83 protein-coding genes and 1 pseudogene (1 of these 84 running past the window's edge) are annotated in these 115,343 nt (G+C 70.6%); 38 read left to right on the forward strand and 46 right to left on the reverse strand.

What is annotated here, in order from left to right; all coding sequences use genetic code 11:
* Positions 1-143: 143 nt before the first annotated feature.
* From OG408_RS01085 to OG408_RS01095, 3 genes are all read right to left on the reverse strand, one after another.
* Positions 144-1,514: an NtaA/DmoA family FMN-dependent monooxygenase gene (locus OG408_RS01085; RefSeq protein WP_326667500.1), complete on the reverse strand. Its 1,371-nt coding sequence runs from the start codon at positions 1,512-1,514 to the stop codon at positions 144-146.
* A 10-nt stretch (positions 1,515-1,524) separates the two neighbouring features.
* A complete protein-coding gene (locus tag OG408_RS01090) occupies positions 1,525-2,637 on the reverse strand; it encodes an LLM class flavin-dependent oxidoreductase (protein WP_326667501.1) in 1,113 nt (370 codons plus the stop codon).
* 346 nt (positions 2,638-2,983) lie between these two features.
* Positions 2,984-3,124: a putative leader peptide gene (locus tag OG408_RS01095; protein ID WP_285567695.1), complete on the reverse strand. Its 141-nt coding sequence runs from the start codon at positions 3,122-3,124 to the stop codon at positions 2,984-2,986.
* A gap of 235 nt (positions 3,125-3,359) precedes the next feature.
* Here OG408_RS01095 and OG408_RS01100 point away from each other — a divergent pair, with 235 nt between their 5' ends.
* Positions 3,360-4,181, forward strand: coding sequence for a DUF1684 domain-containing protein (locus tag OG408_RS01100; RefSeq protein ID WP_326667504.1), 822 nt, complete (start codon positions 3,360-3,362; stop codon positions 4,179-4,181).
* Between the two features lie 145 nt (positions 4,182-4,326).
* Here OG408_RS01100 and OG408_RS01105 read toward each other — a convergent pair whose 3' ends face one another.
* Complete coding sequence (locus OG408_RS01105; RefSeq protein WP_285567691.1) at positions 4,327-5,232, reverse strand: S41 family peptidase; 906 nt, start codon at positions 5,230-5,232, stop codon at positions 4,327-4,329.
* 57 nt (positions 5,233-5,289) lie between these two features.
* On the opposite strand from OG408_RS01105, the gene OG408_RS01110 reads away from it, so the two are divergent.
* Positions 5,290-5,832: an ArsR/SmtB family transcription factor gene (locus OG408_RS01110; protein WP_326667507.1), complete on the forward strand. Its 543-nt coding sequence runs from the start codon at positions 5,290-5,292 to the stop codon at positions 5,830-5,832.
* A 150-nt stretch (positions 5,833-5,982) separates the two neighbouring features.
* On the opposite strand, the gene OG408_RS01115 is transcribed toward OG408_RS01110, so the two are convergent.
* The 6 genes from OG408_RS01115 to OG408_RS01140 all read right to left on the reverse strand — a co-directional run bounded on the left by OG408_RS01115 (position 5,983) and on the right by OG408_RS01140 (position 15,120).
* A complete protein-coding gene (locus tag OG408_RS01115) occupies positions 5,983-6,894 on the reverse strand; it encodes a carbohydrate ABC transporter permease (RefSeq protein WP_326667510.1) in 912 nt (303 codons plus the stop codon).
* Positions 6,891-7,832, reverse strand: a complete 942-nt coding sequence (locus tag OG408_RS01120) for a carbohydrate ABC transporter permease (protein ID WP_326667512.1) — start codon at positions 7,830-7,832, stop codon at positions 6,891-6,893. The genes OG408_RS01115 and OG408_RS01120 overlap by 4 nt, the downstream gene beginning before the upstream one ends.
* Entirely contained in the window at positions 7,829-9,220 is a 1,392-nt protein-coding gene (locus OG408_RS01125) for an extracellular solute-binding protein (protein WP_326667514.1), read from the reverse strand. The genes OG408_RS01120 and OG408_RS01125 overlap by 4 nt, the downstream gene beginning before the upstream one ends.
* A gap of 110 nt (positions 9,221-9,330) precedes the next feature.
* On the reverse strand, positions 9,331-10,428 hold the full coding sequence (locus OG408_RS01130; protein ID WP_326667515.1) for an enolase C-terminal domain-like protein: 1,098 nt from the start codon (positions 10,426-10,428) through the stop codon (positions 9,331-9,333).
* An 85-nt stretch (positions 10,429-10,513) separates the two neighbouring features.
* On the reverse strand, positions 10,514-13,819 hold the full coding sequence (locus OG408_RS01135) for a discoidin domain-containing protein (protein WP_326667516.1): 3,306 nt from the start codon (positions 13,817-13,819) through the stop codon (positions 10,514-10,516).
* 467 nt (positions 13,820-14,286) lie between these two features.
* Entirely contained in the window at positions 14,287-15,120 is an 834-nt protein-coding gene (locus OG408_RS01140; RefSeq protein ID WP_285567679.1) for a FadR/GntR family transcriptional regulator, read from the reverse strand.
* A gap of 363 nt (positions 15,121-15,483) precedes the next feature.
* Here OG408_RS01140 and OG408_RS01145 point away from each other — a divergent pair, with 363 nt between their 5' ends.
* The 7 genes from OG408_RS01145 (at position 15,484) to OG408_RS01175 (ending at position 21,577) form a co-directional block, all read left to right on the forward strand.
* Positions 15,484-16,326 (forward strand): fumarylacetoacetate hydrolase family protein, encoded by an 843-nt coding sequence (locus OG408_RS01145; RefSeq protein ID WP_326667520.1) that lies wholly within the window; start codon positions 15,484-15,486, stop codon positions 16,324-16,326.
* A 1-nt stretch (position 16,327) separates the two neighbouring features.
* A complete protein-coding gene (locus tag OG408_RS01150; RefSeq protein WP_326667522.1) occupies positions 16,328-17,113 on the forward strand; it encodes an SDR family NAD(P)-dependent oxidoreductase in 786 nt (261 codons plus the stop codon).
* Between the two features lie 122 nt (positions 17,114-17,235).
* Positions 17,236-17,559 carry an L-rhamnose mutarotase gene (locus OG408_RS01155; RefSeq protein ID WP_326667524.1) on the forward strand — a complete coding sequence of 108 codons (324 nt, stop codon included), beginning with the start codon at positions 17,236-17,238 and terminating at the stop codon, positions 17,557-17,559.
* Between the two features lie 108 nt (positions 17,560-17,667).
* Positions 17,668-18,504: an amidohydrolase family protein gene (locus tag OG408_RS01160; protein ID WP_326667526.1), complete on the forward strand. Its 837-nt coding sequence runs from the start codon at positions 17,668-17,670 to the stop codon at positions 18,502-18,504.
* Positions 18,505-18,536: 32 nt separating this feature from the next.
* Positions 18,537-19,502 carry an aldo/keto reductase gene (locus tag OG408_RS01165; RefSeq protein WP_285567670.1) on the forward strand — a complete coding sequence of 322 codons (966 nt, stop codon included), beginning with the start codon at positions 18,537-18,539 and terminating at the stop codon, positions 19,500-19,502.
* A gap of 106 nt (positions 19,503-19,608) precedes the next feature.
* Positions 19,609-20,835: a low temperature requirement protein A gene (locus OG408_RS01170; RefSeq protein ID WP_326667529.1), complete on the forward strand. Its 1,227-nt coding sequence runs from the start codon at positions 19,609-19,611 to the stop codon at positions 20,833-20,835.
* A 187-nt stretch (positions 20,836-21,022) separates the two neighbouring features.
* Positions 21,023-21,577: a hypothetical protein gene (locus OG408_RS01175; protein ID WP_326667531.1), complete on the forward strand. Its 555-nt coding sequence runs from the start codon at positions 21,023-21,025 to the stop codon at positions 21,575-21,577.
* Positions 21,578-21,680: 103 nt separating this feature from the next.
* Here the strand turns inward: OG408_RS01175 and OG408_RS01180 are convergent, their stop codons facing one another.
* The gene (locus tag OG408_RS01180) at positions 21,681-22,121 is read right to left on the reverse strand and encodes an ATP-binding protein (protein WP_285567664.1); all 441 of its coding nucleotides are present in this window, start codon (positions 22,119-22,121) and stop codon (positions 21,681-21,683) included.
* A 260-nt stretch (positions 22,122-22,381) separates the two neighbouring features.
* On the opposite strand from OG408_RS01180, the gene OG408_RS01185 reads away from it, so the two are divergent.
* Together OG408_RS01185 and OG408_RS01190 are read left to right on the forward strand one after the other, a co-directional pair.
* Positions 22,382-24,862 (forward strand): MDR family MFS transporter, encoded by a 2,481-nt coding sequence (locus tag OG408_RS01185; RefSeq protein WP_326667534.1) that lies wholly within the window; start codon positions 22,382-22,384, stop codon positions 24,860-24,862.
* A 213-nt stretch (positions 24,863-25,075) separates the two neighbouring features.
* Positions 25,076-25,858 (forward strand): VOC family protein, encoded by a 783-nt coding sequence (locus OG408_RS01190; protein WP_285567662.1) that lies wholly within the window; start codon positions 25,076-25,078, stop codon positions 25,856-25,858.
* A gap of 159 nt (positions 25,859-26,017) precedes the next feature.
* Here the strand turns inward: OG408_RS01190 and OG408_RS01195 are convergent, their stop codons facing one another.
* A complete protein-coding gene (locus OG408_RS01195) occupies positions 26,018-26,803 on the reverse strand; it encodes an ArsR/SmtB family transcription factor (RefSeq protein WP_326667536.1) in 786 nt (261 codons plus the stop codon).
* A gap of 233 nt (positions 26,804-27,036) precedes the next feature.
* On the opposite strand from OG408_RS01195, the gene OG408_RS01200 reads away from it, so the two are divergent.
* Positions 27,037-27,642 carry a maleylpyruvate isomerase family mycothiol-dependent enzyme gene (locus tag OG408_RS01200; RefSeq protein ID WP_326674444.1) on the forward strand — a complete coding sequence of 202 codons (606 nt, stop codon included), beginning with the start codon at positions 27,037-27,039 and terminating at the stop codon, positions 27,640-27,642.
* 100 nt (positions 27,643-27,742) lie between these two features.
* Here OG408_RS01200 and OG408_RS01205 read toward each other — a convergent pair whose 3' ends face one another.
* Together OG408_RS01205 and OG408_RS01210 are read right to left on the reverse strand one after the other, a co-directional pair.
* Positions 27,743-28,879, reverse strand: a complete 1,137-nt coding sequence (locus OG408_RS01205; RefSeq protein ID WP_326667537.1) for a glycoside hydrolase family 3 N-terminal domain-containing protein — start codon at positions 28,877-28,879, stop codon at positions 27,743-27,745.
* Between the two features lie 152 nt (positions 28,880-29,031).
* On the reverse strand, positions 29,032-29,820 hold the full coding sequence (locus tag OG408_RS01210; RefSeq protein WP_442806117.1) for a GH25 family lysozyme: 789 nt from the start codon (positions 29,818-29,820) through the stop codon (positions 29,032-29,034).
* 556 nt (positions 29,821-30,376) lie between these two features.
* On the opposite strand from OG408_RS01210, the gene OG408_RS01215 reads away from it, so the two are divergent.
* A complete protein-coding gene (locus OG408_RS01215; RefSeq protein WP_285567654.1) occupies positions 30,377-31,624 on the forward strand; it encodes an NAD(P)/FAD-dependent oxidoreductase in 1,248 nt (415 codons plus the stop codon).
* Positions 31,625-31,798: 174 nt separating this feature from the next.
* Here the strand turns inward: OG408_RS01215 and OG408_RS01220 are convergent, their stop codons facing one another.
* The 3 genes from OG408_RS01220 to OG408_RS01230 all read right to left on the reverse strand — a co-directional run bounded on the left by OG408_RS01220 (position 31,799) and on the right by OG408_RS01230 (position 37,955).
* Positions 31,799-33,580, reverse strand: coding sequence for a ThuA domain-containing protein (locus OG408_RS01220; RefSeq protein ID WP_326667540.1), 1,782 nt, complete (start codon positions 33,578-33,580; stop codon positions 31,799-31,801).
* On the reverse strand, positions 33,577-36,399 hold the full coding sequence (locus OG408_RS01225) for a PQQ-dependent sugar dehydrogenase (protein WP_326667542.1): 2,823 nt from the start codon (positions 36,397-36,399) through the stop codon (positions 33,577-33,579). The genes OG408_RS01220 and OG408_RS01225 overlap by 4 nt, the downstream gene beginning before the upstream one ends.
* A 290-nt stretch (positions 36,400-36,689) precedes the next feature.
* Positions 36,690-37,955 carry an MFS transporter gene (locus tag OG408_RS01230; RefSeq protein WP_326667544.1) on the reverse strand — a complete coding sequence of 422 codons (1,266 nt, stop codon included), beginning with the start codon at positions 37,953-37,955 and terminating at the stop codon, positions 36,690-36,692.
* Positions 37,956-38,055: 100 nt separating this feature from the next.
* On the opposite strand from OG408_RS01230, the gene OG408_RS01235 reads away from it, so the two are divergent.
* Positions 38,056-38,508 carry a winged helix-turn-helix transcriptional regulator gene (locus OG408_RS01235; RefSeq protein WP_326667546.1) on the forward strand — a complete coding sequence of 151 codons (453 nt, stop codon included), beginning with the start codon at positions 38,056-38,058 and terminating at the stop codon, positions 38,506-38,508.
* Positions 38,509-38,597: 89 nt separating this feature from the next.
* On the opposite strand, the gene OG408_RS01240 is transcribed toward OG408_RS01235, so the two are convergent.
* Positions 38,598-38,954, reverse strand: a complete 357-nt coding sequence (locus OG408_RS01240; protein ID WP_326667548.1) for a UBP-type zinc finger domain-containing protein — start codon at positions 38,952-38,954, stop codon at positions 38,598-38,600.
* Positions 38,955-39,314: 360 nt separating this feature from the next.
* Here OG408_RS01240 and OG408_RS01245 point away from each other — a divergent pair, with 360 nt between their 5' ends.
* Positions 39,315-39,896, forward strand: a complete 582-nt coding sequence (locus OG408_RS01245; protein ID WP_285567643.1) for a fasciclin domain-containing protein — start codon at positions 39,315-39,317, stop codon at positions 39,894-39,896.
* Positions 39,897-40,115: 219 nt separating this feature from the next.
* On the opposite strand, the gene OG408_RS01250 is transcribed toward OG408_RS01245, so the two are convergent.
* The 3 genes from OG408_RS01250 to OG408_RS01260 all read right to left on the reverse strand — a co-directional run bounded on the left by OG408_RS01250 (position 40,116) and on the right by OG408_RS01260 (position 44,166).
* Positions 40,116-41,291, reverse strand: a complete 1,176-nt coding sequence (locus OG408_RS01250; RefSeq protein WP_405401198.1) for a spore photoproduct lyase family protein — start codon at positions 41,289-41,291, stop codon at positions 40,116-40,118.
* Between the two features lie 406 nt (positions 41,292-41,697).
* Positions 41,698-43,302 (reverse strand): serine/threonine-protein kinase, encoded by a 1,605-nt coding sequence (locus OG408_RS01255; protein WP_326667552.1) that lies wholly within the window; start codon positions 43,300-43,302, stop codon positions 41,698-41,700.
* A 237-nt stretch (positions 43,303-43,539) separates the two neighbouring features.
* Positions 43,540-44,166 (reverse strand): TetR/AcrR family transcriptional regulator, encoded by a 627-nt coding sequence (locus tag OG408_RS01260; RefSeq protein ID WP_442805994.1) that lies wholly within the window; start codon positions 44,164-44,166, stop codon positions 43,540-43,542.
* A gap of 136 nt (positions 44,167-44,302) precedes the next feature.
* On the opposite strand from OG408_RS01260, the gene OG408_RS01265 reads away from it, so the two are divergent.
* Positions 44,303-45,349: an aldo/keto reductase gene (locus tag OG408_RS01265; RefSeq protein ID WP_326667554.1), complete on the forward strand. Its 1,047-nt coding sequence runs from the start codon at positions 44,303-44,305 to the stop codon at positions 45,347-45,349.
* Positions 45,350-45,400: 51 nt separating this feature from the next.
* Here OG408_RS01265 and OG408_RS01270 read toward each other — a convergent pair whose 3' ends face one another.
* Positions 45,401-46,297: an aminoglycoside phosphotransferase family protein gene (locus OG408_RS01270; RefSeq protein ID WP_285567637.1), complete on the reverse strand. Its 897-nt coding sequence runs from the start codon at positions 46,295-46,297 to the stop codon at positions 45,401-45,403.
* A gap of 112 nt (positions 46,298-46,409) precedes the next feature.
* A complete protein-coding gene (locus OG408_RS01275) occupies positions 46,410-47,426 on the reverse strand; it encodes a LuxR family transcriptional regulator (RefSeq protein WP_285567635.1) in 1,017 nt (338 codons plus the stop codon).
* A gap of 202 nt (positions 47,427-47,628) precedes the next feature.
* On the opposite strand from OG408_RS01275, the gene OG408_RS01280 reads away from it, so the two are divergent.
* The 6 genes from OG408_RS01280 to OG408_RS01305 all read left to right on the forward strand — a co-directional run bounded on the left by OG408_RS01280 (position 47,629) and on the right by OG408_RS01305 (position 60,172).
* Positions 47,629-50,439, forward strand: coding sequence for a M4 family metallopeptidase (locus OG408_RS01280; protein ID WP_326667557.1), 2,811 nt, complete (start codon positions 47,629-47,631; stop codon positions 50,437-50,439).
* A gap of 220 nt (positions 50,440-50,659) precedes the next feature.
* Complete coding sequence (locus OG408_RS01285) at positions 50,660-52,555, forward strand: alkyl/aryl-sulfatase (RefSeq protein ID WP_326667559.1); 1,896 nt, start codon at positions 50,660-50,662, stop codon at positions 52,553-52,555.
* An 85-nt stretch (positions 52,556-52,640) separates the two neighbouring features.
* A complete protein-coding gene (locus OG408_RS01290) occupies positions 52,641-53,660 on the forward strand; it encodes a DUF389 domain-containing protein (RefSeq protein ID WP_285563816.1) in 1,020 nt (339 codons plus the stop codon).
* 180 nt (positions 53,661-53,840) lie between these two features.
* Positions 53,841-56,381: a S8 family serine peptidase gene (locus OG408_RS01295; RefSeq protein ID WP_326667564.1), complete on the forward strand. Its 2,541-nt coding sequence runs from the start codon at positions 53,841-53,843 to the stop codon at positions 56,379-56,381.
* A complete protein-coding gene (locus OG408_RS01300; protein ID WP_326667565.1) occupies positions 56,381-59,305 on the forward strand; it encodes an FG-GAP repeat domain-containing protein in 2,925 nt (974 codons plus the stop codon). The genes OG408_RS01295 and OG408_RS01300 overlap by 1 nt, the downstream gene beginning before the upstream one ends.
* Before the next feature lie 186 nt (positions 59,306-59,491).
* Entirely contained in the window at positions 59,492-60,172 is a 681-nt protein-coding gene (locus OG408_RS01305) for an AroM family protein (RefSeq protein ID WP_326667567.1), read from the forward strand.
* 5 nt (positions 60,173-60,177) lie between these two features.
* On the opposite strand, the gene OG408_RS01310 is transcribed toward OG408_RS01305, so the two are convergent.
* Entirely contained in the window at positions 60,178-60,960 is a 783-nt protein-coding gene (locus tag OG408_RS01310) for an IclR family transcriptional regulator (RefSeq protein WP_326667569.1), read from the reverse strand.
* A gap of 253 nt (positions 60,961-61,213) precedes the next feature.
* Here OG408_RS01310 and OG408_RS01315 point away from each other — a divergent pair, with 253 nt between their 5' ends.
* The 3 genes from OG408_RS01315 (at position 61,214) to OG408_RS01325 (ending at position 65,425) form a co-directional block, all read left to right on the forward strand.
* Entirely contained in the window at positions 61,214-62,836 is a 1,623-nt protein-coding gene (locus OG408_RS01315; RefSeq protein WP_326667571.1) for an OPT/YSL family transporter, read from the forward strand.
* 71 nt (positions 62,837-62,907) lie between these two features.
* Positions 62,908-63,972 carry an S-methyl thiohydantoin desulfurase domain-containing protein gene (locus OG408_RS01320; RefSeq protein ID WP_326667573.1) on the forward strand — a complete coding sequence of 355 codons (1,065 nt, stop codon included), beginning with the start codon at positions 62,908-62,910 and terminating at the stop codon, positions 63,970-63,972.
* Positions 63,965-65,425, forward strand: a complete 1,461-nt coding sequence (locus OG408_RS01325; RefSeq protein ID WP_326667575.1) for a M20/M25/M40 family metallo-hydrolase — start codon at positions 63,965-63,967, stop codon at positions 65,423-65,425. Before OG408_RS01320 ends, OG408_RS01325 begins: the two co-directional genes overlap by 8 nt.
* A 95-nt stretch (positions 65,426-65,520) precedes the next feature.
* Here the strand turns inward: OG408_RS01325 and OG408_RS01330 are convergent, their stop codons facing one another.
* The 6 genes from OG408_RS01330 to OG408_RS01355 form a co-directional block, all read right to left on the reverse strand.
* Entirely contained in the window at positions 65,521-69,105 is a 3,585-nt protein-coding gene (locus OG408_RS01330) for a S8 family serine peptidase (RefSeq protein ID WP_326667577.1), read from the reverse strand.
* A gap of 19 nt (positions 69,106-69,124) precedes the next feature.
* Positions 69,125-72,715, reverse strand: a complete 3,591-nt coding sequence (locus OG408_RS01335; RefSeq protein ID WP_326667579.1) for a S8 family serine peptidase — start codon at positions 72,713-72,715, stop codon at positions 69,125-69,127.
* A gap of 416 nt (positions 72,716-73,131) precedes the next feature.
* Positions 73,132-75,291, reverse strand: a complete 2,160-nt coding sequence (locus tag OG408_RS01340) for a S8 family serine peptidase (protein WP_326667580.1) — start codon at positions 75,289-75,291, stop codon at positions 73,132-73,134.
* Between the two features lie 147 nt (positions 75,292-75,438).
* Positions 75,439-76,296, reverse strand: coding sequence for a helix-turn-helix transcriptional regulator (locus OG408_RS01345; RefSeq protein ID WP_326667582.1), 858 nt, complete (start codon positions 76,294-76,296; stop codon positions 75,439-75,441).
* A 222-nt stretch (positions 76,297-76,518) separates the two neighbouring features.
* Positions 76,519-79,815: a S8 family serine peptidase gene (locus OG408_RS01350; RefSeq protein WP_326667584.1), complete on the reverse strand. Its 3,297-nt coding sequence runs from the start codon at positions 79,813-79,815 to the stop codon at positions 76,519-76,521.
* A 269-nt stretch (positions 79,816-80,084) separates the two neighbouring features.
* Complete coding sequence (locus OG408_RS01355; protein ID WP_326667586.1) at positions 80,085-83,837, reverse strand: S8 family serine peptidase; 3,753 nt, start codon at positions 83,835-83,837, stop codon at positions 80,085-80,087.
* A 195-nt stretch (positions 83,838-84,032) separates the two neighbouring features.
* Here OG408_RS01355 and OG408_RS01360 point away from each other — a divergent pair, with 195 nt between their 5' ends.
* Positions 84,033-84,863 (forward strand): helix-turn-helix transcriptional regulator, encoded by an 831-nt coding sequence (locus OG408_RS01360; RefSeq protein ID WP_326667588.1) that lies wholly within the window; start codon positions 84,033-84,035, stop codon positions 84,861-84,863.
* 25 nt (positions 84,864-84,888) lie between these two features.
* On the opposite strand, the gene OG408_RS01365 is transcribed toward OG408_RS01360, so the two are convergent.
* Positions 84,889-88,980, reverse strand: coding sequence for a S8 family serine peptidase (locus OG408_RS01365; RefSeq protein WP_326667590.1), 4,092 nt, complete (start codon positions 88,978-88,980; stop codon positions 84,889-84,891).
* Positions 88,981-89,277: 297 nt separating this feature from the next.
* Between OG408_RS01365 and OG408_RS01370 the strand changes: the two genes are divergently transcribed.
* Positions 89,278-90,098, forward strand: a protein-coding gene (locus OG408_RS01370; RefSeq protein WP_442806118.1) for an IS5 family transposase whose coding sequence is annotated in 2 segments (ribosomal slippage) — positions 89,278-89,620 and positions 89,620-90,098 — 822 coding nt in all. Because the reading frame shifts where the segments join, the coding sequence is not laid out codon by codon here.
* Here OG408_RS01370 and OG408_RS01375 read toward each other — a convergent pair.
* From OG408_RS01375 to OG408_RS01405, 7 genes are all read right to left on the reverse strand, one after another.
* Positions 90,088-90,444, reverse strand: coding sequence for a hypothetical protein (locus tag OG408_RS01375; protein WP_326667593.1), 357 nt, complete (start codon positions 90,442-90,444; stop codon positions 90,088-90,090). The genes OG408_RS01370 and OG408_RS01375 overlap by 11 nt on opposite strands.
* A 133-nt stretch (positions 90,445-90,577) precedes the next feature.
* The gene (locus OG408_RS01380) at positions 90,578-92,062 is read right to left on the reverse strand and encodes a long-chain-fatty-acid--CoA ligase (protein ID WP_326667594.1); all 1,485 of its coding nucleotides are present in this window, start codon (positions 92,060-92,062) and stop codon (positions 90,578-90,580) included.
* Positions 92,063-92,265: 203 nt separating this feature from the next.
* Entirely contained in the window at positions 92,266-93,978 is a 1,713-nt protein-coding gene (locus OG408_RS01385; RefSeq protein WP_326667595.1) for an aldehyde dehydrogenase family protein, read from the reverse strand.
* A gap of 70 nt (positions 93,979-94,048) precedes the next feature.
* Entirely contained in the window at positions 94,049-95,368 is a 1,320-nt protein-coding gene (locus OG408_RS01390; RefSeq protein WP_326667596.1) for an MFS transporter, read from the reverse strand.
* Between the two features lie 181 nt (positions 95,369-95,549).
* The gene (locus OG408_RS01395; protein WP_285563835.1) at positions 95,550-96,479 is read right to left on the reverse strand and encodes a TauD/TfdA dioxygenase family protein; all 930 of its coding nucleotides are present in this window, start codon (positions 96,477-96,479) and stop codon (positions 95,550-95,552) included.
* Between the two features lie 412 nt (positions 96,480-96,891).
* Positions 96,892-97,494: a TetR/AcrR family transcriptional regulator gene (locus OG408_RS01400; RefSeq protein ID WP_285563836.1), complete on the reverse strand. Its 603-nt coding sequence runs from the start codon at positions 97,492-97,494 to the stop codon at positions 96,892-96,894.
* Positions 97,495-97,600: 106 nt separating this feature from the next.
* A complete protein-coding gene (locus OG408_RS01405; protein ID WP_326667600.1) occupies positions 97,601-98,110 on the reverse strand; it encodes an NUDIX hydrolase in 510 nt (169 codons plus the stop codon).
* Positions 98,111-98,286: 176 nt separating this feature from the next.
* Between OG408_RS01405 and OG408_RS01410 the strand changes: the two genes are divergently transcribed.
* On the forward strand, positions 98,287-98,712 hold the full coding sequence (locus OG408_RS01410) for a hypothetical protein (protein ID WP_326667602.1): 426 nt from the start codon (positions 98,287-98,289) through the stop codon (positions 98,710-98,712).
* Positions 98,713-98,867: 155 nt separating this feature from the next.
* Positions 98,868-99,284, forward strand: coding sequence for a hypothetical protein (locus OG408_RS01415; RefSeq protein WP_326667604.1), 417 nt, complete (start codon positions 98,868-98,870; stop codon positions 99,282-99,284).
* 69 nt (positions 99,285-99,353) lie between these two features.
* Here OG408_RS01415 and OG408_RS01420 read toward each other — a convergent pair whose 3' ends face one another.
* Positions 99,354-99,749, reverse strand: coding sequence for a GFA family protein (locus OG408_RS01420; RefSeq protein ID WP_326667606.1), 396 nt, complete (start codon positions 99,747-99,749; stop codon positions 99,354-99,356).
* A gap of 212 nt (positions 99,750-99,961) precedes the next feature.
* Here OG408_RS01420 and OG408_RS01425 point away from each other — a divergent pair, with 212 nt between their 5' ends.
* Together OG408_RS01425 and OG408_RS01430 are read left to right on the forward strand one after the other, a co-directional pair.
* Positions 99,962-100,501 (forward strand): ArsR/SmtB family transcription factor, encoded by a 540-nt coding sequence (locus tag OG408_RS01425; protein WP_326667608.1) that lies wholly within the window; start codon positions 99,962-99,964, stop codon positions 100,499-100,501.
* A 17-nt stretch (positions 100,502-100,518) separates the two neighbouring features.
* A complete protein-coding gene (locus tag OG408_RS01430) occupies positions 100,519-101,832 on the forward strand; it encodes an MFS transporter (protein ID WP_442806119.1) in 1,314 nt (437 codons plus the stop codon).
* A 61-nt stretch (positions 101,833-101,893) separates the two neighbouring features.
* On the opposite strand, the gene OG408_RS01435 is transcribed toward OG408_RS01430, so the two are convergent.
* On the reverse strand, positions 101,894-102,613 hold the full coding sequence (locus tag OG408_RS01435; RefSeq protein ID WP_326667610.1) for an SDR family oxidoreductase: 720 nt from the start codon (positions 102,611-102,613) through the stop codon (positions 101,894-101,896).
* Between the two features lie 181 nt (positions 102,614-102,794).
* Between OG408_RS01435 and OG408_RS01440 the strand changes: the two genes are divergently transcribed.
* Positions 102,795-103,400, forward strand: coding sequence for a TetR/AcrR family transcriptional regulator (locus OG408_RS01440; protein WP_285563844.1), 606 nt, complete (start codon positions 102,795-102,797; stop codon positions 103,398-103,400).
* A 303-nt stretch (positions 103,401-103,703) separates the two neighbouring features.
* Here the strand turns inward: OG408_RS01440 and OG408_RS01445 are convergent, their stop codons facing one another.
* The gene (locus OG408_RS01445) at positions 103,704-104,699 is read right to left on the reverse strand and encodes a LysR family transcriptional regulator (RefSeq protein ID WP_326667613.1); all 996 of its coding nucleotides are present in this window, start codon (positions 104,697-104,699) and stop codon (positions 103,704-103,706) included.
* Positions 104,700-104,841: 142 nt separating this feature from the next.
* On the opposite strand from OG408_RS01445, the gene OG408_RS01450 reads away from it, so the two are divergent.
* On the forward strand, positions 104,842-106,293 hold the full coding sequence (locus OG408_RS01450; protein ID WP_326667615.1) for an MFS transporter: 1,452 nt from the start codon (positions 104,842-104,844) through the stop codon (positions 106,291-106,293).
* Here the strand turns inward: OG408_RS01450 and OG408_RS01455 are convergent, their stop codons facing one another.
* Positions 106,294-107,343, reverse strand: coding sequence for a zinc-binding dehydrogenase (locus OG408_RS01455; RefSeq protein WP_326667617.1), 1,050 nt, complete (start codon positions 107,341-107,343; stop codon positions 106,294-106,296).
* 95 nt (positions 107,344-107,438) lie between these two features.
* Here OG408_RS01455 and OG408_RS01460 point away from each other — a divergent pair, with 95 nt between their 5' ends.
* Positions 107,439-107,996 carry a TetR/AcrR family transcriptional regulator gene (locus OG408_RS01460; protein WP_326667619.1) on the forward strand — a complete coding sequence of 186 codons (558 nt, stop codon included), beginning with the start codon at positions 107,439-107,441 and terminating at the stop codon, positions 107,994-107,996.
* 249 nt (positions 107,997-108,245) lie between these two features.
* Here the strand turns inward: OG408_RS01460 and OG408_RS01465 are convergent, their stop codons facing one another.
* Positions 108,246-109,508, reverse strand: a complete 1,263-nt coding sequence (locus tag OG408_RS01465; protein ID WP_326667621.1) for a DUF6357 family protein — start codon at positions 109,506-109,508, stop codon at positions 108,246-108,248.
* A gap of 264 nt (positions 109,509-109,772) precedes the next feature.
* Between OG408_RS01465 and OG408_RS01470 the strand changes: the two genes are divergently transcribed.
* The gene (locus tag OG408_RS01470) at positions 109,773-110,225 is read left to right on the forward strand and encodes a TIGR03618 family F420-dependent PPOX class oxidoreductase (RefSeq protein WP_326667623.1); all 453 of its coding nucleotides are present in this window, start codon (positions 109,773-109,775) and stop codon (positions 110,223-110,225) included.
* Between the two features lie 481 nt (positions 110,226-110,706).
* On the opposite strand, the gene OG408_RS01475 is transcribed toward OG408_RS01470, so the two are convergent.
* The gene (locus tag OG408_RS01475) at positions 110,707-111,564 is read right to left on the reverse strand and encodes an alpha/beta fold hydrolase (RefSeq protein WP_326667625.1); all 858 of its coding nucleotides are present in this window, start codon (positions 111,562-111,564) and stop codon (positions 110,707-110,709) included.
* A gap of 104 nt (positions 111,565-111,668) precedes the next feature.
* Here OG408_RS01475 and OG408_RS01480 point away from each other — a divergent pair, with 104 nt between their 5' ends.
* The 3 genes from OG408_RS01480 to OG408_RS01490 all read left to right on the forward strand — a co-directional run bounded on the left by OG408_RS01480 (position 111,669) and on the right by OG408_RS01490 (position 113,604).
* The gene (locus OG408_RS01480; protein WP_285563858.1) at positions 111,669-112,079 is read left to right on the forward strand and encodes a winged helix-turn-helix transcriptional regulator; all 411 of its coding nucleotides are present in this window, start codon (positions 111,669-111,671) and stop codon (positions 112,077-112,079) included.
* A gap of 322 nt (positions 112,080-112,401) precedes the next feature.
* Positions 112,402-113,043, forward strand: coding sequence for a gamma carbonic anhydrase family protein (locus OG408_RS01485; RefSeq protein ID WP_326667628.1), 642 nt, complete (start codon positions 112,402-112,404; stop codon positions 113,041-113,043).
* Between the two features lie 171 nt (positions 113,044-113,214).
* Complete coding sequence (locus OG408_RS01490) at positions 113,215-113,604, forward strand: hypothetical protein (RefSeq protein ID WP_285563860.1); 390 nt, start codon at positions 113,215-113,217, stop codon at positions 113,602-113,604.
* 39 nt (positions 113,605-113,643) lie between these two features.
* Here OG408_RS01490 and OG408_RS01495 read toward each other — a convergent pair.
* A pseudogene (locus tag OG408_RS01495) lies at positions 113,644-114,549 on the reverse strand (IS5 family transposase).
* Between the two features lie 218 nt (positions 114,550-114,767).
* Positions 114,768-115,343, reverse strand: the end of a protein-coding gene (locus tag OG408_RS01500) for an alpha/beta hydrolase (RefSeq protein ID WP_326667629.1). Its footprint extends 741 nt past the window's final position; 576 of the gene's 1,317 nt are visible here — the last part of the coding sequence; its start codon lies beyond the right edge, outside the window; its stop codon occupies positions 114,768-114,770.

Genomic DNA, 115,343 nt, shown 5'->3' on the forward strand with positions numbered 1-115,343 from the left:
CGTAGGCGGGTTGCCGCGGCGGGCGATGTCCGGCTGAAGACCCTGGCGCCGCCCGCGCCTCCTATGTCACCGACGGCGGCACCACCGTGGCCCGCGCCCTTCTGTGGGCGCGAGGCGCGGTGGTTTCGTCGTCTCCGGGTACGTCAGACAGTGCCGGCGGCGGGCAGCGGGGGCAGGTCGAGGTGGTCCCGCAGGGTGGTGCCCCTGTATGCGGTGCGGTACACGCCCCGCTCCTGGAGCTCCGGGACGAGCTTGTCGACGATGTCCGTGATCGACGCCGGCAGCAGATGCGGGAGCAGGTTGAAGCCGTCGACGGCACGCGTGCGCACGTAGTGGGCCCATTCGTCGGCGATCGTCGAGGGGGTCCCGACGAACGTCGGGTGGCCCGGGGACACCTCACGCACCAGCTCGACGATCGACAGGCCGCGTTCGGCGGCCATCTCTCGCCACTTCCGGATGAGGGCCAGTTTCCCGCTGCGCAGCTCGATCGCGATCGTGCCGCGAGAGGGGTCGAGTTCCCCCTCCACCGGCTCGATGCCGGGGAGCGGGCCGTCCGGATCGTAGGCGGACAGATCGGTGCCCCAGTACTGCTCCAGATACGCGACGGCCCGCGGGCCGTTGACCTGCTCGTCGCGCACCCAGCGCGCCTTCTCCTCCGCGTCCGCCCGGGTGTCGCCGAGGACGAGGCTCGCACCCGGCAGGATCCGCAGCGACTCCGGTGAGCGGCCGTGGCGGGCCAGCCGGTCGCGCAGGTCAGCGGCATAGGCGACCGCCTTCCCGTACTCGGTGTTGGCGGAGAACACCACGTCGGCGTGACGGGCGGCGAGTTCCCGGCCCCCGTCCGAGTCCCCGGCCTGGAACAGCACCGGGCGCCCCTGACGGCTGCCCGGCACAGTGGCCGTGGCGCGGAATCGTACGAGGTCGCTGCCCCGCTCCACCGGGCTGATCGCGCCCGGCCCGGCCCATCCTGCGGCCCGCCCGTCGGCCGCCACCGCGTCCGGCGCCCAGGAAGCCCACAGCTCCTTTGCCGCATCGACGAACTGTCCGGCACGCTCGTAACGGCGCTCGTGCTCCAGCCAGCCGCCGTGGCGGAAGTTGGCCCCGGTCCAGGCGTTGTCGGTGGTGACGATGTTCCATCCGGCCCGCCCCTCGGACAGCAGGTCGAGGCTCGCCAGCCTGCGGGCCAGGTCGGCCGGGTAGTTGTAGGTGGTGTTCTGCGTCGCCACGAGACCGATCCGCTCGGTCACCGCGGCGAGCGCGGACAGCTGGGTGATCGCGTCGGGGCGGCCGGCGACGTCCAGGTCGAAGACCCGGCCGCGGTTCTCCCGTACCCGGAGCCCCTCGCCGAGGAAGAACGCGTCGAACAGGCCGCGTTCGAGCGTCTGGGCGATCTCGACGAAGGTCTCGATCGCCGTGTGCGAAGGCGCGTCCGGGTCGGACCAGATCAGCTGGGGACCGACGCCGGTGAAGAACACACCGAGGTGAACGTGGGCTTCGGGGTTGCGTTCGTTCATGGCACTCACCTCAGGAGCTCGCGGCCGCCGCGGCGGCGAACCGGTTGGCGGGACGGGGAAGACCGAGCGTTTCGCGCAGGGTGTTGCCGGGCCGGGGTGCGCGATGCAGTCCGGCGGCGGCCAGGGCCGGCAGCACCTGTTCGGTCAGGACCGGCAGGTCAACGGCGAGTACGGCGGGGTGCAGCCTGACACCGTCGACCGATTCGGCGAGTTCGCGGAGCAGTTGCACCAGTGCCTCGGCGGAGCCGACATGGCGCAGCCGTCCGGACTCGGGCCAGTCCGCCGCTTCGTTCAACGCGGCGAGCCGGTCGGTGGCGGGTGTGTCCGCGTCGAGGACCACCTCCACCTCGGCGAACACCAGCGGCGCGCCCGCCGCCCTGGCCTCCGCCGCGCGGGCCGCCAGTGCGGCGGCGTCGGGGCGCCCGACCAGGACCACGTCGGCGCGCGCGTCGGCGTCCAGTGCGTCCGGGACCAGGACGACGATCTGGCCCTGCGGTGGACGCGGCGTGATCAGGGGGCCCTTGACGGTGAAGGAGGCGCCCTCGAAGTCGATGGGGTGCACCCGGTCCGCGTCCAGGAACCGGCCGGTCGCGACGTCCTTGATGACCGCGTCGTCCTCCCACGAGTCCCACAGGGCGCGGGCGGTGTCGACGACGTCGGCGGTCTCACGGAGCTGCGCGGCGGCGGGAAGCGCCTCTCCCCCGACGGTGGCGAGGTCGTCCGCGCCGGCCGCCGCACCGACCAACCAGGCGGCCCGGCCGCGCGAGGCGTGGTCGAGACTGGCCAGCTGCGTGGCCAGGTGGAACGGTTCCGTGGTGGTGACGTGGAGGGTGGGGGCGAGCCCGATGCGGTCGGTCAGCTGCGAGACGTACGCCGCCCGGGTTCCGGCCTCCACCCGTCCGACCGCACCCGGACCCGTAGGGAGCGGGAGTGGCGAGTCGTCGAAGGTGGCGAGGGCGAAGCCCGCCTCCTGGGCTGCGGCGACCACGTCCCGCAGGGCCCGGGGAGTCAGGATCGCTCCGGGTGGACGCCCCGAGTGGCGCCAGGCGGCAGGGTGGGTGCCGTCGCCGTCCACCTCGAGGGCGAGGTGCAGGCCTGGACGGCCGGCCGCGTGGTCAGACATGGAACTGCCTCCGGTTGAAGTCGGTTCAGCAAGGCGTCTACGGGACGTGGGCGCGAGTGGGACGTGAGCAGGCGTGGGACGGCGGTGGCGCCCGATGGCCTGGAAGCCGGAGTGAATGGCGCGATCAGCGCGTTGGGACGCGGCGGCCGCGCCGTCCGGGACCAGTGCGGCACGCACACACCCACACCCCGGCAGGCCCGCCAAGCCGGACGCGGCAGTCGTGGACCACGGGCGTCGCGACAGGCGTCAAGCCGGGTGGGTGCGAGGGTGGATGGCGTGGCGGGACGCGTGAGGCGCGTTCAGGTCTCCACGTTCGACGGCGGAAACGGAAACGGCCGGGGCGCGGTCAGCGGCCGGTGGAGGTCCTCGGACACAGCGCGCTGCTCACGCGGAGGAGGTCGACATGGCGCCGGGCCACTCGCAGCTCGAAGGACCCGCCGTGGTGCGGCACGGCGCCGTCGCGCTCGTCGGTCGCTCGCGTCTGCATGCCGGTCACCTCGCATCCCTCGGCCCGGTCAGCAGCTCGGGATCTGCTGCTGATGCCAGTGATTTCGGCTCACGTTAGCCGTTCGGCTCGCGTTGAACAATGCCGTGCCAGAGGACCGGTCAGGATCCGGTGACCGATCCGGGAATGGGGCGCGGGCCCCGGGGAGTTGCACGATGCGGCAGTACGCCGGCCGGGCAGTCGGGCCCGGCCCATGAGCGCACACCGAGGAGTGGACATGACCGTCCAGGACATCGACCGGGTGAGTTTCGTCCAGGAATGGGAGCAGTGGCACCGCGCCCACGAGGCGGTACTCGCCGCACCGCACGGGTTCCTCGCGATCACGAGCCTGCACTGGCTGAGCAGCGAACCGACCCGCTTCGATGACGCCCCCGGAGCCTGGTCGACCTCGGCGGACGGGGTGGTGGTCGACCTGGCGGAGGGCGAGGAGCTGACCGTCGACGGCACAGCGGTCCGCGGCCGGTACGAATTCGGCGTCCTCGCCGAGCGCACCGGCGTGAACGCCGGCTTCGGTGACGCGGTCATCGAGGTCGCCAAGCGCGGCGGGCACGACATCCTACGGCCCCGCCACCCCGGGAACGCACTGCGCACCGCCTTCACCCGCACCCCCGTCTACGCCCCCGACCCCCGCTGGCTCGTCACCGGACACTTCGTCCCCTTCGACGAACCACGCCAGGTGACCGTCGGCGCGGCGGTCGAGGGCCTGGAGCACGTCTACGACTCCCCCGGCCGGATCGAGTTCGAACTGGCCGGTGCGGTGCACCGGCTCACCGCGTTCAACGGCAGGGATCCCGGCAGCCTTTCGGTGCTGTTCACGGACCGGACCTCGGGAGTGACCACGTACGCGGCGAACCGGTCCCTTCAGGTCGCAGCCCCTGACGGGGAGGGCAGGGTGAGCCTCGACTTCAACCGGGCCGCGAACCTGCCCTGCGCCTACACGGACCTGGCGACCTGCCCGCTGCCGCCCGCGGAGAACCGGCTTCCGGTGGCGGTCGAGGCCGGCGAGAGGATCCCGCTGGAGCGCGGCGGACAGCCCTGATCACCGGGGACCGAGGGCTGTGCCCGCGGTCCCCGACGGGCGGCGCACGGCGGCAGATTCTTCATACGAATGAAACGACGCGGCCGGACGTGCGCCGCAAGCGCCGTCTCCCCGTGTGAAGGGGACCGTCGAAGGTGTGCGCGGGTCAGCCTGCCAGCCGGGCGAGGGCCATCGCGTGTGCGTGGTCGAGGGAGTCATCGGCGGCGCACGGGACGTCCGGCTGCACACCGGTGCCCTCCCAGTTCGTGCCGGAGACCGGGTTGATGGCACGGCCGACCGGGACGGTGGCTTCCAGGTGCGGGTGCACGGTCCAGCCCTGGCAGGGATGCGCGCCGCCGCGGGTGCGCTCGCCGACGACCACGGCGCGGCCGAGCTGCTGAAGGTCGTACGCCAGCTCTTCGGCGGCGGAGAACGTGCTGGTGCCGGACAGCACGTACAAGGGCTTGCTGCCGCCGAAGCGCGCGCCGGGGACGTGCGGCAGGCTCCAGGACTGCTCGCTGCGCTCGCCCGCGCGCCAGTACATGGAGTTGAGGTGGGTGCGCTCGTCCAGGAGGTAGCTGCACACGAAGGCGACCGTGTCCGGGTCGCCGCCCCGGTTGCCGCGAAGGTCCACGATCAGCGCCTGGGCGCGGGAGGCCACGGTGAGGGCGGCGCTCAGCGGCTCCGCGGCCCACTCCAGCGGAAACAGCATCGGTGCCAGCTCCACCACGGCGACGCCTCCTTCGAGCAGTTCCACCCGGGGCGCACCGCCCAGCGAGGCGTCGAAGTCGCGGCGCATCGCGTCCAGCGTGGCCGCTCCCTGCTTCGGGGGCACCGGGTCGGCGTGGTGCTTCAGCCTCAGGTGCCGGTCGCCGTTGAGGGACTGCAGGTCCGCGGTGACCAGAGGAGCGAGTTCCCCGGCTTCGCCGACGTCGTAGGCGCCCTCCGTGAGGCGTCGTTTCAGCAGGCCGGCGAGCTGCTCGGCTATCTCCGGGAAAACGTAGTGCTCGGTCAGCAGCCGGGCTGTCTCGTCGATGACGGAGGCGGGCTGAAGCTTCGGCAGAGTCGTCATGGCAGGGAGTAGAGCACCACCCTTGCGAAAGCGTCAACAATTTTAGACACTTTAGGTATGCGCGATCAGCCTTCCTATCCGCCGCCTCCCGAGGACGTTCTGGAGATCGGCGCACCTGAGCAGTTCGCGGCGCTCTCCCACCCGTTGCGCCAGCGGTTGCTCTTCGCCCTGGGCCACCGGCCTGCCACCGTCAGGCAGCTGGCAGCGCAGCTCGACGCGAAGAAGGGCAACGTGGCCCACCACCTCAAGGTGCTCCGCGATGCCGGGCTGATCCACGTCGCCGAGACCCGCCAGGTCCGCGGCGGCACCGAGCAGTACTACCAGCGCACGGCCCGCCACATGCTCGTCGCCGAGCCCAGGGCGGCAGGCACCGCCGCGATGCTCGCCGCGGTGGCGCAGGAGCTGGACCTCGCTCCCGTGGAACCCCACCTGACACTGCGCCACCTGCGGCTCAGTCCCGAGAAGGCGCGAGAGCTCGGCGAAGCCCTCGCCGCTCTCGTCGACGAGGCCGAGGAGGGCGCTGAGGACCAGCCGGTGCACGGGGTACTGGTGGCGTTGTATCAACAGGCTTCGCCGGCCGGCACTCCCGGTTCCGTCTAGCGTCCGTTGGCATCGGGCGCCGGCGCACCGGATCAGCGGGATCGACCGGACCTCGTCCACGAGCCGTCGGCACCGCGCTCGGACGCCGCGACGCGGCGGGTGTTCCTGACGCCCTCCGAGGGCTCGGACACCCGCCGCTGCGGCGTGCGCTCACTCCTTCGTCGCTCCCGCGAGCATGCCGGAGACGAGGGTGCGCTGTGAGAAGAGGAAAAGGACGAGAACCGGGAGGATCGCCACGACGATCGCGAGCGCCAGCTCGGGGATCGTGATGTTGAGGCCCGCGCCCGCGACCGGGTTGAAGCTCGGCGTCGAGGTGAGGAGCTGGTTGAGGCCGACCTGCACCGGGAACTGGTCGCTGTCCGGCAGCACGAGGTAGGGCAGGAAGAAGTTGTTCCAGTTACCCACGAAGCTGAAGAAGGCGACGAGCCCGACGACCGGCTTGGCCAGCGGCAACGCGATCTTGGTGAAGAGCTGCCACTCGTTGCAGCCGTCCATGCGCGCCGCCGAGAGCAGGTCGCGCGGCAGGCTGCTGCCGAAGTAGATGTACACGAGATACACGCCGAAGGGGTAGAACGAGAAGGGCAGGATCACCGACCAGACCGTGCCGATGAGGTGGAAGTTGTTCAGCTCCAGGAAGACGGGGAGGACCAGCGTCGCCTGCGGCATGATCATGGTCACGAGGGTGACGGTGAGCAGCGTCTTGCGGCCCTTGAACTTGGTGAGTGCCAGCGCGTAGCCGGCCGTGATGCTGACGGCGAGCGTCAGGATCAGCGAACCGCCGCTGTAGATCGCCGAGTTCAGCAGCCAGTGCGCCATGACGCCGTCCTGGAAATCGAACAGGTGCTTCCAGGCGGTGCCGATCTGGCCGAGGGAGCCGAAGGAGAGCGGGTTGTCGTGCGTGATCTGTCCGGCCGTCTTGCTGGGCGCGAGCAGCAGCCAGATGACCGGCAGCACGAAGAAGACCAGCAGCACCGCGAGGAGCGCGCCGATCACCGCGAACGAGAGGAACTTGGAGGGGCGTGCCAGCCGGCCGGTGCGGGCGGCGAGGGGGATGTCGGTCATTTGTCGTCCAGGGAGAACAGGTTGGAGCGTGCGACCAGCAGACCCGCGGCGATGAGACCGAGGCTCAGCAGGAAGACCGAGATGGCCGCCGCTCCGTTGAAGTCGCCCTGCTGGAAGGCGAACACGAAGGCGAGCTGGTTCGGCGACCACGTGGGGCTCACGCGGCCGAGGCTCGCGGTCTGGAGCAGCTGGGGCTCGACGAAGAGCTGGGTGCCGGTGGCGAAGGCCATGATCGCCATGTAGACGATCCACTGGCGGATCATGGGGATCTGGATGTGCCAGACGGTGCGCCAGGGTCCGGCCCCGTCCATCCGGGCGGCTTCCAGGACCTCGTCGGGGATGTTGTTGAGTGCCCCGTACATGACGACCATCCAGCCGCCCGCGCCGGTCCAGAAGGCGATGAGCATGAGGATGACCGGCAGGTGTCCCGGTGCGAGCACCGCCGCGAAGGAGTGCATGCCCATGGCTTCGAGGAGCCAGGAGACCGGGCTCACGTCCGGGTCGAGCATGAAGAGCCAGACGAGGACGCTCGCCACCCCGGCGAGGGCGCCGGGGATGTAGTAGAGGAAGCGCAGCAGGGCGGAGGTGCCGGGGCGGATGCGGCCGCGCAGGACGACCGCGACGAGGACCACGAGAACGACGAGGACCACGAGCCACAGCACGAGGTAGACCAGCATGTGCTCGAAGGCGGGCAGGAACCGGTAGTCCTTGGCGACCTTCGTGAACTGGTTGAGGCCGGTGAACTGGCCCCGGTCGTTGGTGAAGGCGAGGTAGAAGGAGTAGGCGGTCGGGAAGACGCCGAAGGCGAGCAGGAGCACCGTGTATCCGGCGACGAAGAAGTAGCCCGCGTTGAGCCGGCGGCGCCGCGGCCGCGACGGCGCGGAGCCGTCGCGGGGCGGAGTGCCGGTGGAGACGCGGGGGGTCTCCAGGACGGTCATTCGTTGGTCACCTGGTATCCGTCGGCCTTGGCCTCGTTGCTGATCTCCTTCTGCCAGTCGGGCAGCACCGAGGTGAGGCTCTTGCCCTCGGTCAGCTTGGGCAGCACCGCGCTGGACCAGGCGGTGGCGTCCGGGAACTTCGTGTTCGACCAGCCGGTCCACACCGCGTCGGCGGCGCTCCGGAAGACCTCGCTCACGTCACCGGCGAAGTAGGAGCTGTTCGCCGGGTTCTTCAGCCACGCCTGGGCGGCCTTGGTGTACGCGGGGTAGGTCGGCGCGGCGCTCTGGTTCTCGTCCGAGGTGGTGAGCCAGGTGGCGAGGTCGGTGGACGCCTTCAGGTTGTTGCTGTGCGAGGAGACCATCCACACACCGCCGCCGACGTTTCCGGTGCTGGCGGTGGTCTCGCCCTGCCACTTGAGCGGGGGCGCGACGGCCATCGTCTTCGAGGGGACCTTGAAGGCGGTCTTGAAGAGGTACTGGCCGTACCAGGACGGGCCGTAGGCCATCAGGACCTTGTCACCGCTGTTCTTCGCGAAGCCCTGCGAGAAGAAGCCCTTGGTGGCGACGGCCTTCGCGTCGATCAGGTTGTCGAGGAGCTTCGCGGTGCGCGTGCAGTTCTTGTCGGAGAGGTTGCTGCGCAGCGTGTCGGGCTCGGTGAGCTGGTACGCGGGGCACTTCGTGGACCAGAAGTAGGACTCGTGCGAGTTGGTGTCACCGACCGATCCGACGAGGTAGCCGGGGTGCTCCTTGCCGACCTTCTTGCCGAGCGCCTCGTACTCCTCCCACGTCGTGGGGACCTGGTAGCCCCACTTGTCCATGAGCGGCTTGTTGTACCAGAGGACGACCTGGGCGATGTCGTTGCGCAGGCAGTACGTGTGACCGTTGAACTCGCAGGGGGTGAGGGAGCCCTTGGCGAATCCGTCCAGGGTCGCCCGGGGGACGAGCTCGTCGTCGAGCGGCGCGGCGAAGGGCTGCGCGCCCGGCTTCGTCGGCTGCGAGGCCCAGGTGACGTCGGTGGGGGAACCGAAGACGACGTCGGGCCAGCCCTTGTCGGTGCGGTCGAAGAGCTGCACCTTCGACTGGAGGTAGGTGGAGCCGTCGGCCCCGCCGTCGTAGGTGACGATCTTCATCTTCGTGTCCGGGTGTGCCTTCTGGTACGCCTGGACGGAGGGCAGCCGGGTGGAGTCGGCCCACACGGTGATCTGCGAGCCCTCCTTCTGCTCGGCCTGCTTGAAGTCCTTCGCCGTGGCCGGGGAGCTGCCGGTGTCCGAGGTGGTGTCCGCGCTGGCGCAGCCCGCGAGGAGCGCCGCGGCGGTCAGGGAGAGCACGGCGGCGGCGGTGCGGGTGGCACGGGCCCGGCCGGCTCCGGCAGATCGGAGAGACCTCATTGTCCTGCCTTTCGTTGTACGGGGAGTCTGCGGTGAGGGGGCGGTGCGCCGGTGGGGCGGGCGCCGGGGTGTCCGCCCGCACGGGGGCGCGGGCGGGGCACCCACGTCGTTCAGCGCGGGGTTTCGACGAAGGGCTCCAGCGTCTTGCCGTAACCCAGGCCGAGCGGGAGGGAGATGCCGGGTGCGGTGGGTGCGTGCACCAGGCCATCGGCATCCACGTGGCGCTCGCGCACGACGTGCGCGGAGGTCACGAGGGACTCGTAGTAGGTCGTGTTGGGGATCGCCATGCACAGGTGGTGGTTGGGCAGGTCCGAGCCGTGCACCTCGGCGCGGAGCTGGAAGGAGTCCGCGAGGTGCGCGATGCGCATGGCCCCGGTGACTCCGCCGCGCAGGTTGGTGCTGGCCCGTACCCCGAAGGTGGCTGCCCCGGCCTTGATGAAGTCGGCGGCGTTCATGTGGGCGCCGTCGGAGGTCTCGGCGACGAGCAGCGGGATGTCCACGCACTCCGCGAGCCGCCGGTAGGAGCTGATGCTGAACTCCCGCATCGGCTCCTCGTACCAGAGGTAGTCCGCCTCCGAGAGCGCCCGGCCCAGGTGGATGGCGTCCGGGAGGTCGAAGCCGGCGGAGCCGTCGTACATGAGCGGGACGTCGGGGCCGACGTGCTCGCGCAGCGCGAGGCAGAGTGCCGCGTCGCGGCGGGCGTCGCCCCAGGCGTGGAGCTTGATGCCCCGGTAGCCCAGCGCGAGGCTCTGGTCGGCGACGTCGAGGAACTCCTCGGTGTTCGCGAAGGTCGAGGTCGAGGCGTAGGCCGGTATCGATGTGCGGTAGCCGCCGAGCAGCCGCCACACGGGTTCGTCGTAGTAGCGGCCCGCGAGGTCCCACAGGGCGGTGTCGATGAGGCCCAGGGCCGGGAGCGGGAGTTCGTGGATGCGGTCGAGCTCCCAGACCCGGTGCCACAGCCACTCGCGCTGGAAGGGGTCCGCGCCGAGCAGTTCCTCGCGGAAGACCACGTCCACGAGGCTCGTCAGCATGGCGTACGCGCCCGGCCGGGCGAACAGCGCGACGCCTTCCGCACCTTCGTCGGTCCCGAGGTGCAGGACCGCACCGTCGCCCACCCGGGCGCTCCCGGCGAGCCCTTCCCGCCACAGGAAGGGAGGGTCGGCGGGCGGTACCTCGACCCGGTGCACTTCGACGCTGGTGATCTTCATGAGTGGCTTTCGTCTCGTCTTTCCTGTGCGTCCGCGATGACGGCGGCGGGGTGGGGGCCCGTCGTGGGACGGGCCCCCGGCTCCCCTAGAAGCCGCCGTAGGCGCGGATTTCGTAGATGCTGGCGCCGTTGCCGCTGGAGCCGGTCACGGTGAGCCGCAGGTAGCGGGCCTCCACCGGCTGTTCGGCGACGGCGTTGTCGGTCTGGGTGGTGGTGGCCTTGTCCGTGCGGTCGGCGAAGGTGGACCACTCCTTGCCGTCGGCGGAGTACTCGACGCGGTAGCGGTAGCCGCCGCTCTTCTCGAAGGTGGTGACGACCGCGGAGACCGGGGTGCTCGTGCCGAGGTCGACCTGGATCCAGGAGGGGTCCGGCAGGAAGAGGCCCTGGGCCCAGCGGGTGCCGTTGTCGCCGTCCACGGCCTTGGCGGGCGTGTTGCCCTCGGAGTCCGAGGAGGCGGTGGCCTCCTTGTGGAGGGCGAGGTCGGTGTCGGCGGGGGTGGTGACGACCGCCTCCGGGCTCGCGGGCGAGGTGTTGAGTGCTTCGTCCCGCGCGGTCACGGTGAAGGTGTAGCGGGTCTCGGGTGCGAGCCCGTCGATCCGCAGCGAGGTGTCTCCCGTGACGGCGACGCGCTTGCCGTCCTGGAGGACCGCATAGCTGGTGACACCGTTGTCGTCGGAGACGGCCGGCCAGTCGAGCCGGACGCTGCCGGGGAGCAGGACCTTCGCGGTGAGGGACGTGGGCGCGGTGGGGGCGGTGCGGTCGGTGACCTTCGCCTTCGTGCCGTAGACCCGGAAGTCGAAGATGCTGCCGCCGTTGCCGCTGGTGCCGGTCAGGGTGAGCCGGACGTAGCGGCCGGTGACGGGGGTGGTGGCATGCGCGTAGTCGGTCGCCTCGGTGGTGTCGGCACCGGTGCGGTCGACGAGCGGCTTCCAGTGCACCTCGTCGGGCGACACCTCGACGCGGTAGCGGTAGCCCTTGCTCTTCTCGAAGGTGGTGATGGCGCCGTTGACGTCGTACGAGGCGCCGAGGTCCACCTGGATCCAGGAGGGGTCAGGCAGGCCGAGGCCCTGGGCCCAGCGGGTGCCCGGGTCGCCGTCCACGGCCTTCGCCGGCGTGTTGCCCTCGGAGTCTGAGGAGGCGGTGGCGGGGTGTCCCAGCGCCAGGTCGTCGCCCTTGGGTGTGCGTACGACGGTGGTGGTGCTGTACGGGGACTCGTTGCCGGCCGCGTCGCGGGCCCGGACCTGGAAGCGGTAGGTGGTGTTCTGCTTCAGGTTCGCGATGCGGACCGCGGTGGAACCGGAGGCGCTGACGAGCTTGCCGTCGAGGTGGACCGTGTAGCCGGTGACGCCCTTGTCGTCCTTGGACGCGGCCCAGCTGAGATCGGCCACGGTCGGGAAGTCCGTCGTGACCTTCGGTGCGCCGGGCCTGGTGGGCGGAGTGCGGTCGGTGACGACGGGACCCGGGTCGAGGTGCTGGTAGGCGGCCTCCAGTCCGGCGTTCTTCACGATCGAGGCGGGGAGCTGGTCGCAGCCGCCGACCTTGACGTTGTCCTGGACGGTGTTGTCGAAGCTGCCGCCCTGGACCGAGTAGCCCTGGTTGTCCGTGAAGTTGCCCGAGGCGTTGTTCTCGATGCCGTGGTTCATCAGCATCCACTGGTACGCCACGCCGCAGAACGCGTTGTTCGTGTTCGTCCAGCCACGGCTCATCTCGTCGTGGTAGACGGCGCCGTAGGCGGGCTCGGGGACTCCGTGGATGTAGTTGTCGCTGACCCGGCCGCCGGGGTTGGCGCCGAGCGTGTAGACCGCGCCGCCGTCCGCCTGGTGCTTCATGATGTCGCCGATCTCGTTGTACGAGATGACGGTGTTCCGGCTGGTGGTCGGTGTCGTGGCGACGGGGACCTTGCCGTTGCCGACGTACGAGGGGTTGCCGCCCTTGTCGGTCAGGCCCCAGCCCCAGCCCGCCGAGATGCCGCTGTAGGGCAGGTCGTAGACCTTGTTGTGCGTGATCGTGGTGTGGTCGGTGTAGCCGGCGAGGATGCCGAGCGAACCGTGGTACTGGTCGGCGGCCCGGGTCACGACGTTGTCGGTGACGGTCGTGTCCTTGACCACGTTGCGCTTGTCGGCCGGGTGGGCGTCGTCGTAGTAGTCGACGCCGCCGATCTGGATGCCGGTCGCGGATATCTGCCGGAACACGTTTCCGGTGATCTCGGTGGACTGGCTACCGGTGTTGAGGTTGAGCCCGGCCGCGCCGAGGTGCGTGAAGGTGTTCCCGGTGAAGGAGACGTCCCGGGTGAAGCCGGTGTTGACGGCGCCCGGTGTCTTCTTCCAGTCGAGCCTGGTCGAGTCGAAGTCGGGGTTGTCCGCGCCGACCATCCGGAAGCCGGCCTGGCCCTCGATGTGGCCCTCGTCGGAGCTGGGTTCCAGCCAGGTCGAGTGCGAGAAGGTGAGGCCGTCGAAGGAGACGTCCCGGACGGGAGCCGCCGCGGTGCCGTTGAGGTCCACGAGGTCCTGCACGGTGGGCACGGTGACCTCGGCCTGGCCGATGTCCTGACCCTGCTTCGGGTAGTAGAAGACCTCCCCGGCCGCGTGGTCGATGTACCACTCGCCAGGTGTGTCGAGCAGCTCGCGGGCGTTCTCCAGCCAGGTCGGAGTGGTGATCTCCTGGCCTTCCTGGAGGTTCGCGTTGTTCCAGCACGGCTGCCGCATGGTCATGGTGTGGCCGTTGACCGACTCCACCGGGCAGCGCATCAGCTTCCAGCCCCAACTGCTCACGACCTCCAGGTCGGAGGGGTGCTTGAGGTGGGTGAGGCTGTCGTCGGTGAACGTGTAGCCGGTCTTCGTCTTCTGCCAGCCGCCGGGCCACTCGTTCTCGGTGCGCGCACGGGTCTGCGGCTCGCCGTCCACGTAGAGCTGCCGGGCCTGGAGGTCACCGATGGGTGCCTTGAAGACCTTGCCGTCGCCGTCGGCGGGCTGCCAGCCGGTGATCTGCCTGCCTCCGCTGATCACGGGGTGCGCGCCGCGGGCGGCTGCCCAGGTGACGGTGGAGCCGTTCGTGCCGGAGTCGCGGGAGTCGAGGACGAGTGTGCGGTCGAGGCGGTACGTGCCGTCGGCCAGCTCGATCCGGATGTCACCGTGCACGCGCTTCTTGACCGCGCGCACGTGGTCACGGGCGTGTTCGAGCGTCTTGAAGGGGCGCGCGGCGGTGCCGGTCCCGGAGTCGCTGCCGTGCGGGGAGACGTGCACGGTCAGGGCCGGGCGCGGTGCCGCGGCGGGCGCCGCGGAGGCGGCGGGGGCGAGCGGCAGCACGAGGGCGGCCGGGGTGATGAGTGCTGCGGCGAGTGCGGCTCTTCGCAGCCTGGTGGGCAGGGCGTTGTTCTCAGGGCGTGTGGACACGGGTATCCCATCGCGTAAGGACAAGCTGTCCGGACCCCGGAGCGGCTGGCTCCGGGTCTGGGGGCCGGGCCGGCCGCTCCGGGGCCGCGGGGGCGGCGGCCGGGGGCATGGCTCCGGGAAGGTGGCCGGAGCGATGCTCAGGCCGAGGACCGGTATCCGTCCGTCCCGGAACGGGACACCGGTGTGCGGGGAGGGGCTGTACGGCCGCCGGCGGCGCGGATCAGGTCACGCGCGGACCGGGAGGGCCGAGGGCCCGGAAGGGGCCACCCCACGGGGGATGCTGTTAGGCGGTATCGAGGTTGGCTGCGGTGCTGCCTTTCGTGGTGCGGGCTCCCCGGGCGGGAGGCTCGCGGGGGTACGTGCCGGGCTGGGGCGCCCCGTCCTGACGGGGCGCCCCGCGCGGCCCGCGGTGGCTCGTGCTGCTCGCGGGGGCCGGTGGGCCGCCCTCGCGCGGTGGTGCGTGGGCCTCAGGAGGCCGAGGCGGCGGGCGGGTCGGCCTGCTGCCCGGGTGATCCCGGCGGCTGCGTCCGCTCGTCCATGTGGAAGAGCCGGTCGCGGATCTTTCGTTCGAACTGCCGCCGGGTCGTGGCGATGTGCTCGGCCATGAGCACGGCGGCGCGTTCCGCCTCGCCGGCGGCGACGGCCTCGGCGATGGCGAGGTGCTGCTCCGCCGCCACGTCCAGCGAACCCGGCGCGTCCCCGTGGAAGAGCAGGACGTCGGACTGGGACGCCAGGCGGCGGATGTTGCCGATGCTCGACCGCAGGAACACGTTGTGCGCGGCCGCACCGACGGCGTCGTGGAAGGCCGCGTCGGCCGCCGCGAAGCCGTAGGCGTCACCGGCACGCGCGGTGCTCGCCGTGGTGGTGGCGCTGTTCCTGATCTCGCGCACCTCCAGCGGGGTGGCGAGCGAGGCCGCGCGACGGGCGGTCTCGGTCTCGATCACCGTGCGGTAGTCGAGCAGCATCAGCACGTGCTCCATGCTGGTCGGCCGGAAGTGCACGGTCTGGTCGCCGTCCACCAGGCCTCCGGCCGACTCGGCCACGAAGATGCCGGCGCCGCGCCGCACGCTCAACCTCCCGATCCCCGCGAGGGTCTTGACGGCCTCGCGCGTCACGTTACGGGAGGCACCGAGGAGTTCGGCGAGCCTCTGCTCGGTCGGGAGCCGGTCCCCGGGGCGGAGCTGCTGCTCGGCGATGTGATTGAGCAGCTGTTCCGCGACCCGTTCGTACCCGGGCCGGTAACGGCCCGGGTCGTGATCCGGTTCGTGGCTCCCGTCCGGCGTCTGCCTCGGCGCTCCCACGGCACTCCCCTCCGGTGGTGATGGATTAATCAGGTTCATCGGCCGCCGCAACTATTGCATCTGCGTTACGTGTTCGGAAGATGTGGCGGAAAGAATCTTTTAGTCACCTGATCAAAACGGATCATAGGCTCATCAAAAGGGCTTTCAATCGGCCGCATTGCGCCAAATGGATCAGACTCTTATGGTACTGGCGTACCGAAGTACGCCGGATGACGCCGCTCGACGCCCGCCGGCCACGCCTGCCGGCGCACTTCCGCCGGCGCATCTCCGGTCCACCCTCCGGCAACGCCTCCGGTCGCCTTCCCCGACGACCGCGCGTCCCCCTCGCTCACAGCCCTCGCTCCTCCCTGCGAAAGGACCGCGATGAAACTCGCACGTATCGGCGCCCCCGGCGCGGAACGGCCGGTGGTCTCCGGCCCGGACGGCACCTGGCGTGAACTGGCGCCCGTGCTGGACGGCGCCGACCTCACCCCGGCGACGCTCGCCACCGCCCTCGCCGTACGCGACCTCGGCTCGCTCCCCGGGGTGACCGGTCCCGTCGAGCGCTTCGGTCCCCCGCTCGTATCCATCGGCAAGATCGTCTGTATCGGCCTCAACTACCGTCAGCACGCGGCCGAGACCGGCGCCGAGGTCCCGGGCGAGCCGATCGTCTTCCTCAAGACCCCGGACACCGTCGTCGGCCCGGACGACGAGGTGCTGATCCCCCGCGCCTCCGTCAAGACGGACTACGAGGTCGAACTCGCCGTCGTCATCGGCCGCGAGGCCCGCTACCTCCCCGACGCGGCGTCGGCCGACGCCTGCATCGCCGGATACGCCATCAGCAACGACGTCTCGGAGCGTGAGTTCCAGCTGGAGCGCGGCGGCCAGTGGGACAAGGGCAAGAACTGCGACACCTTCAACCCGCTCGGCCCCTGGCTCCTCACCGCCGACGAGGTGCCGGACCCGCAGGCCCTCGGCCTGCGCCTGTGGGTCAACGGCGAACTCCGCCAGGACGGCGGAACGCACGACATGATCTTCGGCGTCCACGAGATCGTGCGCTACCTCAGCCACTTCATGACCCTGCGCCCCGGCGACATCATCAACACCGGCACCCCGGCCGGTGTCGCACTCGGCAGCCCCGAAACGCCCTACCTGCACCCCGGTGACGTCATGGAGGTCGAGATCGACGGCCTCGGCCGCCAGCGCCAGACCCTCGGAAAGGCATGAGATGACCACCGCCCCGGACTCCACCGCCACCGTCCCCGCTCCCCTCGCCGGGCTGCGCGCCCTCGTCACCGGCGGCGCCTCCGGCCTCGGCCGCGCGACCGCCCTGCGCCTCACCGCACACGGCGCCCGCGTCGTCGTCCTGGACCGCGCGGGCGAGGCCCCCGAAGGCACGGCCGGACTCGTCCGCGCCGACCTCGCCGACGACACCTCGGTCCGTGCGGCCGTCACCGAGGCGCTCGGCGTGCTCGGCGGCCTCGACATCCTCGTCAACAACGCGGGGATCGGCGCCCAGGGGGCCGTGGAGGACAACGACGACGCCGAATGGCACCGCGTCCTCGACGTCAACGTCGTCGGCCTCGTCCGCGTCACCCGCGCGGTCCTGCCCGCGCTGCGCATCTCCGCGCACGGCGCCGTCGTCAACATCGGCTCCATCGCCGCGACCGCCGGGCTCCCGCAGCGCGCCCTGTACACCGCGAGCAAGGGCGCGATCCTCTCGCTGACCCGCGCGATGGCCGCGGATCTGCTCCCCGAGGGCATCCGCGTCAACGCCGTCAACCCGGGCACGGCCGATACGCCGTGGGTCGGCCGGCTCCTCGCGAGCGCCGACGACCCCGCCGCCGAGCAGGCCGCCCTCGCCGCCCGCCAGCCGCACGGCCGTCTCGTGAGCGCCGACGAGGTCGCCGAGGCGGTCGCCTACCTCGTGTCACCCGCGGCCGCCTCCACGACCGGCACCGCCCTCGCCGTCGACGGCGGCATGGACGGCCTCCGCCTGCGCCAGGAAGGGTGAGCACCGTGCCCGAACGGCCCTCCGCTCCCGCATCCGCCACGGATGCCAGGGGCGCTGCACCCGGGACAGGTGCCCCGACGCCCGGGGACACCGGGTCGGATACGGCCTGCGCCCCGCGTACCGTGCGCCGCTTCGCCTCCGTCATCCGGCTGCGCCCGGAGAGGGAGGCCGAGTACCGCGCCCTGCACGCCGACGCCTGGCCGCAGGTCCTCGCCACCCTCAAGCGCGCCCGGATCGGGAACTACTCGATCTTCCTGCGCGACGGACTCCTCTTCTCCTACCTGGAGTACTACGGCGAGGACTACGACGCCGACCAGGCACTCATCTCGGCCGACCCCGCCACACGCCGCTGGTGGGAACTGACCGACCCCTGTCAGCAGCCGGTGGAGAGCGCCGCGTCCGGCGAGACCTGGGTGCCCGCCGAAGAGGTCTTCCACCTGGACTGAGCCCCGGGGGCACCACTCCCCGGGGCCCCCCGTCCCGCACCACCCGCACACCCCCGTGCCGTACGCGCCCGCACCGCCGTACGGCACGGGCCGGCCCGAAGGACGACCGTGCGCATCGACGCCCACTTCCACCTCTGGGACCTGGACCGGCACGAACACGCCTGGACCCGGGAGAGCCCTGTCCTGCACCGCAGCTACCACCCCGCCGACCTGCGCCCGGCGCTCGCGGCGGCCGGTGTCGACCGCGCCGTCCTCGTACAGACCGTGCCCGAGCCCTGGGAGACACCCGAACTCCTGGCCCTCGCCGAGGAGGAGGAGTTCATCGGCGCAGTCGTCGGCTGGAGCGACCTCACCGACCCCGACCTGCCCGCCGCCCTCGACCGGCTGCGCGGCCGGCCCGGCGGCCGCTTCCTCACCGGGCTGCGCCACAACGTCCAGGACGAACCAGGCACCGCGTGGTTCACCCGCCCCGAGGTACGGCAGGGGCTGCGCGCGCTCGGCGCGGCGGGACTCGCGTACGACCTCCTCGTCCGCCCCGATCAGCTCACGGCGGCCGTCGCGCTCGTCCGCGCGCTGCCCGATGTGCGCTTCGTCCTCGACCACGCGGGCAACCCCGTCATCGGGCCGCGCCCCGCCCCCGGGTGGACCGCAGCGATGACGGCCCTCGGTGAACTCCCCAACGTAGCCGTCAAGTTCTCGGGTCTCCTGACCCGTACCGGGGAGACCGGCCCGGCCACCGCCCTCGCCCCCTACGCGGCGACTCTGCTCGGCGCGCTCGGCCCCCGCCGCGTCCTCTTCGGCTCGGACTGGCCCGTGTGCCGTCTCACCGCCGAGTACGACGAGATCCTCGCCGTCACGGAGGAACTCCTCGCCCCGCTCGCCCCCGCCGACCGGGCCGCCGTGCTCGGCACCAACGCGGCCGCGTGGTACGCGGTACGCGACTGAATCCCGCCCCGGTACGGAGTACGGAGTCCACCATGACCAGCCCTCACCGCACCCTCGGCCGCAGCCAGGTCAGAGTCAGCCCGCTCGGCTTCGGCGCCGCCCCGCTCGGCAATCTCTACTCCCCCCTCGACGAGGAGACCGCCCGCGCCGCCGTGGACACCGCCTGGGACGCGGGCGTCCGCTACTTCGACACGGCCCCGCACTACGGCCTGGGGCTCTCCGAACGCCGCCTCGGTGCGGCCCTGCGGGCCCGCCCGCGAGCGGAGTTCACCGTCTCCACGAAGGTCGGACGCCTCCTCGAACCGCACCCCTCACCGACCGGATCCGACCTCGCCGCCGGCGGCTTCGCCGTCCCCGGCACACTGCGCCGCCGCCCCGACTACAGCCGCGACGGCGTCCTGCGCAGCCTGGAGGCGAGCCTCGAACGCCTCGGCCTCGACCGCATCGACCTCGCCCTCGTCCACGACCCGGACGAACACATGGACACCGCCCTCGCCGAGGCCCTGCCAGCCCTCACCGAACTGCGCGCGCAGGGTGTCGTCGGCGCGATCGGGATCGGCATGAACAGCGTGGAACCGCTGCGCCGCTTCGTCGCCGAGGGCGACCCGGACGTGGTGATGGTCGCCGGGCGCTGGACCCTCCTCGACCGCACCGCCGCCCCGCTCCTCGCGGAGTGTGCCGCGCGCGAGGTCTCCGTCATCGCGGCGGCCCCCTTCAACTCCGGTCTGCTGAGCACCGATCACCCCGGAGCGGGCGGGCGCTACGACTACGGCACGGTGCCCGCCGCCGTCCTGGACCGGGCCCGGTCCCTCGCCACCCGGTGCGCGGAACACGGTGTCCCCCTCCCCCGCGCCGCCCTCTGCTTCCCTCTGCGCGAGCCGGTCGTCGCCTGCGTCCTCGCCGGCTTCCGCACCCCGGCGGAGGTCTCCTCGGCAGCCACCCACCTCACGCACGGGGTCCCGGAGCACTTGTGGGCCGAACTGAACGCGACGGACTGACGGTCCTCCGCACTCCGCTCCCCGACACGGGCGGGCCGCGGTGGCCACGTGGGACGGATGGCGTGGCTGGGCACTCCTCGGAACGGGCGTCGATTATGGTGACAAAGTGTCAGATGTACAGAGAGCTGAACCCTCGCAGCGGCCCACGGCCGAGGAGCGCCATGCCACATGGCTGGAGCTCTTCTTCGATCTGATCGTCGTGACCGGCACGGCGCAGCTGGCGCACGTGCTGCACGGTGAGCCGTCCCTGGCCGACGTCGGGTTGTTCACGCTCCTCTATCTGGCGTTCTGGACGATCTGGATGTGCTTCACGGTCTACGGGAACGTCGCCGGTGACCGGGCGCGCACCCGGACCATGCTGCTGGGCATGCTCGGTATGGCCGTCCTGGCCGCGTCCGTGGCGGGCGTACATGAGGGCGAGCACCTGCGGGCGTTCGCCGTCACCTACGTGGTGCTGCGCTTCGTGGCGAGCGGGGCTTGGCGGCGGCGCGGCCAGATGCTGGTGGACTGGCCCGTCGCGCAGTTCAGCGCGGGCGTGACGCCGTGGATCGTGTCCATCTGGGTGGACGGCCGGGCGCGTTACTGGCTCTGGGGCGCGGGTCTGGCCATCGACCTGTGGGCCACGCTCAGCTTCTCCGCCCACAAGCTCCAGGAGAATGCCGAGGCCCGCCGCGCCGCGGTCGAGCGGCGTGCCGAGAAGCGCGGCGGCATCAGTGAACGCGACAGCCAACGGCTCGACTTCACGCTGGCCCACGTCGATCCGGTCCATCTCGGTGAGCGGCTGGGCCTGTTCACCATCATCGTGCTCGGCGAGGGTGTCGCCCAGCTGGTGACGGTGGGCTCGGAGGCGGACTGGGATCACACCCTGCGGTCGATCGGAATCGCCGGATTCCTGCTGCTGGTGTCCATCTGGTGGCTGTCGCTCGTGTGCGGCTACGGCGGCGTGCCGAACCTGCGCGAGTCCGCCCTTCCACCGCGCCTGGTGCTCCTGCTCCACTGCGTCACCAACGGCGCGCTCACCGCCCTGGCCGCCGGCCTCGGCGCGTCGATGGAACACCTCCACGGCGAGCTGACGGAGAACGTGCGCTGGGTACTGTGCGGGAGCTTCGCCACCTACTTGGTGATCAGTCTGGTGGGTGCGGTGGTGTCGCGGCGGGCGGCGAAGGTTCCGGTCGGCTGGGGCGGACTGCTCGGCCACGTGCTTCCGCCCCTCGCCCTGTCGCTGACGCTCGGAGCCTTCGGGGGCAGGTTGCCCGCGGTCGCAGTGGTGTGGCTGCTGGTCGCCGGGGTGGGCTGGAGCCTGCTGGGGCATGTGGCGCGACGACGTACCTGATCACTGCCGCTGGTTTCAGGCGGCCCACCTCGCCGCGCAGCGCCCGGCGTACCACGGAGCCGATGTTTCCTGCTGCCCCGGTGATGGCCACCGTTCCCAGCCCTGCACACCTCCGCCGTTCGACCTCGGCGACAATCCTCTCACCACCAGCCACGGCACCCGCCGCACGGGAAATAAGGGGGAAGCGATGACATTGCATTCCGATGTGGCCGAGTTGCTCGCAGGGGCCGGCATCCTCGACGTGAACGTCGACGATGCCGTCGCGGACGAGCATGTGCGATCGTCGGCGTACCGGCGCGTCGTGCTGGTCACCACTTCCTCGCGCAGCCGCGACCGCGATCGCGCGATCGTGTCCACGATCCTGCGCGATCCCCTCGAAATGGTGTCCAAGTCGGCCGTGGTCGCCCTGGTGGACGGGGTCGCGACGAAGGTGACCGGCCCTGCCGAGTTCCGGCAGTGGGCGGCCGGACTGCTGCCGGAGATCGCCGCGCTCAAGACGGAGGGGTACCGCGAGTTCATCCGGCGTCGCGTCCACGACTGGCTGTTCCTGCTGTCCGTCGAGGACGGCCATGTGCCGACACCGGTCGAGCTGTCGGAGGTCACGGACTGGATGCAGCGCGTCCTGGCCGAGGGTTCGACATCGCCCGCGGTGCTCGCCCTGCTCGCCGAGTCGGGCAGCAGGAAGAAGATCCGGAACATCGCGATGAACCGAGCCGGGAGCCGCGAGCTGAGATCGCGATGAGTCGGCGGTGGCCATGGGCCGGTGCGCGGGCTGCCTCACTCACGAGAGGGGCGGGCGTCATGTCCGAAGCCGATTCCGGCCTCGGGCCGCTTCGGCCCGGGGCTCAGCTGACGTCCCCGTCGTGCCGGGGCTTCGGAGCCCCTGGTGGCACGAAGCAGGCGGTGACGGTCTTTCCCGACGCCTGCGGATGCGTGGCCCAGCCGTCGGCGAGGGCATCGACGATGGCGAGTCCCCGTCCTCCCGTCGTCGTGAGGTCCTCCGCCCGCTTGGCAGGGGGAACGGGGTCCGAGTCGTGGACGCTGACGTGCAGACAGTGACTGTCCCAGGTGAGGACCAGCTGGGCATCGCTGTGCGCGTGCACGTGTGCGTTGGTGATCAGCTCCGAGACGCTGAGCAGAATGTCGTCCACTGTGTCGGGGGCCTTCTCGGTCCACTCCAGGGACATCAGGTGCCCTTGCGTCCAGCGGCGGCCGGCCCGCACTCCTTCCGACACCGGAAACGATTGTGCCCATCCCACCGCGCGCAGCGACGTGTCCTTCACCATCTTCCCTCCCTGGCTCTGTTCCCCTCACGCCTACCCCGGGCCTCCAAGAACACCCGGGGCTCCGGCCACACAGGCGGGCGGGCGAGCGGTGCGGGTTCCGGCGCAGTGAGTACGGTCAAGCGACCGCCCGATCCGAAGTCGCTTTGAATGAAGGCCACTTCGAGGATGTCAGCGGAGAGGGCGCCCAGCCGGACCAGGATTGCGGTGACAATTCTCCCGATCGCGCTCCGCCATAGGATAGTTGGCCTATCTTACTCCTCGTGAATCCTCTGACCTCCGAAGACCCGGCCCGGCTGGGCCCGTACCGTCTGATCGCCCGGCTGGGCGAGGGCGGCATGGGCCTGGTCTATCTGGGCCGGTCCGAAGCCGGACGCACCGTGGCCGTCAAGGTCGTGCAGGCCGAGTACGCGGGGAACCAGGAGTTCCGCAGGCGATTCGCCCGTGAAGTGGCGGCCGCGCGCCGGGTGGGCGGCCGCTGGACCGCGGAGGTGCTCGACGCGGATCCCGACGCCGCGGTCCCCTGGGTGGCGACCCAGTACATCCCGGGCCCCGACCTGAGCACCGTGGTCTCCAAGGACTTCGGCCCCTTGCCCGAGCACTCGGTCCGCACTCTCGCCAACCGCCTCGCCCTCGCTCTGCAGGCGGTGCACGAGGCGGGTCTGATCCACCGTGACCTCAAGCCGTCCAACGTCCTGGTCACCGTCGACGGGCCCCGGGTCATCGACTTCGGCATCGCACGGGCCATGGACAGCCTCGCCGGGGACAGCCTGCACACGCGCACGGGCATGTTGATCGGTTCCCCGGGCTTCATGTCGCCGGAACAGGTCCGCGGCCTCGACCTCACCCCGGCCAGCGACATCTTCTGCCTGGGGGCGGTCCTCGTCCACGCGGCCACCGGGCGTCTGCTCTTCGGCGCTGCCGACACCGGCCTGCCCGCCCATCTGTTCCGGATCGCCGAGGACGAGCCCGACCTCACCGGCGTGCCGGCGAGCCTGGCCGATCTCGTACGCGCGTGCCTGGAGAAGGACCCCGCGAAGAGGCCCACCCCCCAGGAGGTGGCCGCGCGCACCGCTCAGGACTCGGCGGCGGAATGGCTGCCGGGCGCGGTCCTCGCGCAACTCGGTCGCCACGCGGCCCAACTGCTGGACTACGCACCCGAACTGCCCGTCGACGACCCCGAGGTGCGCCCGGACCTTCTGGTCAAGGCCGCGCTGCCCCCGCCGCCCGCCTACGCTCCGACGGCCCCGTCGCAGCACGCCTCGCCACCGGGATTCGGGCCGCCGCCCCCGGGCACCTGGCCCACCCACCCCTCCCCCGCCCTTCGGGACGAGGCGCCGCCGCATCCCCTGCGCTGGTGGGGGCTGGCGGTGATCGCCCTGGTGCAACTGATGGTGCTGTTCGACGCGACGGCCTTCAACATGGCCTCGCCGGCCGTCCAGGCCGACCTGGGGATGCGCGGCGACGGCCTGACCTCGTTGTTCACCGCGTACACGGTGTCCTTCGGCGGCCTGCTGCTGATCGGTGGGCATCTCGCGGATCGCGCAGGCCCCAGACGTGTGTTGGTCATCGGCCTCGTCGGATGCGTGCTGGCGTCCGCGATCGCCGGCGTAGCCGGCGGTTCCGGGCAGCTGCTCCTGGCCCGCTTCCTCCAGGGCGCCTCCGCCGCGCTGCTCACACCGGCCGCGCTGTCCCTGGTGAGCACCGGATTCGCCGGATCCAGGGAACGCGGCAGAGCGATCGGGATCTACGCCGCCGTCGCCGGTGGCGGCTCGGCACTGGGACTTCTCACCGCCGGTTGGCTCGCGGACGCGCTCTCGTGGCGCGTCACGTTCTACGCCGGCGCCGGCCTCGCCGTCGTCGCGTTGATCGGTGCGGCGACCCTGGTGCATGAGCGTCCGGGGCGGACGGACGCCCGACCGGACACCGCCGGGATGCTGCTCGGCACCGGTGGGCTCATCGCCCTCTCCTACGGCCTCACCCAGGCCGATCCGCGCGGCTGGAGCGACCCGCTGGTCCTGGCCCTGCTGACGGTGGGCACGGTCCTCCTCGCGGCCTTCCTGCTGCGGCAGACGGTCCGGACGGCCCCGTTCCCTCAGGAATCCGGCGCCTCGGGGCTCGACCGCCTCGGCGCGTTTCTGGCCGTGCTGCTGGCCGGATTCGGAATCATGACCTCGTTCGCGGTCGTGGAGTTCTTTCTGCGGAGCGTCCGCGGCGACTCCCCTCTCACGGCCGGTGTGGCCTTTCTGCCCATGGCCGCCGCGGTCGCCATCGCTTCCACGCAGGTGTCCGCCCGCTTGCTGCTCCGCGTGGCGCCCCGCGGCCTGATCGTGAGCGGGCTGGCGATCACGGCCCTCGGCATGGTGCTCCTGACCCGTCTCGAACCGGACGGCGCCTACGTCACCCAGGTGCTGCCCGCCCTGCTCCTCACCGGTTTCGGCACCGGTCTCGCCCTGCCGCCGGTCTTCGCCACCGCGACCGCGGGCCCCGGGCTCTCCGGTGAGCGTTCCGCCGCCGTCACGGCGGGCCAGCAACTGGGCCTGACGCTCGGCAACGCGCTGCTCAGCGCCGTTCTCGTCGCCGAACTGCGTCATATGTCGGCGCCCGACGACCTGACGAGTGTGTTGTTCGGGGCCTACTCCACCGCCCTCTGGTGGGCGGTCGGCGGCATGGCCCTCGCCTGTCTCGCCACCGGTCTGCTGATCACCTCCAAGGCACCCACGGAGCGTCCCCCGGGCCGGTGAGCGGCCGGGGGCGCAGTCGTCCGGCTCGGCGCACGTGGCGCGCGAGCCCGTGGGGCGGCGTCTCTCCGTGGGGCGGGCCCTTGTTGATGATCTGCTGCATCCAGGCGGTGTTCCAGGACACGCGGGCGTCGAACGTCACTCTCGGCGCAATGGCCAGTAGCAGGGGGTAGCGTTCGACGCCACGTCGCCGGACCTCACCCAGGAGAGCACGCAATGCTCGGTACCGACTTCCGCACCGGATCGCCCAACTGGCTGGACCTCGGCAGCCCCGACGTTCCCGCGGCCGCCGCCTTCTACGGAGCCGTACTCGGCTGGCAGTTCGTCTCGGCCGGACCGGAGGCAGGCGGCTACGGATTCTTCCAGCGCGAGGGCCGTACTGTCGCCGCGATCGGTCAGCTGACCGAGGAGGGCGCCGACTCCGCGTGGATGCTGCACTTCCACACCCCCGACGTGCAGGCCACCGCCGCCGCCGTGCGCGACGGCGGGGGCAGCGTGCGGATGGAGCCGATGGACGTGATGGGCGAGGGCCGGCTTGCCCAGTTCACCGATCCGCAGGGTGCCGAGTTCGCCTGCTGGCAGCCCGGCCGCACGGCCGGGTTCGATGTGGCATCGGCCGAGAACACGCTGATCTGGGCCGAGCTGCACGTGCCCGATCCGGTGGCCGCCATCGGCTTCTACGCGGGCGTCTTCGGCTGGCGCTCGGCGGAGATGCAGGCGCCGGGCATGACCTACCGGGTGCTGAGCATCGCCGACGGCGACCAGGAGGACGGCTCCTTCGGCGGGGCGGCCCCGCTTGCGGGCGACGGCGAGAAGGCCCGCTGGGTGCCGTACTTCCACGTCCTCGACGCGGACGCGACCACCGCAGCGGTCACGGCGAACGGCGGCTCCGTGCTGATGCCCGCGGCCGACGTGCCCGAGGTCGGCCGGATCGCCTGGGTCGCGGACCCGGCGGGCGCCGTGTTCGCGCTGCTCACCCCGGACCCCCGGATGGGCTGACCGGCAGCCGGGACCCGGCCCACCGGGGACGTCAACCGTTGGGCCGGGTTCCTGCGGAGCCTTCGCGGCGCCGGCACACATCGCCAGAGGTAATGCGGCGGCGGGGCATGCTCCGTCGGCTGTGTGCCCTCGGCACCGGCCCGTCCGGGACCGGAGCGGTCAGTCCTTCTCCAGGATCGTCTTCAGTTCCGACATCATCATGGTCCAGCCGCCGCTGACGCCCTCGAGCATCTTGGAGTCGGCCGAGGTGAAGCCGTCGTGGGTGATGGTCAGCTTGACGCCCACCTCCGCCACCTCGGCGGGCTCGATGTCGAAGGCGACCGTCGAGCGTTCCTTGACCGCCTCGGCGAACTCCGCATCGCTCATGCCGAACATCTCCTGATGCATCGGCTGCAGCGTGTGCCAGGTGTAGGCGAGCCGCTTGCCGGGTTCCGCTGCGGTGACGACCTGGCCGAGGTCCTGCGGTTCGCCGCCTTCCTCGACCGGCCACAGCACCTTCGAACCGACCTTCCAGTCGGAGGAGGGTGCCCAGCCTCCGTGGTACTGCTTCAGGAACTCCGGGCTGGTGAGCCCCTCCCAGAGCTTCTCGGGCGTGGTGTGGACGTAGATCGTGTAAACGAACTCGGGCTTGCTCATCGCCGTTCCTTCCAGGGCCTGCTTCAAGTTGCTGAGCGCGGCCATCCGGCCCCGCTCGTACTGGCCGATCCAGCGGTCGGCCAGATCGTGGATCGGCACGGGATTGAGGTAGTGCAGCCGCTCCCGGCCACGCCGTACCGTCGTGATCAGGCCCGCGCCCTCCAGCACCGCCAAGTGCTTGGACACCGCCTGCCTGGTCATGCCCAGCCCCGCACCCAGTTCGACCAGGTTCTGCCCGGCCCGCTCGTTCAGCCGGTCCAGCAGCCGCCTCCGGCTCGCATCCGCGAGCGCCTTGAACACCTCGTCCATGCCACTCGACCCCCTGATCCCCCTCACCTACAAATTGGCAACTATTTGGTTGCCTGTCAAGCCGCCGGACGGCTGTGTCGGCCCACACCGGCTGCGTCCGGGCTGCGGCTGTACAGGGCGATGAGTTCCCGTCGCCCCGGCAGTCCTACGTGGCAGAACCCGGGATCACGGAACCCGGGATCCGTGCCGCTGTGATCGACGAAGGAGAAGCCGTGACGGTCGACGTCTGGTCGATGGTTCATACAGAGCGTGCGGCCCTGATCGAGGACCTCGCGCACCTCGACGACGAGCAGTGGGCCACACCGTCGCTCTGTGACGGGTGGACGGTGCACGACGTGGTCGCCCACTTGGTGGACACGGCCCTGACCACGCGCCTGGGATTCGTCGTGGGCCTGGCCCGGGCACGGTTCGACTTCGACCGTCAGAACTCCCTGGGAGTGGCGCGCCGGCGCGGGGCCACGCCGCAGGAGACCCTGGAGCGGCTCCGTCGGGCGGCTCCGCGCAAGTCCACGCCGCCGGCCCCCCTCGACAGCCGCCTGGTGGAGGAGGTCGTCCACGGTGAGGACATCCGCCGCCCCTTGGGGCTCAGCCGCACCTACCCGCCGGAAGCCGTGGCCCGATCGCTCCGTCTGCAGACCCGTACCCCGGTGTCATTCGGCGGGGCCAAGGAACTCGTGGCCCGCGTCCGGCTCACGGCGACCGACGACGACCTGACGCTCGGCACAGGGCCGGCGGTGACCGGCCCCGCACTCACCCTGCTCCTCGCCGTTTCCGGGCGCCGATCGGTCCTGGGCGAACTCGAAGGGCCCGGCGTCCGCACACTCGCGACGGTGGGCTGACACCGCCAGGCCGCCAGGCAGACCGGCGACTGTCGCAGGCGCCGGCTGCCGAGGAGGCCACCTGGCGTCCCTGTCCGGCCGGCTCGGGTCCTCCCAGCCCTCACAGCCCGGCGCGAAGGGCGCTCACCCGTGCGGCGGCGGCGTCGAAAGCGGTGCCGTCGAGCCGGCCGGACGTCAGGGCCTCGCTCAGCGCGGTCACCGCCTCGTCGCCCTGGGAGACGCTGCGGGAGGAGCAGAGGACGAGGTCCATGCCCGCGGCAGCGGCCAGGACGGCACGTTGCGACGTACTGCCGAAGGGCTGGAGGGCGCCGGCCTCCAGAGCGTCGGTGATCGTGACTCCGGTGTAGCCGAGCCGGTTGCGCAGCTCACCGACGACGGTCGGGGAGAGGCCGGCGGGCCGGCTGGAGTCCAGGGCGGTGTAGACGGCCCAGGACAGCATGACGAGCTTGGTTCCGGCCGCGATGGCATCCCGGTACGGCGCCTCGTCCACGCTGCGGAGGGTCGCCGCGGAGGTGGTGAGGGTGACGGATCGGAGATCCGTGTTCTGGCTCGCGGATGCGGGGCCGAGGCCGGGGAAGTGCTTGGCGGTGGCGGCGACACCCGCACTCTGCTGGGCGGTGATGAAGGCCGATCCGCAACTGGCCACGGCTGCGGCGGACTTGCTGTAGGACCGCTCGTACTGGTCCGTGAAGTCGCCGTCCGCGCGATAGACGTCGAGGACCGGCGCGAGGTTGACGTTCATGCCGACGCCCGCCAGGTTCATGCCCGCGCCGCTGCCGGTGAAGTCGGCCCACTGGTGCGGGTCGGCCGAGGCGCCGACGTCCTTGGCGGACATGACGGGCTCACCGGGCAGGCGGCGGATGGCGCCGCCTTCCTGGTCGGTCATCAGGAGCAGCGGCTGTTTCACGGGCGAAGAGGCGTGCGCCGCGTTCATCGACTGGATGACGCTCTCGATCTGGCTCAGGTTGTCGATGTTCTCCCCGAAGAAGATCACGCCGGCGGTGCGGCCTTCCTTGATGGCGCTCATCAGGGAGGCGGGTGGCGTGAGTCCGGGGTAGGAGTGGATGACGCACTGCGCGGCGCGCTGCTGGGGCGACAGGGCGGCGGCGCGGAGGCGGGCGTTCTCGGGCATCCGCACGGCCGCTTCCGAACCGGTGGCCAGTCCCAGCCCGCCGGCCAGGGCCGCGGCTCCGGCGACCAGGGCACCGCGCCTGCTGAGGGGTGGTGTCGCACTCATGGCTTGCTCCTTCACGAACGGTCGTGGGACCGGGCCGGATCCCGGCAGGGAACGCGTGGGCCGGAGCGACCGGGTCCGGCCGCTCCGGCCCACGCCCTCGCACGGATGCCACGGCCCGGAGGGTCACCGCGGTCCGGCACCGGCACCCGAGGTCACGGGGTGTTGTTGGCCAGAGCCAGCAGGCGGGAGCGGTCACCACTGAAGCGGTCGCGGTCGACGTTGCCCGAGACGCCGCTCACCGCGCCGGTGGAGCTGTACTGCCAGACCGTCCAGAACGGGAAGCCCGCCGGAATGCTGGGGCTGCCGGCCGTGGTCCAGTGCGCCACCCACAGGGGGCTGAGGGCGGACATGCCGTTCCAGCCCCCGGTGCAGGAGTTCCACCAGCTCGGGCTGGTGTAGATGACCACGTCACGTCCCGTGCGGGCCTTGTACGTGTTGTAGAAGTCGAGGACCCACTGCCGCATGGCCGCCTGGGAGTAGCCGTAGCAGCTGCCCTCGATGTCGAGTACGCCGGGGAGCGTGAGGTTGTCGCGGGACCAGGCGCCACCGTTGCTCGCGAAGAAGTCGGCCTGCGCCGCGCCACCAGAGACATCCGGCCGTGCGAAGTGGTACGCGCCGCGGATCACACCGGCGTTGTAGGCGTTCAGGTAGTTGGCACTGAACGTCGGGTCCTTGTACGTCAGGCCCTCGGTCGCCTTCATCCAGGCGAACTCGATGCCCGCGCCACGGACCGAGCTCCAGTTGATGCCCCCCTGCCAGCTGGAGACGTCGACGCCCTCGGGGTTCGCCTTGAGGCCGGCGTCCGTCCCGGCGTCGAGGTGCAGTGGGCGGGTGTCCGGTTTGAAGTCCTCGCTGTCCTGGACGTAACCGACGCCCATGTAGCCCTTGCCGTACGGCACGGGGCTGTCCGGCAAGGGCGCCGATGACGCAGTGCCGGACATCAGGGCGAACAACAGCGTGGCGCTCGTACCGACGACACCAACCGCGGTGAGTCTCTTCTGGACGGACTGGAGGGAGATGCTCCGGGTCGACAAGACGGCCTCCTGCTTGTGGGGGGAGATGCGGTTCCGCGACGGTCTACGCGCGTCCAGTTGTCGCGAACACGACACAGTGAGCCACAGGAACGCATGCGCGGTAAATAGTTTTCTCGTTTCGTTAGTGGTCTATACCAGCTTCCGTCCGGATGAGCTGTACGAACGGCCGACGCCCGGCAGAAATTTTCAAACGGCGGGTACACCGTCGCGCTCCGCCGGGCAGACCTTCCGGGGGTGCATGACCGCGGTGTCGCCTGGATTCGGCGGACGGAACGTGTTCGGGTGGGGTGGTGAGGTCCGGCCCGTTCATCTCGCACACGACGAGTCGGGGCGACGCGCTCCGCGCACTCGGCGATTCCGTTCAGGAGCGCCTCAGATGTGGTTCAACAGGCTGACGCGAAGGCGGGAGCATTCGCCTTCGCCATGCACAGATCCGTGCCGGAGGAAGAGGAACATGACGGACATGACCACTCGGCATCGCCGGACTCCGGACGTCGTCGTCGTAGGAGCGGGCCTCGCCGGGCTGGCCTGCGCCCTGGATCTGTGCGGCTCCGGGCAGCAGGTGGCACTTCTCGAGGCGTCCGACGGCGTGGGCGGCCGCATGCGCACGGACCGGGCGGACGGGTTTCTGCTGGACCGCGGGTTCCAGGTGTTCAACACCGCCTATCCACAGGTGAAGCGGCGTCTGGCGTTGCGGAGCCTGCGGTTGCGGCCGTTCACTCCGGGCATCATCGTGCACACGCCGACCGGCCCCGTCTCTCTCGCCGACCCGACTCGGCGGCCGGAGAAGGCCGGAACCCTGCTGCCCGGCAAGGTTCTGACGGGCCGGGACCTGGCCGCGATGGCGGCGCTCGCCGCGCGTGACTCCCTGCTGCCTGCCGCATGCGTCAAAGGGCGGCCGGACCGTTCCACCGCTGACGCCCTGTCCCGCGCAGGGCTCTCGGCCAAGGCGGTCGACGAAGTCCTGCGGCCGTTCCTGTCCGGTGTGTTCCTGGAGGACCGGCTGGAGACCTCCGCCCGCTTCTTCCACATGGTGCTGCGGAGCATGGTCCGGGGAACCCTCTGCCTGCCCGCCGACGGCATCGGCGCAGTCCCCGCCCAGCTGGCCGCCGGTCTGCCCGACGGTGTCCTCCGGCTGGAGACACCGGTCGCCGGGGTCACCGCGTCGGGGGTGCTTCTGGCGGACGGCCGTGAGCTGCCGGCCGGATCCGTGGTGGTGGCGACGGAGGCCGCCGCGGCGGCCCGGCTGCTGCCCGGCCTGCCCGTGCCGGAGGGCCGCACGGTGACCACGTACTACCACGCGGTCGCGAGCTCGCCCCTGGCCGAGCCGACCTTGGTGGTGGACGGCGCCGGAACCGTACTGAACACCTGCGTGCTCACCGAGGTCGCACCCACCTACGCCCCGCCCGGAACCGCGCTCGTCTCCAGCTCGGTCCTGGGCGCCGACCGGCCCGGCGCGGGCGAGGCCGTGCTTCGACGGCTGGCCGACCTCTACGGCACCGATACCGGCCGCTGGCAGCAGATCGCCGTCCACACGGTCGAGAGGGCCCTGCCCGCGATGAACCCACCCTGGCCGCTGAGCCGTACGACACGCTTCTCACCGGGCAGGTACGTCTGCGGGGACCATCGGGCGACCGGCTCCGTACAAGGCGCGTTGGCATCGGGAGCACGGGCCGCCCGCGAAGTACTGGGCGATCTCGCGCACGGTTGACGTGAGGCGGTCCCCACCGGCTCAACGGCCTTACCAAGCGGCTTGTCGGAGAAGTGGACGAGGAACGGCGGCAGGGCGCTTCGGCGTCGCGCCCTGCCGCCGTCACCGGCCCATGGGAGCGGCCGGTCCCGGCACCGGCGCCCTCCGCGCCGTTGCCGGTGTCGAGCGGGTCACTCAGCTGGGGAGGACCCATTTCTGGTTGGCGCCCGTGCCGCACGTCCACAGGTGCAGCCTGGTGCGGTCGGCGGAGGAGACGCCCTCTGCGTCGAGGCACTTCCCGGACTGCGGGTTCCGCAAGGTTCCGTCGGCGCCCGCGGTCCACTTCTGTGCGCCGGAACCGTTGCACCCGTAGAGCTGGATCTTGGTGCCGTTCGCCGAACCACCTCCGCTGACGTCCATGCACTTGCCCAGCGCCCGCAGCGTGCTGTCCGTACCGACCGTCCACTTCTGCGCGGCCGACTGATTGCACGTGTACAGCTGGATCTGCGTGCCGTCCGCCGACGCGGCCGCGGCCACATCGACGCACTTCCCGCCGATGCCCGTGATGGCTCCCTCCCTGGGGCCGGACGCGGCGCCGAGTTCCTTGATCCGGACGTTCCGGAAGGAGACGTCGTCCCCGTCCCCGTGGTTCTGCAGGCCGATGTGGCCCTGCTGGAGGCTGCGGGCGGGGTCGGTGTTGGTGAAGTCGTTGATGCGGCGGCCGTTGAGGAAGAGCTGGAGGCGCTCGCCCTCGACCCGGATCTCGTAGGTGTTCCACTCCCCCGGCGGGTTCAGGGCCGCGTCGCGGGAGGCGAGGTCGGCGGACTTGAAGCCGTAGACGGAGCCGGTGGTGCGGTCGGGGGTGTCGGTGGCGTCGATCTGGATCTCGTAGCCGTTGTTGACGGCCGACCAGGGGTCGTCGGAGGCGGGGAAGCCCACGAAGACACCGGAGTTGTCGTCGCCCGCCTGGCGCCAGTCGAGTTTCAGGGAGTACGACGTGTACTCCTTGGCCTGGTACCAGAGGAGCCCGAGGCCGCCGCCGGAGGTCAGGGTGGCGTCGGATTCGGTGAACGCGCCCGGGCCCGCCTGCTTCCAGCCGGCGGTGCCCGCGGTCCCGTAGAGGGTGGTGTAGCCGGTCTCCGGACGGCAGTCGGCCTCGGTCAGTTCGGCCGCCCAGCGGATGCCGCCGAGCAGATGGCGGCGGAAGGCCGGGTCGGTGTACGACTCCTCGGTGTGACCGCCGCCGGTGTAGAAGGCGCGCCCGCCGGCGTAGTCCTTGCACCAGGCGATGGGGTGGTCGCCGCTCATGCTGCCGCCGCTGTAGCTGGACTCGTCGAGCGAGGCGAGGACATGGGCCGACGTACGCGGGTTGGTGCGGTAGTTGTACCACTCGTCGGTACGCTGCCAGGTCGGGCCGAGGTGGGCCGTGGCGTCGTGGGCGCGGTCCTCCACCTTGACCGTGGCGGGCTGGATCGCCGGGTGGGACTGGAACAGTGCGCCGGCCAGGCCCGCGTACCAGGTCCAGTCGTACTCCGTGTCGGCCGCCGCGTGCACGCCGACGTAGCCGCCGCCCGCCGCCATGTAGCCCTCGAATGCCGTCTGCTGGGTGGCGTCGAGGACGTCGCCGGTGGTGGACAGGAAGACGACGGCCTCGTATCCGGCGAGATTGGCCGGAGTGAAGGCCGCGGCGTCCTCGGTCGCGGTGACGGAGAAGTTGTTGGCCGCGCCCAGCTCGCGCAGGGCGGTGATGCCTTCGTCGATGGAGGAGTGGCGGAATCCGGCGGTCTTGGAGAAGACCAGCACGTCGTAGGCGGGATCCGCGGCGGCGGCCTTCGCCGGGGCTGATGCCGGGAGTTCGGTGGAGGCGGGTTCGGGGGTGGCGGTCGCCACAGCCGTGGGCAGCGCCGCGGCGCCGAGCAGGCCGCAGGCGGCCCAGCAGGCGAGGCGGCCGAGAGGCCGGACCGGTCGTCGTCTCATGGCAGGATCCACTTCTGGTTGGCGCCGGTGCCGCAGGTCCACAGGTGGAGCCTGGTGCGGTCCGCGGAGGACACGCCCTCCGCGTCCAGGCACTTGCCGGACGCCGGGTTCTTCAGCGTCCCGTCGGCCTGCGGGGTCCACTTCTGGGCCCCGGAGCCGTTGCACCCGTAGAGCTGGACCTTGGTGCCGTTGGCCGTGCCGGCCCCGCTGATGTCCATGCACTTGCCGAGCGCGCGAAGGGTGTCGTCGGTGCCGACGGTCCACTTCTGGGCGGCCGTCTGATTGCACGTGTACAGCTGGATCTGTGTCCCGTCGGCCGTCGCACCGGCGGCCACGTCGACGCACTTGCCGCCGATGCCGTTGATGGCGCCCTCCCGCGGACCGGTGACGCCCGAGGTGGTGACGGCGAACTCGTCCACGTCGAAGAGGGCTCCGCTGCCGCCCTTGAAGACGAGGTGCAGCGTCGTGGTGCCGGCCGGGCGGTTGGCCAGGTTCGTGGAGACGTCCTGGAACGTCTCCCAGCTTCCCGTGACGGGAACGGCCACGGACCCGAGCAGGGTGCCGGTGGGCGAGCCCGCGCGCACTTCGAGCGTGCCGCCCGCCCCGGCGGAGGAGACGCGGGCGGTCAGCTTCATCGCGTTGTCGAGCGCGTACGGCTTGAAGGAGATCCAGTCGCCGTTCTCGATGTTGCCCACGGTCTTGCCTCCGTGGGCCGCGGTGTGGCTGACGACCGTCACCCCGGCGGAGCCTCCGTAGTGCTCGGCCTGGCGGTGGCTGGGCTGGCTGATGTGCTCGTCGTGGCTGGTCAGGGCGGGCTGCCCGTTCGCGCCCTTGTCGGTGTACTCGGCGTCCCAGACGCCGAAGATGTTGGCGTTGGGATCGTGCTCGCCGTCGGCGATGGTCAGTACGGTGCCGGAGCAGCCGTTCGCCGAGGTCTGCGGGTGGCCGTGGCTGTCGTGGCCGATGATGAAGGTGACCTTGACCTTCGAGCAGTCGATGGTGCCGTCCTCGGGGTCGGTGACGGTCACCTTGAACGGCACCGCGGCGCCCGGGTCGATGATCCGGCCGTCGAGGGGCAGTTCCAGTTTCACGGTGGGTGCGGTGTTGCCCACGGTCACGGTGACGGATGCGGTCGCGGTCCGGCCTGTGCCGTCGGAGACGGTCAGCTCCGCGGTGTACTGACCGTTGGCGGTGTAGGTGTGCGCGGGGCTGGCCGCGGTAGAGGTGCCGCCGTCACCGAACTTCCAGGCGTAGGACAGCGGGTCGCCGTCGGGGTCGGAGGTTCCCGCCGATGAGAACTGCACGGCGAGCGGGGACTTGCCGGAGGTGCGGTCGGCCGAGGCCTGGGCGAGCGGGGACCGTCCGCCGGTGACGTTCTCGATGCGGTAGACCGCGCTGTTCTCGTCCCCGTTGAAGTAGCCGGTGCCGTAGTCGAGGACGTACAACGCACCGTCGGGGCCGAAGGCCATGTCCATGACCTGGGTGCCCTGCCAGGGGAAGGCGTTGATGGACTGCACGGTGCCGTCGCCGGTCTGTTCGATGCGCTTGATCCACTTGCGGCCGAATTCGCCTGCGAAGAAGTCCCCGTCGAAGCTCTCGGGGAACTTGACGTCGGAGGTCGAGGCCGCGTCGTAGTGGTAGACCGGGCCGCCCATGGGTGACTCGGAACCGCTGCCGAACTCCGGGACCGAGCCTCCGTCGTAGGGGATCCAGGCGGGCTGGACCGGGGGGAGGTCGGTCAGGCCGGTGTTGTTCGGCGAGGTGTTCTTGGGGGCCGAGCAGGAGAAGGCGGCGCCAGACGTCGAGGTGGCGAAGTTGTAGTCGACGTAGGCGTCGTTCTTGCCGGTGCAGTAGGGCCAGCCGAAGTTGCCGGCCTTGGTGATCCGGTTGAACTCGACCTGCCCGGCGGGCCCGCGGGTGGCGCTCGCGGTGCCGGCGTCGGGGCCGTAGTCGCCCAGGTAGACCGTGCCGGTGGGCTTGTCGACGGTCATCCGGAAGGGGTTGCGGAAGCCCATGGCGTAGATCTCGGGTCGGGTCTTGGCGGTGCCGGGGGCGAAGAGGTTGCCCGCGGGGACGGAGTAGCCGCCGTCGGCGTTGACCTTGATCCGGAGGACCTTGCCGCGCAGGTCGTTGGTGTTGCCGGCCGAGCGCTGTGCGTCGTACGCCGGGTTGCGGGTGGGCCGCTCGTCGATCGGGGTGTAGCCATCGGAGGCGAAGGGATTGCTGTCGTCCCCGGTGGAGAGGTACAGGTTGCCCTGGGCGTCGAAGTCGATGTCGCCCCCGACGTGGCAGCACAGCCCACGGCTCGCGGGGACGTCCAGGACCTTCTTCTCACTGGCGGTGTCCAGGGTGCCGTCCGCCTTCAGGACGAACCGGGAGAGCCGGTTGACGCCGTCGAAGGGGGCGAAGTCGGCGGCCGAGCCGTCCGCGGGGGCGTCCCCGGAGGGAGTGGTGAGCTTCGGGGCGTAGTAGAGGTAGACGAAGCGGTTCGTGGTGAAGGCGGGGTCGACGCCGACGCCCTGGAGGCCTTCCTCGTCGTGCGAGTAGACGTCCAGTTTCCCGGCGACCTTGGTGGTGCCGGCCGCGTCGGTGAGGCGCAGGGTCCCGTCCCGCGACGTGTGCAGGACGGACCGGTCGGGCAGGACGGTGAGCGTCATCGGCTCGCCGGTCTCGGCCACCCCCTTGGCGAGGGTGACCTGCTGGAACTCGGGTTCTGCGGCGGCCGCTTCGGCCTGGTTCTGCTGGACGGTGAGGGCGCCCGCGGCAGCGAGCAGGGTACTGGCGAGCGCCGCGAGTGGCCGGGTGAGTCTCCTGTGCACGCGCATCCTCCGTAAGGCAACGGGGCTGGGGGGTCTCGCACAGGCGCGCGCCGTCGCGCCGGGGACACGGGCGCCCTGGGAGGGAGTCGGGCGAACGCGTCCTTGTTATCCGGTACAGAGCAGGAAGGTAATGGCTTTTTCATCAGTCAGAAACCCCTTTGACACGCCAGGCTCGAACTTTTATCTGTGGGGGGACAAAGTGTCGACGTCCGACTGTCCGGCTCAACTCCGTTGCGGTGGAGGAAGGTTGCCCCCGGTCGCCCTTCGGATCACTCGCGGACCGAGGACGATCAGTCTTCGCCGCGAGAACCCGCCTCGACGGCGGGACCCGACGAACTGCGCCGGGTGAACACCCACAGCGCGAGCCCCAGGCAGCTGAACCCGGCACCCAGTAGGCATACGGCGCCCCAGCCGGCCACCGCGTAGAGAGAGGTTGCGGCGATGGCGCCGGTGGCGCTGCCGACCGAGTAGAAGACCATGTATCCGCCGATCAGCCGACTGCCGGCGTCCGGATACAGCGCGTAGATGAGGGTCTGGTTGGTGACATGGACCGCCTGTACGGCGAGATCGAGAAGGATCACTCCGACGACCAGCGCCCCGAGCGAGCTACGGGTGAAGGCAAGGGGAAGCCATGAGGCAACGAGCAGCGCCAGGGCGATACCCGTGGTCCGTCGGGAGAGTCCGCGGTCGTTCAGCCGGCCGGCCGCGTTCGCGGCCAGGGCGCCCACGACACCGACAAGCCCGAGTGCCCCGATCTCGCTGTGGGACAGGAAGTACGGGGCTTCACTGAGCGGTAGCGCGATGCTGCTCCACAGGGTGCTGAAGGCCGCGAAGATCAGCAGTCCGAACAGGGCCCGGAGCCGAAGCAGTCGTTCACGCGCGAAGAGTGTGATCGTGGAGCGCAGGAGCTGCCCGTAGCGCAGGGTCGTCGGACGGGCGCCGATGTCGCGTGGCAGTACTCGGTACAGGACCAGGGCGAGCAGAGCGGTGAGCGACGCCGAGGCGAGGTAGACGGAGCGCCAGCCCGCGAAGTCGGCCATGAGGCCGGAGGCGGTGCGGGCGAGCAGGATGCCGATGACCACGCCGCTCGTGACCAGACCGACGACCCGCCCGCGCCCGGCGGAAGGGGCCAGCGATGCCGCGAAGGCCACCAGCGTCTGCGTGACGACCGCGAGAAGCCCCGTCGCGGCCATCCCCGCCAGCAGGATCACCGGCGTACGGGCGGAGGCCACCACGGCCAGCGCCACCACCAGAAGCAGCAACTGGGCGGCGATGAGCCGCCTGCGGTCGACCGCGTCACCCAGCGGTACGAGAAAGAAGAGCCCCAGCCCGTATCCGACATGCGTGAGGGTGACGACGCTGCCGACGAGTCCCGGGCTCATGCCGAGGTCGCGCCCCATCGTCACCAGGAGCGGCTGGGAGAAGTAGACGTTGGCCACCGCGGCCCCGCAGGCGACGGCGAACAGAATGAACACGCCGCGGGACGGAACAGGCGCGGCACCACCCGCACTTCGCACCTCGGTCCGCCGTGCAGCCGTCTCGCCCTTGCTGGACATCAGCCCCCCTCGACCCATCCGATCCGGTTTCATCTTGCTACCAGTGATGAAGGTAGCTTTTTTGGTAGCATGTTGCAACCAGCATGGAAGGAGAGGCGTCATGGTGACCAGGACACGTTTCGACGACAGCGAGTGCCCCGTCGCACGGTCGGTGGACGCGATCGGCGACTGGTGGTCCCTGCTGATCGTGCGGGACGCCTTCGACGGCAGCCGGCGCTTCGGGGAGTTCCAGCGCAGCCTCGGCGTGGCCAAGAACATCCTCACCGCGCGCCTGCGCACCCTGGTCGCCGGCGGCGTCCTCGAAAACGTCCCCGCCTCGGACGGCAGCGCCTACCGCGAGTACGTACTGACCCCGAAGGGCAAGGCACTCTTCCCCGTCATCGTGGCGCTGCGGCAGTGGGGCGAACAGAACTCCTTCGCCCCCGACGAACCGCACTCAGAATTGGTCGACAGCCGAGAGGGGCAGCCCCTCCGCGCACTCGAAGTACTGTCTGCGGACGGGCGACGGCTGGACCCCGACGACACGATCGTCCACAAGCTATCCACCGGGTGATCCGGCGGAGGCCGGGCGTCGAGATTCCGATAAGCCGCGTCGGGTACACGTACGTGTGCGCTTCTACCTCTGCCTCTGGGGAACAATCCTCAGGTCGCCATGCCCGGACCACCGTTCGGCGTGAGAAACAGCTCGTCCGCGTAACACCAAGCCCAGTCTTCGCCGCGCTCAATTGACCGAGCCACTGGATGGCCGCTGCTCTCGGCGTGATCCTGAGCATGCTTTCCGCGCGAGCTGTCGCAGCAGCCGACGTGACCACAGCTCAGACACTGTCGAAGATGAAGCCACCTCTTCCCCGATTCAAGGCACTCCGAACAGCCTCGTACTGCCGGATCTCCTGGGGAAGCCAGCTCTCCCAGGTGGATGCAGGCACGACCGTCCGGCCTTCCCGCGTCGAAGGCGACGCGATATTCCGTCATCGATGGCTCAGCTCCCTCGGCCTTCATTCCTTTACGGTACGTCGCCACCGCATACGGAAAGGGCTATAGGCTCTGCGGCGCCGCGACGTGGGTAAATCGGCGTCGCGCGAGGATACAGAACCGCATGCGCCGACTACCCATTCCTTCGTTCCGCGCACATGGTGTAACAGGTCACGCGCGCAGCGCGATCGAGATCTCCAACGAGCGCAACGGAATTCGCCGAATTCTGCGAATCCATACCAATCCGCACCGTATTCGGCGTCGAATCACTTGATGAGGGCTGCTCGTTTGCCCTGTCGGCAGGGGCCCGCCCGGGGACGGCCCCTCCGGCCTCCGCGGAATCGTTCCAACGGTTTCGCCGCACCTCTCTCACCCGAGGAACCCACCATGACTACGCATCGCACCATTCGGACAGCAGCCGCTCTCGCGGGTGCTGCAGTCGCACTGCCCGTGTCGATCGGCCTGCTGGCCCCCGCGGCCCACGCCACCGACAGCGGACCCTTCGGGCCCGCCTGCGCCTCGCTGCCGAAGGAAGGTGCCGGCAGCGCCGCGGGCATGGCCAAAGACCCGGTAGCCACCGCCGCGTCGCACAATCCGGCACTGTCCACGCTCGTCACCGCCGTCAAGAAGGCCGGCCTGGTCGACACGCTGAACAACGCGAAGGACATCACCGTCTTCGCGCCGACCAACGATGCCTTCAAGAAGATCCCGAAGGCAGACCTGGCCAAGGTCCTGAGCAACAAGGCGATGCTCACCAAGATCCTCACGTACCACGTGGTGGGCCAGCCCATTGCGCCCAGCGAGCTGCCGAACGGGTCGTTCAAGACCTTGGAGGGCAGCAAGCTCACGACCGACGGCTCGGCCAAGTCCTACGAGGTCAATGACACGGCGAAGATTGTCTGTGGCAACGTCAAGACCGCCAACGCCACTGTCTACATCATCGACACAGTCCTCATGCCGCCCAAGTGAGCGCGGAGCCGCGAGCTGCGCAACGAGGTAGGAAGGCGGCGGGCAGGGAGGCAGGAAGGCTCCGCCCAGGGGAGGATCGATCGCACCTTGCGAGGCGGTCCGACTCGGCGGAGCCGAGGAGGGCGTGCCTCGCCACATCGAGGTCCCACCCGCCACTCCCGCGCCCGCGGTCCGAACGAGGACACCAGCCCTGCGGGGCCTGCTGGGCGAGAGGCGTCCTCAGAAGGCGTACCTGACGCGCAGCCACGGTGTGTGCGTGGACAGCAGCTGCTGAATCCGCGTCAGTGACTGCCGCTTGATCTCCAGGGAGTACCGGACATTGAGTGCTCCGTTCTGCGAGCGCTTGGTCTCCTGGGCGGCGGGCTGCCACAGCACCTCCTCGGCGCGAGGGTGCCAGCCCAGGTTGACCTCGTGCAGTGCCTCGTTGTGGGTCAGCATGATGATCTCGGCAGCCGCCTGCCGCTTCACGCGTGCGGGCACGACGTCGTCCAGGTGAGTGAGCAGGGCGGCCCAGTCCCGCTGCCATCCCGGTCGCAGGACGACGGGCGAGAGGTTGAAATGGACCTCGTAGCCGGCATCGAGGAAGTCGGCAGCCGCATCGATCCGCTCGGCGACCGGGCTGGTACGGATGTCCAGCAGCCTGGCGTCCTCGGGCGGCATGAGGGAGAAGCGCACCCTGGTGCGGCCCTGGGGATCGAGTGCCAGCAGGTCGGGATTGACGAACTTCGTGGCGAAGGAAGCCTTAGCCGTGGGCAGGCCACGGAACGCGGCGATGAGATCGGCCGTGTTGTCACTGACCAACGCGTCGACGGAGCAGTCGCCGTTCTCTCCGATGTCGTAGACCCAGGCCGCGGGGTCGCACTGGTTGGGCTCCGTCTTCGGCCCCTGGGCCCGTACGTGGCGGCGGATGTGGGCCACGATCGCCTCGATGTTGGTGAACAGCGTGATGGGGTTGGCATAGCCCTTGCGCCGGGGGACGTAACAGTAGGCGCATGCCATCGCGCACCCGTTGGAGGCGCCGGGGGCGATCCAGTCGGCCGACCTGCCGTTGGGGCGCGTCCCGAGCGACTGCTTCACCCCGAGGACGAGCGTTTCCGACTTGATGCGGACCCATCGGGAGATGTTCCCGTCGTTGCCGTGCAGGGAGGGGATACGCCAGTGACTCGCGACCTCCGTCACGCGCGCACCCGGGACCCGGGACATGATCTGCCGCCCTCGCGGTGAGTCCAGGGCCGCCGGCTCGGCGTAGACCTCGCGTACGTCGAGCATCCGGCGCGCCTCCGGGGAGTCCCGGAACTTGGGCGACGTGCCCGTCTCCGCGTCCGTGTCCGTGTCCGTGTCCGCCCACCCGAACAGCGCCTGCTGCTCGGGCTCACTCGGGGTGGTGTCATCCACGTACTTGTCCTTCCTGCACCCCTGGGGACCTGAGGCCGGGGCTCACATGCGGGCGAGGGTGGGGCGGCGTGATGTCCGTCGTGCTGAGGGAGGTGTCCGTCAGGGGGGTGGCGTTCCGGGGCCGGAACACTCCAACGAAGCACTGTCCGCTCCAGTTGATCCCTATCCGGGGGTCGCTCTTGGCCAGATCCGACAAAACCCCTCCTCGCCAGTGATCCAGGGGCATTGAAACAGCACGAGGCGTCCATACGGCACCGCACCCCGGGCTCGCCTGCCCGACACCAGCCTTCTGCAGCACGCTTGAGAAGAGCGGGAGAGAGGAGTTCCGCAGACCGGTGGTGTGCGGTGTCCGCATCCCGGATAGCGCCGGAACGCAGCCGAACCCCGCCCTTCAGCCCCCGTCGTCCTATATGGCCACGACCGTCAGTAGTCGGCCGTCGGGGAACAGGACCTCCTCGCCCGACTCCGTGCGGCCCACGAGACCGGCCTCGACGAAGTGGCTCGGGACGATGACGTACGTCACGCACCCACCGCCCTCCGGTTCGAAGACGACCTCGATCCGGCGGCCCTTCCGCATCGCCCAGCGGACGGCGGTTAACGCTTCGGCCCGCTCGTTCGTCCACGACCACCTGCCGAGGTGGCGGTCGATCCGGCGCGGTCGCCAGACCTCGACGTACATGCCGTGCGCGGCGTACAGGACGCCGAACAGGACGAAGGCGGCGAAGCCGCCCATGACGATCAGGCCGGAAGTGCCCGCGGACTGTCCCGCCCCGCGTCCCGTCATGATCAGGATGACCGCCACCAGCCCGACCAGAAGTACCAGGACGCCGGCGACGAACCCCAGGAGCTGTCCCCAGGTCAGGCTGCGGGAGATCACATCCCCCGGGCCCGAGGGGGTCCGCTCCGGGGCGCCGGACCGGATTCCGGTGGGTGGGTGGACCGCGGGCACCGGCACCTCGTTGTGCGTCACCGTGTCCGCGGCCCTCAGATCGGACGTCCCGGCCGCCACGCCCGGCGCAGGTTCCGGCGGACCGGACTCGTCCCGCGTCACCGCGGCGGTCGCCACCGCGTCGGGATCGACAAGGGTCGCGCCGGAACCCTGAGCCGTCGCGGATGCGGCCTCGGGCGGGACGGAGTCGCGCGGCAGGTCCTCGGCGGGCGCGACCCGCGGGAGGGGCAGGGCCTCAAGCCGCTCCCGTACCGCCCGCGCAGTCGGCGGACGGTCCTCCGGCTGCTTGGCGAGGAGCTCCAGCAGCAGGGTGTCCCACTCCAGCGGAAGGCCACTGCGCCGCAGGCCGGGGGCGGCGGGCACCTCGTCGAGATGTCGCAACAGAATGCGCTGCCAGGGCCCTTCGGAGAACGGCGGCCTGCCCACAAGTGCGGCGTACAGGAGACAGCCCAGGGAGTAGAGGTCGCTAGGTGCGCCGACCTCTCCCCCGCCGCCCGCCTGCTCAGGGGACATGAAGGCGACGGTGCCCAGGACATGGCCGGTTCGGGTGAGTGTCGTCAGGTCGATGCCGGTGGCGTCGAGCCGCGCGATGCCGAAGTCCAGCACGGTCACATGCCCGTCGGGGCCGATCATCACGTTTGCCGGCTTCAGGTCCCGGTGCACGACTCCCTCGCCGTGCATGGCGGCGAGCGCGTCGCAGATCTCAGCGCCCCATCGGGCGATCTCGGCCAGCGCGGGGCTTCGCACGGCGAGCACCCGACTCAGCGGCTCACCGGGGATCTCCTCCATGACCAGGTACAGCACCGGACGCCCGTCCACGACCGCCTCACCGGCGTCGTGCATCTCCACGATGTGCGGGTGGTGCAGCCGGGAGGCGACCTGGACCTCTCGGCGGAACCTGCCGGTGGTCTCCGAGGTCATGCCCTCGGCCAGGCCGGTCACCGTCTTCACCGCGACGCCACGCTGGCGGTAGGTGTCCGTGGCCCGCCACACGGTCCCCATGCCTCCGGAACCGATGGGATCGCCCAGCCGGTAGCGCCCCGCGAGCAATGCGCCCCGCATGCCCTCCCCCTCCGTACGGAATGCCGAGAACCGCACCGTCGAGCGAGGAAGCGAGCGACTTACCGCCGACGCCCAAAAGCGTTATGCCGAAGCATAGTTGGCGAACCATGGTCCTGATCCTGGCGCCTCGCCTTCCGACCTGTGGAAGCCTCTCCGTCCGGATGGGCCGAGCGAGCGCTTCCACATCCCGCCCCTCTGCGCGCCGTCGGTCACGGGGAGGACGCCTGGACCCGGCTCTCAGATTCCGGTCTGCCCGGCGAGTCCGGCGGGAGTCCCGGCGCCTCGCAACAGCGTGTCCACGACCCGGGTAGCGAGCGCGTCCGTGTCACCGCCTCCCGCTCCCTCCTTGGCGGCCTCGTGGATGAGGGCGTAGTAGACGCGCCGGGTCCAGTCGAGTTCGATGTCGGGGCGCAGCACGCCCGCTTCCTGGGCGCGACGGAAGAGGTCTACGCAGGTGGCTCGGACCTCGGCGTGGATGCGGGCCGCCTCGGGGTGGGTGTCCTCGGCCGCGCGGTTCATGGCGAACGACCAGTCGGTCTTCACGCGGAGGACGTTGGCCGTGACCTGGTAGAGGGCGACCAGCGGCGGTGCGGCGTCCGGCCGGGCACTGTCGACGGCGGCCGCGAACTGCCGGGCGGCCCAGCCGGTGAGGTCGTCCAGGAGTGCCTCACGCGTGGCGAACCGGCGGTGGACCGTGGTCCGGGCGACACCGGCGGCCCGGGCGAACTGTTCCATGGTCGCCGCCGGGTTGGTGGCCAGGACGCGCTCGGCCGCCTCCAGGATCGTCCGCACGGTCCGTTCGGTGTCGGCCCGCAGGGGCCGTTTCGCCTGCTGTTCCGTTTGCTGCTTCTTCCGCACCGTCACACCGACATGCTACATCGGCACTCCTCCAGAGAGGCTACTTGCAACATTCGTGACGCATGTTCTAGGTTCTTGGCGTCGGAGAGGTAGCAACTCCGTCCCGTCCTGCGGGAGATGCGACAGCAAGGAGCAGTAAGTGATGCAGCACAGGAAGCTCGGCCGCACCGGCATATCGGTCAGCAAGTTCGCGCTGGGCACCCTGCGGCTGGGGGCGTGGGGGAACGCGGACCACGACGATGCGGCCCGGTTGATCCACACGGCCCTGGACGCCGGGATCAACCTCATCGACACCGCCGACCAGTACTCGGGCGGCGAGGCCGAGGAGATCGTGGGCAAGGCCGTCCGCGACCGTCGCGACGAGGTCGTGCTCGCGACGAAGGGGCACTTCCCGGTCCGCTTCAAGGACACGGATCCCAACCGGCAGGGAAACTCCCGCCGTTGGCTCACCAAAGCTGTCGATGACAGCCTGCGCCGCTTGAGTACGGACCGCATCGACCTCTACCAGGTGCACCGCCCGGACCCGGGCACGGACATCGACGAGACGCTCTCGGTCCTGTCCGACCTGGTGCGCGCGGGCAAGATCATGGCCATCGGGACCTCCGACTTCCCCGCCGAACAACTCGTCGAGGCCCGGTGGACCGCCGACCGCAGGGGCCACATCCCCTTCCACACCGAGCAGCCCCCGTACTCCGTCTTCGTACGCGGGATCGAGGCGGACGTGCTGCCCACCGCCCAGAAGTACGGGCTCGGCGTACTGACCTGGAGTCCGCTCAACAGCGGCTGGCTGACCGGGCGGTTCCGCCGCGACAAGCCGATCGAGATGAACTGGTTCCGGCAGGCTGTAGCCCACAAGTTCAGCCTCGACCTGCCGGGCAACCAGCGCAAGCTCGACGCCGTCGAGCAGCTCTCGGCCTTGGCGGACGAGGCGGGAATCTCCCTGACACACCTGGCGCTTGCCTTCGCGACGACCCATCCGGGCGTCACCTCGGTGATCCTCGGCGCCCGCACGGTCGAGCAGCTCACCGACCAGCTCGCCGCCGCCGAGGTCCGGCTCGACGACGAGGTCCTGGACCGCCTGGACGAGATCGTCGCCCCAGGCGTCACACTCAACCCCGCGGACATCGACTACCGACGGCCGGCCCTGACCGACCCCGAGCAGCGCCGCCGGCCCGCCCATCACCGCTGACGGCGGCCCGGCGGCGACGAGGAAGTGCCGTGGGACCGTACTCGGTCCGCCTCAGACGCCCTTCAGAACACGATCGAGTGCCTCCCGGCCCGCCGGCCCCCAGTTCGGCTTGCCGCCGGGAAGGCCCCGGTCTCCGTTCTGCCCCATGAGCATCAGGAAGAGGCTCTTCAGCGCGGCCAGCCCGCGGGCGCGCCGGATCGCCGCCTCGTCCGCCCGCGCATACGTGTCGAAGAAACGTGCGGCACTGCCCGCGGGCAACAGCACCCATGCGGCGGCGAGGTCCCACGCCGGATCGCCGGCGAACATGTCGCCGAAGTCGATGATGCCCGAGAGCGTTCCGTCCGAGACGACGACGTTCGCGGGATGGAGATCGCCGTGCACCCACACCGGCGGGCCCTCCCACCCGTCGGCCGCGGCGGCGTCGTCCCAGACGGCCTGGATGTCGGCCGCGAGCTCCTCGGGGGCAACGGCCCGGTAGAAGTGCTCGAAGCTGTCCGTGCAGTCCCTCGGATGGGCACCGCGGCCCGTATTGGTCGGCGCATCGGCGGGCGCCTCCACATGAAGCGCCCGGAGGAAGCCCGCCAGCGTGTCGGCGGCGTGGGCGCCGCGGCTGATCGAGCCGTGGTCCAGCGGCTCGCCGCTGACCCACGTCATCACGGTCCAGTGCTTGGGGAAGCGCTCGGACGGCTCGCCCCAACGCACCGGGGTCGGCACCGGGAGCGGCAGGCGAGGAGCCAGCACGGGCAGCCACTTCCGCTCGTTGAACTGGAGCTCCGGGGTGGGGTCCATGCGCTGCATGCGCACGGCCAGCTCGTCCCCCAGCCGCCACATCTGGTTGCCCCAGCCACCCGCCACCTCGCGGATGGCCAGGCCCGCGAGGTCCGGATGCTGCTCCCGCAGCAAGTCGCGTACCAGGTCTGCGGTGATCTCGATCTCGGTGTCGGTCATACGAAGCCACAGTACCGAGGGGGGCAGGCGAGGCGATGCCCAGGTGTCCGCTCACCGTCGGGCGGCCGGGCGGGCACACCTTCGGTGTGGCCCTGAACCGGCGGCCGGTGCCTCACACCGTCAGCCAGCCCCGGAGCGCGGCCTGCACCCCGGCCTGGAAGCGGGTCTGCGCGTTGAGGTCGTGCATCAGCCGGGTGATACGGCGGCGGACCGTATGAACGTGCATGTCCAGGCGCCTGGCCATCGCCTCGTCCTTGAAGCCGGAGGCGAGCATGGTCAGCAGCTCCCGGTCCTCGTCCGTGATCTGGTTGTGAGTGACGGACCCGATCGGGAGCGCCCGCTCCCATACGGACTCGAACAACGGCACCAGAGCGTTGCTCAGCAGCGAGTCGCTCACGACCAGGGCCGAGGCCGTCGGGTCCGCCGCGTCCGTCGGCGGCAGCAGGGTCACCCTGCGGTCGACGGTGATCAACTTCGTCGGCAGATCCGTGCCGACCCGTATCTGTACGCCCTGCACGGCCAGATCGCCCAGGCCCCGGGCGCGTCCCTGGAAGCTGAGCCCCTCGCGGTCCACCGCGACGCGCACCCGTACCCCGCGCCGGACCGGCTCGGCGACGTCGAGGGGAGCGGGCATCCCGTCCGGCTGGCTGGCCGCGTAGGGCGGCCGGTCCAGGAGTGCCACCTCCTCGCTCGCCGACACCAGCAGCGAGGCAACCCGGGCGGCGATCGCGGCGCCGCCGCGGACCGTCTCGATGCCGGTGGCGCGGGGGGTGTTCACGGAACTCAGCAGCTGGGCGGCGATCCGGTCGACGGAGCCGGTCAGCTCCTCCAACTCGGCCGACCTGTGCAGGACTTCGGCCTGCCTCAGATGAATCAGGTTCCGCAGCGCGGTCGCGGGAGCCACGGCGGCGGGCAACCCCGCCGCCCCTCGGGCCGGGTGGGTGAAGCCGTGTTCGGCCAGCTGATCGAGCGCGTTCGTGACCCGGCGTGCGGTCAGCCCCAGGGACTGAGCGAGCGCGGTACGGGAGGGGTGTGGTTCGGGTACGTCGAGCAGCGCTTCGTACACCCGGAGTTCGTCCGCCCCGAGCCCGAGCGCCTGCCATTGCGTGTCCCACCCAGTCAGCCCCACTGGCCGGATTCTCGCCTGTCAATGCAGGCCACACAAGTGTGGACGTCCACAAGTGCACACCCGGAACGCATTGTTCACACCCCTGTCCCGGTACTTGCATGTCCGTATCCGATATCCGTTCATGCAGAAATGGCACCGGAGGAGCACCGTGCGGAGTTCAGCACGCAAGAGATCAGCCAGAGCAGGACAGGGGGCCGGCAGCATGGTCGTCGGTCAGGGCATAGCCGCAGTGCTGGCCGCCGCAGGCCTGTTGGTGACAGCGATACCGGCCGCCCATGCGGACACCGCGACCGCGTCCGCCTCGTCCGAGGTGACGCCGGGAGCCGAGACCGAGACTCCGTCGCTCGTCACCGATCTGCACGAGTCGGTGACCGCCACCGGCAGCGCCGCCGACGCCGCGCGCGGCCACCTGAAGGCGAAGAAGAGCCGGTACCACATCGCCGACACCTCGGCCACGGACCTGACCTCCGTCGGGACCACCACCGAGAAGGGCGGCAAGGAGACGGTCCGCCTCCAGCAGAAGTACAAGGGCGTCGAGGTTCTCGGCGGCCAGTACCTGGTCCGGATGACCAAGAAGGACGGCAAGCGCGCCGTCACCGGCACCTCGGGCAACTACTTCACCCAGCTGAAGCTCGACTCGGTCACCCCGAAGGTCTCCGAGAAGACCGCGATCGAGCGCGCCGTCGGCGCCGTCACCACCCGGTTCGGCGGCGGCCTCCTGCGCGCCCCGGCCAAGGGCGAGAAGCAGGCCGCGGCGGAGTTCACCGGCACGGCCGGCGACGTCACGATCCTCCCGCAGGGCACCGGCGTGCTCACCCGGCACATCACCGTCACGGGCACCAACCCGGCCGACGGCTCGCCGGTGCAGCAGGAGGTGTACATCGACGCGCAGTCCGGCTTCCCGGTCATGCAGTACAGCGGCATCAAGACCTTCGGCGCCACGGGCACGGCCACCGGCGCGACGGAAGGCGTCGCGGCCCCCGCCGACGCCTCCACCGCGGCCGCCGACCAGCTCGTCGTCAAGGGCAGCGGCCTCCGCTACAACGGCCAGAAGGTCGACATCAATCTGTACAAGGACACCAAGGGTCTCCTGCAGATGATCGACTACAGCAAGCGGGCCGCGGACGACTCCCCGTACGCGGGCCCCATGCTCGCCACGTACGACGCCCGAGGCCGTGAGGCGTCCAGCGCCTCCGGTGTCTGGCCCACCGGCATCAAGTACTTCCAGCCGGCCACCCCGGAACTCGGTGAGGAGTACACCAACTCCGGCGCCGTGGACGCCCACTGGGCCGCCGGCAAGGTCTACGACTACTACAAGAACCACTTCGGCCGGAAGGGCCTCGACGGCCAGGACGGCTACATCTACTCCCTGGTCGGCGTCGTCCAGCGGGGCCAGCCGTACAACAACGCTTTCTGGGACGGCCAGAAGATGGTGTACGGCCAGGGTGGCGGCGACTACCGCACCTTCTCCGCCGACACCGACGTCGTCGGCCACGAGATGACCCACGGCGTCGTCGAGCACACCGCGAACCTGGTCTACGCGGGCCAGTCCGGCGCCATGAACGAGGCGATCGCCGACTACTTCGGCAACGCCATCGACCTGGAGGCCAACGGCCAGTCGATGGACGACCCGGACGCCGGTCTCCTCGGCGAGGACCTGTGCACCACCGCGGGCCCCCGCGAGTGCGCCCTGCGCGACCTGAACGACGGCGCCACCACGTCGAAGAACTTCATCGGCGTCACCTACAGCGGTGACAACGGCGGCGTCCACCTCAACTCGACGATCTTCTCCGGCGCGCTGTGGGACATGCGCCAGGACCTCGGCGCCGAGCTCGCCGACCAGTACGTCTACCGTGCCCTGTCCGCGTACATGACCCCCCTCGACGGCTTCACCGAGGGCCGCGCCGCGGTCATCGCCGCCGCGAAGGAGCTGGGCGCCACCAAGGCCCAGCTGGCGACCGTCAAGCGGTCCTTCGACGCGCACGGCATCGTCCCCGGCTGGGAGAAGGCCCTCGGCGTCGACACCGACACGCTCATCTCCAAGGTAAACGTCGCCAGCACCGGCGTGGGCGCGGCCGGCGGCAAGTACGCCGTCTCCCGCTCCAACGAGGACGGCAGCGAGCCGTACTCGGTGTGGCTGGGCAACACCTCCGGCAAGGGCCAGCCGCAGCTGGTGAGCGCCAACAACGGCGACTACAACGTCTACGCCAACACCGACGGCAAGACGGTGGTGTGGGCCGACTACAGCAGCCAGGGCATCTTCATCATGGCCCGCCCGGTCGGCGGCGGCCTCGCCAAGAGGATCGACGGCATCGGAAGCGACGTCACCGGCCTCGTCGTGGACGGCGACTGGGTCGCGTACACCGCCCTCAACCCGCAGTACGGTGTCACGAACGTCCGGTACGTCAACATGAAGACCGGCGAGTACGGCCTGGTCGACGGCGGCCGTCCCTACAACATCTCGGGCCTGGCCTCCATCAAGGACGGCAAGATCGCCTACGCCAAGGTGGCCCCCGACGCGAACGGCAACATGAAGGTCGGCGTCGAGGTCTTCGACACGGCGACCCACACCAAGACGACGATGCCCGCCTCCGACGACACCATGGGCATCGGCCAGACCGCGATCACCGACGACGGTGTCTTCTGGATCGAGGACGACGACGCCACCGACACCGGCAAGGCCGCGGTGCGCCGCGCGGACCTCGACGGCTCGAACCCGGTCACCGTCACCCCGGAGGCGGGCGAAGGCTCCCTGTACGCCTACTCGCTGACGGCCTCCGACGACGCGGTCAGCATCTCGACCGTCCCCCCGGCCACCTCGTGGGCCAACGACACGATGATGAAGCTGTACCAGATCGCCCCCGACGGCAAGGGCGGCGCGCAGCGCGTCTCCTGCAACCGCGGCGAGCAGACGTTCGGCGCAGCCGACGAGGGCCAGCGGGTCCTGTGGCTTGACGGCACCACCGGCTACACGAACCTCGTGAAGCGCGACCGCCCGGCGGGTCGTTGCTGATCGGGACCTGACACTCACGGGAGAGGCGGCCGGGCTTTGGGGAGCCCGGCCGCCTCTCCCGTGCTCGGCCGGGAGCGTGCGCCCCCGGCTGGTGCTCCGCCGTCCGCGTTCGCGCCTGATCCGTTCGGAGTAGCTCCGCTGGCAGCGGAGTGACGCCGCGGCAAGGCTGGCGGACGGGGTCGCCGACGGGCTGCCCCAGTCTGCCGCGAGGGAGCGCACCATGTCCGGGAACACCCAGTCGAAGCCTGCCCAGTCCTCGATCAGCCGGGCCAACGAGGAAGTTCGGAGCCGGTTCCCGTTCGATGACACCCAGGACATGGACGACGCCCGGCGCGGGTTCATGGGAACGGCGGAGAGCAGCAAGATCAGCACGGCCGACGGCACGTCCGTCTGGAATCTCGACGCCTACGGGTTCCTGGCGCAGGAGTGCCCGCCCACCGCCAATCCGAGTCTGTGGCGGCAGAGCCGCCTGGTCGCCGATCACGGTCTGTTCGAGGTCGTGGAGGGCATCTACCAGATCCGCGGATTCGATCTGTCGAACATGACGGTGGTCGAGGGAGAGCGCGGCGTCCTGGTGATCGACCCGCTGATCTCCTCAGAGACCGCCGCCGCGGCCCTGGCGCTCTACCGCAGCCACCGCGGCGACCGCCCGGTCACCGCGGTGCTGTACACGCACAGTCATGTCGACCATTTCGGTGGAGTGAAGGGCGTGGTCACCGCCGAGGAGGTCGCGGCCGGGGTGCCGGTGATCGCACCGGAGGGCTTTCTGGAGCACGCGGTCAGCGAGAACGTGTACGCGGGAACGGCGATGGCACGCCGCGCCGCCTACATGTACGGGGCCGCCCTGCCCAAGGGCCCGCAGGGACAGATCGGTGCAGGGCTGGGGCAGACGACCTCGACGGGTTCGGTCGGCCTGATCCCGCCGACGCTCGATATCACCCGCACCGGGCAGACGGAGACCGTCGACGGCATCCGCATGGTCTTCCAGCTCACCCCCGGCACCGAGGCCCCCTCCGAGCTGAACATCCACTTCCCCGGCCATGCGGCACTGTGCCTCGCCGAGAACGCGACCCACAACCTGCACAACCTGCTGACCCTCCGGGGTGCGGAGGTCCGCGACCCGCGGGTCTGGGCCATGTATCTGACCGAGGCGGTCACCCTGTTCGGCGACTCCACCGACGTCGCCTTCGCCTCCCACCACTGGCCCGTGTGGGGCCGGGAGAAGGCGAAGTCGTTCCTCTCCGAACAGCGCGACCTGTACGCCTACCTGCACGACCAGACACTGCGGATGATCAACCAGGGCATGACGCCCCTGGAGATCGCCGAGGCGATGGAGATGCCTCCGGCGCTGGAGCGGGCCTGGCACACCCACGGCTACTACGGCTCCGTCAGTCACAACACCAAGGCCGTCTACCAGCGGTACATGGGCTGGTTCGACGGGAACCCGGCCCATCTGTGGGAGCACCCGCCCGTCGAGGCGTCGAAGCGGTATGTGGACTTCATGGGGGGCGCCGACGAGGTGGTGCGGCGGGCGCGTGACGCGTTCGCCGAAGGCGACTTCCGCTGGGTCGCGCAGGTCGTGAACCATGTCGTCTTCGCGGACCCGACCCACGCGGAGGCCCTGGCTCTGCAGGCGGACGCGCTGGAGCAGCTGGGGTACGGCAGCGAGAACGGGACCTGGCGCAACTTCTACCTGACGGGTGCCCTGGAACTTCGCCGGGGCCCGGTCGGGTCGCCGACCACCACAGCGTCTGCGGACTTCCTCCGCGTCCTCTCGCTGGACCAGCTCTTCGACGCCCTGTCCATCCGGGTCGACGGTCCTCGCAGCTGGGACGCGGACATCACCGTGCGCTGGAACGTGACGGGCGGGGAGCCCGTCACCCTGCGGCTGCGCAACGGCGTGCTCACCCACATCGCCGGGACCGGACCGGCTGTCTCCTCCCCCGACGTCGAGGTTGCTCTGGACGAGGCCGCGCTGCGTGCCGTCCTGCTGGGCAGCCTCCCCCCGTCGGAACTTCCGGGACGCGCCACCATCACCGGGGACGCGGCGAAGATCACCGAACTCCTCGGCCACCTCAGCCCGCCGGACCCGGACTTCACCATCGTCACTCCCTGACCCGACCGGCCACGGCGGCGCGGACCGGCACGGGCCGGTCCGCGCCTGCCTGGTCCCTTAGCTGTTTTCGGCAAGGAGAACGCCCATGGCATCCGTCGACGCCGCCACCCTCCGCCGGATGAGCGATGCGCTCTTCATCGAGAAGGGGCTGCGCAGCCCCGGCTCGACCCGGTTCTGGGGACTGCTCGTCCTGGCCTCGGTCATCGCGAGCGCGGGCGTGGTCGGCGACTCGACGGCGACCGTCATCGGGGCGATGATCGTGGCTCCGCTGATGACTCCGATCCTGGGCAGCGCACTGGCGCTGGTCCTCGCCGACCGGTCGCAGGTGGTGCGGTGCGTCCTGCTGGTGCTGGGCGGTGCGCTGGCCGTGGTGGCGGTCGGCATGCTTCTCGGGTGGATCGCCGCTCCGCCGGACGCGTTCGCCTCCAACAGCCAGGTCACGTCCCGGATCAGCCCGCGTCTGATCGACCTGCTCGCCGCGCTGGCCACCGGCACCGTGGGCGCCTTCGCGCTGGTGCGCGCGGACATCTCGGACACGCTGCCGGGTGTGGCGATCGCCATCTCCCTGGTGCCGCCGCTGGCCGTGACCGGGCTCCTTCTCACGGTGGGCCGCTATCACGACGCCGGAGAGTCCACGCTGCTGTTCGCGACGAACGTGGCGGCCATCGTGGCGACCGGCACGATCGTCTTCCTCGTCTTCGGCGTAAGGGGCGTGGCGCAGGAGTCGGGCTTCGCCGTGGGCCGGTTCCACGGTGGTTCGCTGGCGGCCGTGGTGGGGCTCATGCTCCTGATCGCCGTGCCGCTGACCACCGGGACGATCACCGTGGCCAGGGACCGCTCCCTGGCTGCCGACGCCCGCCCGGTCGCCGAGAGATGGGCCGCCACCGGGAAATGGCAGATCGCCTCCGTCGAGGGCCGCAACGGCGTCGTGGTCATCGGCGTACTCGGGCTGCCGCCCCAGCCGGCACCCACCGCGCTGCGTGCCGCCCTCGATCGCAACGGGATGCGGGACGCGGATCTCGAACTGCATCTGGTGGGCGGCCGCACCCACTGGTGCCCGGCGGACACCGACACCTGCACCGTGCGGGACTCGGCCATCGGCTGACCGCGTTCACGCCGCGCCCGGGCACCAGCCCCTGACACGGCGTCCCGCCGGAGAACCGCGGACGGCGGACCGTCTCGGCGGGCTTGTCCGGCAATGGCGAGCCCGCCCTGTAATGCCCGAGTAACGGCGTCTGTCTAGTGTCCGAGCTCCCCCGTACCGTTTCTGGAGGAGCTCACCCCGATGCACCTGCACCAACCGCCGTGGCGTGGCCGCGCCGTCTGGGCGGCGGCCGCCTTCACCGTGTCCGCTCTGCTGACCGCACCGCTTTCCACGGCCGCGGCAGCCGACGCCGACGCCGCACCGTCCCCCAAGGTCGACTCCGCGCTGCTGAACGCCGTTGACGGCGGCGGCCAGGCCTCTTTCTTCGTCGTCCTCAAGGACCAGGCGGACCTGTCCGCCGCCAAGAAGAAGCAGTCCCACGCCGCGAAGGCCAAGTCCGCGTTCAGCGAGCTGCGCTCCCACGCGAAGACCAGCCAGAAGTCGCTGAACACCTTCCTCGACAAGGAGAAGGTCGGCCACCAGGACTACTGGATCGCCAACGCCGTCCAGGTCACCGGCGACCAGGCCCTGGTCGACCGGCTCGCGAAGCGGCCGGATGTCGCCCGCATCGTCAAGGAGCAGACCTACAGGCTCGACGAGACGGAGAGCAAGGTCTCCGCCGCCACGGGCGGCACGGCTGCCGACGACGCCCCGGAGTGGGGTGTGAAGGACATCAAGGCCGATCAGGTGTGGTCGCAGTACGAGGACCGCGGTGAGGGCATCGTCATCGCGAACGTCGACTCGGGTGTGCAGTACAACCACCCGGATCTGGTGGCGAACTACCGGGGCAACAACGGCGACGGCTCCTTCAGCCACGACTACAACTTCTACGACCCGACCGGGAACTGTGCAGCCGACGGCACCCCGTGCGACAACAACGGCCACGGCACCCACACCATGGGCACCATGGTCGGCAAGGGCGGTGTCGGCGTCGCACCGAACGCCAAGTGGATCGCGGCCAAGGGCTGCGAGAGCGACGAGTGCTCGGACGAGTACCTCCTGAAGGCCGGTCAGTGGATCCTCGCCCCGACCGACCACACCGGGCAGAACCCGCGCCCCGAGCTCGCGCCGAACATCGTGAACAACTCCTGGGGCGGCGGTGACACCACCTTCTACCAGGACATAGTCGAGGCGTGGAACTCCGCCGGGATCTTCGAGGCGTTCGCCGCCGGCAACGACGGTGACGGGGCGACCTGCTCCACCGCCCACGCCCCCGGCTCGCAGGCACCCGCCTACGGTGTCGGCGCCTACGACGTGAACGGCAAGATCGCCGACTTCTCCGGTTTCGGCCCCTCGCTGGTCGACAACTCGATGAAGCCGAACATCTCCGCTCCCGGCGTCGACGTCCGTTCCACCTGGCCCGGCTCCTCGTACATGGTCGAGTCCGGTACGTCGATGGCGACCCCGCACGTCGCCGGCGCCGTCGCACTCCTGTGGTCGGCCGCGCCCTCCCTGATCGGGAAGATCGACGAGACCCGCGCGCTGCTGAACCAGGGCGCGTCCGATGTCGACGACACGCACTGCGGCGGCACCGCCGGAATGAACAACGTCTGGGGCGAGGGCAAGCTCGACATCCTCTCCTCCATCGACAAGGCCCCGCACATCGCGGCCACCATCACCGGCAGGGCCACCGACAAGGCCACCGGCACCGCCCTGGCCGGCGTCACCGTCAGCGCCACCACCGACGGCACGACGCGCAGCGTGACCACCGGCGGTGACGGCACCTACCGGCTGACCCTGGCCGCGGGAACGTACGACTTCTCCTACAGCGGCTACGGCTACGCGACCGGTAGCGACAACGATGTCACCGTCGCCGAGAGCCAGTCCCTGACCCGGGACTTCACCCTGGACGCCGTGCCGCAGCACGCCGTGTCCGGCACCGTCCTGGACGTCACCGGCAAGCCACTGGCCAAGGCCACCGTCGCGGTCGAGGGCACACCTGTCCCGGCCGTCACCACGGACGCCACCGGCAGGTTCACACTCCCCCGGGTCTCCGAGGGCGCGTTCACCCTCACCACCACCCCGCCCGTCCCGGTGCGGTGCAACGGTGTGGACAGCACCGAGCTCACCATCGACGCCGACAAGACGGTGAACGTGCGGCTCCCGGCCCGTTCCGACGCCTACGGCAACAGCTGCACCCCGGGCACGTACGCCTGGATCGCGGGTTCGACGAAGGTCGCCGTGTCCGGTGACGAGGACGCGAAGAACATCGCGCTGCCCTTCCCGGTGAAGTTCTACGGCGCCTCCTACACCAGTGCCGCGGTCACCACGAACGGTCTGATCAACTTCCTGGCCCCTCGTGTCGGTGACTACGTCAACACCGCCCTGCCCGCCGCAGCGAAGCCCGACGGCATCGTCGCCCCGTTCTGGGACGACCTGGTGCTCGACAACAAGTCGTCCGTGCAGACCGCGACCACCGGCAAGACCGGCAAGCGCACCTTCGCCATCGTGTGGAACAAGGCGCTCTTCGCCGACGGTGGCACCGACCGCGTCACCTTCGAGGCCGTCTTCGAAGAGGCGACCGGCGCGATCACCTTCCAGTACAAGACCGTCCCCGGCAACGGCGGCAAGGCCACCGTCGGCATCGAGAACCAGACCGGCACCGACGCCCTCCAGTACTCCTTCAACCAGACGGTACTGACCAACGGTTCCGCCATCCGCATCGCGCAGGGAGCCAAGTAATGACAACCCGCACCTCAAGGCGCGCCCTGCGCCTGGCCTCCACCCTGGTGGCCGCCGGCCTCGCCCTCACGGCGGCCCCGCACGCCCTCGCCGCCACCGGCGACGACGGCTCCGCGATGAAGCTCACCAGCCGGCAGGCCGACGAACTCGCCACCCACATGGGCGTCGACGTCTACGGCGACAACCTCAAGTCCATCAACGCCGGTGACGGCACGGCCGGTGCCGCCGACGACGCTCCGGTCTCCGGACTCGACGCGGCCGGCACCGATGCCTCCGCGCCTGTCACCTTCACCAACACCTCCGCCCTGGAGGGTGTGCGCGGTCTCGGTGCGACGATTCCGGCGGGCTCCGACGGCAGCTACTTCACCGTCCACAGCCTCGGCAACGTACAGCTCCACAAGGCCGACGGCACCACCGCCTGGGCCCGCAGCAACGCCTCGCTCTACACGGACTGGCAGGCCGAGCCGCAGCGCGTGTGGCAGGTCGAGCCCTACCCGGCGCACGTCATGATGGGCTACAACGCGGTCAGCCCGTTCACCCCCGCCTCCGACCAGGGCTTCGATGCCGGAGACCTGACCGGCGACGGCACCCCCGACCTCGTCTTCTCCGCGAGCGTCGGCTCCTCGCCCTACCGTCCGATCACCTCGCCCGGCTCCACCCTGCCCACGGGCACGTTCGTGACCGTCCTGGACGGCAGAACCGGCAAGATGCTCTGGTCGAAGCTGTACTCGTACGCGACCTCGGTCAAGCTCGTCGAGGGCACCCTGCTCGTCGGCAACACGCCCGCGTACAACCAGAACGCCCCGGCGGACGAGACGGCAACCCTCTACGGCACCCGCTTCTCCTACGCCGACGGCGCACTGACCCCCACCACCACCTGGGCCTACGACACCCAGCACACCGACGCGACCTGGGGCGCGCTGGAGTCCGCCGGTGACGGCAAGGCCTCGGTCTCCTGGGACCTGCAGAAGACCGCCACCACGCCGAGCAGCAGCCGCACGCTCGTGCTCGACGTGACCGACGGGTCCGTCAGCTGGCACACCGACAGCGCCCTCTACAGCCGCCAGCTGCACCTGGACACCACGCGCAACCGGCTCGTCGCCCTGGAACAGGCCGACCCCGCCGACGGCGTCCGCTACGAGATCGTCTCCTACGCCGTGGGCACCGGCGCCCGCGCCACCCTCGACAGCCGCTCCAACGTCGTTCCCACGGCCATGACCATCGGCGACCTCAAGGGCACCAAGAAGACCGAGTACGCGGTCGCGGAGTCCAGTTTCGATCCCGACCTCTACGTCAACGCCTCCACCGTCCGCGTCCTGGACGGCACCAGCCCCGATACCGCGCTGTGGTCACACACCACCAAGCGGAACGCCGACAACCTCGAGGACGGTGCCAGCACCTGGCGCCTGGACATCGTGAACGGCAGCCTGGCCGCCTCCGCGCAGAACGACACCGGCATGGACACCGCCGAGAACGCCGGCGGTGGCGGCAGGGCCGACCTGACGGTGTTCAACGGCAAGGGCGCCGTGCGCTGGGAGCACCGGGACAACACCGCGTCGCCGATGTTCCAGCAGGTCTTCAGTGACAAGAGCGGACAGCACGTCCGGGTCGTCGACCAGGAACAGAACGTCCGCACCTTCGACCTCGCCAAGGGTGCCGAGCAGAACCTCACCCCGCTCCAGGGCGAGCTGTCGTTCGCGAAGGCCCTCGACGTCGACGGCGACAAGAAGCAGGACGTCGTCGCCGGCGGAGCCTCGCACGGTGTGTGGGCCTACGAGGGCGGCTCGCTGCTCACCGGCAAGCCGAAGAAGCTGTGGCAGGCCACCGTCACCGGCCAGGTCCACGCCATCGAGACCGGTGACGTCACCGGCGACAGCAAGCCCGAGATCATCGTCGCCGCGGACACCGCCACCGTCGTCCTCGACGCACGCACCGGCAAGACCCTCACCACCATCGACGGCGGCAACAGCGCGGGCACCTTCGTCCGCTCCGTCACCGTCGCCGACGTCAACGGGAAGGGCAAGGACGAGATCCTCGTCCCCACCGACGCCCTGCGCGCCTACAACGGCAACGGCAAGAAGCTCTGGCAGTACGCGGCACCCACCGGCTCCGGAGACGTCGTCTTCTCCGACACCACCGCCGCCGACGGACGCGTCTACACCCAGTACACCAGCGTCGGCGCGATGGGACTCGACACCGTGGCGGTGGACGGTGTCGCACTCAACGGCAAGAACGGCAACGTCCGTTGGACCGCCTCCCCCAAGGCCCCGGCCGAAGCCGTGGACGGAAAGATCCACGGCGCACTGCTGGACCACGGCGTCTACGCCTCGCCGAACATCCCCTACGCCGACGGCCACGCCGTCGTCTACACGTGGATCGTGCAGGCCGTTCCCAACTTCGACTCGACCTCTGCCGCGTCCGCCTACGTCGTCGCGGAGATCCGCGACGGGCGCACCGGCGAGCTGCTGCACCAGACGGTGACCGGCAGCCCGTGGTCGCACGGCAACTTCTTCACCGGTGACGCGGACGACGGCCTGCTCGCCACCAGCTTCGGCACCATCCGTGTGTTCGGCGCCGACGGCAAGGACGGCAAGGGCTCGGTGTCCGCGCCGCTGCGCACCACCCAGTTCATCACCGGCCCGGGCGGGCGCAAGCTGCTGGCCGGCGGCGTCGAGGGCGGCGTGGGGGCGTGGGACCCCGCGATCCTCACCAGCGGGGACTCCTTCAGCAGCGCCCTCGGCAGCGGCAACGCCTCGGGCGGCCGCAACTACCTCGCCGTCGACCTCGACGGTGACGGAGCCGAGGAGATGATCTCGCTCAACTTCAACACCACCGGCTACGACCGGATGGCGGAGGAGCTGGGCGGGCGCGTCCTCAGCCCGGACAACAACATCCACCAGATGACGACGTTCAAGCTGTCCTGACCCCCTCCCGGCTGATCGCCGGGAGTCCACGCCGCGATCCCCCTGGGCCACGCCCAGGGGGATCGCGGCGTGCAGGGGCCGTGTGACTGTCCGGGCGTCACGGACCTCTACCCACACGCGGAGCCTCCGACTACCTTAATCCGGAACTCATATCCATTATCTGGAACTCATGAAAGATGAGGCGCCGTGCACACGCTCACCTTCCTGACCATCGGTCAGGCCCCGCGTCCGGACCTGTCCGAAGCCATCGAGGCGCACCTGCCGGTGAACGCACGCGTCCGGCACGCAGGTGTGCTCGACGGTCTGACCCGCCAGGAGGCCGAGCTCCGCTTCGGGGCGACGGCGGGTCGCGCGACCCTGCTGAGCCGACTGGCCGACGGCAGTTCCGTGACCCTGGACGCCGATGCCGTCGGGGCCGGGCTGCAGACCCGTGTCGATCAGGTGGAGGACGCGGGCGCCGACATCATCGTGCTCCTGTGCACCGGCGCGTTCCCCGGACTGCGGACCCGGCGGGCACGGCTCGTCGAGCCGGACGTCCTGGTCACGGGATATGTCGGGACCGTCCTGCGGGGCAGCCGCGTCGGGTTCGTCGTACCACTGCCCGAGCAGGTGACCGAGGCTCGCGAGAAGTGGCGGTCCGTCGTCCCGGACCCCGCGTTCACCACGGCCTCGCCGTACGCCGACAACGAGGCGGCCCTGCTCGCGGCGGCCTGCACCCATCTCGAGGCGGGCGCGAACGCCCTGATGCTCGACTGCATGGGCTACGGGGCGCGGCACCGCCGGTCACTGCGCGCGGCGGGGCTCACCGTGCCGGTCCTGACGCCGGGTGCGGTGGTGGGCGCCGCCCTCGGCCCCCTGCTGGACTGAGGGCCTCAGCGGTCGGCGTCGGTCTCGACGTACCGCAGCCAGTACGGGTCGCCGATGCGCTTGCCGACGCGCAGCGCGGCGTCCCGTACCGCCCGGCCGAAGCGGGCCGCGTTCCCGTCGTGCAGCTCGGGCGCGGGCAGCGCGACGCCTATGCCGAAGATCTGCCCGGTGTCGCTGTCGAGGACGGCGGCGGAGACGCCCGCGACGTTCGGCACGTACTCGCCGCGGGATGACTCCCAGCCGTCGGCACGGACGCGGGCCAGGCAGGAGGTCAGCTCACCGGGGGTGCGCGGGGCGGAGCCCGTGCTCTGCTCCAGGCGCGCGTCGACGAGGCGCAGCACCTGCGCGTCGTCCAGGCGGGCGAGCAGCGCCCGGCCCATGGAGCTGGCGTAGGCCGGGGCCCGGGTGCCGGCCGGGGTGTAGGCCTGGAGGGCGCCGGTCGTCCCGAGCCGCATGTGGAGCACGAGCGACTCGGGCCCGTCGAGCACGTCCACGTATCCGGTGTACCCGATGTCGGCGACCAGCCTGGCCAGCTCCTCCTCCAGGAGCGAGGCCGTGCTGCGCGAGGCGCGGAAGTGGTACGAGGCCTCCATGACGAGTACGCCGGGGCGGTAGGCGCGGCTCGTCGGGTCGCGGTCGAGGAAGCCGTAGTCGGCCATCATGCTCAGCGTCCGCGACACGGAGCTCTTGGGCAGGTCCAGCGCCCCCGCGACATCCGTCACGGTCAGGTCGCGCTGCAGACGTGCCATCAACTGCAGGACATCGCGCGCGTTGGCGAGTGTGCTCACCGTTCTCCCGCCTCCCCCGAGCTCACCCGAGTCGTGTCGTCCGATCGTAAAGGGCGCCCGGGCGTCCTCTTGACCGCCCCTCGTCCGTGACTCCGGACCGCCCACATTTCGAGAATCCCGGCTCAGCCCTTGACGGCGGAATGCGCCATATGGATGATCCAAAGAGATCCAGATATTCAGATGCTGTTCCATATTTTAGAACTTCCCCAGGCGACTGACAAGGCGCCCACCCGTACGGGAGCACCGAAGACCCATGAGCACTGACGCCTCTCCCCAGGCAGAGACCTCGCACCCCGCGAGTGAGGGCCTGCGCCATCCCCGCGCCCTCGCGCCCGGCAACCTGATCCTCACCGTGGTGCTCAGCGTGTTCGGCGCGATCGTGGGCGTACAGCTGCTCGCCACGCTCGGCGTCACCCCGAGCACCTCGCTGATCGGCGCGCTGGCCGCGATGACGCTGGCCCGCGTGCCGCTCGTCTGGTTCCGCGGATTCCGCTCGGTGCACGCCCAGAACCTCGCGCAGACCAGCATCTCCTCGGCCACGTTCGGCGCCGCGAACAGCCTGTTCCTGCCGATCGGCATCCCGTTCCTGTTCGGGATGGACGACATGATCATCCCGATGCTGATCGGCGTCTCCGCCGCGATGCTGGTCGACGCCTGGCTGCTCTACCGGATGTACGACACCCCGGCGTTCCCCGCGAAGAACCCCTGGCCGCCCGGTCTGGCCGCCGCCCAGGCCATCAAGGCCGGCGACGAGGGCGGGCGCCGCGCCAAGGTGCTCGGCCTGGGGCTGGTGACCGGCCTGGTCGGAGCCGCGTTCACGCTGCCGATGTCGGCGTTCGGCGTGGCCCTGATCGGCGGTTTCGGTGCCATGGCCGCCTTCGGCGTCGGCCTGCTGTTCAACCAGTACGCCGACCCGCTGTTCGGCCTCGACCTGGGCGCCATGTACCTGCCTCACGGCATGATGATGGGGGCGGGTCTGGTCGCCCTGGTCCAGGTCGGCCGCACCATCGTGAAGGTCCGGCGCACCCCGGCGGACGACACCCGCGCGGCCGGCGCGCCGGAAGGCGCCCGGCGTCTGGGGAGCTCCATGCGGCTGGGCTTCGGCGCCTACCTCGTGATCTCGGTCCTGCTGGCGTTCGGCACCGGTGCCGCCACGCACATGAGCCCCGGCATGCTGATCGGCTTCCTGCTGTACGCCTCCGTCGCCGCGTTCCTGCACGAACTGCTCGTCGGCATCGCGTCGATGCACTCGGGCTGGTTCCCGGCCTTCGCGATCGCCCTGATCACGCTGCTGCTCGGCATCCTCATCGGCTTCCCGCCCGAGGCGCTCGTCGTGCTGTCCGGTTTCACCGCCGCGACCGGCCCGGCCTTCGCCGACATGGGGTACGACCTGAAGGCGGGCTATCTGCTGCGCGGCGAGAACGCCGACCCGGCCTTCGAAATGGAGGGCCGCCGCCAGCAGCTGATCGCCGCCATGATCGGATTCGGCGTCGCCATCGTCGTCGTCCTCGTCTCGTACCGGATGTTCTTCGACAACGGGCAGACCGCCCCGATCGACGCCGCGTACGTCGCCGCGATCAAGGCGGGCCCGTCCGCGGAGACCGCCCGGGACCTCGCCCTGTGGGCGATCCCCGGCGCGATCGTGCAGCTCATCGGCGGCTCGAAGCGCCAGCTCGGCATCCTGCTGGCGACCGGTCTGCTGATCACCACACCGATGGCCGGCTGGATGGTCGCCGCCGGCATCGCCGTCCGCGTCCTCGCTCCCCGCGTCCTCGGCCCGAAGGCCAAGGACGATCTGGAGGTCTTCGCCGGCGGCGCGATCGCCGGTGACGCCCTCTACTCGTTCGGCAACGGCGTGTTCAAGGCCGCCAAGTAGGCCAGTGGGCCCAGCCGGACGGCCCGTACGTCCTCTCGCACCCCTGTACAGAACCACCCTGGGAGAACCCCGTGAAGCGACAGTTGACCCATGACGACATCCGCGCGGCCGTGTACGGCGGTGCCGTACTCGGCGGAGGCGGCGGCGGATTCGTCGAGCGGGGGCTGCGCACCGCCGAACTGGCCCTCCAGATCGGCATACCGGAGCTGTGGTCGGCCGACGAGTTCGCGGCCGACGACCTGACCGCGACGGTGGCCCTGGTCGGCGCCCCCGCGGCGCCCGACCCGCAGGTGTTGCCCACGCACCTGCTGCGCGCCCTGGAACTGCTCCGCCGTGACCTGCCGCGCCCGCTCGTCGCGATTCACACGAACGAGAACGGCGCCGAGACCACCATCAACGGCTGGTTCCACTCCGCGATGACCGGCCTCCCCGTCATCGACCTGGCCTGCAACGGCCGCGCCCACCCCTCCAGCGTGATGGGCGCGATGGGCCTGCACCAGGAGGAGGGCTACCTCTCCTCCCAGGGCTACGCGGGCGGCAAGCCGTACGCCTACGTCGAGGGCTCGGTCTCCGGCCGTCTGGACGCCACGTCGAACGTGGTCCGGCGCGCCTCCGTCGAGGCGGGTGGCTGGGTGGGCGTCGCCCGCAACCCCGTCGAGGTCGGCTACGCGGTGCGCAACGGCGCCCCGGGCGCGATCGGTTCCGCCATCGAACTGGGCCGGCGCTTCCTGGCGGGCGGTGTGCTCGGCGCCGCCCAGCATCTCGGCGGCGAGATCGCCGTGACCGGCACGGTGCGCGAGTACCGCTGCGAGCAGCGGGAGGGCCTGGACGTGGGCGTAGCGGTCCTGGACGACGCGGCGCGCACCACCCTGTACATCGTCAACGAGTACATGGCGCTCGATGTCGCCGGTGTCCGCCGGGCCTCGTTCCCCGATCTGATCACGACGTTCGACGAGGACGGGCAGCCGCTCGCGTCGGCACACGTCGAGGTCGGCAAGCAGGTCAGCGTCCTGGTCGCCCCGGCCGAGAACCTCCTGCTCTCCCGGACGATGTACATGCCCGATGTGTACGCGCCGGTGGAGGAGCTGCTCGGCATCGAGTTCGCCCCGGCCGCACGGGTCCTCGCCGATGCCTGAGCAGGCCCCGGCCGGTGTCGCCGAGGACGGCTCCGTACGGGAGTTCTGTGACGCCCAGTGGGAGACGGAGGTGCTCCCCCTCGTACGGCAGCACATCCGCGTCCCGGCGGTCAGCCCCGCGTACGACCCGGACTGGGAGGCCCACGGCCACCTCGACCGTGCCGTCGACGCGGCGGCGGCGTGGCTGCGGAACGTACCGCTGCCCGGCCTGCGGGTGGAGGTCCTGCGCGCGCCCGGACGTACGCCGCTGATCTTCTTCGAGATACCGGGCGAGGGCACACAGGCCCAGGAGACCGTCCTGTTCTATGGCCATCTCGACAAGCAGCCCGAGGGCGACGGATGGACCGGGGGCCGCACCGCGTGGGAACCGGTCTTCGACGGCACCCGGCTGTACGGCCGCGGCGGCGCCGACGACGGATACGCGCTGCCCGCGTCGGTGACCGCGGTGCGGGCGCTGGCCGAGCAGGGCGCGGCCCGGCCGCGCTGCGTCGGCGTGTTCGAGGCCGGTGAGGAGTCGGGCAGCCCCGACCTCGACCACTGGTTCGCCGTGCTCGCGCCGCGCATGGGCGAGGTGGGCCTGGTGGTCTGCCTGGACTCCGGTGCGGGCGACTACGAACGGTTGTGGCTGGTCACGTCGTTGCGCGGGGCCTGCGGCGGGACGCTCGACGTACGGGTCCTCGGCGACGGCGCGCACTCCGGGGACGCGGGCGGTGTGGTGCCGTCGTCGTTCCGGGTGCTGCGGCGGTTGCTGGACCGGCTGGAGGACGGCGCGACGGGTGCGCTGCGCCCGGACGTTCTGCACTGCGAGGTGCCGGAGCAGCGCCGCGCCCAGACACGTGAGGCGGCGGCGCTGCTGGGCGAGCAGGTCTGGGGCCGCTTCGACTGGTACGGGAACGCGTCCCCGGTGACGCGCGATCCCGAGGAGCTTCTCCTCAACCGGGCCTGGCGCCCCAGTCTGGAGGTCACCGGAGCGGACGGGATTCCTCCGGTGGCATCGGCGGGCAACGTGCTGCGTCCGCACACGCGTGTGAAGGTCTCGCTGCGGCTGCCGCCCACGGTGGACAGCGCGGCGGCCCTCGCGGAGGTCGGCCGGATCCTCGAGGCGGACCCGCCGTACGGCACGTCGGTCCGGTTCACGCCCGACCGCGTCGTCGCCGACGGCTGGCACGCACCCGCCGAACAGCCGTGGCTCCGGGCGGCGCTGTCGGCGGCGAGCAGGTCCTGCTTCGACGGGGCGGATGTCGCCCGGATCGGTCAGGGCGGCACGATTCCCCTGATGGGGAAGCTGACCCGGCAGTTCCCCGAGGCGCAGTTCCTGGCCTGCGGTGTGCTGGGCCCGGGCGCGAACGCCCACGGCCCGAACGAGTCCCTCCATGTCCCGTACGCGCGCCGCCTCACGTCGAGCCTGTCGCTGATCCTCAACGACTACGCCCTCCGGCCCCGGCCTGAGTGAGCCCGCCCCCGCGGGCTGAACGACGCGTGGAAACGCGAGGGCCCGCCCCGGAATGCTTCCGGGGCGGGCCCGTTCGCGCCTGTGGACGGGCTGGATCAGCTCGTCAGGTCGGGGCGCTGGGTCACCCGGATCGAGTTGACCAGCGTCGTGCCGGTGACCGCCTTGAAGCCCACCTCCAGCCGGCCATCGGTGACCTTGACCGTGAACGTCCTGGACAGCGCGGTCCGGGCACCGCCCGACTCCAGGCGGACGTCCACGTCCGCGACCTTCTCCACACCTTCGGCCGTCACGTCGAAGACACGCTGTCCCGGCTTCACTCCCGCCGGCTCGGCGAAGCCCAGCTCCACCTGGTAGACGCCTTTCGGGACGGCACCGAAGCGGTACTCGCTGACGCCTTCCCGGCCCGAACGCAGCAGTTGCTGCTCCTGGGAGCTGCCGGCACCCGCGATGTCCTTACGGGTGTAGGTGAGGGCGGTGCTGTCACCCACGTACCCGAACGAGCCCTCCACGTACGGCCGGTCCTGGGTCCAGGTGTCTCCGAGTGCGTCCAGGGACGCGGTGTCCGCACCCACGTCCACACCCTTCTGGTACGCCGGGACGACCAGCTTCAGCGGCAGCGAGAGCGACGGTGTGCGGGCGCTCTCCGATGTCAGCACGAGGGTTCCCGAGTACACCGTGCCGGGCTTGGCCGCGGCCGTGTCGAAGGTCAGCGTCACCTGCTGCCGCGCGCCGGCACCCAGCGTGCCGGACGCCGGGGCGATCTTCAGCCAGGAGGCGCCGGCCTTCTCCGCGACGGTGTACGCGGCGGACGAGCCGCCGTTGGTGAGGGTCAGGGTGCGCCGGCGCTGCTCGCCCGCCGGAACGACCAGCTGCCACCCGGACCCGTTGTCGGCCCGCACCGCTCCCGTGGTCAGGGCGGATTCGGTGCGCAGCGCGGACAGGCTGCCCAGTTCGGCCGTGCGGGTCGCGGTGGCGTAGTGCGGCGCCGTGATCGTGACCTTGTGGTCGGCTGCCGCGTCCACCGGGACCTGCGTCAGGTACGCGCCGTCGGAACGGGTGGTCGCCGTGCCGACGCTCGTCCCGTCGCGGGTGACGGTGACGGTGGCGCCGGCGACCGGCTTGCCGTCGTTGGCGTCGGTCACCGTGCCGGAGACGACGGCGTGGTCCTCGGGCCGGAAGCTGATCGCCATGCCGTCGCGGACGGAGAGCTGGTCGTACGAGTACTGCAGGGCGTCGGTGCCGTCGTGGTTCTCGGCTCCGATGGTGGCGCCGGTGGCCTGCTCGAAGCCCTTGGCGCTCGGGTCGATGCCCTTGTAGTGGAAGGTGTATGTGCCGTCCTCCCCGATCACCGCGGCGAAGCCGATGCGCCGGGTCGTGTCGCGGGCGATGAGCATGTCGCGCCACTCGACGACGTACTCACGGTGCGGGGCGGTGCCGCGTACCGCCGTGTAGATGCCGGAGGAGGCATCCATGGCGAGCTGGTCCCAGAACGGGGAGAGCGCGCCGTTGGCGGGCGCCTTGTTCGGCAACGGGCTGTTGTCGAGCAGGGAGAGGTAGCCGAAGATCAACTGGCCGTCACGGGTGACCCAGCCCTTGTCGTACGTGTGGCCGTACAGGGCGACCGGGAAGGGCGGGGTGACGGCCGTGTACGACGTGATGCCGAGCCTGGTGTCGCCCGCGGGGAACTCCTCGGAGACCTGGCGGCAGGTGGTGCCGAAGGCGTCGGTGCGGGTGGCGAGGGCGACGTCCTTGGTGGCCGTGCCCGTGGCGACGTCGGTCACGATGCCGATGGTGGCCGCGCAGTGGTTCAGTGGGGTCAGGCTGATCCGGTAATCGCCGCCCACGGGCAGCGTCAGCTTGTAGCTGCCGTCGGCCGCGGTCGTGGCGCGGACCGGGGTGCCCTGCACCTTGATCGCGACGTCGGCCTCGGTGCCGGATTCGCTGCGCACGGTACCGGTCAGGGTGCCCGTGGGTGCGGTGGCGAGCGCCGTGTCGTGGGTGGCGGAACCGCCGTCGGTGACGGTGAGTTCGGCGGTGTCGGTGACGTAGCCGAACTTGTTGACGGTCACCGTGTACGCACCGGAGACCAGCCGCGGGAAGGCGTAGGTGCCGTCCTTCTTCGTGGTGAGGGTGGCGTGCGTGGGACCGGCCACGGAGACCTCGACGTCGGCGGTCCGCTCGCCGCCGATGGTGACGGTGCCGGTGAGGGCGCCGACGTGGTCGCGCGGGGCCGCGTTGACGGCGGCGTAGGCGTCGAGCCGGCCTTCGCCGTAGACGTTGTTGAAGGCCGCGGTGCCGCCGCAGGTGGTGTCGTCGACGTCGATCGCGGCCTTGTTCAGCACCGCTTCGGTGGCGGTGATGTCACCGCGCAGTGCCGGGGCCGCCGACCAGAGCAGAGCGACGGTGGCCGCGGTGTGCGGTGAGGCCATCGATGTGCCCGACTTGGCCGCGTAGCCGCCACCGGGGGTGGCGGAGCGGACGTTGACGCCGGGGGCGGCGATGTTCGGCTTGACGGTGCCGTCGACGCCGGGTCCGCGCGAGGAGAACGAGGCGATCTTGTTGTTGCTGTCGAAGGCACCCGAGGCGTACGTGTTCGTGTAGGCGCCCGGGGAGCCGGCCGTGTCACAGTACGATCCCGCGTTGCCGTTGGAGAAGGCCGGGAAGATCCCGGCGTCCCGCCACGACTGCACCATCGCCTGGTACCAGGTGTCCAGGCTGTCGGAGCCCCATGAGTTGTTGATGACGTCGGGGGCGCGATCGGGGCGCGGGTTCTCCCCGTCGGCGTCGGTCGGCGCGAGCATCCACTGCCCTGCGGCGAGCAGCGCGTCGCGCGGACAGCCCTGCGGGGTGCAGGCCTTGGCCGCCATCCAGCGGGCGCCGGGTGCGACGCCTGTGGAGTTGCCGGCGCCGTCCTCACCGACCATGGTGCCCATCGTGTGGGTGCCGTGCCCCAGATCGTCGCAGGGCTGTGCCGCACCGCAGGTGTGGGTCGCGTCGAACCAGTTGTAGGCGTGGTCGTACGTGCCGTCGGTCTTCAGTCCGCGGTAGGCGGCAGCGAGGGCGGGGTGCTGGTAGTCGACGCCGGTGTCGATGCTGCCGATGACCGTGCCCTCACCGCGAACCCCGTACTCGTTCCACACCTTGGGGGCGTTGATGCGGTCGATGTTCCACTCGACGCCGTCGACCTTGGCCTCGTTGGTGCCGTTGACCGCGGGCGGGAGCGGGACGGTGTCGTCGGCCTCGATCGACGCGACGTCGGATCGGGCGGCGATCTTCGCGGCCAGGGCCTTGCTGCCGGTGACCTTGACCGTGTTGCTGATCCAGTACGACGTGTAGGACGCGTCGGCCTGCTTCAGCAGTGCGGTGAGTCCCTGCTGCGAACTTCTGGCGTAGGCGGTCTTGGCCTTCAGGACTGCGCGGCCCTGACCTGTCTTGGTGGTGGCTCTCTTCGCGGCCGAGGTGTCGGCCTGCGCGTCGAGCTGTACCCAGAACGAGACCTTGTCGTGCCGGGTGAAGTCCTTGAGCAGGGCGCTGTCCGCCTTGCTCTGCAGGGTGCTCGGCGGGACCGGTTCGGGGTCGGCGGCGACGGCCGGCAGGGCGCCCAGGAAGGGGGCGCCGAGGGTCGTGGCAAGCACGGTGGTGAGCAGTCCTCGCCACCGGGGTGTTCTGTGTCGGTTCACGTCTGCATTCCTCATCGGGTCAGCTGCTCAGGTCGGGACGCTGGGTGACACGGACGGCGTTGACGAGGGTCTTCTCGGCGCCGGTGGCGACCAGCCGGACGTTCAGCTGGCCGTCGGTGACGGTGACCGTGAAGGACTTGGCGAGCGCCCGGTAGCTGCCGCCGGTCTCGGCGACGATGTCCAGGTCGGGCAGGCGGACGGAGCCCTCGGCGAGGACGTCGGTGAGACGCTGTCCGGCCGTGACCTTGCCGAGCTCCGCGAAGTCCAGCTCGACCTGGTAGGTGCCGTTCGGCACCTGGTCGAAGCGGTACTCGAGAGCGCCCTCGCGGGCGGTGCGCAGCAGCTTGTCGTCGGTGGTGTCCTCGATGGCGTTGGTGGTGCTCGTCTTTATGGACTGGCCGACGAAGCCGTACGAGCCGGCGGTGTACTTCCGGTCCGGGGTCCAGGCGTCGGACGCGGAGTCGGTGTACGCCTTGGCCCCGCCGGCGTCGATCGCCGTGCGGTAGGCGGGCACGGACACGGTGACCGGAATCTTGATCTCCGGGGCGCGGCCACTGTCGGAGGCGATGACGACGGTGCCCTTGAGAGCGGTACCCGGCGCCACGCCGTGCGTGTCGAAGGTCAGGACGACCTTCTGCTCGCCGCCCTTGGCCAACTGCCCCTGTGCGGGCGCGGCGCTGAACCAGGAGGCGCCAGTGGCCTCGGTGACCGTGTAGCCGGATTCGGAGGCGGAGTTGGCGAGGGTGAGGGTGCGCTGGCGGCTCTCCTCGGCGGGAACGACGACGGTCGTCGCGGCGGCCGGGGTGGCGGTGACCTTTCCGGTGGTCAGCGCGGTGGAGAACTGTTCCGTGGAGCCCGTGGCGAGGGCGACGGTACGAGTTCCCGCGCCGTAGTGAGCGGCGGTGACGGTGACGTCGTAGTCGGTCTTGTCGCCGGTCACCGGCGTCTGCACCAGGTACGTGCCGTCGGACCCCGTGGTGCCGGTGGCGACGGGCTCGCCGTCACGCGCGACGGTGACGGTGGCTCCGGCGAGCGCCTTGGAGTCGTTGGCGTCGATGACGGTGCCGGTCAGGGCCGCGCTGCGGGTGGGCCGGAACTCGACCGCCAGGCCGTCGCTCACGGACGCCTCGTTGTACGAGTACGCCAGTGCGTCGGTGCCGTCCGCGTTCTCGGCCCCGATGGTGGCGCCCAGGCCCTTCGCGTAGTCGCCGCCGGTGGGATTGCGGTAGTGGAAGGAGTACGTGCCGTCCTCGCCGATCACCACGGAGAAGTCGAGCCTCTGCGTGCGCGCGGCGGACGTCACCGCGTTCCGCCACTCCACGACGATCTCGCGGTGCGGGGCGGTGCCGCGGGCCGACCAGTAGATGTCGCCGCCGTCGGTGGCCAGCTGGAGGTTGTCCCAGAACGGGTAGAGGGAGCCGTTGGGGAGCCCCGGGTAGGGGACGGTCCGGTTGGCGCTGAGGTTGTTGGACGTCTCGAAGCTGAGGTAGCCCTCAATGTTCGCGCCGGCCTGCCGGTACGTCTTGCCGTACAGCGCCACGGGGAAGGGGAACTTGACCGTGGCCGAGCCGTCGTAGTCGCTGCTGGTGCTGAGCTTGGTGGCGCCGGAGGGGAACGTGGTGTCGTGCGTGGTCCGGCACACGGTGCCGAACCGGTCGCCGCGGTTGGGCAGGGTGAGGTTCTTGGCACCGTCGCCCTCGACGACCTGGACGCCGAACGAACCGATCGTGGCGCACCGGGCGACCGGGGTGATCGTCAGCTGGTAGTCACCGGCCGGGAGCCGGAGCGCGTACGTACCGTCGGCCGCCGTCTTGGTGGCGGTGTCGGCGGGGGCACCCGCCACCACGATCTTCGCGCCGGCCTCGGGGCCGGACAGCGTGGTCACGGTGCCGGTGAGCGTGCCGATGGGCGCGAGGGCGAGGGCCAGGTCGCGGGTGGCGGTGCCGCCCTCCGTGACGGTGGCGGTCGATTCGGCGGTCGTGTAGCCGAACTTGGTGACCTTCACCTTGTAGTCGCCGACCATGAGCTTCGGCAGGCTGTACGTGCCGTCGGCGCGGGTGTCGGCCAGGGCGTTCATCGGCCCGTCGAGTTCCACGGTGGCGCCGGCCAGCGGTGCGCCGGCCGAGGTGACGGTGCCGGTGAGGCCGCCGAGCGGGCCGCGGGGAACGGATGCGACGGCCTCGTAGGCGTCGAGTCGGCCTTCGCCGAAGACGTTGTTGTTCTCGGCGCTGCCGCCGCAGGTGGTGTCATCCACGTCGTGGGCGGTGCGGTCGAGGAGACGTTCGGTGGCCGCGACGTCGCCGCGTATCGCCGGGGATGCCGCCCACATCAGGGCGACGGTGGCGGCGGTGTGCGGTGAGGCCATCGACGTACCGGACATGACGGCGAATCCGCCGCCTGGGGCGGCCGAACGGACGTCGACGCCGGGGGCGGCGATGTCCGGCTTGACGGCACCGTCCTCGCCGGTGCCCCGGGACGAGAAGTACGCGATGTCGCCGGCGCTGTCGAAGGCACCGGTGGCGTAGCTGTTGGTGTAGGCGCCCGGGGAACCTGCGGTGGCGCAGTCGGGGCCGGCGTTGCCGTTGGAGAACGCGGAGAAGATGCCCGCGTCGGTCCACGCCTGGACCATGTCCGTGTACCAGGTGTCGATGACGTCGGCACCCCAGGAGTTGTTGACGACGTCGGGGGCCAGGTCCGGGCGCGGGTTCTCGCCGTTGCGGTCGGTGGGCGCGAGGATCCACTGGCCGGCGGCCATCAGCGCGTCCTGCTCGCAGCCGAGCGGGGTGCACGCCTTGGCGGCGATCCACTGGGCGCCCGGCGCGACACCGATCTTGTTGCCGTCACGGTCGTCCCCGACCATGGTGCCCATGGTGTGGGTGCCGTGGCCGTGGTCGTCGCAGGGGGCGTCGCCCGGGCAGCTGGCGGTGGCGTCGAACCAGTTGTACTCGTGCTGGTATGCGCCGTCGGCCTTCAGGCCGCGGTACTTGTTCATCAGTGTCGAGTGCTGGTAGTCGACGCCGGTGTCGATGTTGGCGACGACCGTGCCACTTCCGTTGATGCCCAACTCGTCCCAGACCTTGGGCGCGTTGATGCTGTCGAGGTTCCACTCGACGCCGTCGACCGTCGGCTCCTGCTCGGCGGGCAGTTCGTCGGGCAGCTGGAGGAGCTTGTCGGCCGCGATGGAGGCGACCTCCGGGCGGGCGGCGATCTTCTGGGCGAGGGCCTTGTCGCCGGTGGCCTTGAGGGTGTTGCTGATCCAGTACGAGGTGGAGTGCGCACCCGCCTTCTTCACCAGGGCCTCGATGCCGGCCTGGGTGGTGACGGCGTGCTGCTTCTTGGCCGCGATGACGGCCTTGTCCCGGCCCACCCGGGTCTTCGCCCGCTTCGCGCCCGTGGTGTCGGCCTTGGATCCGAGCTGCACCCAGAAGGTCGTGGTGTCTTTCTTGTCCAGTTGCTGGACCACCTCGGTGTCGGCCTTGGCCCGCAGGTCGGCCGCGGGTGACGGTGCGGGGTCGGCGGTGGCGGGGACCGCTGCGAGGAGCGGCACCCCCATGGCCACGGTGAGCGCGGCGGCCAGCAGGCCGTGCTGTCGCGCGAGTTGCTGTCTCACGTGCGAACTCTCTTTCCGGAGGATATGAGCAGGGGCGGGCCGGGGCGTGGGCCGGCCGGGGCCGTCACGCCGGCGAAGGGGCGGGGGTCAGCCCGGGGCCCGGCTGCCTTGGCAGGCCCATGACACCCAGGGGCGAGGAGGCGACGATGACGCGTCGCCGTGAGGGAAGTTGCCGCAACACGCACGCTCCTTCACAGGAAGTCCACGCATGAGTCGTGGGACGTTCGCAAGGGGGTGACCACACAGCAGTATGGGTCGGACACAGCAGGTCACCGGGGGTGCGGGGCTGGCGAGTTGGCGACATGACGCGCTCTCGCCAACCGTTCGTCCGGACGGGCATGGGAATGCCGCCGGGACGCCGGGTGCCCCCGGACGCGATGGCGTCCGGGGGCACCCGGCGGGGCGGGCCGCTCCCGTCAATTCACGGCGTACGCCCGGGTGATGGTCTGCTGCACCGAGTTGCCGTCGGCGTCCTCGGCGCCGATGCGCAACGACACGAAGCCGGAGCCCTTGGGGATGACCTGCTTTCCCGCCTCGTCGAACCCGGCGAGGAAGCCCATCAGGCTGTACGTGCCCGGCTTCACGCGGAAGACCACGCCGCCCTTGGCGTTGAGGGGAAGCGTGGAGAGGGCGCCGGTGTCCAGGTTGTAGAGGCTCACGTCGCTGTTGCGGTAGGCGAGCTGCCCTGTGTGGTTGACGGCGTGCACGGTGAGGGCGACCACCCGGTCCTCCTTCACCAGACCGAACTCGGTGTGCACGGTGGCCGATCCGTCGCGCGCCTCGGCGGCCAGCGTCCCGCTGATCCGGCCGCTCGGTCCGGCCGCGGGATCTGCGGTGAGGCCGACCTCGGCGGTGCCGTGCGCCGGCACGGTGACGGTGTCGGCGGAAGGGGTCACCATGCCGGCGGGCAGCGGGGTGCCGAGGCCGTTGTCACCGCGTACGGACAGGTCGAGGATCTGCGCCATGTCACCGTCGTTGCGGTAGGTCACGGTGCGGGCGACCGGCTCGTTCGCCGCGCCGTACTTGAAGAAGCCGAAACAGACGGAACCGGTCGCGAAGAGCGTCCGGGCCGTTGTCCGGCCGATGTCCACCCGACCCGCGCCCTGCTCGTATCCCGTGGCCCCCGCCACGGACTCGGAGGTCGACATCAGGGCGTCCTTCAGCCGCTGCGGCGACCAGTCGGGGTGCTCCTGGGCGAGGATCGCCGCCGCGCCCGACACGTGCGGGGTGGCCATGGAGGTGCCGCTGAGCGCCGTGTAGTGATCGTCGACGATCTGGCCCTTGGAGGTACCGGTGGCGCGGGCCGCGACGATACCGACGCCGGGCGCGGCGATGTCGGGCTTGAGCGAGCCGTTGGTGAGCGGGCCCCGGCTGGAGAACGACGCGGTGGCGTCGTTGTGGTCGACGGCCGCGACGGCCAGGGCGGAGGGGGCGGCGGCGGGGTTGGAGACGGTGTTCGGCGCGGGCCCGTCGTTGCCGGCCGCGATGACGAACAGCGCGCCGGTCTCCGCGGTGAGGCGTTCGACGGCCAGACTGGACGGATCGTCCCCGTTGCCGGGGCCGCTGCCCAGGCTCATGCTGATCACCTTGGCACCGGTGTGCGCGGCCCACTCCATGGCGCCGATGACGGCGGACGTGCTCCCCTGGCCGTTCTTGTCGAGCACCTTGCCGATGACGAGCTGCGCGCCGGGGGCGACGCCCTTGTACTTCCCGCCGGAGGCTGCGCCGCTGCCGACGACGGTGTCGGCGACATGGGTGCCGTGGCCGTTGTTGTCGACCACCGACGCGGTGTCGCCCTCGGTGATGAAGTTGCGGGACTCGACGACCTTGCCGCTCAGGTCGGGGTGGGTCGCGTCGATGCCGCTGTCGAGCACGGCGACCTTCACGCCCTTGCCGTCGTAGCCGGCCTGCCAGGCGGCCGGGGCACCGATCTGCGGGACGCTCCGGTCGAGGGAGGCCGTGACCTTGGCGTCGAGCCAGATCCGGGTCATGCCCCCGTCGAGCGCGGTCCTCGCGTCCTTGCCTCCCGGGCGCACCGCCTCGTCCCAGAACGTCCGGGCCCGCTTCTTGTGCGTACGGAGCGCGGCGGCGCCGAGGCTTGTCAGCGTGCGGGTGCGCGCGGCGCCGTCGGGCACGGCGGCACGGGCCGCGCGGGCGCCGGAGCCGTAGGAGACGATCAGTGGCAGGTCGGCGGAGCGCGCGTCGTCGTACCCCTGCTCGACCAGGGCGCTGACGTTGAACAACCGCGCGTCGACCTTGCCGGCGTCGACCAGTTCCTGCGCCTGTTCGGGGACGACGAACAGGCCGTCGGAGGATTCGCTGATGAACGCGTTGTGGCGGACGGCGCCGCCCTCCGCGGGGACGAGCATCGCCGAGCGGCGGCCGTCCGGCCACTGGGTCAGACGCACCACGTCGCCGGTGACGAGCGTGACCTGATGCTCCGTGGGCTGCGCTGCCGGGCCGGGGCTTTCGGGGACGGACGGAGCGGCCACACCTGGCGTCTGGCCGAGGCCGCTCACGCTCAGGGCGAGGGCGGCGGCCGCCGCCAGTAGGGGGAACCGTCTGGATCCGGGCACGCGGGGCTCCTTGTCGACACGGGGGAAGTGCAGGGAGATCCCCGGAGCCTCGCGGATGCCCGCGCGCCACGACAAGGCGTACCGGTGGCGAGTGTGCGACAGCGTGCGCACTGTCGCCGCTTCGCCACCCGGTGGTGCGGCCGGCCGTCACATCCAGTTGTTGCGCATGGCGTACCAGCCGAGCTGGAGCCGGGACGTCACCGACGCCAGGTCCATCAGCGCCCGCAGTCTTCGCTGGACGGTGCGCGGCGAGGTGCCCAGTTGCTTGGCGGTGGCCGCGTCCGTGAGGCCGGAAAGCATCAGCTGGAGGATCTGCCGGTCGACCGGGGCGAGTTCGGCCACCTCGCGCAGATAGGGACGGGAGTGCCGCCACGCGGTCGCGAACAGCTCGGTGACCAGCATGGTGAGCGGCTGCCGCAGCAGCACCGCGCGCTCCGGGCCGAGCTGGACCATGCCGACCTCACCGTCGGCGATGGCCAGTTTCAGCAGAGGACTGTCGATCACCCGGACCTGCTCACCTCGGCGCACCCGCTCCTCCAGGGCGGCCACCGCCGCCGGTTCGGCGAGGAAGTCGCGGTCGACCAGGAGCTGGTAGGTGACCCCGGGGACCGAGTCGAACCCGGGCGGCGCAGCGTCCGCAGGCGACGTCAAGGTCCTCGGGACCGGTGTGACGGTGTTCAGTCCGGTCAGGAACGCCTGGAACGTGTGCCGGGCGCCGGTCTCCAGCTCCAGGACCCTGCGCCCTTGGTCCACCGGGCCGTCGACGGTCTCCACGTACACCAGACCGTCGTCCGCGGGCCGGGCGCGTACGAGGCCGGCCACGGCCGACTCGGCGCGCCGCAGGTCCTCCCCCAGCTGCCGGAAGACGGCCCGCAGTCTCTCCTCCGTGTCCTCCGGCGCGTCGTCGTTCGCGGGGTGGCGGGCGAGCGGACGAGACGCACGCTCCGGCACCTCGGTGGTCCTCGCGGGATTTCCGGGATCGGGCGGGGGCTTGGACGTGGACATGGGCCTCAGTCTCGCCGAAGGCCACAACCGCCTCCCCGGGCCCGGAGCCGCCCGGCGGAAGCACGGAAGGGCCCGTTCACCTTGGGATTACCGGCCGTTGAGCGGCGCGCCACTGTCCGGGAGGCGACGATGGCGAAAGTACGTCATGTCGTATCCTCGCCACCCCCGCGCACGTGAAAGCGGGCCGGCTCCCCAGAAGGAGCCGGCCCGCTCGGGTCCCGTCTAGCCGAGGGACTTGTTGACCTGGAAGGCCCGGGTGACGGTCTGCTTCACCGAGCTGCCGTCACTCGCCGCGACCGTGGCGCGCAGGGTCGCGTACGAGGCGCGGAGGGGGGCGATCAGATAGGCGTGCTCCGGCGAACCATGCTTTCCAGCAGTCACCTTGACGGTGTGCCAGGTGACCCCGTCGTCCCAGCTGACTTCCAGCCGGGTGGGGCCGACGGTGGCTTCGGCGGCGCCCGGGGCACGCTGGACGGCCAGGTCGACTCGCGTCACGGCGAGGAACCGTGCTCCGCCGGACTCGTCGAGACCGTGCGGGGTGAAGCGGACGGCCATCAGCGGCAGGACGGTGCCGGCCCCTGCGTCGGTGTCCGAGTCGAAGGCCCACTGCGCCTGCACCCGGGTGGACAGGGCGGCATAGGCCTGGTCACGGGTGAGGTCCGCGTCCAGGGTGTACCGGCCCGGACCGGCCGGGGCCGCGACGGACTTGGCGCTGCCGATGGCACTCCACTGGCTCACCTGCTGCCCGTCCTTGGCGAGCTTGAGCGTTCCCGTGGCGCCCCAGTCGGAGCCGCCGCGGGTGCCGTCGCCGTCGACGAACCACGGCGTTCCGGCCCAGACCACGGTGTCGTCGACCCGGTAGGCGGCCACGGCGGGCAGCGCCGGTCCGACCACCGCGGCCGCGAAGTCCAGTCGGCGCAGGGCGTGCGGGCCGAAGGTCTGTGCCGAGGTCGCGATCGACTGACGGCCGGCGATCGTGGCCCGGTCGAGCCACTCACCGGCTGTGCGGTAGTCACGCACGATCGAGGGGAAACGGACCTGCTGGTCGATGAAGAGCGGCAGCAGGGCGTCGTCGTCCGGCGTGGCCCCGGTGGTACCGGCGGCAGGAGCGCCCTGGGCGTCGAGGTGGACGCGTACGTCGGTCAGGTCACGGCGGTGGACCGAGAAGGCGGGGCCGGCCGGCACACCGTCGTTCCAGGTCCGTGCCACATGGTAGAAGAACGGGCTGGGTGCCTCCGTGGAGGCGTCCTTGGACGCGAACACGGCGAACGTACGGTACTTGGCGTCCCCCTCTGCGAACGGCGTCGCGTACAGGGTCTGTCCGGCACGCTCGCCGGTGGTGACCACGCTCAGCGTGTACATCCCGGTGCCGGCGGGCAGCGCGAGCGCGGCCTGTACGGCAGTGGCACGGGCGGCCGGGTCGTGGACGTCGACGGCGACCGGGACGGCGGTGCGGGCGTCGAGGTCGACCGTGGTGTCCTCGATCGGGGTGACGGAGGTGGCGGCCATGGTGGTGGTGCGCTCCGTGCCGGTGCCGCTGGTGATCGTCATGCCGATCCAGTACTGGGCCTCGGGCACGGTCAGCGTTCCGGTGCCCGCGGTGAGGCGGACCGGGTAGCGGTCGCCGGTCCAGCGGTTGACCAGCAGGGCCGTGCCGGTGGCCGGCGTGCCGTCGCGCTGCTCGGCGTGGACCGTCACCTGGTGGCTGGGCACGGGGCTGTTCACGGCGAGGATCGTACGGGTGACGGGCGTGCCGTCCTGCGAGGCGGTAAGGACCGCGGACCACGGGCCGTGCGGCAGCAGGGTGGCGCGGGTGGTGACGGTCGCGGTCGCGGTGCCGTGCGCGGGGACGGTGACCTGGTCGCGGTCGACCGAGAACTGCCCGGCGTTGCCCGGCTGGGCGGTGGGCGAGAGCGGCTTCTCGATGGCCAGGTCGAGCGTCGTGGCGCTGTCACCGTTGTTGGTGAAGGTGATGGTGTGCTCGGTGTCCTTGCCGGCGCCGTCGGACCAGCCGGCCGTCGTCGTCAGGTTCGCCGGGGAGGCGAGGACCGTCTGCCGCACGGCGGTGCCCACGTCGACCCGGCCGGTGCCCTGCTGGTACGGCGCGCGCTTGGTGTTCGGCTCGGCGCTGTTCATGAGCGCCGTCTTGATCTGTTCGCCGTTCCAGTCGGGGTGCGCCTGGGCGACGAGCGCGGCGGAGCCCGCCACGTGCGGCGTCGCCATCGACGTACCGCTCTTGGAGGTGTGGCCGCCGCCCATCTTCGCGGCGACGATGCTGACGCCGGGCGCCGTGATGTCGGGCTTGACCGCGTTGTCACCGGGGCGCGGGCCTCGGCTGGAGAACGCGGCGAGTTCGTCGTCGGCGTCGACCGCGCCGACGGCGAGGGTGGCGTTGGCGATGGCGGGCGCCCCGACCGTGCCGGTGCCGTACTCGCCGTCATTGCCGGCGGCGACGACGAAGAGCGTGCCGCTGCTCGCCGACAGGTCGTTGATGGCCGCGATGGCGGGGTCCGTCTCGTCGGCCGGCCCGCCCAGGCTCATGTTGACGACCTTGGCGTGGACGGTGTTGACCGCCCAGTCGATGCCGGCCAGAACCGCCGAGGTCGGGCAGGAGCCGGTGTTGTCGCAGACCTTGCCCACGGCCAGCGACGCGTCTGGGGCCACGCCGCGGTAGGTGCTGTCGACGCCGGCGATGGTGGAGGCCACGTGGGTGCCGTGGCCGTTGTCGTCCTCGGCGGTGTCGCCGCCGAGGAAGTTGGACGAGACGCTCACCCGGCCCGCCAGGTCCGGGTGGTCGGAGTCGTAGCCGCTGTCGAGGACGGCGACGGTGACGCCCTTGCCGGTGTACCCGTCGGACCATGCCTGCGGAGCGTTGATCTGCGGGACGCTCTTGTCCAGGGCGACGTGCATCCGGCCGTCCAGCCAGAGCTTGTTCGCACCGCCGGCCAGCGAGCGGCCGGTGCCGGTGAGGCGCTTCCAGGTGGCGGCGGCGTCCGTGCGGCCGCGCGGGTCGAGCGAGGTCAGGCCCAGGCGGGGGATCGCGTGGCCGGGGCGGGCCGCGACGCCGGCCGCCGTACGGGCCTTCCGCGCGGCGCCGGCGCCCTTGGCGTGCTGGACGATCATGCCCACGCCGCCGTCGGCGGTGGTGCCCTTCGTGCCGTAACCGGCCTCCAGCAGCGCCTTGACGTCGAAGAGGCGGGGGTCGAGCCGGCCGGCGGCGAGCAGCGGATCGGCGTCCGAGGGGATGACGCTGATGTCGTCCGATCCCACGGAACTGGTGGTGAAGGAGACGTCCTCGCGGCCGGGTGCCGGGCTGACGGTGGCCGAGCGGATGGCGGCGCCGGAGCGTTCGACCGTGACGGTGTCGCCGGTGGGCAGCGGCACCGTGAAGGTGGCGGGCGCCTCGGGCCGGGCGGTGGTGCCGGCCGGGCCAGGCGGGCCGGCTGCGTGCGCGACGGTGACGGGTATGAGCGTCGCTGCCACCAGACCGGCGGCGGCGACGATGGATCTGACCTGCATGAAGGGAACCCCCAAGGTTCATGGAGCATGGATTCGTCGCATCCTCGCAGCGCAGGGACCTTCAACAACGCTTGAGTGGTGGCGACTTGACGACGCGTCGTAGACCCGCCACCGCGCCGGGGCACACGAAAGGGCCGGGCCGTCGTGTGACGGCCCCGGCTCGGTGGCGTACATGTCGTGATCCTCGAATTCCGAGGACGTCCTGCCGTCCTTGGCCGATGTCCGTGCGCCGCGGGGCCGTCCCGGAAGGGGTGGCCCCGCGGCGTGTCTCAGCGGACCTCGTACGCGCGGATCATCGTCTGGCCGACCCGCGCCCCGTGTCCGTCGGCGAGCGTGACGCGCAGATGGACGAAGGTGCCGGCGGGGACGCCACCGGGCACGACCGCCTGCCAGGTCCCGTGCGACCGCTTCATCCGTGCCGGGTGCCAGTCGGTGACCGCGGCCGTGGTGGCCTGCTCACCGTAGCCGTACTCGACGCGGGCGTCCTGCAGGGCGACCGGTCCGTCCGCACCGTCCACGACCGCGCCGACACCGATCGTCGTCGCCTCGCCCGCCGGGCGGGAGTTGCGCAGATCGGACGGCAGGTCGAGCACCGGGACGAGGAGGCGCTGGGCACCCTGGTCGGCGGCGCCGGAGCGGAAGTTCCACTCCGTGCTGTAGGCCAGCCCGGTGCGGTCGATGCCGGTGGCGGGCCGCTGCCACGACTGGCGGAACGTCACGTCGGCCTGCTCCCGGGGCATCTCGTAGATGCCCGAGACCTGGGCCTGCGGCTCGCCGTTCACGAGCAGCTGACGGGTGCCGGAGTCGAGCCGGGCGATGGTGGAGTCGTGACCCCCGGCGTCGCCGAACGGGGCGATGGTGAAGGTGAGCCGGTTGCTGTTACGCGTCATCAGCGCGGGGCTGTAGGTGTTGCGCACGGGGCCGTACGGCGACTTGTACCAGTTCGCCGTGGACGCACCCTGCCGCACCGCGCGCGGTCCGTCGTACGCGGTGCCGCTGGTCGTGCCGAGGTCCCGGCGCATCAGCGTGGTCCAGGTCAGCCCCTCGCTTCCGGACGGCGTGAAGTACTCGGTGCGCTGCTGCGGGGCGTGCAGCGGCAGCGTCGTGCCACCGGCCCACACGGCGGCCAAGCCGGGCAGGCCCACCTTCACATCGGACCAGTACGTCGTGTCGCCCGTGGCCTGCTGCACGTGGTAACGGGCGTCGGTGACGGCGAGCTTGCTGTCACGGACCCGCTGGATGCCGGGGCGGATCGCGTCCTTCGAGGTGTACGCCAGGTTGTAGACGTACGGACTGTTCGCGGTCGCCGTGCCGGACCAGCTCAGCTTCGCCGAACCCGTCTGCCCGGCCTCCGCCTTCAGCGTGAGGGCGTCGTCCCAGGTGATGGTGGCCTGCGGAAGACCCCCCTCGGGGCCGGTGATCTGGAAGCGGCCCTTGCTGTCGGGGACCGCGGCCAGCACACCGGCGGCTCCGGCCTTCCTGGCAGCGGTGTCCCACAGGTAGGCGTTGCCGCCGCCCGTCCCGGCGTCCACCAGGGCGACCTTGCCCTTCAGGTCCTGGGCCGCGAAGTTGGCGTCCGTTCCCTTGCCGATCGCGACGACTTCGGCGGAGCCCCGGCCGTCGAACTCGGTGGCCTTCTGCACCGGCAGCGAGTCCAGGACCCGTCCGCCGCCCGTGGTGAACCGGGCCTGCGGCGCGGTCTGCCGTACGGAGGCGAGGAAGGTGACCTTGTCGGCGTACCGGACCGGCTGGGCGTAGATCTCCTTGACGTACGACGGAACCGAGGTCGCGTAACCGGCGAGCATCCGGCCGGTGTCGTCCAGTCCGTAGGTCAGGCCGATCGCGAAGCCGTTGGGCCGGCTCGCCCGGTCGGTGTCCCACGCGACCCGCTCGGCGTCGCGGGCGTCCAGGGTGACGGTGGTGTCGCCGGAGACGGTGAGCTCCGGCCGGTAGAGCTGGGACACCGAGGCCACGCTGCCGATGTCGCCCGGCTCGTCCCTGGTCATGATCATCCCGCTGAGGGAGTAGCTGCCGAGCGGCACCCGGATCGTGGTACTGCCGGCGGTCGGGTAGCCGATCGTGTACCGCCCAGCGCTGTCGCGGTGGTCGTCGAACAGCTGGAATGCCGAAAGCGACGACGCCGGGTCGCCGTGCCGGTCGAAGCCCTTGACCGTCAGGTCGGCCGACGGCACCTCCAGGTGCACGCCGAACGGAACGGTGACGCGCACGCCGTGCGCGCCCGTGCCGACGAGGCGGCCGGTGAGGGTGCCGTAGTCGCCAGCGTCGAGCTTCGCCGCGGGGTCGATGCGCACCGGAACGTCGGCGGTGCCGTTCGCGGGGACGGTGACCCGGGTGCGGGCGGCCGAGGCGAAGCCGCGGACGCGGGAGCCGTCGTCGCCGCGGACGTCGCCGACGGCGACGGTGAGCGTGACGTCCTTGTCCGTGACGTTGGTCAGCGTGACCGCACGGTCGACCGCGTCGAGTCCGGCCTGCGGGTACGCGAAGTCGCCCAGCAGCGGATTGGGGTCGCCGACAACCGGCTGGGTGGTCGCCCGGGCCACGTCCATCGGCCCGGCGCCCTGGTCGAGGACGGGGGCGTCGGTGCCCTTCGCCGACGAGGTGAGCAGCGCCTTGAGGCGGGCGGGGGCCAGGCCCGGGTGCTGCTGGAGCAGGAGCGCGGCGCCGCCGGCGACGTGCGGGGTTGCCATGGAGGTGCCGGACATCGACTGGTACGCCTGCGCGTCACGGCCGCCCGCGCGGGCCGCGACGACGTCGACGCCCTGGGAGGCGATGTCGGGCTTGGCGTTGATCCCGTCGGCGGAGGGTCCGCGGCTGGAGAAGGACGCCGTCTCGTTCTTGCGGTCGACGGCGCCGACGGTGAGGGCTCCGGGTGCGCAGCCCGGCGTGGAGACGGTGCCGCGCAGCGAGGCGTTGCCCGCCGCGATGACGAACAGGGCCTTGCCGCTGAGCCGCTGGACGGCTTCGACATCCGGCCCGGTGCAGCTGGTGGAGCCGTCAGCACCGAGGGACATGGAGACGATCTGGGCACCTTCGGCGACGGCCCACTCCATGCCGTCGACGATGCCGCTGAGGGTGCCGGAGCCGTCGTCGCCGAGCACCTTGCCGACGAGGAGGTCTGCGCCCGGGGCCATGCCCGCGTACCGACCGGCGGAGGCGGCGCCCGTTCCGGCGATCGTGGACGCGGTGTGGGTGCCGTGGCCGGTGCGGTCCTGGGCGTCCTGGTTGAGGACGAACACCTTGGTCTGCTTGATCCGGCCCGCGAGGTCGGGGTGGCCGGCGTCCACACCGGTGTCCAGGACGGCAACCTTGACGCCGGACCCGTCGAGCCCCGCCTTGTGCGCGGTGGCGGCTCCGGTGAGGGGGACGGTCGGGGTACCGAGTGCGTCGACGGCGTTCCCCCGGACCTTGGCGTCGAGCCAGATCCTGGTGACGCCGCCGGCCGTACGGGCCGAGTCCTTCGCCGGGGCCAGGTCCTTCCAGGCGCCGGCGGCGGACGTCTTGGTGACGGCCAGTCCGGCGCCGCCGATGGAGTCGAGCGCGGCGGTCGTCCTGACGCCGGGGCGGGCGGTGCGCGGCATGCGGCCCCCGGCGTATTCCACGATCACCGGCATGGTGGCGGAGTGGACGTCGTCGTAGCCGTCGGCGACAAGCCGGCCGATGTCGAAGAGGCGCACGTCGACGAGTCCGGCGTCGACGAGCTTCTCGACGCCCTGCGGGAACACGTAGGTGCGGTCGCCGTCCTGCCATACGGCGGCGGGGTGGTCGGTGCCGTCCACGGGGCGGGGCGATGCCGAGAGGACCCGGCCGTCGTGGTCGACCCGGGCGTCGACGACGTCACCGGTGACGAGGGTGACGGTCACGGTGCGGGCGGTGTCGGTCCCGCTGCCCGTGACAGGTGTGGTGGTGGCGGGTCCGGCCTGGGCCGCGGGTATGCCGACGCCCAGCAGGGCAACGGCCGCGAGCCCGGCGGCGGTGGTCCGCCATGGTCTGATGCGTCTCACAGGGAACAACTCCTGGTCGAAAGGGTGCTGAACCAGAAGCGTCACCAATTCCGGTGCCTCATAGGGGCGTTCGGGCTGGCGAGAGGCCGCCATGGCGTAATCACGACAGGGCGGACTCCGCGGACCCGCACGCCGCTGACGTGCCGCGACAGGGGTCCCTGGCCGGGTGTGTACGGGAGCGGCGAGAATGGGCGCATGTCGCCCGTCCCAGGAACACCCTCCCAGCGGCCCGCCGGCTCCGCGCCGTCCGGTCCTGCCCTGCGTGCGTCGCTCACCGAGTTGCGGGACCATCTGCGGGGCGCGGACGCCGCGCTGGCCCGGTTGCTCGGGCAGTGGGGATCCGGCGCCGGCGGGAGCGACGACCATATCGTCCGGGTCCTGGAGAGCCGGGAGGAACAGGCACGGCGCATCTACGACATCGAGTACGCCGCCCGCACCACGTTGTGGGGCTTCCAGTCGGGGGCGAACACGGTGGCGCCCGTACCGACGACCCTGCCGGACGGGCCGGACGGACCGGACGATCAGCGGCCGGACGGAAATGGACCGCCGATGCGCAAGGACGGCAATCCGGACGCTTCCTACCGCATCGTCGTGGACCGCGACTTCCTCTCCGAGCCGGCGGCGCTGCGCGCGCTGGACCTGCGGGTGGAACGGGGCCACCTGGTCCGGGTCGTCGACCAGCCGTTGATCAAGCTGCTCATCGCGGACGGTGAGACGGCCATGGTCCAGGTGGAGCCGGGACGGTCGCTGGAACTGCGGCCGCCACTCGTGGTTCTGGCGATCGAGCTGTTCGAGTCGGTGTGGCGCCGCTCGCGCCCGTATCTGCGCGAGGACGGCGACCTGAGTCCCACCGACCGCCGCATTCTGCAGCTGATGCTGTCCGGACTCACGGACGCGGCGACGGCCCATCAGCTGGGCACGTCGCCGCGTACGGTGCAGCGCCGGGTCCGGGCGCTGATGGATCTGGCCGCCGTGGCGTCACGCGTCCAGCTGGGCTGGTACGCGATGCGCAACAACTGGGTCTGAGAACCCCGTCACGACGGCCGTCCGGCTACATCAGGTCCAGGTAGTCCTCCAGCGACTTGCCGCGCAGGCGCTTGACCGGGTCGGTGTACCGGTCGGCCCTGCTGTTCTGCGCCAGGTAGTTGTCCTTCACCCAGGCGAGGTCCTTCGCGCCGACGGTGCCGTCGTGGTCGATGTCGGCGGCGCGCTCGGCCGTCCCCCGCGCCGCGTACACGGCTGCCGCGTCCCGGACGTCGACGACGTCGTCGCCGTTGACGTCACCGGCGACGAGGGCGGCCGCCGAACTGGCGGTGTTGCCCGCGACGCCCCAGGTTCCGTCCAGGCCGAGGTCGATGTCCTCGATCCAGGTGAAGTGACCTGGCGCCGTGACCCGGAACCGGTACGGCTTGTCGGACGGGGTCAGCCCGCTGACGGAGATCCGGCCCGCCTTGTCCACGGCGGCCTCGCGGCTGGTGCCGTCGGGTGCGGTGAGCGTCGCCTCGATGCCGTCGGCGGTGTGGTCGCGGACATTGTCGTAGGCGCCTTCCCGGGTCAGCAGGGCCTGGACGGCCGGGCGGGCGACGAAGGTAGAGGTCGGGTTGAGCATCCGCACCGCACCGTAGAACAGGATGTTCAGGTTCGTCTTGGTGCCCGCCGTGTCGACGGCCGAGGTGCTGCCCGTACTCAGGCCGGCGTTCGCCGTCACCGTCCCACCGGTCACCTCGTACGTCACCTTCGCCAACGGCATCGAATCGCCGCTGAGGCCCGCGCTGTCGGCGACATCGAAGGAGAGCGTGCTGTACGAGGACGATCCGGCCGATACGTCGGTGCGGCGGATCGTGGAGGGGCCGTGGGCCTTCAGTTCCGCGGTCGGTTCGATGGAGACGAGCTTGACGTTCCGGTCGTCGTAGCGGATCTGCGAGGTGAACGTCTTCCAGTTCTTCAGCTCGTGTGCGGTCAGCGTGTACGTGACACGGTCCCCGGCCCGCGCCGAGGACGCGCTCGCGTCGCCGACCACGTAGGGCGTGCCCTTCCTCATGATGTTGATCTGGCGGATGCCGCTGATGTTGCCCGCCGCGTCCGTGGGCCACAGCTTGAGATGCGTGACGGGCGGGCCGACGGGGGTCTTGACCTGCCCGTCCACGGCCCCGTCGGACGCCACCGGCAAGCTGCCCTCGGGTGCGTTCGGGCTGTAGAGCGAGTAGTACAGGCGGTTGTCGCTCTGGCCGATGTCGAGGCCCGCATCGCGGATGTCGTCGGCCTGGGCGTCCAGCAGAGTGCCGGTCACGGGGAACGTCGTGGCGTCGGCGGGCTGTTCGACGACGGTGGGGTGGGCCGGGTCCCAGGCTCCGTAGGCGTCCTGGTACGAGGGAAGTTCCGAGTCCACGTACACGTCACGCAGTTCGCTGTCGGTGCCGCCGGCGGCGTCCGTGCCGACGATGCGCAGCTTGTAGTGGCCGTCGTCGATGAAGCGGCCGCGCGGGTCGAACGGGGTGGCCTTGTCACCGGTCGACGGGAAGTACCAGGGACCGACCGTCGCGGGGCCGTAGAGGACACCCTCGGTGAGACCGACGGTGTTGATGCCGCCGACGTAGCCGAGGTCCTTGCCGTCGGCGTCGGTGAGGAAGATGTCGATGCTGCGCAGCTGTCCGGCCATCCGCAGGTTGAAGGTGGCCGCGCCGGACCCGACGGCGCCCTCTTCGGAACCCCGTCCCGTCGACATGACGGACTTGGTCATGTCGACCTCCGCGAACCCGGAGGCGGCGACACGCATGCCGAACGGGACGTGGAGGGCGGGCAGCCCGTTGCCGCTCCGCGGTGTCAGCGTGACCGTGCCCTCGTAGTAGCCGGCCGGGGCTCCGGCGGGCACGCGCAGGGCGGCGGCGACGGACTTCTTGCCGTGGGCTCCGACCTTGATCCGGTCACTGGTGGTCAGGGTGATGTGCGCGGCGTCTGCGTCCGCGGAAGCGCCGGAGCCTCGGCTGAAGGCCGTGCGCACGTCGTACGTGACGGGCCTGCCGCTGTCGTTGACCACGCGCAGGGTGCGCTTGAGGCTCGTGGCACGCCCCACCGGCAGCACACCGAGGTCCAACGCGCCGGTGACGGCGTCGACTTCGGTCTGCGTGCCGTCGACCGTGACGTGCGGGGTGGTCTCCGGGACCTGTACGGCGGTGGTGGCGTGCACGGCCGCGTACGGGTCGACCGCTCCGGCACCGGCCTCGAACACGCTGACGTCGCCGGGCAGCGGCGTCGCCGTGTTCATCAGTGCCGTCTTGATGTCGTCGGGGCTCAGTCGGTGGTCGTGCTGGAGCATCAGTGCGGCGGTGCCGGCGACGTACGGCGCGGCCATCGAGGTTCCGCTGAGGCGGGCGTACGCGTAGGTGTAGTCGCCGCCGGCCGGGTCGACGATGTCGGCCGGGACGGACGACAGGACGCTGACGCCCGGCGCGGTGACCTCGGGCTTGATGGCGGCGCTGCCGTAGACCGGGCCGCGCGAACTGAAGTCGGCCAGCGACCCGTCGCCGAGGCGGAAGGTTCCGGCCGACGTGAACGAGACGTCGGCACCGGCCGCCATCAGCGCGGCGCCGTCCGCTGCGGTCAGTGAGAACGCCGGGACGTAGTTCGGGTTCTCACCGATGTAGAACGGGATGTGCCCTTCGGCGGCGTTGTCGTTGACGAGGAGAACGGCCGCGGCGCCCTTGTCCTGTGCGCGCCGCACCTTCTCGTCCAGCGGAATGCCGCCGCGCCGGACGAGGGCGGCCTTGCCCGTGACGTCCTTGCCGGTGTAGCCGGCGGCCGTGCCGGTGCCGACGTCGACGACGTCGAGGGAGCCGTCCGTCAGCTTGTCCAGGGCGTCGCCGTAGGGCTGGGCGAGCAGCCGGCCCTCCGCCGTCACCGATCCGGCGCTCAGCTTGTACGAGGGCAGGGTCAGCGGTTCGGAGTGGGCGCCGACCGTCAGCGGGAGGGCGGCGGCGGCCGGCGTGGCGACGGTGCCCGCATTGGGGCCGCTGTTGCCGGCTGCGATGACTGTGGTGACGCCCGCGAGGACCAGGTTGTCGGCGGCTATGGACTGCGGGCTGAGCGGGTCGTTGATGGCGGCGCCCAGCGACATGTTGACGACGTCCATGCCGTCGTCGGCCGCCTTGTCCATGGCGGCGAGGATGTTGCTGGTACTGCCGCTGCCGTAGGGACCGAGAACGCGGTAGGCGTGCACGGAGGCGTCGGGGGCGACGCCGTGCGCGGCACGCGCCTTCGCGTCGGCGCCCTGCCCGGCGATGATGCCGGCGACGTGGGTACCGTGCTCGGTGTAATACGTGGAACCGGCGTTGGTCTCGGCCTGGCCGGAGGCCTTCCAGTCCTCGTACGTGGTCTCCATCGGGTCGGCGTCGTCGTCGACGAAGTCGTAGCCGCCCTTGTACACGCCCTTGAGGTCGGGGTGCCGGTAGTCGATGCCGGTGTCGATGATGCCGACCTTGACGCCCTTGCCGGTGATGCCCTCGGCGTGCAGGCGGGCCACGCCGTCCTCGGCGCTGCCGGTCTCCTGGCTGCCCGCCGAGGTGGTCTCCGGGTCGGAGAGCGCCTTCACGGCTGTGTCGGGCCACACCGAGGCGACCTCCGCGTGGTCGAGCAGCTCGGCGACCCGGTCACCCGGCAGCCTGAGGCTGACCCCGTCGAAGCTGTGGGTGTAGCTGCGGTGCAGCCGGGGCGCCTGGGACTGCCGGCCGGACTTCCCCGCGGTCGCCCGCTTCGCGGGGAACATGTCCTTCAGCACGTCACGGAACGCACTCTGGGCCTCGGTGACCGCGGCGCTCGCGTCCGTCTCGCTGAGGCTGCGCCCCTCGGCGGCGGCGAGCAGACGGGCGGTCCTGGCGGGCGGCGTCCGCAGTTGCACGATGACGTCGACGGGGTCGGCGGACTTCAGCGCCTTGTCCGTGACGTGGAGTCCGCCCAGGTCCAGGGTGGCCATCCGGTGCAGTGCCTCTCGCTCCTGGCCGTCCAGGGAGGCGAGCACGCTGCCGGCGCTCTGCGTGGAGCTCGGGTTCGGTGCGGCGACGGCCGCGGGTGCCGCGCCCGCCACGGCGGCAAGGACGGCGGCCGCCATCACCAGGGACAGGCCTCTTCGTTCCGGGACGTGCGTCATCTCTGCCTTGCTCCGCTCTGGGCTGCGCCGGGGACGTTCGCACGATCATCGGCGCGTGGCGGAGCAAGACGGAAGGGCCGCCGCTGGCGGCTTCACGACGTGTCGTCAAACCGCCATCACCGGCGAGGCGGTCCTGATCCGGCCGACGGGCGTGCGGGACGAGGGGGCTGGGGGGTCGGTTGCGTCCCGGAAGGTCCATGGGACGAAGCCGGACCGCGGGCAGGGGCCCGGGGTGGCGGGTCGCCGGCATGCCTTAAGACGTCGTTTCTTATGGCGTGCACGCTCGTTGGCCTGTGCATGACGGATCTGGTTGAGCGGCTGGTGCCGGATGAGTTGTGGGAGTTGTTCCAGCGAGTGGTGCCGCCCACGGAGGTGCGGCGTCCGCAGGGCGGGGGCCGACGTCGGGCCGGTGACCGTGAAGTTCTGGCTGCGGTCGTCTTCGTGGCCACTTCGGGGTGTACGTGGAGACAGCTCCCACCGGTGTTCGGACCGGCCTGGCAGACGGTCTATCGGCGGTTCGCCCAGTGGAGCGCGGACCGGGTCTGGGCCCGGCTCCACCGCGTGGTCCTGGACGAGCTCGGGGCCCGGGGTGGGTTGGACTGGTCGCGGTGCGCGATCGACTCGGTCAGTGTCCGGGCGTCAAAAGGGGGCTTCTGACGGGACCGAATCCGACCGACCGTGGCAAGTTGGGATCGAAAATCCATCTGGTCACGGACCGGAACGGACTGCCACTGTCGCTGGGTATCTCCGGCGCCAACATGCACGACAGCCAGGGCCTGGAACCGCTCATCCGAGGCATCCCACCCATCCGCTCCCGCCGCGGCCCGCGCCGCAGGCGCCCCGCGAAGCTGCATGCGGACCAGGGCTACGACTACGACCACCTGCGGCGATGGCTCCGCGGACGCGGCATACGCCATCGCATCGCCCGGAGAGGCATCGAGTCCTCGCAACGGCTCGGCCGCCACCGCTGGGTCGTCGAACGAACCGTTTCCTGGCTGTCCGGCTGCCGCCGCCTCCACCGCCGCTACGAACGAAAGCCCGAGCACTTCCTCGCCTTCGTCGGCATAGCCGCAGCCTTCATCTGCTATCGCCGATTGGCTGTCCCACTCACGGCCTGAGCCGGTTCTGCTGTACGTCGAAGCAGACCAGGTCCATGGACCCCGCCACGGCCGCCGCGTACGCGGACGCCTCCTCGGCCATGCTCCAGCGCATGGGGAAGTAGATCAGCGGACCACTGGCTTCGCGGATCAACGGCCCGGTTGACCAGGGCGAGGCGTCCTCCTCGTCCTCGGTGAGGTCGCACCACCGCTCAAGCAACGCAGCCACGTAGGTCGCTATGCGTTCGGAAGGAGGCTCTCCAACCTCGCTGTCGATGTAGCGGTCGTACAGGCCGCTGAAGATTCGGCCCGCGGTCTTGTCATCCGTAGGCCTCTCGCCTTCCCAGACAGCAAGGTCGTAGCTCATACCAGGAGACTCTCATGTCGCTCTGACAGCCATAAGAAACGACGTCTAAGGACGCCGGCGGGAAAGGGCCTTGGCGGCCTCGCCCCGCCCACCGGTTCGGCGGCGGACGGGGCAACGGTGTGCCGGTGCGCGGTCAGGGGCGGGTGGCCGCAACCTCACGCTTGAGGATCTTGCCGGTGGCGCCCTTGGGCAGGTCGGCGACCACCCAGACGACGCGGGGGTACTTGTACGCCGCGACCTGGCCCTTGACGAACTCCAGGATCTCCTCGGGAGTCGCCTCCGCACCGGGGCGGAGGGCGACGGCCGCACCGATCTCCTCGCCGAGCGTCTCATGCGGAAGGCCCACCACCGCGGCCTCGGCGACGGCGGGGTGCTCGTACAGGACCTCCTCGATCTCCCGGGGGTAGACGTTGAACCCGCCCCGGATGACGAGGTCCTTCTTCCGGTCGACGATGTAGTAGAAACCGTCCTCGTCGACCCGGGCGAGGTCACCCGTGTACAGCCAGCCGTCCCTGAGTGCCTCAGCGGTGGCGTCGGGCCGGTCCCAGTAGCCCTTCATCACGTTGTGGCCGCGGACGCAGAGTTCGCCGACGCCGCCGACGGCGTCGTCGAGGCGCATCTCGACGCCCTCGATGGGGGTTCCGACGGAGCCGGGCCTACGGGGCCGGTCGAGGTGGTTGAAGGAGGCGATGGGCGAGGTCTCCGACATGCCGTATCCCTCCAGCACGGGGCAGCCGAAGATCTCGCCGAAGTCGTGCAACACCTCGACGGGCAGGGACGCGCCGCCGGACAGACAGAGCCGCAGGGACGAGGTGTCATGAGCACCGGGCTGGCGGCGGCCGGCGGTGAGCATGGCGGCGTACATGGTCGGCACACCGGCGAAGACGGTGACGCCCCGCTCCGCGATGACCCGCAGCGCCGCGACGGGTTCGAAACGGTGCAGCAGGACCAGACGGGCGCCGACGGCGACCGCGGTGTTCATCGCGACGACCTGGCCGAACGCGTGGAAGAGGGGCAGGCCGCCCAGCAGTACGTCGTCGGGCGTGAGGTGGAACAACGTGCGGGCGGCCGTCCCGGAGTTCCGGCCGATGTTGTCGTGCGTCAGTTCCGCACCCTTGGGAAGGCCCGTCGTTCCCGAGGTGTAGAGGATCACGGCCGTGTCCCCGTCCGCACCCCTGGACGTGGTGAGGGGTTCGGTGTGTCCGGCGAGCAGCTCGGGGAGGGAGCCCTCGGCGACAGGTACGACCACCGCGTCCGATCCGGCGGCCTCCGCGCCCGCGGCCACCGTGGCGGCGAGCGACGCGTGGGCGAAGACCAGCGAAGCGCCGGAGTCCCGCAGATGGTGCGCGATCTCCCGGGGCTTGAGCAGCGGGTTCATGGGGACGACGACCGCTCCGGCCCGCAGCGTCGCGTAGTAGAGCACAGGAAATTCGAGCAGGTTCGGCAGCATGACCGCCACCCGGTCGCCGGCTGCGATGCCGTGGTCGCCGAGCAGCGCGGCAGCCCGGCCGGCCAGGGTGTCGAGCTCGGTGTAGGTGAGTGAGGCGTCGCCGAGTTCCACCGCGGTGCGGGGGCCGTGTTCCGCGGCGGTCCGGGCGAGAGCGTCGGCAAGGTTCACTGAGGGGTCCTGTTCTGGTGGGTGCGTAGGGCGAGAGGTTCCGATGCGCCGGTCGTACGGCGAGGGCGGGTGGGGACAAGGCGGTCCGGGGTGCTCCGAGCGCCGATGGGTGACTGCCACCAGTGACACCGAACGCCGCTTCCTCGGCCCCCTCGCGGCGTGACCACGTGTCCGGGTGCCGTCGAGGGGGCCCGTGGAAGGGCTCAGCCGCGCAGCGCGGAGAGGAGGATGCCGGGCAGCTTCGACAGTTTCGGCTCGGCGGTGAAACCGGTGAGGCGTCGCATGGTCGTGCGGCCGGTGCGGTTGGTGACGAAGTAGGGCGGGCGCGGAGAGAGCGAAGGCGACCCGGCGAAGAGGCCGCGCGGCGACGGCGCGAACGGGGCCCGGAGCACCGTCTTCTCCACGTCCTCCAGCATGAAGGCGTTGTGCACGAAGCCGATGCCGCTGCCGATGTCCCGCCGTGTGTGCCCCGGGAACGCTCCCCACGGGGTGTAGCCGAGGAGGAAACCGAAGGCCGACCAGCAGTTCACCCCGAGGGTCCCGTACCGCAGTTCGGCGATGGCGGCGTTCACGGCGCCGCGGTGCGCGCGCTCGGTCCGGGGGTGGACCAGCAGGGTGGCGCCGAGTGTGCCCGGCAGGGTCTCGTTCGCGAAGTCCGTCGCCCTGCGCAGGAACTCGGCCGGGTCCTTCCCCTCCATCCGTACGACTCCGAGGGCGCTGGCGAATACCTCGTCGGTGAGCATGGGGTCGTCGGCCCCGGTGATGTCCGGCACGAGTACACCGTTCGCCTTGCCGGCGAGGACCTCGGCCCCGGGGTGGGCGTCGACGACCGCCCTCAGTCGGCCGGCCGCTCCCGGGTAGTAGTCGGGGCGGGACGGGAGCCGGCGGAGTACACCGCGGATCTCGTCGAGGAGTCGCTCGGTGCCGTCCCAGTCCCTGGGCACGACGAGGATCTGACTGGCGACGCAGTTGTGACCGGAGTTGTTCATCTTGCTGGTGACGATGTGCTCCGCCTGGAAGCGCAGGTCCGCGTCGCTCCACGGCCCAGGGGTGACGATGCACGGGCTGACTCCCCCGAGTTCGCTGGTGAACGGCTTGCCGTTCAGGGGTGTGTCGTCGCGCCGGCGCCGCGCGGCCTGCTCGTCCGTGCCCCAGACGATGGCGTCGTGCGTGCGCTCGCTCCCCGTGACATGGATGGTGTCGACGCCGTCGTGCGAGGTCAGGTACGCACCCTCGGCGGCCCCACCGTCCACGAACCGGACCCAGCCACGGTCCACGAACTCCGCGAACACCGCCTCGAAGTGCGGCCGGAGGTAGGAGTTGACCGGGTTCATCTTCGCGATGACGACCTGGTTGTCCAGGTAGAGCTTGTGCAGGATGTCGAGCGGGGTGATGGCCGCTACGTTCCCGGCCCCCAGCACCAGGGCGACGCCGGGAGTTCCGGGGCGGCCCCGGTACGCGCCCGCCGCCTTGGCGAGCACCTCCTCGCGGGTGGTGCCCAGCAGTGTCCACACCTGTGCGGTGAAGCCGCTGAGCAGCAGTCGGTCCGCCCCGGTGGCAGGGAAGACGTCGACCACGGTACGGCCGTCCCGCTCCCGGACGGCCCGGGCGGGTACGGGGTCCAGCCCGTCGGACAGCCTGCGCAGCACGTGGAGGTAGGCGCTCACCGTCTGGGCCAGGGCCCAGGGCGCGGCCACCCAGTCCTCGGCTGCCGAGGACGAGGTGGCTTCGTATCCCTTGGCCCGTGCCGCGTCGGCGACCATGTCCGGGGCACCGCCGGCGATGCGGGGCAGCAGCCGTTCCAGCAGAGCGATGCGCTCGGCGGTCCCGGTTCCGGCCCAGGCGTCCATGCCGTCGCGCAGCGAGGTCACGGCCAGGTCCAGCGGTGCGGTGTCGGGTACCGGTATGACGCTCACAGAACTACTCCTCGACGGGTGGTGGTTGGCCGGGCCGGCACGTCGCCGGCCCGGGTGCGGCAGAGGCGGGTCAACGGCTCAGCCGGACGATGTCGCGGGCCGGATCGATCAGGAGGAAGGAGGCCGCGGCACCGATCACGAGCAGCACTCCCGAGAACGTGACGGCGAGGTGGTAGCCGTTGTTGCCCTGGGCGTCGACCAGCGCACCGACGACGGCGGGTGCGGCGAGACCGGCGGCCGTGACGACCGCGTTCATGGCACCGAGCGACCCGCCGCTCCGGCCGGCGGGGGCGATCTCGGCCACCGTGGTCGCGGCGACCGTCGCGTAGGACCCTCCGAGGCCGAAGCCCAGGGCCACGAGCACGGTCTTCCCGTCGGAGCCGTCCACCAGCGTCTGGGCCAGCAGGCAGGCGGCGCCCACAGCGAGGAGCCAACCGCCGACCCAGCCGCGCGCCCGGCGGCTGCTGACACCACGTCGCATGAGCCGACCGGTGATGCCGGCCTGCGCAAGCAGGGCCACGGCACCGATCGCCCAGGGGACGACGACGAGGAGGGCCGCCGTGTGTGCCGGGTGCCCGAGAGCGTTGCGCAGGTAGGACGGCAGCCAGACCAGCATCAGGGCCACCGACCAGTAGCTGGTGAAGTAGGCGAGCGTGGCTCCGATCCAGGTACGTGTGGCAAAGATCCGCCTGTACGGAACAGCCGACGGGACAGCGGTCGGAGCCCCGTCCCCCGGAATCGCCCGCGTCTGCCCGGCGCCCGCTCCATGACGGCCGTCCGCTCCGAAGGCCTTCCAGGCCAGGGCCCATACGAGACCGGCCCCCGCGAGAACCCACAGGGCCGCTCGCCAGCCGTGGTGCTGGATGACCCAGGACAGGCCGGGGGCGGAGACGATGACGCCGAGCGTCACACCGAGGGTGATCAGGGCGCCGGGCAGATTGCGCCGGTGGTTGGGAAACCAGGCCAGCGTCGCCTGCTGGGCCACGGGAAAGGCCGGCCCCTCCGCGGCTCCGAGGACCACCCGTGAGGTGATCAGTACGGCGAGGCCGCCGCCGAACGCCGCGGGCGCCTGGGCCACCGACCACAGAACGGCCATCGCCAGGAGCAGCAGTCTGGGCGACACCCGGTCGGCGACGAGGCCGACGACGACGGCCGAGAGCGAGAAGAGCAGGAAGAACGCACTGTTGGCGAGACCGAACTGAGTGGCGCTCAGATGGAGGTCAGCCCGGATCTCGTCCGCCGCGAGACCGAGTACGGACTTGTCGGCGAAGTTGACCATCATGAAGACCACCAGCAGCGCAGTCACGGTCCACGCTCTGCCGCCCCCGCCGTGGGGGCGGTCCGGGGCCCCGGAGGAGGACTTCTGGGACATAGTCGGTGCCGTGCTCATGGGTCCTCCGTGCGGGGGCGGGCGGGGTATGGACGAGTGGTGGGGACCAAATGCGGCTGTGCCGCGGGGAACGGCAGCCCGGCCGGCGGTCCGCGCGAAGAGGGCCCGGGCGCGCGGACCTCGACTCAGGGCTGCGGCGCTTCAACGCTTCAGCGCTTCAGCGCTTCAGCGCTTCAGCGCTTCAGGACAGCGGTACTCCGGCGACGGCGATGCGCTCCATCACCCGGCGCTGCGGGTAGTAGTCGCTGATCGCGTAGTGCTGGGTGGCGATGTTGTCCCAGATGGCCACGGAGTCCTGCTCCCAGTGGAAGCGGACCTGGAACTCCGGGACGCGTGCCTGGAGGACCAGCTCATCGAGAAGCTCCCGGCTCTCGGCGTCGGACAGGCCCACGATGCGCGTGGTGAAGGGCTCGTTGACGTAGAGGAGCTTGCGACCACTGCGCGGGTGGCGCACCACGATCGGGTGCTCGACCGGCGGGAGGCTCTCGCGGAAGTGCGCGATCTGCTCCTCGGTCATGGTCGAACCCCAACTGGGCACCCAGTCGTGCACGGCGGTGAGGCTGTCGATCCGTGCCTTCATCCCGTCGGAGAGGTTGTCGTACGCGGCGCCCATGTCGGCCCACATCGTGTCGCCCCCGGCGGCGGGCACCTCGACGGAGCGCAGGACCGAGCCGAGGGCGGGCGCGGCCATGAAGGAATGGTCGCTGTGCCAGATGTTCTCGTTGCCCACGGCCATGGCGTCCTTCGCGAGCCGTGACACCCCGGCCGTCTCGGCCTTCGGGAAGAACGGGTTGGCCTCCGGCGGCCCCCAGACCGCGGCCAGGTCCAGGTGGTGCTGCGGCTCCAGCCCCGCCTGCCCCCGGAAGAAGATCACCTTCCATTCGAGCAGCGCCTGGCGCAGTTCCTCGGCGAGCGCCTCGTCGATCGGCCGGGACAGATCGACACCGCTGACCTCCGCTCCGATGTGCGGGGTGAGCGGGCTGATGCCGAGGACGCGGTACTGCGGCGTCTCGGCACCCGGTGCGAGCCGGTCCAGTGTCCGGCGGCCGTAGCGCATCAGCGGCTTGTCGAGTACGGGCTTCGGACCATCGGTGGTGGCGCTGGCGGCCATGGGTTCCTCCCACAATCGACTTGATTACGTAACCGGCAGTATCGATATTGGAAAGCCGCAGAGCAAGGGGGTGGGGAGAAAAGATTCCGGAGCGCCTTCGGACCGGCGCACACCTACGGCAGGGAGTCACCGCACGGAGCAAGTGGCGCCCGCCGGGTGGTCATACGTGTGCCGAGCGGGCTGATGCGGCATCCCGCGGCTACGGACTCCGATCCGCGCGCCCGCGAATGCGGCTCCGATCTGCGAGCCCACGATCAGGCACACTCCCGCCGGGCACCGGGCAGGGCAAATGAAGCAGCGCGGACGGCAGGGCGGCGCGAGGGTCCGGCCTGCAACACAGACACGCCGGCCACCACCCGGCCCGTCCACCCGCGCAGCGTTCAGACGGGCGCGGGCACGGTTTCCCTCAGGGTCAGGACGGGACCCCGACGGCGCGGCCGATCAGGTCCACCACCGACTCGACGAGCGCCTCGTCCGGGATCTGTTGTTCGCCGACCAGCCGGAACAGGAGCGATGAGGCCACCAGCGTCGCAGCGGCGGCGAGGTCGGCGTCCGGCCGCACGTCCCCCCGGGCGACACCACGCTCCAGCAGGTGGCGGGTCTCGCTCATCACCCGTGCCGTGTAGTCACGGTAGGCACCGGGCTCCGCCTCGGCCTCCGCCGCCGAGCCGATCACCCCGGCCAGCAGGCGACCGACACCCGGCTGCCCGTACGCCTGCGCGCGCGCCGTCAGCACGGCGCGCAACTCAGCACGGAAGTCCCCCATGTCGGGCACGGACAACGACCCGATGCGCGACTCGGCCGCGGCGATGACCAGATCCTGTTTGGTGGCCCAGCGACGGTACATGGCGGGCTTGCTCACACCGGCGCGCGCCGCCACAGCATCCATGGTCAGGGCACCCATGCCGCGCTCAGCCACCAGATCGACGACGGCGTCCAGGACCGCGCCCGTGACACGTTCCTCCCGGGGCCGCCCCGGCCCTCTGCGCGACTGCTTCACCTGGTGCTCCGCCATACCAAGACCCTACGCCGCCACGACCACCAGCCCCGGGAAGGGTCCGTCGCTCCGGCCGCCGGGGCGGGCACGCGCTGGGTCCGGGGCTCGGAGGACGTACCCAGGACTACAACGCGTCCGGACGATCCGCGATGGCGATGGCCCTGGCGATGAGGTCGTGGATCAAGAACTCGCCGGGTTTGCGGTTCTCTTTGAGACGGGCGAGATTGTCGTGATTGAACCAGTCGTAGGCAGAGTGCTTGGACCATTCCAATGCCGGACGGCCCAAATCGCCGTCGACCTCGACGAGATAGTCGGCCTCGTGCCGGAGTCCACCGCCGTCGTCGCCGGTCCAGGTGGTGGCACCAAGGAACCGCCGCACGTGGCTCAGGCGCCAGCCGGTCTCCTCCTCGACCTCACGCGCGAGAGCCTCCAGAACCGTTTCCCCGGCCTCGACATGGCCACCCACGATGTCCCAGCAATCGGGAAACAGCCGACGGTCCGGGCCGCGCTTCTGAGCGAAGGCCCGTCCGTCCTGGTCGAGGATGACGGCGCCGACGGTCCAGAGCTCGCCCGAGGCGGGATCGGGCACCTCGACTTCGTCGTTGACGGTGAACGACGCGTTGTCAGTAGGCATGCCCGACAGCGTAGGACGGACGCTCCCGCGACTTGCCGGTTTCGATGTGGTGGGCGTGCAGGGGCGGGAACCCGAGTGACTCAGCACCGGATGGTTCAGGGAGCGTGGAAGGAACGGTGCGACAACGACGCCCGGAACCCCTGACAACCTGCCGCACGGCGTGCGATCGTTCGCAAATGACTGACGCCGCCGGCGGGCCGACGGGCTCGGCACGACCGGACGACCGCACCGCATCCGCCCTGCGTTTCGCCACGGAACTCATCGCGTGGGTGGCGACCCCTTGGGCTCTGACCGACCACTCTTGGCTGCTGGCCGTTCTGTCCGTGGTGACCCTGATAGGCCTGCCGACCCTCCTCTCCACGCCGGGAGACAAGGCCCACGTGATCATCGCGGTGCCGGGGTGGGCCACGGTCCTGCTGGTGCTGCTCCAGCTCACGGCAGCAGTGATCTCCTCATGGCTGGCGTGGCCGGTCTGGGCAGCGATCTCCGTAACCGTGCTGGCCGCCACCACACTCGTCACGGAACGACGGCGCTGGCGGTGGCTCGTCACCCCGAACACTCCAGCCACTGAAGCGTCCACTCCCGGCCGGGGCACTGAGTGACTCTCGGCTCGCGTCTTCGCGACGGAACGTTCCACGAAGAGCAGTTCGAGCTGCCGGGTGGCCGCACGGTCGCTCGTTGGAGCCACCCGCTGCCCGTGTCGAGCTGCTGCTGACCTCGTACGACCCCGAGCTCGACCCCGAGAACTTGGCAGGCGTTGGCCGCGATCACGGTGGAGGACGAGGCGTTCCGGCTCACCGTAGGCGGCAGCGACGAGGAGGCGATCTGCTCGGCTGCAGACAAGGGCGAGGTACCCCGGCGGTGGGCAGCACTGATCGACGAGGTTCACGACCAGTCGGCCACTGCGTGGGGCGTGGACTACGGAGATCTCCACGGCATGTCCTGGACTCTGCCTTCGCTGAAGGCCGGCGAACACTGTGAACTGCCAGTCGTCGCGGCCTGGGCCCGCACCACAGTGGCGGACGACAGTGCGAACACCTGGTACGCCGTCATGCCATCGCCAACAACGCTGCAGCGTCAGGTCATGGCCGAACCGACGACGCGGGCCGAGCGCCTGAAACGGGCCGAAGACCGTCCGGTCCACCGCAGGATCGAGGGCGAAGCGACCTCGTAGGCCGCCAAACCGTCCCAGGGGTGGGGCCGCGTCCGTCCTCCGAACGGAGGCCGCGTGGCGGACCGAGTGTCAGCCGCTCGGGCTGCACCGGATATCGGCCACCGGAGGCATCCAACCCACCGCGTTCTCACGGAAGGACGCATTGACCGGCACAAGGTCCGCACCACTGGTGTCGTCGAGGGCCGGGACGTTGATGCCGATCTCCGGGAGATCGCAGTCGACCGCCGCAACCCTGGTGCCGCAGACGGGACAGAAGCCACGCTTCGCCTTGCCCGGGAAAGTCTCGAACCAGGTCGGCTCACCACCCTCTCCAGTCCACATGACCCGCTCGAAGCCGACCCACCACATCAACGGGGCTCCACCGAGCGTCACGCAGTGCTCGCAGTGACATGTGTGCGGGTAGACCGCCGGGCCCGTGGCGGTGAAGCGGATCCGGCCGCACAGGCATCCGCCCGTGCGCTCCACCACTCCTTCAGCGGGGGGAACGTTCATCAGTCGATCTCCGCAGCAATGTCAGCGAGTTGAGCCTGCCAGTCTGTCAGCCCCCATTCATTCCTGCGGGCATCGACTGGCCGCGATCGACGCTGGGCGGTCAGGTCGACCATCCCCTGCATCCCGAACGCGAACTCTGAGCAAACCCCTTGCCTAATGGTCAAGAAGTGTTGACCATTGGGGACATGCCAACCGACGATCTCCCCGAGACGTTCCACGTCACCACTGACGCGCAGCTTCGCGCCGTCTCCAATCTCACGCGTCACCGGATCATGGCCGTGCTCCGCTTCGAGCCCGCGACGATCACGCAGATCGCCGAGCGAGTGGGCCTCGCGAAGGGGAGTTCCAGCTATCACGTACGGCTGCTGGAGCGGGCCGGCCTGGTGAAGGTGGTCCGGACACGGAAGGTCAGGGGGGTCACCGAGCGGTACTACGCAATGGCCGCCGGGTCGATCGTGCTGCCGGATCCGGGCGAGGGCGGGCCGGATGTGCTGATGCGGCACGCGGTGGCGGACCTGGAGGCCGCGCCGTCGGATGGCGAGAGGCACGTGAGGATGGCGCATCTGCGGCTCACCGACGAGCAGTTCGCGCAGCTGGGGGCGCGGCTGCAGGCACTGGCGGACGAATACCAGGAGCTGTCCGATCCGGCGCTCCCGGACACGTCGCTCGCGTTCGCACTGTTCCACCCGGCACCGCGCGTTCAGGCAGAGGGGGACGCCAAGTGAGTTCAGCCATTCAGAAGTTGCCGACCGGGTTCGGTCGGCTGTGGACTGCACAAACCGTGTCCTCCCTCGGTGACGGGGTATCACATGCCGCGCTGCCGCTGCTCGCGTTGACGTTGACGCACGATCCGATGGCGCTCGCCGTCGTCACCGCGGCCGGAACACTGCCGTGGCTGATCTTCGGGGTGCTCGGCGGCGCGCTGGTGGACCGCTGGGACCGCAGACGCACGATGTGGGTCATGGACGTGGCGCGTGCGGCGCTGCTCGCGATACCGGCGGCAGCCGCCGCGCTCGACATGCTCAGCATTCCCCTGCTCGCGGCCGTCGCCTTCCTCCTGGGCATCGGCGGACTCTTCTTCGACACGGCCGCCACGGCCTACCTGCCGGATCTGCTCGGCCGCGACCCCGCGCTCCTGGAGCGCGCCAACTCCCGCCTGCGCGGCACCCAGACCGCCGCGTCCGGCTTCGCCGGACCGCCTGCGGGCAGTGCCCTGCTCGCACTCGGGCGGGCGGTTCCGCTGGTCGCCGACGCGGTGTCGTTCGCGCTCTCCGCACTGCTCGTACGCTCGCTGCCTGCCGCGCCCCGTCCCGTACCGCAGGTGCAGGAGTCGCTGCTGCGGCAGGCGCGGGCCGGCGCCTCGTACGTGTTCCGGAATCAGTTGCTGCTCGGGCTCGCACTGCGTCCGGCGGTCGGCAACATCGCCTTCCTCGCCGTGGAGACCGTACTCGCCCTCTTCGCGCACGAACGTCTCGGCATCGGCGCCTTCGGCTTCGGCCTGCTCCTCACCGCGGAGGCCACCGGCGGCCTGCTCGGCGCGGGCATCGCCTCTTTCCTCGGCCGACGACTCGGCACCGGCACCGCACTCACCTGCACGGCCGCGGTCGAGGGGCTCGCCGTCCTGGGGCTCGCCGTCGCCCCGAACCCGTACGTCGCCGGCCTCGCGCTCGCCGTCTGCGGAGCGGGCATGGGCGCCACGATGGTGCTCGCCCCCTCCCTCCGGCAGACCATCGTCCCCGCCCACATGATGGGCCGGGTCGCCTCCACCTCCCGCATGCTCTCCATGTGCGCCGCCCCGTTCGGCGCTTTCCTCGGTGGCTGGCTGGCTACCACCTACGACGTACGCACTCCGCTCTACGCTTCGGCAGCCCTCCTCCTCACCATGACCGCCGTCACGGCGACCATGACCAGCAATCGCCAGGTCGAGGCTGCTCTGCGCGCCGCCGCGCCTGTGGCCGATGACCTGGACCGTCCACTCCCCCGGAGCCTCGTCCAGGAGGCCGCCGTTCAGGAAACCGCCGTTCAGGACTCCGCGAAAGCGCTGAGTCAGAGCTGAGACCATCCGTGCCCCCCTGCGCCCAGCAGGAGCGGGACAGAAAGCACGGCCCCGCCATCGCCTACACGGGGCGGGTGTGAACGCCGAGGCCCCCAGACACGATCATGTTGTCGCCCGTTATGTAGCCGGCGCCGTCCGACGCAAGGAAGGCGACAGCTTCGGCGATGTCGACCGGGGCTCCGACGCGGCCGAGGGGGACGCTTTCACCCCATGAGGCGACCGTGTCGGCGGGGATGCCCATCTTGCCGTACGCGGGGGTGTCGATCACGCCGGGGCTTACCGCGTTGACCCGGATGCGGCGGGGGGCGAGCTCGATGGCCAGGGAACGTACAAGAGGCAGCAACGCCCCCTTGGCCGCGGTCATGGCGGCGCCGAGACCGTCGCCCGCGCCCACGGTGAACACCACGGACGCGCCCTCGTTCAGCAGGGGAAGCGCCTTCTGCAGCGTGAAGAAGTTGCCCTTGACGTTGATGTCGAACAGGGCATCGAAGGCTGCCTCGTCGGTGTGCTCGATCGTGAGGCCGGGACGGGGCAGGCCCGCGTTGAGGTAGAGCAGGTCGAGGGAGCCCAGGTGCTCGCGCGCCTGGTCCAGGGCCTGGTCGATGTCTGACAGGGAGCCGATATCGGCCTGGACGGCGACGACGTCGTCGGGAAGGCCGGTGTTGGCGGTGTCGCCGAGGCCGGTGACCATGACGCGGTAGCCGCGCGAGTGGAGGAGTTCCGCGGCGGCCTTGCCGATCCCGCTGGTTCCGCCGGTGATGAATGCCGTCTTTGCTGCCACGGTTGCTCTCCTAGCTGTTGACGTGGGCACCTCCGGTCCCGCCTCGACAGAGGGAAGGGACCTGGGAGGCGGAGCTCCGTACAAACACCCGGCCGCTCTCATGGCAGCGTACGCCTACTTGGCAGTGACTGCCAGACTTCGCGTGACTGCCAGATTGGCAGGCCGCGCTAAGCTGGCGACCATGACGCAGGGAATTCGGAACGATGGGGCGACTACGTCCACGCTGTGGGACCGGACGCGGCGGCTGGCCGCTCAAGAGATCCTCCAGACCGCATTGCGCCTGTTCGCCCAACAGGGATACGACGAGACGACCATCGCGCAGATCGCCCGCGAAGCCGGAGTCTCCCAGCGCACCCTCTTCCGCTACTTCGGCACCAAGGAAGACCTTGTCGCCGGCAGCGAGGAGCAGTTCGCCACCCTCCTGACGGAAACCGTCCGGGAGCAGCCCGTCGACGCGAGCACCTGGGACGCGTTGCGGGCCGCGTTCAAGGCGGCGCTCTCCCTCCATGCGACTCCCCAGGAAGCGCTGGAGCGCCTCCGCCTGGTACACAACACCGACTCCCTGCGCGCCGCCTATCTGGGGAAGCGCGTGCGCTGCCAGGAGGAGCTACTGCCGCTGCTCGAAGCCAGACCGGCCCATGCGGGGCTGGGCAAGGGGCAGGCCCGCGCCATCGTTGCGACAGCGTTCGCCTGCTTCGATGCCGCCATTGCGACGTGGCTCGAGGGCGATGGGCAGGGCGACATCCTTGATCTGTACGACCAAGGCCTGGCCGCAGTGCGCAGCTAGAGCCGCTCCGGCCGCCGGATGGGCCCGTGCCACCTGTTCGCATCCCAGAGCGGGAGCGGCCCGCTCCCGCGGCCGGGTTGTGCGGCATCCGGGTCATGACGGGCCCTCACACCCATCGGCGCCACCTTGACCCAGCTCCGCGGACTCGCCAAATGAGATGCATTCCAGGAGAGTTGGCGCGCAGAGGCACCCGCTGTTCCCGGAAGTGCAGACCGTCCCGGCACCGGGCGTACCGTCCGCCTGCACCTGCACCTGCACCTGGTCCGGTCCGGTCCCGCCATCGCCCGCCACCTCTTCAACCGGTCAACCCGTCGGCAGGGAGGCCCGCTCGGCCGAGGGCTCCGGCACCCGGGGCCGGAGCTCCGAGGTCGCGGATCGGCCGACAATCACTCTCCTGGGGTCAGCCGGAGCCATGTCCCGTGCGATCTCGCGTGCCGCGCGGCCGAAGAGCTCTATCGCGCGGCTGTCGCCGCCGGACCGCCACATCAGGCCGTATCCGAGGGGTCTGTCCCCCTCCACCGGAACGTAGGAGATACCGGGACGGCCGTGGTAGAGCGCGATGTGGGCCCCTGACAACAGGGCTCCCTTGCCACCGGCGACGAGTGTCAGGGCCTCCTGATAGTTGGTGACGGCCGGCCCCCGCTCGATCGGTCGGCCGCTGGGGGTGCGGGCCGGCAGTTGATGCTCCAGCCAGTAATCCGGGATGTCCCCCGCAATCATCAGCAACGGAACGCCGACCAGGTCCTCAAGCGTCACCGTGCTCCGCCCGGCCAGGGGATGCCCGGCCGCGACAGCCAGCACCCTGTCCTCGACGAGGAGCGTCGGACCGCGGGTCAGGTCGTCCTCGCGCACGGGGAAGTCCGTCAGCTGGAGGTCGAACTCGCCCTTCCGCAGCATCCCGTACGGATCGGAGAGCGGCACCTCGCATACCTCGACCGCGAGTTCGGGGTGGGCGGTACGCAGCTCCTCGATCGTCTTCATCACCATTTCTCCCGCCAACGGCGTGGAGAAGCCGACGTGCAGAATGCCTTCGATGCCCCGTGCCGAGGCGACAGCCCGCGCCATGGCGTTCTCGATGCCGCGGAAGTGCGGTGTGAGGTCGTCACGCAGACGGCTGCCCAGGCCGGTGAGGGCCACCCGCCGGCTCGTGCGCGTGAACAGCGGCGCTCCGACGCGGCGCTCCAGCTTCTGGATGAGCTGGCTCACCCGGGCACGGGAGAGACGCAGGCGGACGGCGGTCCGGCCGAAGTGCAGTTCCTCGGCGAGGACGAGGAAGCATTCGAGTTCGTTCTGTTCCACGTACGTCTCCGGGATCGTGTGGGACGTGGATCGGTAAGCCTGACTGACCGAACGTTGCGATCATCGCTGTTGTTCCCGTCCGGGTCGTGGCGAAGGCTTGAGGCACCACCAACACCCACCACCTCGGAAGGGGTTCATCGTCATGACTGCCTTGAGTACGTCGAGCGGGCTGAGCGCACACAAGTGGGGCGTCCTGCTCGTGCTGTGCGGCGCGATCTTCCTCGAAGGAATCGATGTCGCGATGCTCAATGTGGCGTTGCCGTCGATCCGCGCCGACCTCGGGCTCTCCACCGGCGAGTTGCAGTGGGTCATGAGCGCCTACGTACTCGGTTACGGCGGTTTCATGTTGCTCGGCGGCCGTGCGGCAGACCTGTTCGGGCGCCGGCAGATGTTCGTCTCCTGGCTCGCCGTCTTCCTGCTGTTCTCCGGGCTCGGCGGGTTCGCCACCGAGGGGTGGATGCTGATCGTCGCGCGGTTCGTCACGGGCGTCGCCGCGGCCTTCATGACCCCGGCCGGTCTGTCCGTCATCACCACCGGCTTTGCTGAGGGCCCGGAGCGGAACAAGGCCCTGTTGCTCTACTCGGGCACCGCCGCGGGAGGCTTCACGATCGGTCTGGTCGCCGGTGGGCTGCTCACCGCCGTCGGCTGGCGCTGGGTCTTCTTCGCCCCGGTCGTGCTCTCCTTCCTCATCCTTGTCGCGGCCCTCGCGTTCGTCCCCAAGTCCGCACGCCCCGACAGGTCCGGCCAGCGCGTCGACGCCGCCGGCGCGCTCACCGTCACCGCGGCGCTCGTGCTGATCGTGCTGGGCGTGGAGCGTGCGGCCCACGCCGGGATCGCTGCCAGCGCCGGAACCCTGCTGGCAGGGCTCGCCTTCCTCGCGGCGTTCCTCGTCATCGAACGGCGGTCGGCCGAGCCCCTGGTACGTATGGGCATCTTCCGCAGCGCCTCCCTGGTACGGGCCAACCTTTCGGCGATGCTGTTCGCCGCGGGGTTCTTCGGCTTCCAGTTCCTGGTCGTGCTGTATCTCCAGGAACTGCGCGACTGGTCGACCCTGCAGACGAGCTTCGCGATGCTGGTCATCGGAGTCGACGCGATCCTCTCGCCGACCCTCACCCCTCGGCTGGTCAGCCGCTTCGGCACCTCCAAGGTCATCCTCGGAGGGCTCCTGCTCGCGGTGCTCGCCTACGGACTGTTCCTCCCGTTGGGCGCGGACTGGAGTTACGCGGCCATGTTCCCGAGCCTGCTCCTGCTCGGTCTCGCGTTCTCACTGGCGTACGGGCCGCTCACCATCGTGGCTACGGAGGGAGTCGCTGAATCGGAGCAGGGACTCGCGGGCGGCCTTCTCTACACCGCGTTCCAGTTCGGTGCCGCCCTGGGGCTCTCCGCGGTCACCGCCGTCAGCGCGGCCGCCACGCACGCGGAGACTCCTGCCGCAGTACTGGACGGGTACCGGACCGGTCTGCTCGTCCCGTTCGCGGCGGCGGCCGCCGCGGCCGCCATCAGCGCCTTCGGCCTGCGCACCCGGCGGAACGGAGAGCCGCCGGTCGCGGTGGACGCCGCCGGGGAGCGCATCGACGTACCCGCCTCCCGCTGATCAGGGGCGCAGGACGATCTTTCCCACGTGTCCCCTGCGGGAGAGCTCCTCCTGCGCCCGAGCGGCCTGGTCCAGGGGAAAGGCCGCGGCGATGACGGGCTGGACCTCTGCCCGGCGGGCCAGGTCCATGAGGAGGTCGAAGTGCCTGGGCGTGTGCATCGCGGAACCGATGACCTGGGCGTTGTGCAGATAGAGGCGGCGCACGTCAAAGGTCACACCGTAGCCTCCGAGTGCGCCGGCGATGACCCACCGGCCCCCTTCGCGCAGCAGCGGAAGCCCCTCACCCACCAGCTCGCCGGCCACGACGTCGAGTGCGACATCGATGCCCTCCGGAGCGACGGTGCGGATCTGCCCGGCGATGTCTCCTGCACGGTCGACGACTTCGTGCGCACCCGCTGCGCGCACCGCATCGATCTTGGGTCCGCTGCTGATGGCGACCACCCTCGCGCCGCGCGCGCGTGCGATCTGCACCAGCGCGAGGCCGACGCCGCCGGACGCTCCGGAAACCAGGGCGGTCTCACCCTTCCGCAGCCGGCCTCGCTCGATCATCCCCAGTGCCGTGCCGTAGGCGGTCGGCAACGTCGCGAGCTGGTCGTCCGTGAGCGGCGATTCCGTCATGTCGTGCACACGTTTCACCGGCGCCGTCACATACTCGGCGTAGCCGCCGTCGCGTTCACTCCCCATCAGCCCCACCGGGTTGGCGTCCGGCCCCTCGGTGTCGTAGATCGCGGGATCGACGACCACCCGGCGTCCGACGAGGGTCTCCTGCGCTCCGGGTCCTGCGGCGACGACGCGGCCGGCCACATCGGCGCCGTGGATGCGCGGGAAGTCGATCGGACCCCGCCAGCCCGAGAGCGCCTTCGGGTCGTCCGGCCGGCCGTAGGCACCCTCCCGCGTCCACAGGTCGGTGTTGTTCAGCGCCACCGCGCCGACCCGGACCAGCACCTCCCCCGCCCGGAGTGCGGGAACCGGAACCTCCGTCAGCTCAAGGACCTCCGGTCCCCCGTGCCTGGTGATACGCACTGCTTGCATGAGATCGGACGGACTCATCGCTTGGTCCTCCTCACAGGTATACTGATCTGTAAACATCTCCCACCGTACACCGATCAGCGAAGGGATCATCCGTCGTGCAGGGATCGCGGCCCATGACACCGGCCGGCCGCCGCATCGTGGCGGCCGCCGAAGAGTTGTTCTACAACCGCGGCATCACAGCGGTCGGCGTGGATCTGATCGCCGAGCACTCCGGCGTGACCAAGCGAACCCTGTACAACCAGTTCGGGTCGAAGGACCGCCTCGTGGCGGCCTATCTCACGGAACGCGACCAGCGCTGGCGCTCCCTCGTCCAGGCAGCCGTCGACGCGAGCGACACGCCCGTCACGGCCGTCACCGCCCCCTTCGAGGCACTGCGGATCTGGAGCGGCACCAACACCCGCGGATGCGCCTTCATCAACGCGCTGGCCGAGCTCCCGGACCCCTCACATCCCGCCTACCGCATCGCCGCGGACCAGAAGCGCTGGTTGCTCGACCTGTTCGGGGAACTCGCCGCCAAGGCAGGCTGCTCACACCCGGCCACCCTTGCCACCCAGCTCCTCGTGCTGCACGAGGGCACCATCGCCACGCAGCCCCTCGCGCTCGACAGCGTTGCGGCGAGCACCGACTTGGCGCGGGTTCTGGTCCGAGACGGCGCGCCGGACCGCCAGTAGGGCGGCTTCGGGGAGGTCAGGTCGTTCGACCAGGCGCCCCAGCGCGTCCCGGCCATGACAGCTACCGCGCCCGGGCACGCGATGGCCCAACTTTCGGTCCGGCTGCGTCCAGGGCGTCGATGAAGCAGACCGCTGCCGGATGGAAGGCCACCACGCCGAGCACGGCGGCTTCGGCCCGAACGTGACACGTGAAACGTGACAGCATCCGTCAAGCCCCTTCCGACGGCGCGTGCGCCGGCTCCCCCGGGGCTACTGGGCGTCGCGCCGCCGGCGCGCACGCTCCAGCTGATCGGCATCCGACAACCAGGAGCCGTGCTGGTCGAGTGCGACGCAGCCGCCGCGGACGAAAACGCTCAGCAGGCTCCGGTACCCGCGGATCCCGTCGACCAGGCTGTACTCCACCCGGTACTCCGGATCCGCCCCGCCCACACCCTCGCGCACCGTCGTGACCCGGGCGATGGAATCGGCGTAGAAGTGGAGCTGGAGCCCTTCGCCCATCTCCTCGTCCTCGATGGTGAACACCTCGTTGTCCGCGGCGGAGCGATCGCCGACGAACTCCCAGAACAACGCGGTGGCGGTGCGGGAACCGCCCTGGAGCCACCTCTTCTCGACACCCTTGTCGTCGGTGAACAACAGGGCCGTCTTCCTCGTACGCTCGCCGAAGTCGGTGCGGTCGCCGACGATCGTCTCGTCATCCTCCATCGGCGTGCTCCTGGAGCGGTCCGTGGCCTCCGAGCACATCAGGAAACTCACGGTGCGCACCGCGTCGTCGACGAGCTCAGGGTGTGCCCGGCGCACGGCGGCGTCGACCGCCTTCGCCATCCGGTCCCAGTCCCCCTTGTCCGTGGCCCGCTTCCCCCGTCGCGGATCGCGGCCGATCCGCATCCCGGCGCACGCCTGCTCCGCGGTGGCGATCACTCGCATGACCTCGGGCAGCAGCGCGGGGGCGACGGCATCGGGGCTCCGCTTCGGAATCGTCGCGCCGTGCAGGTACTGGCCCGTGTACCTCAGAACCGCGGCGTCGAGGGGGCCGAGCACTTCTCCGCGCTCGGCCCGACGGCGGTTCGCGTGGTACTCCTGCGCTCGTTTCCCGTTCGACGTCTCCGTCGCCGCGCGCATCGCCGCGCAGACCTGACCGCGCTCGAGCAGACCGATGTCAGCTCCGTGGGCGATGAGTCGACTCCTGTCCCACGGGATGCGCCGGAAGAGCGCGTCGACGTCCGCGGGCGGGGAGAGAAGGATCGGGTCCAGGAGCGCAACGGCAGCGGCCTCGTCGAGCGGGCCCCGGGTTCCGGCGGCGTCGCACAGCGGAAGGACCGCGCTCCACAGCAGCAGGTGCCTGGCGAGGTCCTCCCGGATCACCACCAGATGGGCTTCGCCGATCGGGAACGTGAACGTACGAGGATCATGGTTGGCATCGGCACCGGCACCGAGAGTCAGCTGGAGCTCACCGTCCTCGCGGATCACGTTCGGTATCCAGCCGCTGTTGCGCGCGAAAACGATGTCTCTCATGGGCTCAGTCTCCCCCATGGGCCGGGACTGCCGAGTGCCGCCCGCACCCACCTAACCGGCCACCGGCGGGTACACCCGTGCCGCGCAGAGCGAGCAGACTCGCCAGGGGCCGGGTCAGCCGTTCAGCGGGAACCGGCGAGCACGCCGCGCGTGCACCGGGAGCCCCCTGCCCGGACCAACCGAGGCAGACAGCCGTCGCGTCCCCCCACCACCAGCCATGACCTCCGCGACCGTCCCGCCGATCATGATTGGTAGCCTCCGAAGATGACTGCGACTCTTGACCAAGTTGTCCGCGAGCGACTTCAGGCCGCCCACATCTGGTACGTCGGGACCGTGTTCGCCGATGGAGCACCGCAGGTCAGCCCCATGTGGGTGGACCTGGAGGGCGAGGGCGAGCTGTCGTTCAACACCTCGGTCGGCCGGGTGAAGGAGGAGAACCTCCGCCGCGACCCCCGCGTCTATCTCTCCCACGCGGACGCCGTCGACCCGTTCGACCGGGTGCAGATCAGTGGGGAAGTGGCCCGATTCATCGAGGGCGAGGAGGCGCATGACCGGATGGACCGGCTGGCACGGAAGTATCTGGGCGTCGACAGGTTCGAATGGACCATGCCGTCGGAGCAGCGGGTCGCGGTGATCGTCCGCCCGCTCAAGGTGAGGCACATCGTCGGAGTGGAGCGGTTCCGGCCGGGTGGCCCCACTCCCCCTCGTACTCCCTGACCATCCCCTGCCCCCGGCGCGTACCCCTCGACCATGGCCGAAGGCTCGGCATCCGGCCCGGCGAACCGACCGCAAGCCCGTCCACCGCGAGTTCGCATCCCGCGGATGCCACCTCGTGGACGTTCCGGAATCGGCTGCGGAGGGTTCGTCGCCCCCGCGTCCGCGCCCGGATCGTCCGGCTCTGCGGTTCGGCACATCTGCCACCTCCTCTCGACAGCGACCGCGACCATCGCGAGCTGTCGCGACATGCACGCGGTGGGTCCGCGAGCCGCCGATGCACCGTGCGAGAGGAGCTGAGAGGTTCTGTGGAACTCATCACCTGAAGTGGTTCGCTTACCGTCCCCCAGAAGCACGCTCACCGGCAAGAACGTGCAAGCAACGTAGCGTCAGTGCAGTGTGAAATGGCCGCAGTTGACGACCGAGCGGATCAGTAGACCAGCAGCCCCATCGTGCGCCCCCCTGACCACTTGCCCCGTTTCGGTCATTTGGCCAGATCGGCGGAGAGAAACGGGCCAAGCAGCGCGCACAATGCGTCGGGGCGGTCGAGCGGAATGATGTGGCCGCAGTCCTGCACCTGGTGTCCGACGAGGTCATCGGCAATGGGACTGAGTTGACGTTCGAGTCCGCGGCCGACCGGATGAGAACCGACGGCCATGGTGGGCATCGTCAGCCGAGCCGTCGCAACGGCGTCCTGGAGCTGACGCGCGCTCGTGGGCAGGGCCCGGTAGTAGGAGAACGCGCAGCGCAGGGCCTCGCTCCCGGTGTACGCGTGCACGAAGGCCGCGCGGATGTCGTCGGGTACTCCCCGCCCGCCTGTCCCCGAATCGAGGAAGAAGTCGAGGTACGGGCCCTCGTTGCCGGCCAGGACCGTCTCGGCGAGGCCGGGGACACTGTGGAAGCCGAACCACCACGGGGCACCGCTACCGACGACGTGTTCCGCTCCGGGCAGGCGGCCGAGCAGCCCCTCCATCACCACCAGGCGCCGTACGAGGCCGGGCCGGCGCAGCGCGAGCAGAGCAGCCGGAGCGACGCCTGCGTCGATGCCGACCACCGCAGCCGAGGTCTCGCCGAGTGCGCCGAGCAGCCCTTCGGCGTCGTCGGCGAGGGTGCCCGCGTCGTAGCCCTCGACGGCGCGTTCACTGTCCCCGAAGCCGCGCAGGTCCGGGGCGATGACCCGGTACTGTCCGGCCAGCCGGCCCATGATGCCGCTCCAGAGTCGCCAGGTATGCGGAAAGCCGTGCAGCAGGAGAACCGCCGGTCCGTCCCCGGCGACGGCGACGTTGAGCTCGACACCGTTCGTGGCGATGCGGCGCAGTTGGTATGTGGCATTGACGGGCACAAGGACTCGACTCCTCAAGTGGTTACCATTGGTGACCACAGAACGATAGGTAACCGCCGCATCACTTCATAGACGGCACTTACAGGGAAGGTGGTGAGCCGCAGGTGACCACCCGGGAAACCCGGTCCGCCGTTCGCGGAGTACGGGGAGACCTGTTCGACCCCAAGTGCCCGACGCGGCAGCTGCTGGACCGCATCGGCACGAAGTGGACGTCCATGGCCGTCAAGACGCTCGCCGACGCCGCACCGGACGAGGTGCGGTTCGCGGAGCTGAGACGCCGCATGCCCGGCGTCTCGCAGAAGATGCTGTCCGTGACGCTGCGCAGCCTGACCCGCGACGGGCTGGTGTCACGGCGGGTCGAACCGACGGTGCCGCCAAGGGTCTTCTATCAACTCACCGCACTGGGGCTGTCCCTGGAGACCGCGCTCGCCGGGGTGCGGGCCTGGGCGGAGGAGCACATGGCCGAGATCGACCGCGCCAACGAGACCGCTGACCACGACGTGGATGAGGCATAGGCAGGACGCCGTGCCCGGTTCACGGGCTGCTCGGGTGCTCGGGAATGCGTTCGTGACCGCGCTCATGCCGCACCGACGCCTGGCTGTCACCCCCGAAGCCGACCTGCGCCGTACCGAGGCCATGATCCGCCTCGCGAAGACTGGTCTGATGAGCCGTCGCCTCACCTGAGAGGCCGCCGTGAATCGGCGTGGCATTTAATGGCGCCCGTATCAACCATCGTCCGCCCCGTAGTGCCTCAGGTCGCGGATGGCACATTGCCCCGGCGAACGCGAAGTCGGAAATCCGCCAGCATGCTCCCAGCCGGTCGCGGAGAATCCGCCCATGATCGCTGAAGCGCAGGGCATCCGCATCCGGCACCGTGGGCATGAACCGCAAGTCCATCCCACTGCCTACGTCGCCCCGACGGCCACGCTCGTCGGCAATGTCCGCGTGGGGCCAAGGGCGCGGGTGATGTTCGGCGCGGTGCTCGATGCTGAAGGGTCTCGGATCGAGATCGGGGAGGCTGTGGTGATCTGTGAGAACGCGGTGTTGCGCGGGTCTGCGGTCGCCGGTGACCAGCCGGTGCTTGTCGGCGACCACGTCTTCGTGGGGCCGCATGCCACGCTGCTGGGCTGCGAGGTAGAGAGGTGCGTCTATGTGGCGACCTCGGCGACGGTCCTGCAGTGCGCACGGTTGGGGGCCGGCTCGGTTGTCGCTGTCGGCGCGCTCGTCCATGCGCGCACCGTTCTGCCGGACGAGTACTTCGTGCCGCCGCACACCGTGGCCCTTGACGCACCGGTGCGGCTGCTGGCCCCTGGCGATCCGGGCCTGGCCGAGGCCGTCCGGCGGGTGGGGTTCGCGCAGGTGGCGTTCGGCGTCGACGCGGAGTGGACCGACCGGATCAGCCGGTACGAGCACATCGCGGAGGTGCGGGTCGCCGAGTTCGGAACGCACGCGGACGATGAGGTTCTGAATCCCGGCTAGGGCCTGCTCGAGGCGTCGTGGTGGGGCGCACGGTCGTCGGTTCGGTTCGGTCGATCGTTGTAGCCGGAATTCAACTCGCGATAGGTTCTGTTCGAACTGGGCTGAGGGCGTTCTGATGCGCCCCCGTCCCGATGATGTCGCGCACGAGTGCAGTGCGCTGGGGGGATTCTGATGATCGCTGCTTCGTTCTTCCTTTTCGTGGTCGCCGTCCTGGCCCTCTTTTTCCTGGGCTTTCCCTTCCTGTTGCAGGTTCCGCTGCGCAAGCGCGGGGTGCAGGTCATGGCTTCCGAGGTGAGCAGGACAATCCCCAGGGACGGCAGGATCGATGTGCAGTACGGGTATCTCGTGGCGGACGGAGGGCACCACACTCTGTGGCGCCGCGGGATGTCCACGGAGCCGCCGGTGCTGACGGGGGTGGTCTACGACCCGAACAAGCCGAAGCGGGCCGACTTCAGCGACCGCATGCCGGAGAACGTGCAGCGCACGCGGATGGTTCTGCTTTGTCTCACGGCGGTGGCCGTCGTCATGTTGGTGCTGATGGCGGTGGGCGCGCTGTTGTGATGGCTGAGGGACGCGCGAATCGGAAGGCGGGCGGGCTGGTCAACTGCGGAGCCATAGCCTGATCGCGGCCACGGCGACCGTGCCGTGAAGGACATACGCCCTCTTGTCGTAGCGTGTGGCCACGGCTCGAAAATTCTTGAGCCGGTTGATGGTCCGCTCGACTTCTTTGCGACGTCGGTAGATCGTCTTGTCGAACCCCGTGGGCCGGCCACCTTGGCTGCCGCGGCGCTGGCGGTTGGCTCGCTGGACTCTCGGCTCGGGGATGGTGTGTTTGATTTGGCGTCTGCGCAGGTGACGCCGGTTTCGGGTGACGAGTACGCCTTGTCGCCCCCAACGTGATCGGGTCTGGTTCGTGGTCGTCCGCCAGCTTGTCGTGGCACACGGATCTCTTCAAGCACAGGAATCATCTGCGGTGCGTCTCCCCACTGGCCGGGCGTGATGACGAACCCGAGTGGGTGGAGCCCACCCTCCCCAGCGAGATGAATCTTGCTTGCAGCAGCCCGCCTCGTGAGCGGCCCAGGGCCTCATCGGATCTGTGACGCGCTGGTTGGCCTCGCTGGCCCGGAACCTTCGGGGCACGGGTGGTGGCTCCGGCGGGGCACGAGTGGTGGCTCCGGCTGCATACTGATGAGCGCGGCAGGTCGTGGAGTCGACGCTGACCATGCTCCAGTCGATCCGGCCTTCGGCATCAGCGTCGGTCTGGACGGCCCGCAGGATTCTCTCCCACGTGCCGTCCGCCGACCACCTGCGATGGCGGTCGTGCACCGTCTTCCACTTGCCGAAGCGAGACGGCAGGTCTCTCCAGGGAAGGCCGGTCCGCTGCCTGAACAAGATCCCGTTGATCACGCGGCGGTGGCATTGCCAGCGTCCACCACGCCCGCGATGCGTCGGCAAGGGCGGCTGCAGCCGAGCCCATTCCTCATCCGAAAGATCTCCCCGCCCCATGCCCTATGGAACGAGCTCCAAGCCACAGCGTCACCCGACCCATCGCACAGGACCTAGGCCGCTTCTTGTGGGTCGCATTGCTGACCAGATGAACACGGCGGACAGCTCCTGGCTTCGCGCCAGCAGCCCCGGCCCCTTGAGGTGAGGTGACCCGCATCCGAGTTCCACTCCGGCGCGCATCCGGCAACATGTACCGATGGCAGGGCCAAGGCCGCGCCTCAGGCTGCCGTCTGACGCGGAGTGGCCAGAACCCAGGCGGCAAAGGCATCGATACCGTCCACGACCGCCTCGAAGCGCGGGGAGTGGAAGATGTCGAAAGCGTGCTGTGCGCCGGGCAGTTCGGCGTAGACCACAGTGCTGTTCGAGGCGCGACGGAGCTGAGCGGCGAAGTTCCTCGCGCCCTCGACGGTACCCAGCGCGTCCTTGGTGCCATGGGCGATGAAGAACGGTGGTGCACCGGGGTGGATGTATCCCTGTGGCTGCGGCGCGGGCGGCGGCTCGTCCGGCGGGGTGCCGAAGTAGTGGCCGTAGAAGCCGTACAGGCAGACGGCCGCGGTGACGGAGGTGTCGGCCGACTCGAATCCGGGCTGGAACACCGGGTCGTTCGGTGTGAGCGCGCACAGGCCTGCCATGTTGGAACCGGCCGAGCTGCCCGCCACGAACAGCCTCGACGGATCGGCGCCGTACTCGGAGCCGTGCTCGCGCACCCAGGCGATGACCTTCTTGGCATCGATCTGGTGTCCGGGGAAAGTGGTCTCCGGACGCAGTCGGTAGTTGGCGCTGATGCACAGCCA

This window comes from Streptomyces sp. NBC_01257 (assembly GCF_035917255.1).
In the GTDB taxonomy this organism is placed as follows: Bacteria; Actinomycetota; Actinomycetes; order Streptomycetales; family Streptomycetaceae; genus Streptomyces.

What these genes read in the sequence shown, in the direction of transcription:
- OG408_RS01150 (WP_326667522.1), top strand. Translation starts at nt 16,328, where the DNA reads ATGACCACCGCCCCGGACTCCACCGCCACCGTCCCCGCTCCCCTCGCC.
- OG408_RS01095 (WP_285567695.1), bottom strand. Translation starts at nt 3,124, where the DNA reads ATGCAGACGCGAGCGACCGACGAGCGCGACGGCGCCGTGCCGCACCAC.
- OG408_RS01090 (WP_326667501.1), bottom strand. Translation starts at nt 2,637, where the DNA reads ATGTCTGACCACGCGGCCGGCCGTCCAGGCCTGCACCTCGCCCTCGAG.
- OG408_RS01085 (WP_326667500.1), bottom strand. Translation starts at nt 1,514, where the DNA reads ATGAACGAACGCAACCCCGAAGCCCACGTTCACCTCGGTGTGTTCTTC.
- OG408_RS01215 (WP_285567654.1), top strand. Translation starts at nt 30,377, where the DNA reads ATGACCACTCGGCATCGCCGGACTCCGGACGTCGTCGTCGTAGGAGCG.
- OG408_RS01395 (WP_285563835.1), bottom strand. Translation starts at nt 96,479, where the DNA reads ATGGCCGCCAGCGCCACCACCGATGGTCCGAAGCCCGTACTCGACAAG.
- OG408_RS01190 (WP_285567662.1), top strand. Translation starts at nt 25,076, where the DNA reads ATGCTCGGTACCGACTTCCGCACCGGATCGCCCAACTGGCTGGACCTC.
- OG408_RS01265 (WP_326667554.1), top strand. Translation starts at nt 44,303, where the DNA reads ATGCAGCACAGGAAGCTCGGCCGCACCGGCATATCGGTCAGCAAGTTC.
- OG408_RS01465 (WP_326667621.1), bottom strand. Translation starts at nt 109,508, where the DNA reads ATGAGAGACATCGTTTTCGCGCGCAACAGCGGCTGGATACCGAACGTG.
- OG408_RS01375 (WP_326667593.1), bottom strand. Translation starts at nt 90,444, where the DNA reads ATGAGCTACGACCTTGCTGTCTGGGAAGGCGAGAGGCCTACGGATGAC.
- OG408_RS01195 (WP_326667536.1), bottom strand. Translation starts at nt 26,803, where the DNA reads ATGGACGAGGTGTTCAAGGCGCTCGCGGATGCGAGCCGGAGGCGGCTG.
- OG408_RS01410 (WP_326667602.1), top strand. Translation starts at nt 98,287, where the DNA reads ATGACTGACGCCGCCGGCGGGCCGACGGGCTCGGCACGACCGGACGAC.
- OG408_RS01390 (WP_326667596.1), bottom strand. Translation starts at nt 95,368, where the DNA reads ATGAGCACGGCACCGACTATGTCCCAGAAGTCCTCCTCCGGGGCCCCG.
- OG408_RS01255 (WP_326667552.1), bottom strand. Translation starts at nt 43,302, where the DNA reads ATGCGGGGCGCATTGCTCGCGGGGCGCTACCGGCTGGGCGATCCCATC.
- OG408_RS01315 (WP_326667571.1), top strand. Translation starts at nt 61,214, where the DNA reads ATGAGCACTGACGCCTCTCCCCAGGCAGAGACCTCGCACCCCGCGAGT.
- OG408_RS01400 (WP_285563836.1), bottom strand. Translation starts at nt 97,494, where the DNA reads ATGGCGGAGCACCAGGTGAAGCAGTCGCGCAGAGGGCCGGGGCGGCCC.
- OG408_RS01460 (WP_326667619.1), top strand. Translation starts at nt 107,439, where the DNA reads ATGACACCGGCCGGCCGCCGCATCGTGGCGGCCGCCGAAGAGTTGTTC.
- OG408_RS01245 (WP_285567643.1), top strand. Translation starts at nt 39,315, where the DNA reads ATGACTACGCATCGCACCATTCGGACAGCAGCCGCTCTCGCGGGTGCT.
- OG408_RS01365 (WP_326667590.1), bottom strand. Translation starts at nt 88,980, where the DNA reads ATGACGCACGTCCCGGAACGAAGAGGCCTGTCCCTGGTGATGGCGGCC.
- OG408_RS01180 (WP_285567664.1), bottom strand. Translation starts at nt 22,121, where the DNA reads ATGGTGAAGGACACGTCGCTGCGCGCGGTGGGATGGGCACAATCGTTT.
- OG408_RS01325 (WP_326667575.1), top strand. Translation starts at nt 63,965, where the DNA reads ATGCCTGAGCAGGCCCCGGCCGGTGTCGCCGAGGACGGCTCCGTACGG.
- OG408_RS01470 (WP_326667623.1), top strand. Translation starts at nt 109,773, where the DNA reads ATGACTGCGACTCTTGACCAAGTTGTCCGCGAGCGACTTCAGGCCGCC.
- OG408_RS01235 (WP_326667546.1), top strand. Translation starts at nt 38,056, where the DNA reads ATGGTGACCAGGACACGTTTCGACGACAGCGAGTGCCCCGTCGCACGG.
- OG408_RS01115 (WP_326667510.1), bottom strand. Translation starts at nt 6,894, where the DNA reads ATGACCGACATCCCCCTCGCCGCCCGCACCGGCCGGCTGGCACGCCCC.
- OG408_RS01345 (WP_326667582.1), bottom strand. Translation starts at nt 76,296, where the DNA reads ATGTCCACGTCCAAGCCCCCGCCCGATCCCGGAAATCCCGCGAGGACC.
- OG408_RS01295 (WP_326667564.1), top strand. Translation starts at nt 53,841, where the DNA reads ATGCACCTGCACCAACCGCCGTGGCGTGGCCGCGCCGTCTGGGCGGCG.
- OG408_RS01490 (WP_285563860.1), top strand. Translation starts at nt 113,215, where the DNA reads ATGATCGCTGCTTCGTTCTTCCTTTTCGTGGTCGCCGTCCTGGCCCTC.
- OG408_RS01360 (WP_326667588.1), top strand. Translation starts at nt 84,033, where the DNA reads ATGTCGCCCGTCCCAGGAACACCCTCCCAGCGGCCCGCCGGCTCCGCG.
- OG408_RS01175 (WP_326667531.1), top strand. Translation starts at nt 21,023, where the DNA reads ATGACATTGCATTCCGATGTGGCCGAGTTGCTCGCAGGGGCCGGCATC.
- OG408_RS01485 (WP_326667628.1), top strand. Translation starts at nt 112,402, where the DNA reads ATGATCGCTGAAGCGCAGGGCATCCGCATCCGGCACCGTGGGCATGAA.
- OG408_RS01105 (WP_285567691.1), bottom strand. Translation starts at nt 5,232, where the DNA reads ATGACGACTCTGCCGAAGCTTCAGCCCGCCTCCGTCATCGACGAGACA.
- OG408_RS01200 (WP_326674444.1), top strand. Translation starts at nt 27,037, where the DNA reads ATGGTTCATACAGAGCGTGCGGCCCTGATCGAGGACCTCGCGCACCTC.
- OG408_RS01285 (WP_326667559.1), top strand. Translation starts at nt 50,660, where the DNA reads ATGTCCGGGAACACCCAGTCGAAGCCTGCCCAGTCCTCGATCAGCCGG.
- OG408_RS01210 (WP_442806117.1), bottom strand. Translation starts at nt 29,820, where the DNA reads ATGTCCGGCACTGCGTCATCGGCGCCCTTGCCGGACAGCCCCGTGCCG.
- OG408_RS01280 (WP_326667557.1), top strand. Translation starts at nt 47,629, where the DNA reads ATGGTCGTCGGTCAGGGCATAGCCGCAGTGCTGGCCGCCGCAGGCCTG.
- OG408_RS01125 (WP_326667514.1), bottom strand. Translation starts at nt 9,220, where the DNA reads ATGAGGTCTCTCCGATCTGCCGGAGCCGGCCGGGCCCGTGCCACCCGC.
- OG408_RS01450 (WP_326667615.1), top strand. Translation starts at nt 104,842, where the DNA reads ATGACTGCCTTGAGTACGTCGAGCGGGCTGAGCGCACACAAGTGGGGC.
- OG408_RS01455 (WP_326667617.1), bottom strand. Translation starts at nt 107,343, where the DNA reads ATGAGTCCGTCCGATCTCATGCAAGCAGTGCGTATCACCAGGCACGGG.
- OG408_RS01100 (WP_326667504.1), top strand. Translation starts at nt 3,360, where the DNA reads ATGACCGTCCAGGACATCGACCGGGTGAGTTTCGTCCAGGAATGGGAG.
- OG408_RS01120 (WP_326667512.1), bottom strand. Translation starts at nt 7,832, where the DNA reads ATGACCGTCCTGGAGACCCCCCGCGTCTCCACCGGCACTCCGCCCCGC.
- OG408_RS01165 (WP_285567670.1), top strand. Translation starts at nt 18,537, where the DNA reads ATGACCAGCCCTCACCGCACCCTCGGCCGCAGCCAGGTCAGAGTCAGC.
- OG408_RS01440 (WP_285563844.1), top strand. Translation starts at nt 102,795, where the DNA reads ATGACGCAGGGAATTCGGAACGATGGGGCGACTACGTCCACGCTGTGG.
- OG408_RS01425 (WP_326667608.1), top strand. Translation starts at nt 99,962, where the DNA reads ATGCCAACCGACGATCTCCCCGAGACGTTCCACGTCACCACTGACGCG.
- OG408_RS01205 (WP_326667537.1), bottom strand. Translation starts at nt 28,879, where the DNA reads ATGAGTGCGACACCACCCCTCAGCAGGCGCGGTGCCCTGGTCGCCGGA.
- OG408_RS01110 (WP_326667507.1), top strand. Translation starts at nt 5,290, where the DNA reads ATGCGCGATCAGCCTTCCTATCCGCCGCCTCCCGAGGACGTTCTGGAG.
- OG408_RS01230 (WP_326667544.1), bottom strand. Translation starts at nt 37,955, where the DNA reads ATGTCCAGCAAGGGCGAGACGGCTGCACGGCGGACCGAGGTGCGAAGT.
- OG408_RS01240 (WP_326667548.1), bottom strand. Translation starts at nt 38,954, where the DNA reads ATGAAGGCCGAGGGAGCTGAGCCATCGATGACGGAATATCGCGTCGCC.
- OG408_RS01300 (WP_326667565.1), top strand. Translation starts at nt 56,381, where the DNA reads ATGACAACCCGCACCTCAAGGCGCGCCCTGCGCCTGGCCTCCACCCTG.
- OG408_RS01290 (WP_285563816.1), top strand. Translation starts at nt 52,641, where the DNA reads ATGGCATCCGTCGACGCCGCCACCCTCCGCCGGATGAGCGATGCGCTC.
- OG408_RS01270 (WP_285567637.1), bottom strand. Translation starts at nt 46,297, where the DNA reads ATGACCGACACCGAGATCGAGATCACCGCAGACCTGGTACGCGACTTG.
- OG408_RS01350 (WP_326667584.1), bottom strand. Translation starts at nt 79,815, where the DNA reads ATGCAGGTCAGATCCATCGTCGCCGCCGCCGGTCTGGTGGCAGCGACG.
- OG408_RS01220 (WP_326667540.1), bottom strand. Translation starts at nt 33,580, where the DNA reads ATGAGACGACGACCGGTCCGGCCTCTCGGCCGCCTCGCCTGCTGGGCC.
- OG408_RS01405 (WP_326667600.1), bottom strand. Translation starts at nt 98,110, where the DNA reads ATGCCTACTGACAACGCGTCGTTCACCGTCAACGACGAAGTCGAGGTG.
- OG408_RS01145 (WP_326667520.1), top strand. Translation starts at nt 15,484, where the DNA reads ATGAAACTCGCACGTATCGGCGCCCCCGGCGCGGAACGGCCGGTGGTC.
- OG408_RS01130 (WP_326667515.1), bottom strand. Translation starts at nt 10,428, where the DNA reads ATGAAGATCACCAGCGTCGAAGTGCACCGGGTCGAGGTACCGCCCGCC.